The following is a 115,343-nucleotide window of genomic DNA, read 5'->3' on the forward strand; positions in this document are numbered from 1 at the left end:
CTCGCAAGCTCGCCAGAGAACGGACTTCGTCCTGCTAGAATCTAACCAACACCGCCCACTACTACGTCGTCCCGGTAACGCTTTTGAGCCGGGACCCAGGTGTTGGGGCCGAGGTCCTAGGTACTAGGTATTAGGTCCTAGGAACTCGCAAGCTAGACAGAGAGCGGACTTCGTCCTGCTAGAATCTAGATAATAACGGAATACATAACGCTTCGCTCACTGCTTTTAGGCACTAGGCTCTGTCCTCGAGTGCTTTTATCGAGGATTCTAGACTCTCGGTTCTAGACTCTCGATTCTCGCCCCTTCTTTTACAAACACCCACAAAAAAGCCCAAATTAATGGGCTTTTAATGTGATGCAACGAGTGAGTATTAGTGTGAGCTTACGGCAGCGTAGCTCAACTTATTTCAATTAACCTGATTTAATCATTGTAACTAAATCAACCCGGTCACAATGATGCCAGATAAACTCCTTAACACCCTCGCTAACTTTGAACAGTGGCGAAGCAATAAACCTTCTCGAGGTAGTGCAATCCCTGAAAATTTGCGCCAGCAAGCGATCGCCCTTTTACCGCATTATTCAAAAACAACCATTGTTAAAAAGTTGCGTATTAGTCATGAGCAATTCAATACTTGGCTTACCGCCAACTCATCAAGTGATGTATCCAATCACTTTATTTCACTACCCAATGCAACGCCGATAACCGAGTCGCTTTCTATCTCCCTGAAGTTCAACAATGGCAATTCTTTAGCCGTATCTGGCGAAGTCAGCGAAACACGGTTTGCTCAGTTAATTGAGGCCATAAAATCATGATCCATTTAACCCGTCATAGCGACATTTTGATTGCTACCCAGCCCGCTGATTTTCGTCAAGGCATTGATGGGTTAGCTACGCTGTGTAAACAACGCCTTCATTGTGAGCCTCGCTCTGGTACCTTGTTTGTTTTTATTAATCGTAACAAAACCATGGTGCGCGCACTCGCTTATGAAAATAACGGTTTTTGGTTGATGACAAAGCGTTTATCTAAGGGCAAGTTCTCTGGCTGGCCAACCATTAATAGTGCCATGACGTCCGTGGACGCCAAACATTTACGGCAATTGCTCAGCGGGAATTACCACCCATTATAAATAACCGCTTGATTTCATTTTAAATGGGATCATACTCCATCCTCTTTTTTATTCCCGCAGGCAAAAGGCTTATTGTGGCAAAACCTTTTAACGATATCGATGCACAATCTCTCGATGATTTAATCAAGCGAGTGATTGAAGCCAAAGAAAATAATCTTGCGCTTAGCGCTGATGATTATCAGTTATTGCTTGATGCGTTACTGACATTAACAACAACACAAAACAAGCTAGCTGACCACGGTATCACCGTGCATAAATTACGTAAGTTACTTGGGATTGAAAAATCATCAGAAAAACAAAGCGACCTGTGTAAAGCACAGAAAAAAACCAGCAAGAAAAGTAAAAAACTAAAAACACAGGATGAAGACTTTACACAGGTCAAACCGGTTATCATCAAACATGCGTTAAACGAAGTAAATAAAGGGGATAGCTGCCCAGAATGTTTGAAAGGTAAGGTCTATAAAGTCGAGCCTGGCAGTTTGTTGCGCATTACAGGGCAAACGCCTTTTACCCCAGAGCAACATATTATGGAGCGCTTGCGTTGCAATGCGTGTGGTGCCTATTTCACGGCAAACCTGCCCGATGAAGTATTACATGACGGTAATAGTCATCAAAAATATGGTTACTCTGCGCGTGCGTTAATGGCGATTTATAAATACTTTGCAGGGCTACCTTTTTATCGTCAAGGCAACATCCAAAAGCTATTGGGCGTCAACATCACTGCGTCGACGGTGTTTGACCAAGTAGAGCTTGTCTGTGATGCGATTTATCCTGTTTACCAGCACTTGTTTGAGTTGGCTGGCGATGCAAAGCACTATTACTTAGATGACACCACCCACCGTATTCTTGACGCCAAGCCAGTTGAAAAGAAAGTACGTAATAGCGAGAAAACACGCTTGCGCTCAGGTGTTTATACATCAGGAGTGATTGCCAGCTTAAAAACGGGCCATGATATTGTGTTATTTGAAACCAATATTGGGCACGCAGGTGAGTTTATCGACCGCATACTCTACAAACGACAAGTCACTGTCGCACCGATATTAATGAGTGATGCGCTCGCCAGTAATCAGCCAAGTACTTGCGAGGTTGAAACATCACTTTGTAATAGCCATGCAAGGCGCCAGTTTGTCGATGTCATTAATCATTTCCCCGAAGAGGTTGAAAATATACTCACACTCTATGGTGAAGTTTGGCGCAATGAACAGACAACCATTGAACGTGAACTCACCGCACGCGAGCGACTTGAGTACCATCAGCAACATTCATTACCCATACTTGAAGCGATTAAAAGTTGGGGTGAAAAGCACTTTACTAATGAAAGCATTGAAGAAAATAGCGGTCTAGGCAAAGCTATCCGTTATTTTTTAAAACACTATGACGGGCTGAGTTTATTTTGCCATCACGAAGGGGTAAAAATAGATAATAACCGCATAGAATCGATGTTAAAAATAGTGGTGCGAGATAGAAAAAATGCGATGTTTCGTAAAAGCTTACTCGGTGCGAACATTGGCGATGTTATCACGTCGATGATAGCAACAGGCAATGAAGCAGGCATCAATGTATTTGATTACTTTACGCGACTGCAACGAGATGCGGATGATGCAAAAAAGCATCCTGAAAAATACCTACCTTGGAATTATCTCGACCAATACCAATAATAAACCGCTCATAATCAAGCAATGCTTGGGCCAGTGGCCTAAGTATTGCCGTGCCTGAAATTTAAGAAACCAGATTTTTTGCTTTATTACTTATGTCACGCCATGCTGCCGTAAGCTCACGTATTAGTTGCTAGAGATTGTGCCGGCACCACCGCCTGAGCCGCCGCCAAAACCTGGACCGCCAGGAGCAGGGGCTGCACCAAATGCGCCGCCAGCTGCGGTTTGTAATTCTTCAAGGTTTGCAGCAACAATCGCTGGGTCAATACCGTTAGCAACAGCAACAGCTAAAATTTCGTCAGGTGTCATACCTGCTTCAACTGCGGCTTGTATAGCTTCGATAATTAATGCTTCATCACCATTGGCCGCAATAAAGGCATTGGCTAATTGGGTTGCAGCTTCAGATACCGGCACACTTTGCGTGCTCGCAGTAAGAGTTTCTTCTGCAGCAATTGCACCTACTGACATACCGGCAGTCATTAATGCCGAAACTAATAACAGAGTTAATTTATTCTTACGCATTATCTTGCCTCGTGATTGGTTGATTGACTGAAGTCGTTCAGCTGCAATGCACATGTCCATGAGTGGTTAGCGTTTGCAGGGATAATTGTACTGAAATTCCGTACAGCATACAATCCATTGCCTTGTAAACCATCGATGTTCATGAGTGAAAAATGTTCACCTATCTCTGACGACTCAACCTGTGGTGCAATGATTTTTATACCAATACCATGGCATATTTGGGTTACGGTTTGCACAAAAAAGCGCGTGTCGGCCTGGGCTATATCACGCACGTAACTGGCATCAATCTTAATAAAATCAATGTTTAAGTTTCTTATGTAACAAAACGAGCTTAAACTCGAGCCAAAACGTTCAATCGCAATACCAATATCTAATTGCTTAGCGCGACGAATAAATTTCTCGGTCGACTCAAGCGAAAGCATCGCGCCAGACTCGTTAAATTCATACAAAAGTGGTGGAAGCGATTTATGTAATTTTTGATATAAATCGAACAACCAGCCAGTAAACACCGGATTATGCAACGCGCGGTTACTAATATTAATCGCCACACGGGTATGCTCAATATGATGCAGCTTATAAAATATAAAGCACACAACCGCCTGCTCAAGCTCTTGCAATACCCCTAAACGCTCTGCCATCGCAAAAACGTCTATGGTAGACAACTCCTCACCGTCTACTTTAAAGCGCACAAACGACTCAACATATAAAATCGACTGAGTATCATCCACCACAGGTTGCAGCATAAGGTCAAAAATCTTATCAAGCGGAATACACTTAATGGCAAAGTCTTTAGGGCTGCTTTGGCTAATCTCGCTTTTAAAATACTCAGTAAAGTGAGTTAATATGCCCACCCATTCTTCTCTAGAATGGTTTTTTTGCATACCTTGCGCTGCTACCAACCCTTTATCGTTGTCGGCATATTGATTATGCACTAACTGATGATCTAAACGCTTAACAACCGCGGCAAACTCTTCTTGATGATTAACACGGGTGAGGGCATGTTTTGCAAAACCATTAGCAAACCTGTTAGAACCCTCAATATTAATAATCGCAGCCATTTGCTGGTCTATCGACTTTGCAGCGTCTTCAGTTAATAAACTTAAAAACGCAAACTCAGAGCCAGAAATACGATACAAGGTGGCCTCTTGCAGCAAACTCATTTGTTGGCTAAAAATTTGTGCGCCCGACAAAATATACTCATCGCCACTGCCATAACCCTCAATATCGTTAATGTGTTTTAACGACGTCATCGACAACAAGCCTAAATAAAACCGATTTCCGTGGCGGTCATATTCGGCTTGTAATGACTCAAAGCGTTTTAATAATGCACGGCGATTTGGCAAGCCAGTGTGTGGGTCAATGTATACCTCATGCGACAACGCCTCAGCCAGCTTGGTTTGCTCGTTAAACGAGCGCTGCACATTTTCAACCATACGGTTAATGGCATTAACCACAGTGCGCAGCTCAGAGGTAAAAGGATTAACCGCATTAAGAGTAAAACGTTTTTGTATAACCGACTCAGCTTGTTTTTCAATATGGCGTAACGGGTTAAGCACAGCCTTTAAAATAAAATACACACACAATAAAGCCACAAACAGCTGTAACAACGTGGTGCTAAAGGTATCTACAGCATGGTCCCACAAACTTTTGTACGAGGTACCCGCATGCGACTGCACATCTAACTTACCTGCAATACGCCAGCCGTCGCTCACTTCACTGGTCATCACCGGCGGGATCAAGGTAAACCAGTCAATAAACCACTGCGGTACAGCAAAGTTACCGTCTGGGTTATCGCGTTTAAACAATACCTCACCGTCTAAGTCGGTAAAGGTAATGTGCTGATAATAACCCGAATCAAAAATCGCATTGGTCATAGTTTCGGCTATGACTAAGCCTTCTTCATCCATATAAGGCGATATAGACAAACCTAAACTGTGCGCCGCCCCTTGAGCATGCGAGGCCAATTGCTCGTTTAAGTAATCACGCATGTTAGACACATTGTTATACAGTGCCGCGCCAAAGCTAAACAAAGACAAACACGCAATCAATAAATACAATTGCAACCGTAAAGACATTCCCTTTCTAAACATAATTGTTAACCCTGCTTTTTGTTATTCGCCGTTTTCTATTCTATTTACTAAATCAGTCCAGGTTTTAGTGCCTGAGCTTGTCGGTTTGTTACTTCCTAAGCCTTGTGCTTTTGCCAACCATAAGCCTTGCCCATTAAATGAGTAAACAGGCTTTAAATCTCGGCGTTGATTAGCAGGTAAAATCTTTGTCTTTAAATTATCTAGCACTAAAGGCATAGCACCGGGAGTATCTAAATAAATCAGTACCATGTGTGGCTCGTTTATCAGTAGTGCACGCACATACATTAAACGCATTTTGCTTTCATCAACGCCCATAGCTTTAAGCGTAAAATACTTAAAAATGGCAAAGTCTTCACAATCACCACCTTTAGTGCCCAAAGACTCTATAGGCGTAGCCCAATAATCGCTTTTATTCCAATGGTCGCTGTCGCTGGTAAAACGAATACGCCGATTGGCAAATTGATTGGCTAAATGTAATTTTTCAGTATCACTTAACCCCATACCTTCATTAATGGTATCTCGCCAGTCTGTAAAATCATCAATACGTTTAGCACCATAACGCTGCTCTACAACCTTAAAAAAATCAGTCGTAAATAGCTCATCGGTTATGTTAGCAATACAAATAGCCGAAAACACCACTGGCAAAATAAGCCAATGGCGACAGGTAAGTTTGCCCAAACTAGCCAAGCGTATGCCCAAAATGCCTACTGTAAATGCCTTAAAATAATAAAACTGAAATAAATCTACATAAATTAATACTATAGCAGCGCATATCATAATCTAGTTACGCAAAAAACGACAATAAAATGGCAACATAAACATCAGTAAGTGTTTAAAACTGTGTAGATAAAACAAAAGTATTACTAACCTAATGCCGCGCAAAACCTTACACAAACCATGGCGTAAAAATGAGCAAAAAGGTCGGCGTGTGTCATTAAATTACCGCGTGTCAATTTATTGGCATGTTAATTGTTTGTAATAATTAGCCTGTATAAGTAAAGCGTACACGCATACAGCAAAAAAGCACAAAGCCTCGCGGCGACTCACTCGGTGGCAAAATGCACAACAAGGTACAGATAAAAATTAAAACTAACTAAAACAAATTGTTAAAGAATAGTTGCTGCAAATAAGAGCAAATAAGAGCATTTAAAACGGCATAGCGGTGTGAGCAAAATAAAATGTTACACCCAAAATGAGGTAGCAGGCAGCGCACCAAAATGAAGCACCTTGTTTTAAAATATGGCACAGCAGCGTAAACATAAAACTAAAAACAAACGGCAAGCACAGTCAGTAAAGCGAAAAAACAGCGCAAAAAAAGAGCAAGGCAAGCAACAAAAAATGCAAGATTTTAGCTCAATCTAAAGTAGTAAAAGGTGCTTTTATTACACTTAAAAAAGCCAAAAGCGATCAAAAATTAACCACTAACAAAATAACGTCAAAAAACTGTCATTAAATTACCGTATACATTATAATTGCCAAATCATTAAGAGGACAAACGTAAAAGCAGAGAGTAGAAAAGGAACATTCATACAAGGCATGACGCCAGCGAGAACTGTTGTTGAGGCACAAAATCACCCGATTTAACCTCATTAGTTACCGATGCAACCTCATATCGTTGTTGTTCCCTACTGTGTCCAAAATACATACTTTTAGGCGTAATCAACACGCCCAAAAAACACCATGTATTGCCAAGGCTGGCGAGTTAACACATCACTCACCACCCCGGCCGCGAGCAAACTCGCAGGACCCAATCTACAGTTTCACTCTGAAACGCCAACCTCCTTAGCAGTAAAAAGTTAGTACAAAAAGAAAGTTAGTAGTAAAAAATTAGTAGCAAAAAGTTAGTAGCAAAAAAGTACTAGCAAAATAATAAGTTAACAGGTTTTACAGCAATCTAGAGGCTGCAATCTAGTGGCGGTAGCGTGCCTTTTTACAGGCAAAACAACGCGAGAACCTAGAATCAAGAGCCTAGAATCTAGAATCTTCTTCGCCCGTAATCTTTTATGCCGTCATCCCTGAGATCTGTTATCAGAGATCCAGGTGTTGCTTAGAATCTAGAAGGACGAAGTCCGCTCTCAGGCGAGCCTGCGAGTTCCTAGAACCTGTATTCCGTAAGCGAAGCGTTCTGTATGCCGTTATCGTTGTTATCTAAAACCTAGAAGGACGAAGTCCGCTCTCAGGCGAGCTTGCGAGTTCCTAGCTCCTCTTACTTGTTCAATTTTTCCACAGGACGTATACAAAATGAAAATTGCCATTGCAGGCACAGGCTATGTTGGGTTGTCCAACGCAATGTTACTGGCACAACACAATGAAGTGGTTGCCGTAGACATTATCGAGCAAAAAATTGCCATGCTTAACGATAAAGTGTCGCCTATTGCCGACACCGAAATCGAAGACTTTCTTGCAAACAAAGCATTGCACTTTACTGCCACAATAAACAAAGCCGAAGCTTATAAAGATGCCGATTTTGTCATTATTGCCACGCCAACAGACTACGACCCTGTTACAAACTACTTTAATACCTCATCTGTAGGGTCGGTGATTAAAGATGTTATTAGCATTAACCCCAATGCAGTAATGGTGATTAAGTCAACCGTACCTGTTGGTTACACCGAGCGCATTAAGCAAGAATTTGCCTGCGACAACATTATCTTTTCGCCTGAGTTTTTACGTGAGGGCAAAGCCCTACACGACAACCTCTACCCATCACGTATTATTGTGGGTGAGCAAAGTAAGCGGGCTAACACCTTTGCCAACTTATTAGTGCAAGGGGCAATTAAAAAGGACATCCAGGTATTGTTTACTCACTCTACCGAGGCCGAAGCCGTTAAGCTGTTTTCAAACACCTACCTGGCATTACGCGTTGCATATTTTAACGAGCTAGACACCTACGCCGAAGCTCATAGCCTTAACAGTAAACAAATTATCGACGGTGTGTGTTTAGACCCACGCATAGGTAACCACTACAACAACCCATCTTTTGGTTATGGCGGTTACTGCTTACCTAAAGACACCAAACAACTACGCGCCAATTACGCCGATGTACCTAATAACCTAATCGGCGCCATTGTCGACGCCAACACCACCCGTAAAGACTTTATTGCCGAATCAATTCTTAAACGTAACCCTAAAACAGTCGGTATTTACCGTTTAATCATGAAATCTGGCTCAGACAACTTTCGCGCATCAAGTATTCAAGGGGTAATGAAGCGCATTAAAGCCAAGGGCATTGAGGTCATTATTTACGAGCCGGTAATGGAGCAGGATCAGTTTTTTAACTCAACCGTTTATCGCGATCTTGAGCAGTTTAAAAATGATGCCGATGTGATTGTGTCAAATAGAGCATCTGAAGAGCTAAGTGATGTGATTTGGAAGGTTTATACACGAGATTTGTTTGGGAGTGACTAATTTGTGCTAATTTCTATAATAATTCCAGCATATAATGAAGAGGCATTAATAGCGGATACGCTATTAAATTATTGTGGACTTGGTAAGGGGGTTGATATTGAATTGCTTGTCATATGTAATGGTTGTGTTGATAAAACATATGAGCTGTCGAAAAATATCTGTAGCAGACTAAAGATTAAAAATAAAGTATATGATTTACCTGTAGGTAGTAAAACTGCAGCTATAAATAAAGGTGTCGAAGTCTCAAATGGTGACTATTTATTAATTCAAGATGCTGATGTTGTTTTAACATGCGAAGATATTAAAAATTTAGTCTCAGAGATCGATTCACAATCAGTTCTTACATATGCATCGGTAAAACCGTTATTTGTTTTTGATGTTAAAACTAGTTTACTGGTTAAACTTTATTATGGTTTTTTATCAAAAACTCCTGCGTTTAAAAAAGGAATGGTGAGTGCTGGTATTTATTTAGTTAAGCGTGATTGTCTTAAAGGTATATTCCCTTTGCCTCAGGTTATTGCCGATGATGGTTATATAAAAGCTTCATTCGGTACTGAAAAATTGGTGCTTTTAAGTAAGGTACGTACAAAAGTAAGAGTACCTAAGAAATTTTTTGATTTAATAAAGATTAAAACACGAAGTAATTTTGGCAATTTTCAACTAAAGAAGGAATTTAATATATCTCCATCTGGTGGAGATAACAGTAAATTAAATATCTTGAAAATTGCATATAAAGAAAGAGTGGTATTGAGCTTATTTGTTTATATTTTTGTTGTAATTATTTCTAAGTTCAGAGCTAAAATTCAACTCATAGTTAATAAAAACAAAATAGGATGGGAGCGTGATGAGTCATCAAGAAATTAGAATACCGTTTCACAAACAGTTGTTCCATGTTTATTTTCGACAGTTTTTACTTGGGTTGATTAATAGATGGTACGTATTTTACTATAAAATGAATATTCATCCATCTGTAAGGATCTCTTTAAAAGCAAAGCTAGATAAACGTAATCCTAAGGGAGTAAATATTTCTGAAGGTACATACATTGCTTTTGGTTCTGTGATTTTAACTCACGACATGTGTAGCAGAGTACACAAACCTGTATATATAGGTAAAAACTGTTTTATTGGTGCAAACTCATTAATATTACCAGGTGTTAATGTAGGTGATCATTGTGTTGTAGCTGCTGGTGCAGTGGTCACTAAAAACATCCCAAATAATTGCCTTGTCGCGGGAAATCCAGCAAAAATTATAAAAGAAAATATAGAAACTGAAAAGTTCGGTATCTTAAAGAAAGGTTAAAATGAAGAAAATATTAGCAATCGCATCTACAGGTGGACACAATGTCCAACTCGCTTTAATTAGAGACGCTTTATCTAGTAAAGGTTTTGATGTTATTAAGGTTAGAACTAAAGTTACTGTTGATGAAAAAGATGATGAATACTATTTGATTGATGAAATATCTAGGTCTAATTTGCTATATGCGCCTATAGTTATACAGCAAATCATTAAAATACTAGTAGAAACAAAAGTCGATGTTGTATTGTCAACTGGTGCATTACCTGGTTTAGTCGCTATTATATGTGGTCGCATTTTTTCAAAAAAAACCATCTGGGTCGACAGTATAGCGAACTCAAGAAAGGTATCACTTTCAGGACGAATTGCAGAATATATTGCACATCATACATTCACACAGTGGGCTGATTTAGAAACGGAAAAAATAAAGTATTATGGTAGCATATTATGATGAATGTTTTTTTGACTGTAGGTGCTCAACTACCTTTTCCTCGTTTGATAAAAGCAGTTGATGAAATTGCAAAAGAAATAGATTGCAATGTTATTGCACAAATTGGTAACGATAATAATGTATACTCAAATTGTACAGCCCATAAATTTATTGATTCTAAAAGTTATGAGCAATTAGTAAATTGGGCAGATTTAATTATTGCACATGCTGGAATGGGGACGATTATTACATGTTTAGAATTATCAAAACCATGTGTTATTGTACCTCGTAATGTATTGCTAAAAGAACATCGTAATAATCACCAATTTGACACAGCAAATAAGTTTAAAGAGCTAACTGACGAAAATACTCTTCTTCAGGTTTGTTATGACACTAATAAATTGAAATATTATTTTAATCAGAGTCACTCACCAGTAACCCCTTTTATAAACAGAGGGGCTGGAAGTATTGATTCGCTGGTAAATAAGATAGAGGAATTGATAAGGTGAGTTTGAAACATGTTCTTTTCATTGATTCATTCGCTGGCTCATTTTTCAATTTTTTGATTAACTTTATTTTATTGAAGTTAGTTGGTGATGAAGTTGTTGTCACTTATGGTCTGGCAATGACTTATTCACTTGTGATAACCTCATTTCTAAGGATGATATTATTTCAACCATTCAATGTTTTATACATAAATGTTGATGGCGCACTTAATGAGTTCTTCTTTGCATTCATAACATACTTTTTTGCAGCTTTGTTTATATTAATTTTGTTTTATTTTATTTCGCCAGGCTTCCTTTCTTTTTACCTACTGCTTACAGTTTTTTCATATATCGCTATCCATGAATTTTATAGGCTAGCACTGATTGGTTTAGGGTTGCCTTATCTTATTTTGTTTTCTCCTTTTATTATATGTTTTTATCTTTTGTTAAGTGTCGTTAACAGTTTATTTGATTTTGATACTTTTTTGTTTTTAATGGCAGTTTGTTCTGCTTTTGAATTATTTTGTTTTATGGTTGTTTCCTTTTTTAAAGCAGGTGGTATGAATGTTTATAATTTGAGTCTTGATACTTTTCTTGATAGATACTTTGATTTTTACAATTTAAAATCAAGATTGCTAAGTTCGCTTTTGCAGTTATCTATAGTTCACTTGCCATTTGTATTCATTTCTTTTTTCTTGGCATCAAATCTAGCGTCTTCTGTATTTATATTTAGATCTTTATTTCAACCCGTTCAAATAGTTATTAAGACGTTGGATACATTAAAGTCTAAAATGATTTCTGGTGCGAAAGACAAGAAGAAATTTGTTGGTGATAATATACGTGTTTTTATTTTATCATCATTGTTAATAGGGCTGCTTTGTTTCTTCTCAGGTTTTTTAATTTTGTACAATTTTTTTGACTATGAAATTGACTTTTATCTAATCTCGTCTTTAATTTGTTGGTTTTTTGTTTTTGTTTTTATGTCTTTGATTAGGCCTGTTGAATTTTTCCAAGTATATTTAAGTCGTTATCGAGGGATGAATTTCTCTTATTTTCTTGCTTTAATTGTATTGTTAATGTCACTAGGTTTTATATATTTTTTTGATTGTTATAAATTTATATCTTTTGCTATCATGCTGTCATGGTTTTCTTTGGCTATTTTTCAACTGAATTGGTTGAGGTTTGTTAAATGTTAATTGGCTTTAAAAAAGCAGGTCTTGAAAGAACACCTATGCTTTATTTCGTTGGGTTTTGTCTTTTTGTTTTTTTATTTTTCACACAATTCACTTTGCGAACACCTACATATGGTGAACGTAGTATAGATGTGCAGGTAGTTGCCAAGTTGTTTTTTCATTTGTCCATTTTTATAATTTTTTTGCCAGGAATTTTAAAATCTATTTTTTTTACTCATAACGGACGAACTTATTATTTTTCATTGATATGTTATTTTCTTTTGCTTTCTACACTTATTGGTGCTTATAGTGGTTTTTATTCCTATTATTCATTTTTTTATGTTTTTTTTACATTTCATTTCACCATTGTTGCTTATAAATTCTTAGGTCGGGATGGTATGTTGATTGTTTTTTTTAATGTGTGCACAGTGCTATTTTTTTTATCAGTCATTTTCTATTACGCTAATCCAAGTGTTGCCCGCTATGCATATTGGACTTTGGATGGCTTTTATTTTAGCTCACGTATGCAAGGTGTTGTAGGGCATCCTAATACTCTAGCATTTTTATGCGTTACAGCTATTTTTTTACTCTACTATTTTTTTTCTAAAGAATTGTTAACAAAGCGTATTACCTTTATTTATCTTGTATTTTTTTTGTGCATTCTTTTCCTTACTAATAGTAAAACCAATATTTTTTCACTTTTATTTTGTTTCTCATTAATTTTTTTTATTAGGGGGAAAACATACGAAATATCGTTGTTGATTTTTATATTTGCTTTTGTTGTTTTAGTTTCTTCTTTGGTTTTTGGTTGGGTTGATATTTTTTTAAAGGGTATATCTAGAACCGGCAATATAGAAGAAATCTTGACTTTTACTGGTAGGACATATATTTGGAGATTTATTTTAGACTTGGTTTTTCAACAGCCTGTACTTGGTTGGGGTTATGCTAATACTGCTGCATTATTAGTGGATAATTCTGAAAATATAGGTTTTACTGTTGCACAAGCACACAGTACATATTTTCAATTATTAATTTCTGGTGGGTTTGTTTGTTTTTTTTTATATCTCGTTTTAGTCTTTAGGATGTTTTTTTTGTTTGTAAGTAAACGTGATTATATTAGTCTAATGTTGCTTGTCCACTTTGTAGTTGTGGGAGTTTCTGAATCAATGGTATTTAATACCGTTCCAAATTTACCATTTGTTTTTTTTATTCTTCTTCTCGTTGTTACTGGTTATAATGATAGTAATGTTTAGATATCAATTTTGCGCTAGTTCTAGTGAAAAAGGGTATGCATTTGTATTTTTTTTAAGCATGAACTGTAAGTGGTTTTAAAATTTTAAGGGTTATAGTTCGTGATTTTTTGAGTGAAGATAGCGAATTTCTTATTAACTTTAATTTCTAATATTTTAATTTTGTCATTTTAGGTGAGTTAAATGGACAGGCCATCCAAGTTTCAATTTATTGGTTCTTCTTCAAGTTTTTTTATTCGTATTATTGATATGTCGCTGATTGTGTCTGCATTGTTATTAATTATGCAGGGCTACAGTGTGCCATTTAGTAAAGACTATTTAATTGTGTTGTCTGGCGTGTTGTTATTGTTTAGTTACCTGGGGGAGTCTATTGGTTTATACCGTTCGTGGCGCTTAGGTAAGTTTGCGCACATGTGCCGTTTGTTGGTTGCTGTGGTAGCGCTATGCTTTTTTGTCATGGTTACTGTGTTGTTCTTTTTTAAATATGCAGAGCTGTATTCGCGCGTGGTTATGGTTGGCTGGTTTCTCACCGCCATTATATTTTTAATCACTTGGCGATTGGTTGTGCGCGAAATTAAGCGTGTGCGCCGCAGTAAAGGCCTAAATATAGATAAAGTCGCCATTATTGGTTTAACCCAAACGGGAATGAACCTGTATAACGAAATATGGAAGCACGATGAATTAGGCTTTGACTGTATCGGTTTTTTTGACGACAGAGAACCCAGCCGCATAGTGGATTTAGAGCCAAAGTTAATAGAAGGCAATATAAATCAGGCCATTGAGTTAGCCCGTAGCGGTGACGTGCAAAAGTTGTATATTTGCCTGCCCTTATTGGCGGAAAAACGCATTGCAGATATTATTCAGCAATTGGGCGACAGCACAGTAGATGTGTTAATTACTCCAGACTTTTTAATGAAAAACTTAATGAATGGTCGCATTGGCAGCGTGGGTGATGTTGACACCATTAGTGTGTTTGAGTCGCCTGTTAACGGCATGAAACGCTTTTATAAACGCAGCTTTGATATTGTATTTAGTGTATGCGCCATATTAGGCATATCGCCTATTTTTCTTGGGGTTGCCATTGCAGTGTATTTGTCGTCCCCTGGCCCAATATTATTTAAGCAAGACCGTTATGGTTTAGATGGTCGCAAAATTAAAGTGTGGAAGTTTCGCTCAATGACAGTGACCGAAAATGCCGACAAGGTTACCCAGGCTCGTAAAGGCGATGCACGAATTACCAAAGTAGGTGCATTTATTCGCCGTACCTCGTTGGATGAGTTACCACAATTTTTTAATGTGCTGTTTGGCGATATGTCAGTTGTAGGCCCACGCCCACATGCCGTAGCACACAACGAAGAATACCGTAAATTAGTTAGTTATTATATGCTGCGCCACAAAGTGTTACCCGGCATTACCGGTTGGGCACAAGTAAACGGCTGGCGCGGCGAAACCGACACCCTAGATAAAATGGAAATGCGCGTAGAGTACGACCTGGCCTACATCCGCAACTGGTCACTCTGGTGGGACGTAAAAATCGTATTTTTGACCTTTTTTAAAGGCTTTGTAGGTAAGAATGTGTATTGATCTTAGGTCATAGGTACTAGGGGCGAGGAACTCGCAAGCTCGCCTGAGAGCGGACTTCGTCCTTCTAGATTCTAGGTCCTAGATTCTAGGTTTTAGGCTCTGTCCTCGAGTGCTTTTATCGAGGATTCTAGACTCTAGCTTCTAGACTCTCGATTCTAGGTTGCATACAGAACGCTTCGCTTACGGTTTTTCGTACGTCGTCCCGGTAATGCTTCAACTTCGTCATTCCTGCAATGCTGTTGAGCAGGAATCCAGGTGTTGGGTTTAGATCCTAGGTTCTAGGTTCTAGGTTCTAGGTACTAGGATCTCGCAAGCTCGCCTGAGAGCGGACTTCGTCCTTCTAGAGTCTAAGGAACACCTAAGGCAAGGTCAAAAGAAACACCTGGATCCCCGATACAAGCATTCGAGGATGACGGGCTAAGAGATAAAAGATAACAGCCTAAAAGATGACGGCATGCTTCACCTACGTCATTCCTGCAATGCTGTTGAGCAGGGATCCAGGTGTTAAATCTGTCATTCCTGGAATGCTGTTGAGCCGGGTCCAGGTGTTGAATTAGCCGTTTGTGACTTGCATGCAGGACGAAGTCCGACCTTGTTACTCGCAGCGCAGCGACCTTGTCACTCGTAGTGCTTGTTAAAATTCAATTTTAAGTTTACCCATTGGCAATTACGCCAGTGTGAATAATTACCATGTATATATTTTATAAGGATATAAGTCATGAATGTACCATTTAAAGTGAGTTGCATGTCTATTGCTGTAGCTTCAATATTTATGGCTAATGTTGCATTAGCTGCGGATGAAAAAGCTGGCGTAATCCGTACTGAATCAGGTATCGATTTTACCCCAGGTTTAAATTCGGGGTTAAAGTACGACGACAACATTACCAGTGCAAGTGCCTCAGCCGACGAACTTGATAGCTGGGTATTAACCGTAACACCAGCACTTCAAGCTCAAATGCAAGATGGTAATAATGTTTACACCGTAGAGGCAGGGCTTGAGTATGGTGATTATTTTTCAAGCAGTGATGATAATTACCTTGATGCGTTACTAAAAGCGAAGTCTGAACTTGAGTTTAACCAATCTAATCGTGCCCAGCTTGAGGCATTTTATGTATTGGGCCACGAAGATCGCGGTAGTGGTGTGTTTGAAGGCACCAGTGGTGCTCTGCAAGATGAAGCCAACACTTTTGATATATTAAGTGTCGGCGGTTTTTATGAGTACGGTGCCATGACAACGCCTGCAAGAGTGAGGCTAAATGCAAAATATTCTTCAAAAGATTACACAAATTTTGAAACGATAACTCAATACCGTAGTTATGATGATACCACTTTAGGCGCAACGTTTTATTACGATACCCAGGCTGCGACCAGTTTGTTTATTGAGTTAATTAGCCTAGATACAGCTTATGATGAAGTAGACCCAACGGGTAATCGTGACAGCACAACTAACACGGCAAGATTAGGTGTCGAGTGGACAGCAACTGCAGCTACCGAGGGCAGTGTAAAAGTGGGTTACCAGGCTAAAGATTTTGATAATACAGATCGTGAAGATTTTAGTGGTTTGTCGTGGGACGCAAAAGTTACCTGGAAGCCATTAACTTATTCTAGCTTTGACTTTTCCACAGGCCGAGCTAGTAAAGACCCTAACGGCGCGGGTGACTTTATACGAGCAACCAGTTATGGGGTGACTTGGAATCATGAATGGAGTGAATTGTTTGCTACTTTCCTAGGCTTTAATCAAGTTACAGATACCTACACAGGTATTGATCGCGAAGATAAAACTAAAGCGTATCAGTTAGGTATTAATTACAATGTGACCCGTTGGTTAACTTTAAAGAGTGGCGTTAACATTAACCAGGTTAATTCTACCGACAACCAATTTGCCTTTGATCGTAATGCGTATTTTATTAAAGCTGAAATGACCCTTTAGGACAAACATGAAGTATTTAGCAACAATTTTTACGGCGATATTTGTGCTGTTATTGGCGTACATGCCAATAACAGCGCATGCAGTAACCCAGAGTTATAAACTGGGTGCTGGTGATACCATAGTGATTAAAGTGTACGGTGAGGAGGCATTAACCCTTGAGACACAAATTACCAATAGCGGTACCATCAACTACCCGTTTTTAGGCTCGTTAACCTTAGTTGGCTTAACCATTAAAGAGGTTGAGCAATTAGTATATAGCGGGTTAAAAGGCGATTACTTTGTTGAGCCTAACGTATTTGTTGGCATGGTTGAATATCGGCCTTTTTATATTCATGGTGAAGTTAAACAACCCGGCGGTTACCCTTATCAGCCAGGTATGACAGTAAACCAGGCTGTTGCGTTGGCAGGCGGGTTAACTGAGCGAGCCTCACAGGATAAAATTAAAATCTCCCGCGAGGGCAGTAAAGTGGAGTCTGAAAGTGGCACCATTCATAGCGTTATACAGGCTGGTGATACCATTACCATTGAGCAGAGGTTTTTTTAATGAGTTTTATTGAACGTCGTAACCCTTCGAGTGCTCAAGGTGGTGTGCAAGCGTCACAATTACAAATGGAACAGTTAATTGATATTAAAAAGCTGGTACAGCCTATTTTACGTTTTAAATGGCGAATTATCACTTTTGCATTACTTGTCACTACATTAACAGTATTTGTTGTACTGAGTATGACACCCATTTACAGTGCCAAATCAACCTTGTTGATTGAGTCTGAGCAGGCCAAAGCGATTAAAATTGATGAAGTGTATGGTATTAACTCTGGCCAGCAGGAGTACTATTTAACCCAATTTGAAATTATTAAATCGCGCAGTATTGCTGAGCGAGTATTTAACGAGCTTGATTTAATTAATCACCCTGCTTTTAACCAACCACCAAGTTGGTTTGCAGAGTTAAAGTCGCAACTTAATTTTATCCCTCAGGAGGTCGCAAGTGATTCGCAGGCCAGCCAGGATATTGCCAAGCATAAGTTAATTGATAGTTTTGCGCAAAATATCAGTATTTCACCCGTTCGCAAAACACAGCTAGTGAATATTAGTTATGAAAGCCCAGATCCTGAGTTAGCGGCTAAAGTGGCGAATGCAATAGGTGATACCTATATAATTAGCCAGTTAGAGGCAAAATTAGGCATGACCCAAAAAGCCAATACCTGGTTAGGTGGCCGCTTAGAAGATTTGCGTTTAAAGTTGGATGAGTCAGAGCACAAGCTTGAGCAATTTAAGCTAGAAAACGGTTTAATTGATGTAGAAGGCGTAACTGCGCTAGATGCCAAAGAGTTAGCGCGTTTAAGCGATGAAATTACCGTTGCACGGTCACGCAAGGCCCAGGCAGACAGCTTTATGGCGGTAGTTAAACGCTATGGCGCTACCGATATAAGCCGATTAGAAAGTTTACCCGAAGTGACAGCGCATTTATCGATACAAAACGTAAAACGTGAAGTGGTGTTAGTTGAACGCAAAGTGTCTGAGCTGCAACAAGTTTATGGCCCAAAGCACCCGAAGATGATTGCAGCTATAGCTGAGCTTAAAACGGTGCAAGAAAACTTACGCAAACAAATTAGCCGTTTAGTGCAAGGCATTGAAGATGAGGCACAAACTGCTGCACAAACTTTGATGGCGTTAGAGGAGCAATTTAGTCAATCAAAGGGCTCGTTTCAAAACCTTAGCACCAAAGACACTGATTACCAACGTTTACTTAGAGAAGTTGATACCAACAGGCAGCTTTTTGATAGCTTTTTAGCCCGCCAAAAAGAAACTGAGGTAACAGGCGATTTTGACTCCCCCGTGGCCCGTTTTACCGACCGTGCTGTAGTGCCTTTACTACCAGAAAAACCCAAAAAGAAGTTGATTATTATTTTGGCATTTATTGCCAGTTTGGGTTTTGCCATGGTGATGGTATTAATACTTGATGCTTTAAACGACACCATTAAAACCAGCGATGATGTTGAAAAGCTGTTATCTCAACGAGCTCTTGGGTATGTGCCAAAAGCCAAAAAAGGCGCCAGTTACGATGAAATTAACTTTGCCTTTTATGACAGTAATATACCATTGCATGCCGAGGCCGTGAGAACCATTAGAACCTCCATGTCGTTAATGGCCATGGGCATTGATTTAAATACTATTGAGGTGACATCGTCTAACCCGAATGAGGGTAAAACGACTACGTCAATGAACCTCGCTTTTGCCTATGCCACCATGGAAAAGGTGTTAATTATTGATGCTGATTTACGTAAGTCTAGCCTTGGTTTACGTTTTGGGTTACCAACTTACCAGCCTGGGCTTGCCAATGTATTGTCGGGCACTGACAGTGTAACCAGTTGCATCGTTAAAGCGGTTAAACCCAATGTTGATGTAATGCCAGCAGGTGCGGTGCCGTTAAATCCGCAAGAGTTATTGGCATCGACTGATTTTGCTGAATTGTTAACTGAGCTAAAAGGCCAGTACAGTAAAATTATTATCGACACACCGCCAGTACATGCTGTAAGCGATGCACTGATTATTACCGCCTTGTGCGATGCAACAGTACTGGTTGTTAAAGCTGCTCATACTCGCAGCGAAGCAATTAAGTTAACCTTAGCTAAGCTAAACCAGGCACGCAGTAAAGTGTTTGGTGTGGTGTTAAATCAGTTTAATACCAAAGAGGCTCAACGTTATGATGGTGATTATGGCTATTATCAGGCTTATGGTGCGGAATATGCCATAAAAGACACTGCGGTATCGAATACGGCAAGCACTAAAGCATGATTGATTTACATTGCCATATTTTAGCGGGCATAGACGATGGGGCAAAGTCAATTGATGAAGCCCTGGCGTTAATTCGCCTAGCTGAGCAGCAAGGGGTGTCGCGCATGGTTGCAACGCCCCATATTCATATAGGTATTTTTGATAATAACTTGCAGACAATTAGTACAGCCTTTACCGCGTTAACCCAGGCGGCTAAGCAGTCTGCTTTGAATGTTGAGTTGTACGCTGCAGCAGAAGTGAGAATCGCCCCCGAAATCCCCATGTTTATTGAGCAGCAACAATTGCCATTTTTAGGCCGGTTTGATAACCATGATGTTTTGCTACTAGAGCTACCCAGCAGCCATATACCCGCGGGAACCGATAACCTTATTAATTGGTTATTGGCGCGAAACGTGCTGCCAATGATTGCGCACCCCGAGCGGAATCGTGAATTACAAAGCTATCCCGAACGCCTTAACGCATTTGTGCAAGCGGGGTGTTTGTTTCAGTTAACCGCATCGTCGTTACTTGGCGATATGGGCGCAAGTGCCAAGCACTTGAGTGAACATTGGATTAAACAACGGGTTTATTCAATTGTGGCATCCGATTGCCACTCCACTAAACGTCGACCACCTAAAATGGCTGAGGCTACGCAGTTTATTGCCACGTTAACCGCTGGGGATTATGCCGAGCAAATAAGTACAATAACACCTAAGTTAATTTCTGATGCCCTTGGTAAGCATTAGTGTGTTACCAAGCGCTTGTTAATTAAACCTATTTTATTGAATCAACAGAATAAAGTTGTGTGGGTTTGTATACCTAGTCTTTGTAAAAGGATAGCCGGGATAAGGATGCTAAAAAATGGGGCTTGCTGAATGAATAGTCATTATACTCAAAAGCCGACGCTGACAAAGCGAAGAGTTTTTTATGTGCTAATGGTATTTGTGCTTGCTGCATTATTGCCTATTTTGGTGCAAAAAGGACTGGCGAGTGCCTATCATTTTAAGTCTCGGTTTTATATTGATCAGTGGCATGAGGGGAATGTACCGACTGATTTGCAATATGCTAATGCACTGTTGGCTGCCGATTACGCATATAAAATTGATAGCGAGAACGCACACTATTTATTGACCCTGGCAAAAGTGATGGAGTGGGGCGTTTTTTCATCATTAGCGCAGACGAATACTCCGCTATTTAATCAGTTATATACAGACGCAATACGTTTTAGGCCAACGTGGCCAAATGCCTATAGTGACTATGCTTATAACCTGGCTTTTATTCAGCATGATTTGCAAAAAGCATGGCCTTATTTGGTTTTGGCCGAACAATATGGCCCCTATACACCAGAAGTTTTATACCAAATATTATCGATTGGTTTTGCATCATGGCCAAATTTAACGGTAACTCAAAAACAATTAGTGTTTACCACCGCTAAAAAAGCCGCTGCAGCCAATTGGCGTATGCGTAATGATTTAAAAAATTTGGTAAAACAATACCAATTAACGCCTGTGCTATGTACCTATTTTGCTTACATGACGCCAGGATTAAATACTCAGGATGAAAACTGGATTAAACAGGATATGTGCCGCAAATGACCCGTCATCATTCTGAAGTGTTACCCATGCGTTCATTTGACCGTATTATGATTTTGGCGATTTGTGCATTAATTATCTGGGTGCCAATTCCTTTAGGCAGCAATCGTATTTGGGCTTTGGCAATTGTCGAGTTTACGATTATTTGTTTAGCCATTGCGCATTTAGCTTATTGCTTTAAACACAATGCGTTGTTATTTCGTTATCGCTGGCAAAAGCATTTACTGATCCCAACCGGGTTAATGCTGGCTTATTTGTGTTTACAATTGCTCAATTGGATCCCGTCAATTGATACCGTTGACCCATATCAAACCGCGCAGCACTTACTAAAAACCTTTTGTTATACCCTGTTTATTTTACTGTTAAGCCAGTATTGCCAACACTCGCAAGCCTTACGCTGGCTGTTTATTGCCATTATTATTTCGGGTTGCTTGCAAGCCTTTTATGGCACCTTGTTAAACTTGTTGCAGTTAGAAGCATCGCCTATTTTTGGTTATCACGACGGCGATAGGGCGCGTGGTTCATTTGTATATCAAAACCATTTTGCGAATTATCTTGCACTTTGTTTAAGCATTGCTTTTGGATGGCTGTTGTCTGAATTAAAAACCAGCAAGTCTGATACTGATTTTAGGCAAAAACTTATCGACTTATTGTCTACTTTGTTTAGCCGTAAAATCATTTTACGACTAGCTATTGTCATTATGGTGATCGGCTTAATTTTAAGCCGTTCACGCATGGGTAATGCAGGCTTTTTTACCGCGCTTGGGGTAGTGTCATTGTTGTCGATGTTTATTTACCGTCGCCCGCCAACATTGTTTAAACCCTTAGTGATCAGTATTTTTATTTTAGATTTGCTTATCGTAGGGTCTATTTTTGGTGTCGATAAAGTAAAACAACGTTTAGAAGACACTTCTTTTACTTCAGAAACTCGCGATGAAGTGGTTATTGATAGCATTCCCATCATAAAAGATAACTTATTAACTGGTACTGGTGGCGGCAGTTTTTATACGGTTTTTCCGCAATTTCAGCCGCAGTTTTATTCAGGTTTTTACGACCATGCCCATAATGAATATGTGCAGTTTGTAGTTGAATATGGCGTGGTGATGACCGCTATTTTAGGCTTGTGGGTGCTGTATGCCTTCTGGCTAGCCTGCCGTACCATGTATTTACGTAATAACAAGCTCTATAAAGGTATCGCCTTTGGTTGTGCAATGGCCATTGTGCACATGTTAATCCACTGCACAGTTGATTTTAACTTACAATCACCCGCCAACACCCTGCTGTTTTTAACTATCTTAACCTTGTGTTGGCTAGTACGATATTTACCATCTGATAACCAAAAAAGAGTGAAATAGCCGCAGATCTTGCGAGGTCCTAGGCCCTAGAATCGAGAGTCTAGAAGCTAGAGTCTAGAATCCATCCCGGTAACTCTTATAAAGCCGGGATAAAAGCACTCGAGGACAGAGCATAGAGCCTAAAACCTAGTACCTAGAGTCTGTCATTTTTATGCCGTCATCCCTGAGATCTTTTATCAGGGATCCAGGTGTTGCACTTGATTTTGACTTTTAAGCCGTCATCCTCAAATGCTTTAATTGGGGATCCAGGTGTTTCTTTTAAGAATCGAGGTCGCTGCGCTGCAAGTCACAAGGTCGGACTTCGTCCTGCAAGAAAAATCCGAGCAAAACCAACACCTGGGTCCCGGCTCAAAAGCGTTACCGGGACGACGTAGTAGTGGGCGGCGTTGATGTGACGTGGCTATTCGCTTTGCCGTAATCTTTATGCTGTTATCTTTTATGCCCTTGTCTTTATATGCCGTCATCCCTGAGATCTTTTATCAGGGATCCAGGTGTTGCACTTGATTTTGACTTTTATGCCGTCATCCTCGAATGCTCGTATCGGGGATCCAGGTGTTTCTTTTAAGAATCAAGGGCGCTGCGCTGCAAGTGACAAGGCCGGACTTCGTCCTGCAAGAAAAATCCGAGCAAAACCAACACCTGGGTCCCGGCTGAAAAGCGTTACCGGGACGACGTAGTAGTGGGCGGCGTTGATGTGACCTTGTATTTGACTTGCTTGTCACTTGTCACTTGCCACCTTTACCTTTTTAATTTTTACCATTAGCACTCGCTAAATAAGGATATTTATGAAAGTTGTAATCCCCGTTGCCGGTTTAGGCACTCGTATGTTGCCTGCTACTAAAGCGATCCCAAAAGAAATGCTGCCTTTGGTTGATAAACCACTGATTCAATATATTGTCGACGAATGTGTCAGTGCCGGGATTAAAGAAATTGTGTTGGTAACTCATGCCAGTAAAAACGCGATTGAAAACCACTTTGATAAATCGTATGAGCTCGAGTCAACGTTAGAGAAGCGTGTTAAGCGTCAGTTATTGCACGAAGTGCAGTCTATCTGCCCTAAAAACGTGACCATAATGCATGTGCGTCAAGGTGAGGCTAAAGGGTTAGGCCACGCGATATTATGTGCTAAGCCCTGTATTGGTGATAACCCGTTTGCTGTGGTGTTGCCCGATGTGATTTTAGATTCTTACTCTGCTGATCAACGCACTGAGAACTTAGCATCAATGCTAATCCGTTTTCGTGAGTCGCAAGCCAGCCAAATTATGGTTGCGCCAGTGCCAGATGATCAAGTGCACAAGTATGGTATTGCTGATTGTGGTGGCGAAACTATTAACCCTGGCGATTCAACCAAAATATTTACCATGGTTGAAAAACCAGAAGTGGGTAAAGCGCCATCTAATTTAGCCGTTGTCGGCCGTTATGTATTGTCTGCAAAGATTTGGGATTTATTAGCACGCACGCCTCCTGGTGCTGGTGATGAAATTCAGCTCACAGACGCTATTGATATGTTGATTGAATCTGACACCGTAGAAGCCTTTAATATGACAGGTAAATCACACGATTGTGGCGACAAACTTGGTTACATGAAAGCCTTTGTTGAATATGGCTTACGCGATCCAAAATTAGGCGGCGACTTTAAGAAAGAACTCGCAGGATTATTAGAAGAATATAGATAGTTTTGTTCTTTTAGTCTGTCATCCCTGAGATCTGTTATCGGGGATCCAGGTGTTGCACTTGATTTTGACTTTTATGCCGTCATCCTCGAATGCTCGTATCGGGGATCCAGGTGTTTCTTTTAAGAATCAAGGGCGCAGCGCTGCAAGTGACAAGGTCGGACTTCGTCCTGCAAGTAAATGCAAACGAGCAAGAGCCAACACCTGGGTCCCGGCTCAAAAGCATTACCGGGACGACGTAGTAGTTGGCGGTGTTTGGGGTCGGTGGCCGTTCGCTTTGCCGTAATCTTTACGCTGTTATCTTTTATGCCCTTGTCTTTGTATGCCGTAATTTTTAATGCCGTCATCCCTGAGATCTGTTATCAGGGATCCAGGTGTTGCACTTGATTTTGACTTTTATGCCGTCATCCTCAAGTGCTTTTATCAGGGATCCAGGTGTTTCTTAGCTTCTAGCAGGACGAAGTCCGCTCTCTGGCGAGCTTGCGAGTTCCTAGAACCTGTATTCCGTAAGCGAAGCGTTCTGTATGCCGTTATCTAGATTCTAGAAGGACGAAGTCCGTTCTCTGGCGAGCTTGCGAGTTTCTAGAGCTTTGCCTTTTAATAACTTGCGTAGCCACATTCTGTTGGGGCTGAGTAGGGCTTGTAGCTCCAGATTGAGTGGTGACAGTTGGCCACATAAGTTTGCGGCTAAACATTCTGCCACCAGTGGGCCTGAGCTTAGGCCGCGTGAGCCGAGGCCGCCGAGTACGTATAACCCTTCATATATAGGTGCTGGTGTGGTTTGCCAGTAACGTTGCCATTGGCTTGGTTTGTCTTTTGATTGTTGCTGAATGGCATATCGCTTAAATAACTCATCTACATCGGTTGCGCAGCCCATGACTGGAAAGTGGTCGCGGCTGACCATTCTTACGCCAACTCTGGCATCGTTGTTTGAAACATCAATATCGTTTGGCCAGTTTGAATGAGGGAAGCTTTGCTTCATCTTTAGGCTGTTTTCGTGTTGCTCTTGTGGGCAAAAATTAAGGTGCTGTGGATCTTTAACATAACTTGCACCTACACAATGTTGCTTGTTGTGTTGTGGTGTTAAGTAGCCGTTTGCACATATTACTGTGGCAAGTTGTGCCAGTTCACCTTGCGCGGGTATATGGCTGACTTGACCTCTAAAACCGCTGATTTGCAACTGTTTTGTTTGTAGTAAGTCGGTAATGTGAGCGCCCGATGCCACAACCAGTTGTTGATGGGTTGCAATGGCGGGCTCATTTTTATTGGAATGGAGTGCCCAGCCTTGTGGCCCTGATTTTATCTCGTTGATATGGCTATTATAAACAACAGTAACGTTAGCTAAGGTTTGTGCTTTGGCGATAGTGGTTTGTGCAAATTCAAACGGGCACACCCACCCGCCTAGCGGATAATAAAAGCCTGATTTATCAATATCGAGATTGGCGATTTGGCTTGCCTGTTTGGCATTAACGGCTGTCGCGATTTCGGCTGGCCAGTGCTGGCCATTGATGATTTTGGTTAATCTTGCTTCGCTGCGCTTGTCGAACCCTGTGTGCAGTACCCCGCACCATTGATGGCCGATGCTATAGCCGTCATCAACTAACGACTCAATTTGACGGCGGCTGAATAAAAACGCTTGCTGAAAAAACTGGCTTAATGGGCCATTTTCTGGGGTGAGTAACGGGTAGATTGCTCCTTGTTTATTGCCTGATGCGCCCTGGCCTAGTTGTGCTTCTTTGCAGTAAATAATACTGTTTTTGCCTCGTTGTGCTAACGATAAGGCAAGGCTTGCTGCGGCAATGCCGCCGCCGATAATGGCGATGGGCTGGTTGTTGTTAATACTGTTTGCAATGGGGTTATAAGCAAACTGTTGCTTGAGTTGTTGAGTTAATGCGTTGCGCTCTGCTATGGCGATGTCATCGGCTGCTGTTGAGCTTTCAACACTGGTTATAAAACCACAATGGTGCAATTGTTGACTGATGTTGCTGTTGTTTGGTTGCTCATCAAAAGATGAAACAGTAAAGCTTGCATTATTTGCGCTTAATCGGCCACATTGCCATAGGGTTTTGGTGTTAAAAAAGTGATCTGAATACTCAGCCTGGCTCGTATGGGGTAGGGCAAACCAATGCTGTATGCACTGTGATGCGGGCGTTGCGATTAATGCTAATTGTTGCAGTGGCTTACCAAAATAAACATCCACAGTTAGGGGGATGTGATTAAATGTAAGACGCTGGCACCCATTAATAGCTGCAAGTTCTGTGTTTAATAATGCATTGGTGTGAGCAAATAAGTTATGGTTGGGTGCTAACAAACCTTGTTGTAACCAGATTTGCTGTAATTGCTGCCGATTGATAGGATTTAGTGCCAATACAATAAGATGCACACGCTGTTGTTGGTGTTTTGCTAAGTGCTGATTTGCCAGATGAACGGCCTGCATTAACAGGAGAATTTCATGGGCATCAGCCAGGCCAAATTGGCCAAGGGTGAGCAATTTTTTTGGTGTATTTGAACCTTGCTGACCGTCATTGGTTTGCAATACTGCATCGATATAGTGTTGAACAGATTGATAGTATCGTTTTTGGGCGTTAGTGTTATTGACTAACAATAAGCTGTTGTATGTTGGTTGATCCGTGTTAGATACCGATATCGATGTGGTTTTATTCAAAATATTTTACTCATGCCCCATAACTTGGCATTATTTTACCTGCGTTTATGGAAAGCTGACCACTTAATTGCTTCAAAGAAGCTATGATTGCCGCAATTAAGTACCGACATGTACCAAATGGATAGAAATAAAATGAAAAGAGTCGTGATCACCGGAATGGGTGTTGTTTCAAGTATCGGCAATAACAAGCAAGAAGTGACTGAGTCACTAAAAGCCGGTCGTAGCGGTATTACCCACTCTGCCCAGTTTGAAGAAATGCAATTACGTAGCACAGTTTGGGGCGATATTAAATTAGACCCAACTGAACACATTGACCGTAAAGCCTTACGTTTTATGGGTGATGCTGCAGCTTATGCTTACATTGCTATGCAAGAAGCTATTGCTGACGCTAATTTGACTGAAGAACAATATTCTAATTTTCGTGTTGGTTTAGTTGCTGGTACTGGTGGCGCTTCGTCTAAAAACCAGGTTCAAGCTGCTGACACATTGCGTGAAAAAGGCGTTAAGCGTGTAGGGCCATACATTGTGCCTCGTATTATGGCCAGTACTGCAAGTGCATGTTTAGCGACTCCTTTTAAAATTAAAGGCGTAAACTACTCAATTAGTTCTGCTTGTGCTACGTCTGCACACTGTATTGGCCACGCGGTTGAACTTATCCAAATGGGTAAGCAAGACATGGTGTTTGCTGGTGGAGCAGAAGAAGTGGATTGGACCTTAACCATGGGCTTTGATGCGATGGGCGCGTTGTCGACCAAGTACAATGCAACGCCTGAAAAAGCGTCACGTACTTATGATGCAGACCGTGATGGTTTTGTTATCTCTGGTGGCGGCGGGATCGTGGTTGTTGAAGAGTTAGAGCATGCGTTAGCCCGTGGTGCAAAAATTTATGCTGAAATCATTGGTTATGGTGCTTCATCTGACGGTTACGACATGGTTGCTCCGTCTGGTGAGGGTGCTGTTCGTTGTATGCAAATGGCGTTAGCTGATGTTGATACTCCAGTTGATTACATTAACACTCATGGTACATCAACTCCTGTTGGTGACATGCGTGAACTTGAAGCATTACGTGAAGTGTTTGGCGACAAGCTGCCTGCGATTGCATCTACCAAGTCATTAACTGGCCATGCTTTAGGCGCAGCGGGTGTACACGAAGCCATTTACAGCTTGATTATGATGGAAAACAGCTTTATTGCCCCAAGCATTAACATTGATAACCTTGATGAAAAAGCCGCAGGCATGCCAGTTGTGCAAGAAATGCGCAGTGCAGATTTGAACACAATCATGAGCAACAGCTTTGGTTTTGGTGGTACAAACGCCACACTAGTGATGCGCAAGTACAAAGCGTAATATGCGCTAGCAGCATAAACTGCTAAACCTCATAAAAGCCAGCATTGGAAACAACGCTGGCTTTTTAACGTCTGGAGGTAGGGGCGAGGTGCTAGGTACTAGGAACTCGCAAGCTCGCCAGAGAGCGGACTTCGTCCTGCTAGGGGCTAGATAACGGCTTACAGAACGCTTCGCTTACGGAATACAGGGGCGAGGTGCTAGGAACTCGCAAGCTCGCCAGAGAGCGGACTTCGTCCTGCTAGGGGCTAGATAACGGCATACAGAACGCTTCGCTTACGGTTTTTCGTACGTCGTCCCGGTAATGCTTTTGAGCCGGGACCCAGGTGTTAAATCTGTCATTCCTGCAATGCTGTTGAGCAGGAATCCAGGTGTTGGCTCTAGGTTTTAAAGGCTTTCAAACAAAGTCAAAAGAAACACCTGGATCCCTGATAAAAGATCTCAGGGATGACGGCATAAAAGATAAAAGCGAAGAGCGGTATTTACAACAATTTGCCATTGTAAAATTGTGCTGGTTTTTCTCGTTCAGTTGTTGGCTTTGGTATAAGATACGCTGCATAAAAATGCGATGTTATGTCGTTTATTCGCTAACAATAAGATACCCGAATGAAAATAATTGCTGATGAAAATATGCCTTATGTTGAAGCCTTGTTTGGCGACTTAGGTGAGATTGAGTTTGTTAATGGGCGTAATCTAACCGCGGTGCAGGTTAGCGATGCAGATGTGTTGTTGGTTCGTTCAGTGACTCAGGTTAATGCTGCATTACTTGATAAAGCACAAAAGCTTAAGTTTGTGGGTAGTGCCACGATTGGGACTGATCATGTTGATGTTGAGTATCTTAACCAGCGTGGTATTGCGTTTACAAATGCTCCTGGGTGTAATGCTACGGCTGTTGGTGAGTTTGCTTTTATTGCCATGCTTGAATTGGCGCAGCGTTTTGCAAAGCCGTTAAGCGGTAAAGTGGTGGGGATTGTGGGTGCCGGTAACACGGGGACGGCTGCGGCTAAGTGTTTAGAGGCCTATGGCCTTAAAGTATTGTTGTGCGATCCGGTGAAGGCTGAGCAGGGCGATACCCGTGATTTTGTGTCGTTAGACACTTTGATAGCCCAGGCTGATATTATTAGTTTGCATGTGCCAATTACCAAAGAGGGTGAACATAAAACCTGGTATTTGTTTGACGAGGCTCGCTTAAATCAATTAAAACCGAATACTTGGCTGTTAAATTGTTGCCGCGGTGAGGTGATTGATAATCGTGCATTGATTAAGTTTAAACAGCAGCGTGATGATGTAAAACTGGTGCTGGATGTTTGGGAGGGTGAGCCTAATCCCATGGCAGAATTGGTCTCTTTGGCTGAATTTGCTACGCCACATATTGCAGGGTACAGCTTAGAGGGCAAAGCGCGTGGTACTTTTATGTTATACCAAAAGCTGTGTGATGAACTTGGAGTACAAGCAAAGCAGTCGTTAATGAGCTTGTTACCACCATTTCAGTTTAGTCAGATTGACCTGCAAGATACGCTAACTGAAAGCCAACTGCTGTCGTTATCGCGTTTAGTGTACGATTTGCGTGATGATGACGTAAAGTTTAGGCAGTGCTTTGCCACTGCGGCAGGGTTTGACCAAATGCGTAAAAACCATACCTATCGCCGAGAGTTTAGTGCTATTACGCTCAATAGTGCGTTGCCACAAATACCGGATATTACCAAGCCTTTACACAGTTTGGGTTTTCGCTAACTAATATCATTTAGCTTGTCTTTGTTTTACGTTATTGGCCTTATCGCGCCAAGATAAATACACTTTTTTAGCCAGTTGAGAAAAAATCACTTCAAAGCTGGCTTTTTTAGTACATTAACGCTGGCAAAGCACAACTAAACTAGGGTAGATTGATTGTTCAAACTGGATAATAGGAGTCGAGCGTTAATTATGTCTCAGGAATTTAATGTAGTCGTTTTAGGTGCATCGGGCGCAGTGGGTCAAACTATGATTGAGATCCTCGAGCAGCGTAATTTTCCGGTTGCTAAGTTGTTTCCATTAGCGAGCAGTCGCAGTGCTGGCGAAACGGTCAGTTTTCACGGTAAACAAGTAGAAATTCTTGACGTAGAAACGTTTGATTGGAGCCAGGCTCAAATTGGTTTCTTTTCTGCTGGTGGTGACGTATCTGCTAAGTGGGCGCCAATTGCCGGTGAAGCGGGCTGTGTAGTTATTGATAATACCTCACATTTTCGTTATGACATCGATATTCCTTTAGTGGTGCCAGAAGTTAACCCTGAAGCCATTGCGGATTTTCGTAATCGTAACATCATTGCTAACCCAAACTGTTCAACCATTCAGATGTTGGTTGCACTAAAACCAATTTATGATGCGTTTGGTATTTCGCGTATTAACGTTGCCACTTATCAGTCTGTGTCTGGTACGGGTAAAAAAGCGATTGAAGAGCTAGCAAGTCAATGTGCTAAGTTACTGCAAGGTTTGCCTGCAGAGCCGTCTGTTTATCCTAAGCAAATTGCATTTAACGTGTTGCCGCAAATTGATAAGTTTATGGAAAATGGCTACACCAAAGAAGAAATGAAAATGGTGTGGGAAACCCAAAAGATTTTTGGTGACGACGAAATCGTGGTTAACCCAACGGCTGTGCGTGTGCCTGTGTTTTATGGTCACTCTGAAGCGATACACATTGAAACGCGTCAACCTGTTGATGCTGAAGATGTTAAAGCGGTTTTACGTAATGCTCCTGGTGTTGAATTATTTGAGAGCGACGACGAATACCCTACAGCGGTAACCGAAGCTGCGGGTAACGATCCTGTGTATGTAGGGCGTATCCGTAAAGATATTTCTCATTCTCATGGTATAAATTTATGGGTTACTGCCGATAACATTCGTAAGGGTGCGGCATTAAACAGCGTACAAATCGCCGAAATTTTGATTAGAGATTACTATTAATTGAGCTTGGCTCATTGCTAATCTATTAATCGATAAGTGATTTAGTTTAAAAAGCCTGCAATTTGCATAACACCGATCAGTTAAGAAACTGATCGGTTGACAGCAAAAATGATCCTACGAAAATGACTCCTTCTTTTGAACGGAGTTATTTTTTATGCTGTCTAACTGGCTTATTGATACTGAACTACTTGCTGCCCCCGAAGAACTCTCTATCTTTCAAAAAGAATTGCCATTGGAATGGATTGAGCAGGCGTTAGAGCTAACCAACAAAGCAAGTATTAGGCGCAGAAAACTTCCTGCAGAATTAGTCGTTTGGCTCATTGTTGGCATTGGCCTCTATCGAAATCGTTCCATCGCCGAAGTCGTCTCGAAGCTCGACTTAAAGTTAGTTGATAAGCTGGGCGAAACCGTTGCACCAAGTGCTATCCCGCAAGCCAGACAGCGACTTACAGCCGCGCCCCTTAAAGCCCTTTTTAATATCACTTCTAAACACTGGTGTCATAGGGAAGACAGCCAAGATACATGGCATGGTCTTCAGTTATTTTCTGTTGACGGAACGACATTTCGATGTGCAGAAAATACCGAAAATTCAGAGCATTTTGGCTATATCAGTAATCAGCATAGGAAGCAGTCCGTATACCCAGTAGCCCGCTTATGCGCACTCATGTCATTACGAAGTCGTATGATAAGAGATGTAAAATTTGGTCCGTGTAGTAAAGGCGAAATTAGTTATGCTCGAGAGCTAATTGAATCAGTTCCAGCTAATTCTCTCACTATTTTTGATAGTTGTTACTTTAGTGCAGATCTTATGACAAGTTGGTGGGGAGTCAACCCAAATAGTCATTGGCTTACTCCACTCAAATGTAATACACGCTTTGAAGTTATCGAGCAATACGCTGATAACGATTATCTAGTTGAAATGCCAGTATCACCACAAGCGAGAAAAAAGAACCCAGAGCTACCTGAAAAGTGGCATGCAAGACTAGTGACCTATCAAGAAAAATCCCAGGACAATCATATTACAGGTGTGCTGAGCTCATTAACCAATACAAGCAAATATTCCTCTCAAGATATATTAGATGTCTATTTCGAACGCTGGGAGATAGAAAATGGCTATGGAGAAATCAAGCAATATCAACTTGATGAGAGTATTTTACTAAGAAGTCAGACCGTTGAAGGCGTTTATCAGGAGATTTGGGGAATGCTGATTGCGTATAACTTGATCAGAGTTGAAATAAGCCAAATCGCTAAAGAGGCAGAGGTGTCACCATTGCGGATTAGCTTTGTAATGGCGATGCGTTATATACAGGATGAGTTGATGTGGTGCGCAATTGCTTCGCCAGGAACGATCCCTAAAAAGCTCAAAGCAATGAGGGAAAACGTTAAACAATTTATCTTGCCCAAAAAACGAAAACGGCCCAAAAGTAGGACCGTTCGAATTAACAAAACTCGCTATCCAGTTAAGAGAAGAAACTCTTAACTGAATGGTGTTATGCAATTTGCAGGCTTTTTTTGTTTTACCTGCGCCAGTAGTAGCAGGGGTGGCGGATCTAGTTTATAGTCGTAAATGTATCATTTTTAACATCTATACTGATTTTTTAAGAGCAAAAGATAGCTCCAAACCGATGTGATTTGATATAGTAAACACCATAACTAACGATAAAAATTGCCTACAGCCTGTTGCCATGACGGTAACTCAATAGCGCTTAAAGGGAAGGATTGGATGACTTTGCGTATTTCATATATTTTGGGTTTAATTGCCTGCTCGGCTGTTGGCTTAACCAGTTTTCCGTATATTGATGCTGCTCATGCAGAAACATTAAAAATTACGGGGCCCAATGGTGAGGTTAAGCAGCAAGCTAAGCGCCAATATGGTCCTACTACTTCTAGAGACACCTTTTGGAGTATTGCCCAAAAAGTCAGACCTAATGACAGGGTTAGTGTTTATCAGGTAATGGCCGCAGTTTTTGACGCAAACCCACACGCCTTTAGCGGCAATAATTACAATACCTTAGAGCGAGGGATGATTTTATTAATCCCGTCTGCCGATGTAATGGCCGCGATACCCGATAGTGTTGCAAGACGACGTGCAGAGCAAGATGACCGCCAAATTGCTCGTCAAACCCCTCAACCTCGTATTATTCCAAAACCTGTTGTCAACAAACCTGCCCCCATCATTGAGGTGGTGAAAAAGCCAAATGCTGAACAACCACTGCAAATAGCACAACAGGCCCCAGCGGTTAACCCACAACCTCAAGCTGCAAAGCAAGCTGATAGCGCTGAGATAAAAGACTTAAATTCTGCCATTGATAAAGCCAATACTAAAACATTAATGCTTACCGATGAGCTTGCTAGAGTTCAAGATGAGCTAATGGTAAGTAATAATGATAACCAGGCGCTTAAAAACAAAATTGGCCAGATGAATTTAAACATTTCGTCGCTCGAAGAAGATTTACAACTGTTAAATGAAAAGCACGACAAGTTAACCATAGAGTACGAAAAACTATTACAACAAGTTGGCGATAATTCTGTGGCGCCTGTTGTTGAAGAACCTACAGATTTTTGGCGCAGTTTAATGGACAACACCATGCTGCTGATTGCGGCTGCGTCGTTGCCATTGTTATTGATATTTGGTTTTATTTTTTGGTTACTCACGCGCCGCAATAAAACTCAGGCCGCAGTAGAAGAGCAGGAGGCTAAGCAACCTGAAGCCGCTGCTAAGCAAGCTGAAAACCCTGCTCAAGATGTTGAAGTGGATGATGAAAACGATTTAGTTATCCACTTAGACGACGATGATGATGAGTCTATCGATGATTTATTAAATTTAGACAGTGCCGAACTGCGACCTGAAGCCTCTCTTGCCAACGATACCGAAATGGACTTGGCTGATGACGTATTTGCCACCGAAGATGAAGACAACGACGGTTCGTCATTGGATGATTTATGGGCCGAGGCAATGGAAGAGCAAGATTCTGATCTTGAACCTCTTGACGATGACGATGATCTGGACAGTTTATTAGCAGGTTTAGATGACGAGCCTGCTGCGAAATTGTCGACCACTGCACCTGAAGATGATTTAGACAGTTTGTTGGCGGGTCTTGATGGCGACGACGCCTCAGACAATGATGCTCTCGATGCCTCTGCTGAAAATGATATCGACTCATTGCTGGCCGAATTTGATATGCCTGCCGAAACTGAGTCTGATGAAACGCAAGCTGCCGAATCTGAACCAGAGGCTGAAACTGTATCAAATGACGATGACATTGACTCATTGCTGGCCGAATTTGATATGCCTGCTGAAACTGAGTCAGATGATACTCAAGCTGCCGAATCTGAACCAGAGCCAGAGTTAGAAGACGAAGACCCAGAAGCTGAGCAAACAACAGAATTAGACGAAGAGCCAGAGCCTGGAACTGTATCAAATGACGATGACATTGACTCATTGCTGGCCGAATTTGATATGCCTGCCGAAACTGAGTCTGATGAAACGCAGTCTGCCGAAGCTGAACCAGAGCCAGAGTTAGAAGACGAAGAGCCAGAAGCCGAGCCAGAGCCTGAAACTGTATCAAATGACGATGACATTGACTCATTGCTTGCCGAATTTGATATGCCTGCTGAAACTGAGTCTGATGATACTCAAGCTGCCGAATCTGAACCAGAGCCAGAGCCAGAGTTAGAAGACGAAGACCCAGAAGCTGAGCAAGCATCAGAATTAGACGAAGAGCTTGAGCCTGAGTTAGATACGGCAGAGGCTGACGATGACATAACTGATCAGCCTACATCAACAGATGACGACACCGAGCAGTTATCAACTGAACTCGATGACGAAAATGAACAACCGTCTGATGACGATATTGATAGCTTATTAGCCGGATTAGCTGCAATACCTGAAGATAAAGACGAGCAATCGGCACTTGATGATGGCGAAGAAGACGATTTAGCTGCTCTCATCGCTGCCGAGCTTGAAGATGATAGCGACGAACAGAATGATGGCTCTGTAGAGTCTGATGATGATATTGATGCGCTGTTAGCGAGTTTAAATGAACCCGTAACCGAACCAGAAACGACTGATGTTAGCGATGTCGATGAGACAGAAGCTGACGATGAAGATTTAGCTGCGCAAATTGCAGCCGAATTAGCGGATGAGTCAGATACCGATTCTGAAGCTGACAGTGATCTTGACGATACGGAGCCAAGTGATGATGACATTGACGCACTGCTGGCTGGCTTAGACGAACCGCTTAATGAGCCAAGTGATGAACTCAGTGATGAGCCAGTTACAGAAGCGACAAGTGCCGAGCAAAGCGACGATACACAAGCTGATGATGAAGATTTAGCTGCGCAAATTGCAGCCGAATTAGAAGATGAGTCAGATACCGATTCTGAAGCTAACAGTGCTCTTGACGATACGGAGCCAAGTGATGATGACATTGACGCACTGCTTGCTGGCTTAGACGAACCACTTGATGAGCCAAGTGATGAGCCTAATGATGAACTTAGTGATGAGCTTAGTAATGAGCCAGTTACAGAAGCGACAAGTGCCGAGCAAAGCGACGATACACAAGCTGACGATGAAGATTTAGCTGCGCAAATTGCAGCCGAATTAGAAGATGATGATCTCAATAATATTGCTGCAAATATTAGCGACAGCAGTGACGATGATATTGATGCATTGCTTGCTAGTTTTAATGAACCACAAATGGACTCGCCATTCTTTCAAGAAGATGCGCAGGGCGTGGCTCCGAAGGCTGAACCAGCAGAGCTAGATGACGATGTAGAAGCATTGCTGGCAAGTTTTGAACAAGAGGTTGAAGATGACGATGCTCAGTCTAGCCTTGAGCCGCAACAGGACGTAGAGAGCGAACTTGATAGCCTTGAAGATCAAGATTTGTTCAATGAACTCGACGAATATTTAAATGATTTAGATTTAAATAACACTGAAGACAATGACGGCGATGCATCGCCTGAATTAGACGGTGACGATAAATCATTTCTTGATGCTGAACTTGACGCATTATTAGCACAAAGCGACAGTGACGATACGATTGATGACGCCCTTGAAGAGTCACTTGAAGACACACTTGAAGAGTCACTCGAAGAGAGTGGTGAAGTCGTTAGCAGTGATGACGCAGACAAGCAAGCTTTAGCGTTTGAGCTTGAAGATGCCGCCATAGAAACACCAGAAGCAGATGACACCTCTGAAGACGAGCTCAATGCACTACTTGCATCAATGGGCGATGATGATGTCACCCTTGATGATTTGGATTTTGACAACACTGATGCACCTAGCGCAGAAGAAACACCGCAGCACTCAGCTAAAGCTAATAAAGATTCTGGTTTCTTTAACGATCTAAAAGCCAATAAGCCAAAACCGGCAATGCTCGATTGGGAAAGCGATTTGTTTAAAGCGGCTGAAACCGCAGCTAAAACGAAATCTGATGAGCTTACTGTAAGCGACGATGACTTACTCGCTGCGTTTTCACAATCGTTAAAAGAGGATGACACTGATGATTATACCTCTGAAGATGACTTTATTCTTAGCGACGATAACTTAACCGTTGATGAAGCATTAGCCGCGCTAGACGAAAAAGAGCGTAGTAAATTCTCAGAGTATAGCGTTAGCGATGACGACCTAATGAGCTTTGAACGTGAAAATGGTTATATCGACATTGATAAGCTATTAAACGATGCTGATGAAGATGACGACAGCACAGATCAATATAAAGACGTTGATGTTGATATGGGTGAGGTGAACTCGCTCATTGGCAATGCCGATATGATAGATGTTGACGATGAGGAAAACTCGGTCAATGCCAAACTAGATTTAGCACGCGCTTATATTGAGATTGAAGATCAAGACAGTGCCAAAGCATTATTAAAAGAAGTGCAGATGGACGGTAATGATCGCCAAAAAGCTGAAGCTGATAGCTTGCTCAAAGGCTTTCGTTAATCATTAAGTTGTTAGGTTTTATCAATAAACGGCGCAGAAATCTGCGCCGTTTTTATAACCGAAAAATACAAATACTAGAGCCTAGAATCGAGAGTCTAGAAACTAGAAGCTAGAAGCTAGAATCCTCGATAAAAACATTCGAGGACAGAGCCTAGAACCTAGAAGGACGAAGTCCGCTCTCTGGCGAGCATGCGAGTTCCTAGGACCTAGAGTCTAGAGCCTAGAACCTAGAGTCTAGAATCTAGAATCCTCGATAAAAGCACTCGAGGACAGAGCCTAGAGCCTAGGAGCAACACCTGGATTCCAGCTCAAAAGCGTTGCAGGAATGACAGATTTAACACCTGGATCCCGGCTCAAAAGCGTTACCGGGACGACGTGGTAGTGGGCATCGTTGATGTGACGAGGCTATTCGCTTTGCCGTAATCTTTACGTTGTTATCTTTTATGCCCTTGTCTTTATATGCCGTAATTTTGTATGCCGTCATCCCTGAGATCTGTTATCAGGGATCCAGGTGTTTCTTAGCCTCTAGAAGGACGAAGTCCGCTCTCAGGCGAGCTTGCGAGTTCCTAGCACCTAGCACCTAGAACCTAGAACCAACACCTGGGTCCCGGCTCAAAAGCATTGCAGGAATGACAGATTTAACACCTGGATCCCGGCTCAAAAGCGTTACCGGGACGACGTGGTAGTGGGCATCGTTGATGTGACGTGGCTATTCGCTTTGCCGTAATCTTTACGTTGTTATCTTTTATGCCCTTGTCTTTATATGCCGTAATTTTGTATGCCGTCATCCCTGAGATCTGTTATCAGGGATCCAGGTGTTTCTTAGCTTCTAGCAGGACGAAGTCCGCTCTCTGGCGAGCTTGCGAGTTCCTAGAACCTAGAACCTAGAACCTAGAACCTAGAACCTAGAACCTAGGATCTAAACCCAACACCTGGATTCCTGCTCAACAGCATTGCAGGAATGACGTAGGTGAAGCATTACTGGTACGACGTACGAAAACCGTAAGCGAAGCGTTCTGTTTGCCGTTATCGCTGTTATCTAGATTCTAGCAGGACGAAGTCCGCTCTCTGGCGAGCATGCGAGTTCCTAGAACCTAGAACCTAGAACCTAGCACCTCGCCCCTAGAAGGACGAAGTCCGCTCTCTGGCGAGCTTGCTTTGATGTTATTGACTCATCTATTCATTAGAGTATGCAAGAGTGGCTATATCCAATTACATAATGATTCAAATTGGTATAAACTTCGCGGCATTAATGAGTTGAGGAAATTGCTATGCGGGTTGCGTTAGGTATTGAATATGATGGAAGTGGTTTTTTCGGGTGGCAGCGCCAGGCCGATGTCGATTCAGTGCAAGCTCAGCTTGAAAAAGCATTATCCTATGTCGCAAATGAATCGATAGAGGTATTTTGCGCAGGGCGAACTGATGCGGGCGTGCATGGTACAGGGCAAGTGATACACTTTGACACCACAGCGACGCGCCCTTTAACCGCTTGGACGTTAGGCATTAATGCTAACTTGCCTGACACCGTTGCTGTTCGCTGGGCTAAAGAAGTTGATGACAGCTTTCATGCTCGTTTTAGTGCTACAGCAAGACGCTATCGGTATGTGATTTATAACCATCAGTTACGCCCGGGGATTTTACGTTCTGGTGTGAGCCATTATCATGGTGATATTAACGAAAATTTGATGCATGAGGCGGCTCAGCTGCTGTTAGGTGAGAATGACTTTACTTCTTTTCGTGCGGTGCAATGTCAGTCAAACACTCCGTTTCGTAACGTGCATAAGGTGAGTGTGACGCGCCAGGGGATGTATGTGATGGTTGATATTCAGGCAAATGCGTTTTTACACCATATGGTGCGTAATATTGTTGGGTCACTGCTTGAGGTGGGTTTAGGTAATAAACCCATTGAATGGATTAGTGAGTTACTGGCTTTAAAAGATCGTAATCAAGCTGCTGCAACGGCAAAACCGAATGGCTTATATCTTGTCGATGTGACCTATCCTGAACAATATAACATTCCTAAGTTAGCGCTTGGGCCGTTGTTTATGTTGGATTAGGTTTAGTGTGGTTAAGGAAAGTGGTGTGCGATATGTCGAGTAATAATGAAGTTCAGATCCCTGGTTTGCAGTCGAATTTAGATCAATGGTTAACCTATTTATTGGCAATTCACCCAAGTGAAATTGACATGGGATTGACTCGTGTTGCAGAAGTTGCCAAACGGCTTGATGTATTAAGTCTTGCTAGCAAAGTGATTACGGTTGCTGGCACAAACGGTAAAGGCACCAGCTGTGCGATGCTAGAGTCTATTTTACGTAAAGCAGGCTTTAGTGTTGGCGTTTACAGCTCGCCGCATTTGTTGCGCTATAACGAGCGTGTGCGTATTAACCAACAAGATGCCAGTGATGCGTCACTTATTGAAGCATTTTGTGCCATTGAAGCGGCGCGTGCCGATATTTCTCTGACCTTTTTTGAATACGCAACTTTAGCCGGTTTGTATTTATTTAAAGCAGCAAAGGTTGATGTGGCCATTTTAGAGGTGGGATTAGGTGGCCGTTTAGACGCAACCAATATTATTGATTCTAATGCGGTGATATTGACGTCAATTGATTTAGATCATCAAGAGTATCTTGGCGACACTCGTGAGCTTGTTGGCCGTGAAAAGGCTGGGGTATTCAGACAACATTGTGTTGCCGTTGTAGGTGAGCCCGATTTGCCTCAGTCTGTTAAAGATTATGCCGAATACATGCACACAGACCTATATCGTGTTGGTTATGAGTTTGATTACCATGTACGTGGTGCTGATTCGACAACCTGGTGCTTTAGTTCGAGCAAACAAACCTTTAATGACTTACCTGTACCCCGTTTGCCGTTAGCCAATGCCGCTAGTGTGGTTGCGTTAGTGAGCAAGGTTTGGCCAAACATTAGCCAGCAATGCATTGCCGATGGCTTGTTAACTGCACAGCTTGCCGGGCGTTTAGAGCAAGTTAGTGAACAACCGCTGGTATTGTTAGATGTTGCCCATAACCCACATGCTGCCCGCTATTTAGCTAAGCAATTGCAGGCTTATCAAGGTCGGCGTATTGTGGCACTGTGTGGCATGTTAAAAGACAAAGACATCAAAGCGGTATTGGCTGAGTTAGCGCCACAAATAAGCCAATGGAACCTGGTTGGTTTAGACAATCCTCGCGGCGCATCATCAAACTTGCTGTATCAGGCATTGCCCGATGATGTGAGTCGAAGTCATGCTGTGGAGTATATAGATATTGCCAGTGCGTGGCATGGGATACAAAGCACAATATCCAAAGACGATGTAGTTATTGTGTTTGGTTCTTTTTATACTGTTGCAGGTTTTAAGTTAATTTAATTTCGATACGGCATTTTAAACAAAGGGAATTCGCTTTGAATCGTCAATTTCAAAATCGTTTAGTGGGCACCATTGTGCTAGTTGCATTAGGCGTTATTTTTTTACCCGATTTATTAGATGGCAAAAAAACACAAGTGGTAGAGGAGTTTACTGAAATCCCCTTACGCCCTTTGGCGAAGAGCCATAATAGCTCACAAACAAATACGCAAGCTGATGAAGCGGTTGAAGAGTTTCAGGTATTAACCATCGCTGAGCCACAAGAATTAGGCTCTGATGTGGTTGAACTTGGGGATGATGCACCCACAGAGGTGGTAAAAGTAGACACTAAACCGGTACAAGCCGCACCTGTTAAAACAGTAGTTAAAACAGAGCCTAAAGCAGAACCTAAAAAAGAGCCTGCTAAAGTAGTTGCTCAAGCTAAAGCGCCTGTTAAAACCGCAATTACAGCTGGTTTTACCTTGCAATTAGGCGGCTTTAATAATGCATCAAACGTGAACACGCTAGTGGCGCAACTTCGCAAAGCAGGCTTTACAACTTATACATTGCCAGCCAAACCAATTGACGGAAGATTGACTCGCGTATTTGTCGGCCCTGAAGTGTCTGAAGCGAAACTCAAAGCTCGTCAGGACCCAATTTTCAAATTAACCGGGTTGAAAGGTAAAATTATTGCCTACAACCCTCAAGAACAGTAACCGTTCAGACGGCAGTGCACTTGCGTGGTTGAAATTAACAAATTGATTGTTCTCAATCACGCATGAATAATTTGTGCAATCAGGGGTGAGAAACATTTCTGTCTCTGTTAGAATCGCGCCGTCTTGAACCCTATACCGGATCCCCATTTTCATGGTTTGGATTGATTACGCAATTATTATCATTATCGGGTTATCAACTATTATTAGTTTGATCCGCGGATTCGCAAAAGAAGCCATGTCACTTGTGGTTTGGTTTGCCGCTTTCTTTATCGCTAGCCAGTTTTACCTCGACCTTGCCACGCATTTAACTCAATTGCAGGACGAGTTGTTACGAAACGGCGTCGCGATTGCCATTCTGTTTGTCGTTACCCTGATCCTAGGGGCATTAGTCAATTATTTACTCGGTCAGTTGGTGTCTAAAACTGGCTTGTCAGGCACAGACCGTGTACTGGGTTTGTGCTTTGGTGCCATTCGTGGTGCCTTGATTGTAAGCGCATTACTGTTTTTTATGGATGCATTTACTGCGTTTCCCGATACCGTTTGGTGGAAGGGCTCAGTACTTGTACCCGAATTTGGCGTGGTTATTCAGTGGTTTTTTAACTATCTCGAAAACACCTCAAGCTTTGTACCCAAAATCTAAAATTATAAACATAAAACACCTTACAGTGAGGAACCTTACCCATGTGTGGTATCGTCGGAATAGTAGGAAAATCAACAGTTAACCAAACCATTTATGATGCGCTGACTGTGCTTCAACATCGTGGACAAGACGCAGCAGGTATTGTTACTGTTGACGTTAATGCGTTTCGTTTGCGTAAAGCTAATGGCCTGGTTAAAGATGTGTTTGAGTCTAAACATATGCAACGTTTACAAGGCAATGCAGGCATTGGCCATGTGCGTTATCCTACAGCGGGTAGCTCTAGTGCTTCTGAGGCACAGCCGTTTTATGTTAACTCGCCATTTGGTATTTCGTTAGCCCATAACGGTAACTTAACCAATACCCTCGAGTTGGCCGAAAGCTTGATCAGAAAACGTCGTCATGTGAACACCACTTCTGACTCAGAAATCTTACTTAATTTATTAGCAGATGAACTACAAGAAACTCGTAGCTTGTCTCTTAGCGCCGATGAAGTGTTTGACGCAGTTGCTAAAGTGCATGCGCAAACTCGCGGTGCGTACGCTGTTGCAGCCATGATTATTGGCCAAGGTTTAGTGGCATTTCGTGACCCATTTGGTATTCGTCCACTGGTTTTAGGGAAAAACGAAACACCCACTGGCACAGAATACATGGTCGCCTCTGAAAGCGTTGCACTTGATGCTGTGGGGTTTGAAGTGATGCGTGATGTTGCCCCTGGTGAAGCGATTTATGTGTCACTTGATGGCCAATTATTTACTCGCCAATGTGCTGTCGACCCAAGCTACGCGCCTTGTATTTTTGAGTTTGTTTATTTTGCTCGTCCAGATTCAAGCATCGACAAAGTGTCTGTTTACGCTAGCCGCGTTAACATGGGTGCCAAGTTAGGTGAAAAAATCAAAAAAGAATGGGAAGATCATGATATTGACGTGGTTATTCCTATTCCAGAAACCTCTTGCGATATCGCACTTGAGATTGCCCGTTGCATGGATTTACCTTACCGCCAGGGTTTTGTAAAAAACCGTTATATTGGCCGTACCTTTATTATGCCGGGTCAGCAAGAGCGTAAAAAATCTGTACGTCGTAAGTTAAACGCGATTAATACCGAGTTTAAAGGTAAAAACGTATTACTTGTAGATGACTCAATTGTACGTGGTACCACGTCTGAGCAGATCATCGAGATGGCCCGCGAAGCAGGTGCTAAAAAAGTGTATTTTGCTTCAGCAGCGCCAGAAATCCGCTTCCCTAACGTGTACGGCATCGACATGCCAACATCAAATGAGCTGATTGCACATGGTCGTGACGCCGATGAAATTGCAAAAATTATTGGTGCTGATGGGATTATATTCCAGGATTTAACAGACTTAGTTGAAGCTGTAAGAATGGAAAACCCAGACATTAAACGTTTTGAAACCTCGGTATTTGATGGGCATTACATTACAAACGATGTTAATCAATCTTACCTAGATCATTTAACTCAGTTACGTAACGACGATGCAAAAGCGAATCGTAATAAAGACATAGGCACAAACTTAGAAATGCACAACGAGTGTCATCCATAAGTTTGTTTTAAGCGCTTTATGTTAAGAAAAAACCAGCATGCAAATGCTGGTTTTTTTATGGGTTTTAAATCATTAAGTCAAAAATGGATCCTTCCCAATAAGGAATTTATACCGGGAGCTAAGCATGCGCGCATAATGAAGATTAAGGGTAAAAGCTAAAATTATGATGCTGACTACTATGTTATTTACCCTGTAATATACTTAAGCTGAGACCTAAATATTTTCGAGCTTAGTAAGTATTACTCTTGAATAAAATCTTCCATAAACCAGGCGCATAGAGTGTGGCGGCCATCAACTTGTGCTTTGCTGTAAATTGTTGATGCTTGTTGGCGGACTGTTTTTTCTTTGGTGAGTCGTACCTCGGCAATTTCTTTAAAGCTGAGGCCTTTCAACAGTAATAAAGCGACTTGTTGTTCACTTTTTGTAAACTGCCATGCATCGAATTGTGCTGCGATTGTTACGCTGTATTCTTGTCTTGCTGAACGCATTTGTGATGACATGTGATCGATTTCTTTATCCGCTTTTTTAAGTTTCGATTTGAGTGCTTTGACTTGACGAGAACTGCGGATCAGGTCATAACCTAAAAAAATACTCGCTGCAATCGTTAACAATACTAGCATGGCTTCTTGGGCAATGTGCCAAGAGGGAATGTCCAGTTGAAAATCGGCAAATATATCGAACAACTTAAACAAGGTGATTAGCAGTAGCAGTATAATAATGAATACATCTTTTCTCATGACAGCTGTCCAAAAATGAGTGTGTTACGTAAATAAGACTAAAAAGGGTAAGTGATTACGTATTAAAATCATAAACTTAAATTATGGTACATATGTACTATAGTGGCATTTATGATACATATTCCCCATGTGTTCTCTACTTAAAGATAATAGTCTAATTATATCTTTTGGGTTAGTGAAATCACATATGTCTGCCGTGAAGTTTAGTATCAAAATATGTCTTATTGTTGCGTTAGCGATTAGCTCTTATAGCTATGGCGCAACAAGCAATGACCTGGCACCACTGTTGCAGTTAAGTCAATCGCGACTAAACAAGACCACCTTTAATGCCATGCCGCTCAATGATAATCGCTCAGTACAATTGAGCAGTTCGACTTGGTTGACGGGTTTGCCGAGCATTAGTTTAAGTTACCTAGGCGAACTGGATAATAGTAACATTTATGAACAAGAAGTATCACTTAACTTACCCATCAAATCTTTTAGTTTGCACCAAAGCGATAACCAATTAAAACGGTTAACCAGCTCTCTGCTTGAGCAACAGGTAGCTCTTCAAAAATTATATTTATCTGGTTTACTTAGACAAAGCATGTGGGATCACCGCATTGCTTTCGTTAAGTCTAACCAACTGCAACGTAAAGCATCACTATTAGAAAAGTTATATGTTCAGCAAAAACAACTGTCTAATGCGGGTGAGTTTCCCAAAGTCAATTTATTGCTATTAGATCGTGAACGCGTGGATATTGATTTAGCACAGATTGAATTAAAACAGCAACAAGACGAAGCAATGGCATTATTTCAATCACTCACTGGTTTGAGTGAGATCCCCGTGAATATTGAAGAAAACGGCCATAATATGGCTGAATTAGACGTGCAATCTACTCATGATGCCGATGTGGTATTGATGCAGCATCCTTTGTGGCAATTACAGTCGCTGCAACAGCAGTTTCAAGACGTCATGATGACAAGCCAGCAAGCGGGTGAACAAGATCCGTGGACAGTGTCATTAACCGCAAAGGAAACGGCTGGTGATCTCGCTAACGACCAGCATTTAGGTGTTGGGATCAGTATTCCACTCGGTTTTGGTTCTGCTTTATCTCAACGTGAGTTGTCGGTTTGGCAGAAAGATTATCAAGATCAACGCATCAATAGCGAAAGGTTGTATCTGGAACTCAAAAACCAATCACAAAAGCTGTTATCACAGCAGCATAATCTCAAAAAACAGCAGGCCTTGTTACAACGAGGGGTGTCACTGAGTCGCACCATCACTGAAGATTTAGCCAAGGTAAAAGACCAAAACCAAATGGGTTATGAAATTTGGTTACGCCGTTATATGGATGCATTAGATACCGAATCGCGTTTAGTTCTTAACCAAGTGGCCCAGCAACAACTTCATTCTCAGCAACTGCAAGCTTTAGGGATTTCATTATGATGACCAAATTTGGCGCCAGCCTTTTATGTATCACAATCGGTTTATCATCGGCGTTTGTTAGTGCTGAAACCATATCTCTTAGTGAGTTAGGTCACTTAGACGTGAGTTATATGTCGCCTAAAAAAGTGGCCAGTTATGAAGGTAGTCCTCTTCCTGCACAAATAGCTCGTTTACCCGGTAACGATTATTGGGTTATGGCGCCTGAAAATATTCAGCAAGTCACGTTTTTAGTGGGGCAGGGGCAAGTTGTCACCAAAGACCAAGCCATTGTCAGATTAACTGGACCAGAAGTGTTTCATTTTTTAGCTCAAATAGAGGCGGCTAAAAGCTTATACGATCTAGCTAAACAGCGTTATGACCGTAATCTGCCTTTACTAAAAAATGGCAGCATTGGCTCTGATAAGTGGCGCGAGATCAGCCAAGATTACTTTAGTGCTCACCTTGAATACGAACATATGCAGCACTTTATGGAGATGGTACAAAGCATTAATGCAGACACTGAGTCGTTGGTGGTCATGGCTCCTGTGGCGGGCATTGTTAATCTTAATTATCTAAATAGCCCCTACAGTGCTGGAGTGCAACTATTCTCGCTTATTCCTACCGAGAGCATTCGGGTGAAAGTAAGTGTGCCTATGAGTCAGTCAACTTCGTTATCTGCGGTGAACATTCATCAATGTCATATTGCCATTGATGAAGTGTCTGCAATTGCTGATGGGGTATTTTTAACAGCTTGGTCTACCCCTGTACCACAAACGTGTAATTTACTCTTAGGGCAACAAATTACTGTGATACCTGAATATCAAAAAGCCGTGTATTTGGTGCCAAAAATTAGTGTGTTTACTTGGCAACAGGAAAGCCAGGTTTTTACCCAAAAAGACCAAGCATTGTCTTTATTGAGTATCGATGTATTAGGCTCTACTGCAGATGATTATATTGTCGCGAGTGATCAAGATTTGAGTCAAATTAAAGTGTTGTCTCAATCTGTCGCGGCAGTGAAAGGTATATTGCTTGGTTTAGGAGGCGAATAATATGCTCGCTTCTGTGATCCGTTTTTCGTTAACTCAGCGCTTGTTTGTGCTGATTGTAGCGTTGATTTTAATGTTAGCGGGTACTCGTGCCTGGTTTAATATTCCTCTTGATGCCTTTCCTGATATTTCGCCTACGCAAGTTAAGATTATTTTAAAAGCACCTGGCATGACGCCTGAAGAAATTGAAGCGCAAATTACTGTACCGATTGAAACAGAGCTTTTAGGGATCCCAAATCAAGCCATTTTACGCTCCACCACTAAGTATGCAATTAGTGATATTACCTTAGATTTTACTGAAGGAACTGATATCTATTGGGCTAGGCAGCAGGTCAGCGAGCGACTAGCGGCGGTATGGGATAGTTTTCCTGAAGGTGTCTCTGGTGGTGTGGCACCAATGAGTACGCCGTTAAGTGAAATCTTTATGTTTACACTTGAAAACCCTAACTTATCGTTAATGGAACGTCGGCAGTTGCTGGAATGGGAAGTCAGACCCTTATTGCGTACCGTTGCTGGTGTGGCGGATGTGAATATTTTAGGCGGCTATGCCAAAAGTTTTAGTATTAGTCCTAATCCTTCTGCCATGGCTGCCGCTGGCGTCAGCTTTGCGGATTTGCAACAGGCGATTACTGACAATAATCATAATGAAGGAGCCGGTAAATTAACCATTGGTACTGATACTATTATTGTGCGTTCAGAGGGGCGAATTGATGATATTGATGAGCTAAAACAGTTAGTGATTAAGGCGGATGATGCGCAAGTTTATCGCTTGATAGATCTAGCTGACGTACAGATCGGCCATTTAGCCCGCTATGGCGCCGTATCAAAAGACGGTGAAGAAGCGGCTGAAGCCTTAATTATTGCACTTAAAGATTCCAACACTGCCCAAGTAGTCACCAATATTAAAGCAAAGTTAGCGCAAATTAATACTTCATTGCCTGAAGGCAGTGAGCTTAACGTTTTTTATGATCGTGCTAATTTAATTAATACTGCAATTGATACCATTTCAAGTGCGTTATTTGAAGCCGTGTTGTTAGTGATTGTATTACTAGCTCTGTTTTTAGGTAATGTCAGGGCCGCTTTAGTTGTGTCATTGTCTTTGCCTCTTGCGGCATTAATGACGTTTTTGATGATGGATTTATTTAATCTGTCAGCAAATTTGATGAGTCTAGGTGGCTTGGTCATCGCGATTGGTATGTTGGTTGATTCATCTGTGGTAGTGGTTGAGAACATGGTTAATCTTATTGCGACTAAGCAACGTTTGCCGCGTTTACACCTTATTTATCGTGCGACTAAAGATGTGGCTATTCCAGTTGTATCAGGCACTGTCATTGTGATGATTGTGTTTTCTCCCTTACTGACATTAACCGGCTTAGAGGGCAAATTGTTTACGCCCGTGGCTGTCACGATTGTCTTTGCCATGTTATCGGCATTGGTGCTGTCCCTTACGGTTATTCCTGTCATTGCCTCTTATCTGGTTAACGAAAAGTCAGCACAAGAGCCTAAAGCGATAGAGAAACTAAAAGCGGCTTATTTGAGCAGTTTAAAAAAGACGTTTACCCATAAAAAGCCGTTTATCATCGTGTCGTTTACTCTGTTAGTGGTTAGTTTAGGGCTATTTAGTCTTGTAGGTAAAACCTTTATGCCGACATTGGATGAAGGCGATATTATTTTACAGCTAGAAAAATCACCTTCTATTTCGCTTGAAGCATCGATTGCTATTGACAAGCAAATTCAAATTACCTTGCTTGATAAGGTGCCAGAAATTAAACAAATGGTTGCTCGAACCGGTTCTGATGAGATTGGTTTAGATCCTATGGGGCTAAATGAAACCGATGTATTTTTGGTACTAGCCCCGCGAGACGAGTGGCGCTTTGCTGACAAGACGCAACTGATTGATGCTATTCGCACTGAACTGCTTAATTTTCCAGGAGTAAATTTTAATTTTACTCAACCTATTCAGATGCGCGTCTCTGAAATGCTTACTGGCAGTATTGGTGATGTGGCCATTAAAGTCTTTGGCACTGATATTGATACACTTGGGCAATTAACGGCACAAATTGAGCAACTTGTCAGTGACACTAGTGGCAGTATCGATGTGAAAATGGCCATGATTGAAGGCAGTCCATTTATTAACTTAACCCTAGATAATGAGCTGGCTCGAGGCTTTGGCATGAGCACCATGGAGTTTTCGCGGTATTTAAAAAGCCAACTGGAAGGTGTTATTGTGACCGAAGTGCTGCAAGGTAAAAAGCGTACCCCAGTACTAATTGCCAATAATCAAGGCGGGTTGAGTAGTATTAATGAGTTGCAGAATGAGTTGTTGGTGATGCCTGATAATTCATTAAAACGTCTTACCGATATCGCTAAATTAACCTATAAAGAAGGCCCTATTTTAATTGAACGCGAACAAGGTGATCGTTTCTCGGTGATTACGACCAACGTGCAAGGCCGAGATATAGTGAGTTTTGTTGAAGAACTCAATGCGAAAATTGACGCTGAGGTTAAGTTACCTAGCGGTTACAGTGTCAGTTTTGGTGGCGAGTTTGAAAATCAACAACGTGCCACTAATAACTTACTACTGGTTATTCCCGTCGCCATTGCGCTTATTACTCTCATTTTGTTTACCACTTTTGGTTCGCTTGCTAAAGCGGGCTTGATTTTGGCTAACGTCCCCTTTGCCATGATGGGCGGGATCGTGAGTTTGTATGTTTCGGGTGAGTATTTATCCGTGCCTGCTTCGGTTGGTTTTATTGCATTACTCGGCGTTGCGGTACTTAACGGTGTGGTGATGGTGAGTTATTACGAGCAGACCAAGCATGTTTTTAGCAGTTTATTGGCGAGAGTCGAGCAAGGTGCAGCAAGACGTTTACGACCGATATTGATGACCGCCACGACAGCCATGTTTGGCTTAATGCCATTGGTGTTTGCATCGGGCCCAGGTGCTGAAATCCAAAAGCCATTAGCTATTGTTGTTATTGGCGGTTTACTAACATCAACCATTACAACCCTTTATTTGTTACCAATCCTTTATTACTGGCTGGAGAAACGTCAATGATCACGGAGCAATTGTTAGTGCTGATCGCTCAAAATGATATTAAGGACGACATCGTTGATACCTTGATTGAACTTGAGTTTTTATCTGGTTTTAGCCTAGGTAATATTTGCGGTTTTAGCCGTGAACACAGCCATTTTAATATCAAAGAGCAAGTTGAAGGGTACAGAGAGTTTTGTAAATTTGAAATTATGCATCCTGTTGCTCATCAAGATGCCTTATTAGATGCCTTGTCTGCGGTTTGTAAACATAATCCGTGTCGATATTGGATTACACCAATCATTCATACTGGCACTTTGTGCTAGCCGCAAAAGAAAAGTGCTAAGTCGATAAAGGAAATAGTTGCTGTGTTTGGCCCATGCAGTCAACTCATTAAGTTTAGTTATAAGAAAGGAAATTGAAATGAGAATTTATCGTTGCCTAACCATGATCTTTTTCGCTTTGCTGGTATCAAATAATGTATGTGCTGGTGAGCTTTTTGTGAATAATAACGATGCGACTATTGAGTTTACTATCGAGCCTACGCGATCTTTGAAGGTAACGTTTGAAAGTAGTGTGACTTTGCATTCAATAGTCATTAGAAATAATGATGGTTATTTACTAAACTTAGATGTTCAAGTGCCAAAAGATCCTGGGACTATTTTTTATTTTAATCTTCCTAAATTACCTCCAGCTAAATATCTTGTTAGATGGAAAAGTCAGCTTAATGGTGGCCCAATAAGCCTTGGTGAAGCAACGATAACCTTAAATGATGACACCTATCCACGGCCTTCTACTAAAAAACCGAAGTACAATATTTTACATAGAAAATTACATGGGTAGTCATACTGTAATTACGCTATTCCTGAGATGTTGCTGATTGAGGCCCCAGCTCTTTATTGCAGGACTAAGTCCTTCCTTGTCATTTACGGCGTAGCGTCCTTGATACATTACATATCAAGAAATGGACTGCCAATTAAAGCGTTTTAGGCATTATTTTAAAGCGATGTGTACCTGTTGATACTCTTTTAGTGCTTGAGAGGTGTTTCCTGAACGAGATTGATTGATGCGACTGTAGTGCGCAATCGTTTTAGCTAAATATCTCATAGCAATGTCTTGCTGTGCAGCATCACTCGCTTGCCAAATTACATTGCCTATAGGGTCAATGTCTGTAAGCGAATCATTAGCAACATTCACAGGGAGTTTGGGATCACGTCTGATATAGAGTATTTCATAAAATCGGCGATTCTCTTCAATCAATTTTTCATCAATTAAACGGCATTCAAGCTTGATCAGATGTTGGCGTAATTCGTACTGGTGGTGCACAGGACAGAGTAAAAAATCGATATGTAGCTGAGGATTTTGCAGGCAAATTGAATTAACTAGCTCGATCATCAAATCTCCACCCACGCCAGCGATAACAACGAGTGGGCTTTCTGAATAATCTGACAAGGGAAGTTTTGCGACATCGATACAATGTACATGCCATTGGGGAATTGGTTGGCGTGGATAAAAACGTTGTAACTTATCTTCTAATTGCTGCATCAAGTTTGGCACAATATCGACAAAATGTATTGTCGGTGAAGCCTGTCTTGATAATAACGCAGCGCCTAATAAGCCATGATCGCAGCAACAATCCCAAATGTGCAAATAGCCTGTTGGGATCATGTCATTAAGTTGGGTTAAGCGCAGGCCAAGTTTCATTGTGCAAATCGTTTATAAAAATAAAACCCGCATTGTAATGATTTTTGAGGTTAATACTATGCAATTTGCAGCAAGATAAATTTACAGGTAATCTATACTGTAATTTTATACAGTAAACGTGCTTTCATGCCTGCGGGCTCTGTAATGATACTAGCCATAAAATGATGGATTATGATTTTATATATTGCTGAAAAACCCAGTTTAGGTAGAGCCATTGCCGATGTGTTACCTAAGCCTCATAAAAAAGGCGATGGCTTTATTACTGCCGCCAACGGCGATTGTGTGTCTTGGTGTATTGGCCATTTGCTTGAGCAAGCTGAGCCAGATGCCTATGACGATGCCTTTAAATCGTGGAAGCTTGAGCATTTGCCTATTGTGCCACAAACCTGGAAGCTACAGCCAAAGCCCAAAACTCGAAGTCAATTAACGGTACTGCGCAAGTTAGTTAAGCAAGCGTCATCGATTATCAATGCCGGCGATCCAGATCGTGAAGGGCAACTGCTGGTAGACGAAGTGATAGCTTATTTAGGCGTAAAAGGCGATAAACTCAATCAAGTTCAGCGCTTATTAATTAGCGATTTAAACCCGCAAGCAGTAAAGCGTGCATTAGGGCAACTGCGTAGCAATCGCGAGTTTGTGCCATTATCAACCTCTGCATTGGCGCGCAGCCGCGCCGATTGGTTATATGGCATGAATATGACACGTGCTTATACTATTCAAGGGCGTAAAGTGGGCTATCAGGGTGTGCTGTCGGTTGGCCGAGTGCAAACGCCTGTATTGGGATTAGTGGTGCGCCGCGATGATGAAATCGCCAATTTTACCCCAAAAGCATTTTACGAGGTGATAGCCCATTTACTGACAGATCAACAACAAGGATTTACTGCCAAATGGCAACCGAGCGAAGCCTGCCAGCCTTATATGGATGAAGATGGCAGAGTATTAGCCAAAGGCCTGGCTGAAAACGTTGTTTCGCGTATATCCGGTAAACCAGCTGAAGTCACTAAGCTTGAAGCCAAAGATAAACGCCAAAATCCGCCACTGCCATACAGTTTATCGGCGCTGCAAATTGATGCTGCCAAACGTTTTGGTTTGTCTGCTAAAGAGGTGCTCGACACTTGCCAGAGTTTATATGAGCGGCATAAATTAATTACTTACCCACGTTCTGACAGTCGTTATTTACCTAAAGAGCAACATGCATTAGCCCCCAAAGTGTTAGATGCAGTGCTTAAAGGCGCGGCTGGGTTAGTTGAAGGCTGCGATGGGCCTAATGCCAAGCTTAAATCTAAAGCATGGGATGACAGTAAGGTCGATGCGCACCATGCCATTGTACCTACCGAAAAAGTGGCGAATTTATCAGCATTATCAAGCAATGAAGCCAAGTTGTACCAACATGTAGCGAGGCAATATTTAGCTCAGTTTTACCCCGCTTATGTGTATGCCGAAACCGCTGTTGAAGTGACCATTGAGGGTGGCTTATTTACGACTAAAGCACGCCAAGATAAAACCCTAGGTTGGAAACAGCTATTTAAGCGAGCAGCTAACAACCAAAACGATTCAAATAGCAATGAAGATGAGCACGACGACAATGCTCAGTCGTTGCCTCCACTGGTTAAGGGGCAAATACTGCAATGTGAGCGTGGTGAGTTATTAGAAAAAATGACTCAAGCGCCAAAACATTTTACTGACGCAACCTTATTAGGTGCCATGACGGGGATTAGCCGCTATGTAACCGATAGTGAGATTAAAAAAATCCTTAAAGACACTGACGGCTTAGGCACTGAGGCCACACGTGCTGGCATTATTGAGTTGCTATTTAAGCGGGGATATTTAACTCGTCAGGGTAAAGCTATTAAAGCGACCGCAGTCGGGGTTGGTTTAATACGCAGTTTACCAGACTCTGCCACCACCCCAGACATGACCGCATTATGGGAAAACAGCCTCGATGCCATTAGCCAAAAACGCTTAAAGTATGACGGCTTTATGCAGCCATTACTCAGCCAATTAGACGGTCTTATTACTCAAGCATCGAGTCAGTTACCCTCGGCATTACAAGGTGTTGCCAGTACTGCGCCAAAACGCAGTTTTAAAAAGCCTTATAAAAAACGAGCTAAAGCCAAAAGTTAATGTATTTGTAACGGCTCACTTCTACCCGACGGGCAGTGTTAATTTAAGCGGGCTAAACGGCGTTGATTTGCGATTGTTTGACAAACATAACCGACTGCATAATTTACCAACAAAAATAACCACACCATTAACTAACCTCAACTCTGGATAAGAGATGTATTGATAACGATATAAATCAACAGATTGACTAAAATCCACTGTCAAGCTTGTGATTTGTTTTGCTAACAAGGCGAATTAACGCGTCAATAGCTAGCCTATTGCAAGTTAATTCAACGCAGTGAGGACGGCAAAGGACTGCTTGAAAGGCGTTTGTTATCCAGAGCTGAGGTTACATAAGTAAGCTGTGCAATAATCCTTGAAAGATCAACACGCCCTAATCCAGCACGCTGTTATCTAAGATGCCTCTATCAATTAGCTGTAACAATAGCTCGCGGGTTTTTTGTTTAAGCATGTCGCGCAACAGCCGAGTTGCAGGAGTAATTGATTGCCTGCTTGGAAAGATTAACCACAGCTCGGTGGGTTTAACTTGATAGTCTGACATAACGGTAACAAGGTTATTGTTGAGTAAATCATGCGCCATATCTAAGCAAGATTTTGCTGATATGCCTTTGCCATTGACACACCAGCGCCTGACCAGATCGGCATCGTTAGCCACCCTATTACCCGACACTTTTACTTTGGTGCTGTCAGTACCTTGAGTAAACTCCCAGATATCATGAGTTAAGTTTTGCAGCTGATACAGCAAGGCGTTGTGCTTTGCTAAGTCTTGCGGTTGGTTTGGTGTGCCGTGTTTGTCTAGGTAAGCTTGCGAGGCACAGATTAGCCTGGGGACATTACAAATTTTAAAGCCATATAAATTGGCATCGTTAGGTGAGCCGTAACGTAAAGCTAAGTCGACAGAGTCGCGGTAAAAGTCGACATTGGTGTCGCTGATGCTAACCCGTAAACTGACTTTTGTATGCGTTTGCATAAAGTCATCAAGCCAGGGGATCACCACATTACGGCCCAAATCTGATGACACAGATAAACGCAGATCACCATCAATAATATCCTGTTCACCTTTCATGTTTTGTTTGGCTTGTTCAAGCAATAATATGGCCTGTTCACATTGTGGAATGTACTTTTCACCTGCACTTGATAAGCGTAATTGCCGAGTGGTACGAATAAACAACTCTGCACCTAAGTTGGCTTCAACCCGCTTTAAGGCCGCACTAGCTGTAGCGGTGCGCATATCTAAATTGGTTGCCGCAGCGGTAATGCTGCGAAACTCAGCAACCTTAAGAACAACATATAAGTCTTCTAGAAGCATGATTGTCTATTTTTAATTGATAATGTTTCAATTATTATGCGGTTTATGTTGGGTAAATCAAGGGGTAATATGGCTTCATTAAGTTTGAACTACACCAAATAAACCCGCTCAAATCTAGCGCTTAACTTGATAACGAGCGAGTAGCCCCGTCACCTGTGGCGGGGAAAGCGAGTTCAGTGAGGTCTGTTTTGTTGTTCTATGTATTGGCGCAAAACCTCGATAGGAGCACCACCTACCGATCCAACAAAGTAACTTGGAGACCAAAGGGCATTTTTACGCCATGCAACCTGATTTAACTCTGGGAAGTGCCTTTTCATTTCACGGCTTGTTATTCCCTTTAGTGCGTTCGTTAATTTAGATAATGACGTTGCCGGGTGATAATCAATCAGTAAGTGTACGTGATCTGATTCACCATTAAATTCTGATAATGTTGCTTGATGATTTTTGCAAATATCGCCCATCATCTCTTTTAGCTTATCTAGATGCTCACTGGTGAAAACCTTTCCCCTGTATTTTGTGATAAATATCAAATGAGCGTGGAGCATGTAAACAACATGCCTGCCTTTTCTTAATTCCATAAATAGACCTTGACTGAGTTTATTATTTAACTATATATTAAACATATCATTTACTCAAATAGACCATGCAAGATCAGCATTCAACGGTGCTCCAATTAGAACGCCAAACTAAGGTTGAAATTAAGTGGAAATTGAAAAAGCCTACAGATTCAAATTAGAACCAACGTCAGAGCAAGCTAAAAAACTGGCTCAAATGGCGGGATGCGGCCGTGTGGTTTTCAATGATAGCCTTGATTATGTGCTTAACATTATTAAAAAATCAGTGGCAATCACGGACAAAAAAGCAATTTATGAGCACCTAAATGATTTATCTTATCAAGATCGCAAGTTGCTTAAAAAATCTTTTCCTAATTCTGCTTTTCTAAACAAACAACTAACATCATGGAAAAAACTTAATCATCGGGCATGGTTGGATGATGCGTTTACGGATTGTTTACAGCAACGTCAGCGTGATTTTGTAAAAGCACTGGATGAATGGTCAAAAGGTAAGCGAGGATTTCCAGTGTTTCGCACGCGCAAACTATCGCACCATTCAACAATGCGGTTCCCAGCGCCCAAAAAGCAAATCAATATCCAAAATAAACATATCAAATTACCTAACGGCTTAGGCCTGGTTCGTTATCACAATAGCCAACCTGTAATTGGTGAATTGCGTAATGCTACCGTATCGCTAAATGCAGTTGGTGAGTGGCATATTTCTATCATGTGCTTGGTTGAGATTGAGCTATCAACGCACGTACCCGGTGAAATGACAGGCATTGATATGGGTATCGCCAAAAACATGACCTTATCCACTGATTGTTGTGGTAACGAGGGTGTTTTTGATGGCGTCCATTCTTTTAAGTCCTATCAAGATAAGTTAGCTATCGAACAGCGTAAGTTATCGAGAAAGACTTTAGGCTCCGAGAACTGGAAGAAACAAAAACTCAAAGTAAGCAGGCTGCATCAACGCATTACCAATATTCGCAACGACTACCAACATAAAGCGACATCTGAAATCTGCAAGAACCACGCAATGATTATCTGTGAAGCTTTAAAAGTTGCGAATATGAGTAAATCAGCGAAAGGTGACAGCGAAAATCACGGCAAGAATGTCGCGGCTAAATCAGGGCTTAATAAATCCATTTTAGATCAAGGCTGGCATGAATTACGTCGCCAACTTGAATATAAAATGCGATGGAAAGGCGGGATTTACGGTGAAGTAAATCCTAGAAATACTAGCCGTGAATGTGCTTGCTGTGGTCATACAGAAAAGAATAACCGAAAAACTCAGGCAGAATTTATCTGTCTGTCATGCGGTCATTCAGATAATGCGGATAAAAACGCTGCTAAAGTGGTCCTAAATCGCTATTTACGCGAATTAGAGCAAGCGGCATAAGTAATTAATCAGGTTCGGGCAGAGCCGTAGCGTCTGTGAAGTGAATTGCATTAGCGATCAGCAGCAGAAAGTCGATGATAAAGTAATTTATTATCGCCTGTATTCAGGAATCCCCGTCATTCATGGCGGGGAGCATGTCAATCAAACTATGTTAAGTGCGAAGAGGATAAACAGTAGATGGAAATAAGGTTTACCCAACTGAAATGCAGTTCATCGAGTGTTAGTTTAGTCATTGACGAATGGCTCATTGCGTCGCAGCAATCGTGGGGGATATTTAGCACAGAGGGTGATGTGGGCGCCACATTAGGCCAATTATTAACCCAACAGCCTCATGAAAAAAGTATCGATTATAGTGGCAAATTTGAAGGAGGCGATCCTTCAAAGGTGGCTGTCGTATCGCTACTGGAGCAGCAGTCATTACTCGAGGATATTTTAGCGTTTGATGACAGTGAAACACTTGGCTACTGCGATCCTAAAACCACAGTATTTGGGGTGATTTATGCTCAATGTCATGACAATGCATTAACCCATCAATTATTGCAGCAACTCGATTTAACCCATTTGAGTCAAAGCCATTTTACTCACTTATCAACAGGTGAGGGGCGCCGAGTGATGCTGGCGCGAGCAGTGGCAGCACAAGTACCGTTTTTGGTATTAGATGAGCCATACGCAGGGCTTGATGTAGAGCATCGCAAGACGTTAACGACCTATTTACAACACTTATCGCAAACCATGCAAATCTTGGTGGTGGTGTCGCGTGAAGAGGATATGCCCGACTGGATTGAGCATGTTGCGTTGTTTAGCCATGGAAAGTTAGACAGCGTGATGACCAAGGCACAGTGGGATAACCATCCGGTTATTAGCCAATTAACCGCACAGTCTGGGCAACAAAGTGAAGCCTTATTGGCACTTATCCGCCGTCATCGTCACAGTGCCAAGTTTGCCGCCCCAGTATTTGAACTGCATGATGGCCGAGTGGCTTACTCAGATAAAGTGATTTTTTCTGGGGTGAATTGGCGTATTGATAATGGCGTTCATTGGCAAGTTAAAGGCCCTAACGGCTGTGGTAAGAGCACTTTGCTTGGGCTTATTTTTGGTGATCATCCACAGTGCTACAGTAACGACATTGATATTTTTGGTAAAAAAAGAGGCTCTGGTGAGAGCATTTGGGAAATAAAACAGCATATAGGCATGGTGTCGTCGGCTTTACATATGCAATATCGTGTCAATTGCAGTGCGCTAGATGTGATTGTGTCGGGGTTTTATGACTCAATAGGCTTATATCAAAAACCGACACAGCAACAAGTGGCGATTGCCTCCGAGTGGCTAGCAATTTTGCACATGGGCCATTTAAGCAAAACAGCATTTAAACAATTAGAATATGGCCAGCAACGTTTATTGCTAATCGCCAGAGCGATTGTAAAGCAACCTACCTTATTGATCCTCGATGAACCCTACCAAGGCTTAGATTATTTAGGCAGAAGGTTGATTAAAAACTCCCTCGAATTGATAGCAAAAGAGCATTTGAGTCAGTTGCTTTATGTGTCACATTATCAACAGGATAGCCTTGATAGTATTAAGCATTTTATTGAGTTTGTACCAGATGAAAACCACCAGGGTTATCGTGCTTTGGTGAGCGGCCCGAGTATCGATTAACCAGTACGACTTACATAGCGATTAAACAGTCAGCTAGCAGTCGACTATCAATCGACTATAAATCAACTATCAGTTTACGATCTGCCTGCGATGAGTCGACTATCAGTTAACAAAAGTTGGCTGTTTTTGTTTTCTTAACTTGGTTTTTCATTGAAAACCACCAGGGTTATCGTGCTTTGGTGAGCGGCCCGAGTATCAATTAACCAGTACGGCTTACAAAGCGATTAAACAGTCAGCTAGCAATCAACTATCAATCAACTATCAATCAACTATCAATCAACTATCAGTTTACGATCTGCCAGCGATGAGTCGGCTATCAGTCGGCTATCAGTCGACTATGAGTTAACAAAAGTGGGCTGTTTTTGTTTTCTCAACGTGGTTTTCTCATTATTAAAAAAAAATTGAAAATGTTTCAATTTTTACCCTGTATATGGTGATTAATTATAAGCGTATGATGGCGACTTAGAGATTAACCCTCGTATTTAGCTTAAAAGGTTGACTGTTATGCTTCTTGATACGCCCATTTGTGATTTTGGCTGGAAAGCACCCGATTTTACGTTAAAAAATCCTAATGGTGATGTGTTTACCATGAGCGAACACTTAGGGGAAAAAGGCTTGTTGATTATGTTTATTTGTAATCACTGCCCGTATGTTAAAGCCATTGCAGCGCGTTTGGCTGAAGATACCAAGCTATTGATGGCAGAAGGCATCAATGTACTTGCAGTGATGTCAAATGACTACCAGGCATTTGATGCAGACTCGCCAGCCAATATGCTGCGTTTTGCCGAGCAACACGGTTTTACATTCCCGTATTTAGTCGATGAAAACCAACATGTTGGTAAGCAGTATGGTGCAGTGTGTACCCCAGACTTTTTTGGCTTTAATGCACAAGGTGAATTGCAATATCGCGGTCGTTTAGACGATGCACGATTACAAGATGATCCCAATCGTGTTCCTGAGCTGGTCAATGCGATGCAATTAATTGCCGCAACGGGTAAAGGGCCTAAACAACAAACAGCCAGTATGGGCTGTTCGATTAAATGGCGCTAATGCCCTTGAATAATGCTTTGTCAGCACAATATTAGCACCAGGGCAAAGTACTTAGAATTTTTGTTAACTATTTGATTGATTTAACCAGTCATATTTTATTTATTACGGAGCATCACATGACTCACGCTATTATTTCTGATTTAGAAAAACGTTACACAGCAAAACGTTACGATGCGACTAAGCGCGTATCTGCTGAAGATTTAGCTGTTATTTATGAAGCAATGGTGTTGTCACCATCATCAATTAACTCTCAACCATGGAAATTTATCGTGATTGAAAGTGATGAAGCAAAACAACGTCTTCATGACTCGTTTGCAAATAAGTTCCAGTTTAATCAACCACATGCTAAAGCGGCATCTCACACTATTTTGTTTGCTTACAACCCTAAGTATACTCGTGAAGATTATGCCAAAGTGATTGACCAAGGTATTACCGATGGCCGTACTAAGCCAGAAGAGCGTGAAGGTGCATTTGGTGCGTTTGCATTTGTGGATTTAAACACAGATGAAGCAGGTAACAACGCAGCCTGGACTAAATCACAAACTTATTTAGCACTGGGTAACACCATGCACACCTTAGCACGTTTAGGCATTGATTCTACGCCGATGGAAGGTGTTGACAGCGAAATGCTAGGACAGATTTTTGCAAAAGAATTAGACGGTTATGTGTGTGACGTTGCATTAGCATTTGGTTATCACCATTCAGATGAAGACTATAACGCTAAGTTACCTAAGTCACGTTTAAAAACTGAGCAAGTGTTACAAGTAGTGTAATTGTAAAACGGTAAAATCCCCATAAAAAGGGGCATAAGATTGAGTCTTATGCCCCTTTTTACATCTCACAATGTCATTCTTTAACGTAAACAATGGCCGCGATTAAGGCTAATAAGCTTGTCTAAAATATGCTCGCCGGCCATGCGAATACCATTATGTTCGTACTCTGATGTGAGCCAATATTTAAGATTACCCACTTGTTTAGCAGTTTCTAGGCTGTACTGCATCTCTACAAACATGTCTTCGCTGTAAATTGCTGCAGCCACAGGCACCTTGTTGTTTGCGAGTTTTTCAATATCGTACAACGCAGGCCAGTCTTTTTTAGCGGCAAGTAAATTGGCCGCTTGTTGTAATGGCTCAAGTTGCTCAAATTGCGAGAACATCCACGGGTAGATCATTTCGCCTGTAAATAACACAGGTTTACCCGGGCGATAGTTAAATTGCGGGTACTGATCTCTAACCCTGTGTGCAGCCCATGCCGAGGCGTGTTGTTGGCAATATATTGACTCGTGCAATAGCGCAAAAATGGGGTTAGTGTTGTAGTCGAGAAATTGGCTAAATTGATGCAAAAACAATGGGTTTACATCAACACCATGGGGCGTATCAATTAACGCTTGTTCTAACAAATAATAAACGGCCTCTGGCCCTTGCTCCATGCCGAGATTAATACCTAATAACTGTAACATTTCAACGGTTAATAGTTCACCAGTAGCAAGGTAGACTTTGTTTTCGAATAAGTGTTTAGCTAGGTTGTCGACTAATACTCTGGCATCACTAAAACGCGCAAAAAAGTCGTTATTTTTAGCGATAACACGCTGATAGGTGGCTTGATAGACTTCATCTGCAGTGCGGGTTAATGATGGAATACCACCAGTAATGTAAGCTTCTTTTAAGCCTTCTGGCGCGGCAGATAAATAATGCAACGCACAAAACCCACCAAAGCTTTGGCCTAAAATGCTCCATGGCTCACCAGGTGATAATTTAGTGCGAATGTATTCTGCATCGCGAATGATATTGTCGGCTCGGAAAAAACTTAAGTAGTCAGCCTGATCGGTTGCACTCATATAACTTAAGCTGGTGCCATTTATTGGGGTTGATAAGCCTGTGCCACGCTGGTCGAGCAGTAAAACGCGATATTCTGTTAAAGCGCGTTTTATCCAGCCAGTATTGCTCAGCGGTCTAACAGCGCCAAAACCTGGGCCACCTTGAAAAAACACTAAATAGGGTAGTTGCTTATGTTGATTTTCAACGCTTACAAGTTCACGGACAAAAACCTGAATGTGTTTACTCGGACTGTGTTGATAATCAAGTGGCACCGAGAAAAAATGTTTACGGGTTTTGATGTCTGCTAGAGTGCTATCAATTTGCATACATGTCCTACTAAGTCATTGGTTTTATATTGGGATACACCATGGTCTATGTTTGTTCCCAATATACAAGTTGATTAGCTATAGTGTACATCATCAATACAAAGCGTGATGCCTATCATATAAAATATGTATCTAGATCAACTCTGCTTAAGTAAAATTAACGCATAATAAACATATGAGCATAAGCCCGAGGTTGCCGATGAAGTATCAAATTATCCCCGTCACACCTTTTCAGCAAAACTGCAGTGTTATTTGGTGTGAAAAGACGTTAAAGGCTGCTGTGGTTGATCCCGGTGGTGATATTGATCGCATCATGGCAGAAGTGAGCAAGCTTGGGTTGAGCGTTGAAAAAATTTTACTGACACATGGGCATATCGATCATGTGGGCGGTGCGGCAACCTTAGCGAATAAGTTGTCTGTGCCGATTATTGGCCCACATGAGGCCGATAAGTTTTGGTTAGACAACTTAATGAAACAAAGCCAAAACTTTGGCTTTCCTCGTGCTGAGGCTTTTGAGCCTTCGAAATATTTAAATGATGGCGATGAAGTCAGTGTTGGTGAGCAAAAGATAAGCGTGCTGCATTGCCCTGGCCACACCCCTGGCCATATAGTGTTTTTTCATGCTCCGAGCGCGTTAGCCTGGGTGGGGGATGTGTTGTTTAGAGGCTCAATTGGCCGCACTGACTTTCCGCAGTCCAATCACCAGGACTTATTACATTCTATTACCACTAAATTGTGGCCATTGGGTCATAATGTCAGCTTTATTCCTGGCCATGGGCCTATGTCGACCTTTGCTGATGAGCGTCAACATAATCCGTTTGTGGCCGACCAACTGTTTGGCTAAATGACAGTCCATTTCTTTGTTGCATTGCCTTAGAAGGGAATAACCATTATTTCAACAATGCGCCTCAAACTGAACAGTCTGAGCGACTCTGATTGGTCACATAATTAATGGAAATGGTATAAAACATAAATTGAAACCATTGAATCTTTGCATTGTAAAGACAGTCTGTTAGCTTAAGAGACTGCGTTTATTATGATGGACTGTTTTCATGGTGCAACACCTTGTAGATTTACTCGATGCCTGGTTACCGACTTATCAAGAGGACTGGGTGCTTGCGGTGTTAACACAGGTGCAAGGATCTTCATACCGCAAACCTGGCGCGATCATGTTGTTCCATCCCATGGGGAAAAGCCTGGGTATGCTTAGTGGTGGCTGCCTTGAAGCCGATCTTCGTCGTCACGCTCAGCGTGCAATCCAAACCCAGCAAATATTGCAATTAACCTATGATGCGACTGACGAGTCTGATACCAGCTATCAGCTTGGCTGTGGTGGTATTGTGAATATTATGATGGTGTTGCTCAATAAAACGAATAATTACCTTGGTTTGCTTAAGGTTCATGACGCGTTAATGCGCGGTGATAGCGGTGTTTATCAGCTCAGTCTTGCTGACGACGGCGCTCCAAGCCATGCCATTACTGGGCAATATATAGAGCAACATAGTTGGCCTTCAGCCAAGATCAACTTAAACCGCAAAACAGAAAAAGTCATTCAGCAACACAATACAGTATTAAATATTCCGCTTAGGCCACCGGTGCATATTGGTATTTTTGGTGGTGGATTAGACGCTCAACCCCTTGCGCAAATGGCCCAAACAATGGGGTGGAAGGTGACGGTTTTTGATGAACGAACCGCTTATGCCCGCACTTATGATTTTCCTGGTTGCCAAATAATTAAGCACCCAATTACCAACATTTCTCAGGATATCCTAACCAGTTTAGATGCCGCTTTTGTTATGAACCATAACTTACAACTTGATGCTAAAACCCTAAATGCACTAAAGCCATTGGCATTAGCGTATATCGCATTATTAGGACCTGCGCATCGCCGAGACAAAGTATTTGGGATTGCAACGTTAAGCCTTGCTGATTTTAGCGGTTACTTTGCCGCGCCTGCAGGGCTTGCATTAGGCGGGGAGTTACCCGGTTCGGTTGCGTTAAGTATGTTATCTCAGTGCCATGGTGTGCTGTATCAGGCTAAATTAACTCGACTTGATAGCGTGATGGTATAACGATGATGCTTACCGAGATTGAGCTATTATGACTGAGCAATACACTAACAAGATCGCTACGGTGATTTTGGCGGCAGGTGCCAGTAGCCGGTTTAATGGCTGTAAAATGATGGCTAAAGTTCTAGGTGAAAAAAGCCTATTGGCCCACAGTGTTGAAACGCTTAAACAGGTTACTCAAGCAGCAAACATCGCCCCAGCGGCAGTGGTGTTAGGCGCGCACATTAACGATGACATTATGACGATGACACAGGGCGCGGTGCGTATTATTAATCGGCAATGGCAAACGGGGTTATCTAGCTCTGTTAAGTTGGCCGTGAATTATGCGATTGAGGCTAAATCAGATGCATTATTACTGGTATTGGCCGATCAAGTTGCGATTACAGCAAATGAGTATTTACGCTTAATTAATGCTTTTTTACAAAATAAGCAAACCTGTTGCAGTTTTTACCAACAAGATGTGGGTGTACCTGCTATTTTTTTAGCGCAAGATTTTAATGCATTAATGGCCATAGAAGGCGACAAAGGCGCTAAACGCGTGTTGAAACAACATGCAAAAAATCAACATTTAACTATTTTATCTATCGATAATGCCGCATGTGATATCGATACCCCAGCCGATTTAACGCGTTGGTTAAGTCAATGCAATAAGCCAGATGTAAGCGAATGCCCTAATTAAGGAGTGATTATGACAACCCCTACCCAAAAGTTAATGGTTAATGGAAAAGACTTTACCTTAGACGCAGACCCCAATATGCCGGTGTTATGGGCTTTACGAGATATATTAGGTTTTACCGGTACCAAGTTTGGTTGCGGTGCGGGTCTGTGTGGCGCCTGTACTATCCATGTAGATGGCAGCCCAATGCGCGGCTGTTTAACTAGCCTTAAGCAAGTGCAGGGCAAGCAAGTTACTACGATTGAAGGTCTTGAAGCACAAAAGCTTAAACAGGCATGGCTTACACATAATGTGCCTCAGTGTGGTTATTGCCAGGCGGGGCAGTTAATGTCTGCTGCGGCGCTGTTAAAAACCACTGCAAAACCTACAGATGCGCAAATTGATGATGCCATGTCGGGCAATATTTGCCGTTGTGGAACGTATCCGCGTATAAAAGCGGCCATTAAATCTGCGTCGGAGGCCTAATCATGACAACATTTACCGCAGTTGAAAATATCAGTCGTCGTAACGTGCTTAAGCTCTTTGGCGCCGTTGGTGGTGGCCTTGCCTTAGGTGGGACCAGTTTAGCCTGGAGCCCTATGGCGCTGGCACAAGACAAACAAGCCTTAATGAATTTATTTGTCGCCATTGGTGAAGACAACAAGGTGTATTTAACCTGTCATCGCTCTGAAATGGGGCAAGGCATTCGTACCGGGATCCCACAAGTATTAGCGGATGAGCTTGAAGCCGATTGGGACAAAGTGGTTGTGGTGCAAGGTTTAGCCGATAAACGTTATGGCAGCCAAAACACCGATGGCAGCCGCAGTATTCGTAAGCATTACTTACGTATGCGTCAAATGGGCGCAACGGCTCGTACCATGCTAGAACAAGCCGCAGCAGTGCAATGGAATGTGCCTGTAAGTGAGGTGTATGCCAAGGCGCATAAAGTGCACTACAAAGGAAGTAAAAAGTCTTTATCCTATGGCGCGCTGGCCGTTGCAGCATCTAAACTTACTATGCCTGCGTTAGATAAGGTGACGCTTAAACCAGAAAGCGAGTTTATTCATATTGGTAAGTCGCACACGATTGTCGATATGGACGCCATGCTCACAGGTAAAGCCAAGTATGGTTACGATATCAAGCTCGATGGCATGTTATACGCCAGCATTACCCGTCCGCCAGTACTTGGCGGTGATGTAGTCAAACTGGATGACACAAAAGCGCGCAGTATTGCGGGTGTGGTGGATATTATTACCTTGCCTGTGCCAAAAGGTGCGCCGTTATTTCAGCCCCTTGGTGGGGTTGCGGTTATTGCCACGAATAGCTGGAGTGCAATTGAAGCGCGCAAAGCCTTAGCGATCACCTGGTCTGAATCAATCAATGACAGCCATGATTCTGATGTTTATTTAAAAGCGTTGGTTGAGCGGGTTAAACAGCCTGGTAAGGTGATTCGCCAATTTGGCGCGTCGGTGACAGATTGGCCTGCAGATAACACGGTGAATGCGGTGTACACCGTACCTTATTTAACCCATGCCATGATGGAGCCGCCCGTTGCCACTGCAAGTGTGACGGCCGATGGGTGTGAATTATGGGCATCGACACAAACACCACAAAGCACTCAACAAAATGTAGCGGGTGCACTAGGCCTTACAGAAGAACAGGTAAAGGTGAATGTTACCTTGTTAGGCGGCGGTTTTGGTCGTAAATCAAAGCCCGACTTTAGTGTTGAGGCCGCAGTGCTATCACAAAAACTAAATAAGCCGGTTAAAGTGTGTTGGAGCCGTGAGGATGAGATCCAAAATGGTTATTACCATGCGATTAGCGCGCAACTGTATCAGGCTAAAGTTGATGATAATAAGTTACCGACAGCTTTGCTTGCGCGTACTGGGTTTCCGGCGATCAGTTCGACCTTTGCTGAAGGGGTTGAATATCCGTCAGATGGTGAGCTCGATTTAGGTTTTAGTGATGTGCCGCTAGCCCTTGAACACATTCAACTTGAAGCGGTTAAAGCCACTGCCCATACCCGTATTGGTTGGATGCGCTCTGTGTGCAATATTCAGCATGCGTTTGGTATAGGCAGTTTTGTGGATGAACTGGCTGTTAATGCCAATAAACCCTGTATCGATATGTGGCGGCAATTATTGGGTAAAGCCCGCATTGAAAACTTTGAAAACAACGGTTTTAAATACGGTAATTACGGCGAAGAGTTAGCCGATCATCCTGTTGATGTTGGGCGCTTTCTTAAGGTGTTAGATACGCTTGAAACAGTACTCGCTAAGGCACCTAAAGCGGCTAAAAACCAAGGTTGGGGAATGGCGATACATCGCAGCTTTGTCAGTTACGTTGCTGTTGCGACTTTGGTTGAGGTAGTTGATAACCAACTTAAGGTGATTAAATCTATTGCGGTAATGGATGCCGGTACTGTCGTGAATCCTGATCGCGTTCATTCGCAGTTAGAAGGCGCGGTGATTTTTGGACTAAGCCTTGCAATGATGGGCGACATTAGCTTTAAAAATGGCAAAGTGGTGCAGTCTAATTTTCATGATTATCCGCTGCTGCGATTACCTCAATGTCCAGATATTGAAACTCACATTGTGGCATCTTCAGCAAAACCTGCCGGTGTTGGTGAGCCTGGCGTACCACCAGTGGCACCAAGTTTAACCAATGCTATTTTTGCTGCTACCGGCCAACGCTACCGTGATTTACCGTTAAATAAGGTGTTATCAGTGTAGTGTGAATTGTGAGATATGTGAGCATGAACACTTAAGTTTTATCAGTCTAAGTCGATAATAATTAAGCAAAATGCCTAGGTGCAATTCTAGAAGCAATTCTAAACCCTAGGCATTTTACTCTAGCCTTTTCTCATTAATGTTATATTCAGCTATGGTTTAGCTTGCGGTCATTGCCTTAGGAAGCGTAACGATGAAACAAATCCAGTTTAGAAAAATTGACGCAATCATGATTAAGTTCAGCCTGAACGGTAAATTTTGGATTGTGTGTTCAATGGTTGCAGCCATTACTTGTGTGATTGCGTTACTTAATTATCAACACGCGACAAGGCTAATCACTGAGGCATCTCAACAAAGAGTTAATGCCAGCGTGCAAAGTTATGCTGCGGTTGCCAATAATCAAAATTTATTGGGCACGCAGTTGCAACAGTTTGCTACAGATAATCAGCTACAACTGTCTACTCGAGATAATTCTGGCCGCAATGGTGACACAGTGAGTGCATCGGCAAGTGTGGGTAATCAATATTTAACTCAAAGCCAACATGTTGTTGAGTGGGAACAAGCGCAGCTAAGTGACGCGCAATTTATGCTGATTATTGCCTTGGTCGGTTTATTACCCCTGTTTCAACTCAGTTACTGGATCTCAACCTCGTTAGGTGGTGGTCTTTGGGAAATGTACATGGCCATTAAACGCTTAGCCGATGGTGATTTAAGCTTTAGGCTTAATTTTTTTGGTACTGATGATTTTAGTTTAATTGCCAGAGACATAGACCGTTGTGCTGACAATATGAGTGAAATGGTCAAGGCCATACGAAATAATGCGCAAACGCTGGCAACCGCAGCCAATGAATTTACTAGCCAGGCCAACACCAATAAAGATCTTATTGATCAACAACATCATTTTTTAGATGCCGTGTCTCATGCGATGGAGCAAATGACCTCTGCCATTGCCGATGTATCACATCATGCCGGTGAAACATCATCAAATACCCAACAAAATGCCAAGCAGATGGCACTGAGTCAGAATAAGATTAATGATGCAGTTCAGCGAGTTAATTTTTTAACAGAACGCATTGCTGAGTCATTTGCGTCAGTTGAGCAATTGTCTCGCGAAGCCACTCAAATTAATGAAGTGGTGACCACCATTGAAAGTATTTCTGAGCAGACTAACTTGTTGGCATTAAATGCGGCGATTGAAGCTGCAAGGGCTGGCGAACAAGGCCGTGGTTTTGCTGTTGTTGCAGATGAAGTGAGAACGCTTGCAGGACGTACTCAACAGGCGACGGTTGAGATCCAGAAAATGATTGAAGGCTTACAAAAAGGCACAAAAAATCTCACTGGCATTACCAATGTGATTGTTGAACAGGCTCAGCAAGGTAGCTCAAGTATTAAGGCTGTAGGTGATGATATCACCCATATGACCGGCTCAATTAACGCGGTGTTCGATATGAGTAGCCAAATCGCTACCTCAGCAGAGCAACAAAGTATGTCTGCTGGTGATATTTCATCTCAAATTAATCACATACGCCAACAATCTGAAACCATCAGCCACTCTGCCAAACAGTCATCGGTATTAGCAAAAGATCTTAATGAATCATCAAAAGGATTAGCATCAATATTAAGCCAATATAAAATTTAACTTGGTTGCAATAATGTGATCATTGTTTCTACGCAATATCTGATCACTTATTTATTCTGATAGGTAATATTTTTTTTAAGTTTGCGTGCCGTTAATGGGCAGACTTGATAAAAAGGGTAAAAAAAATGCTACACCGATATTGGCGTAGCATTGTATACATCATTCACGAGTTAACTAAGGCTTAACTTAACGTGGTCCAAATAGGCGCATGATCAGACGGTTTGTCGATACCGCGTAAATCATAATCAACATCAGACTCAAGCAAGCGAGATACCAAAGATTGGGTCACTAAAATGACATCAATACGAAGCCCTCGGTTATCATCAAAGCCTTTACTGCGATAATCAAACCACGAATAACGCTCAGTGCGACTTGGGTGCAAGTGACGAAAACTGTCAATAAAGCCCCATTGTTGCAGGCGCGCTAACCATTCACGCTCTTCTGGCTGAAAACTGCATTTGCCGGTTTTTAACCAACGTTTTGCATTGACATCGCCTATGCCGATGTCTAAATCGGTGGGTGAAATATTAATATCACCAATAATTGCGATGTCTTCGTCTGCTTGATGGTGCTTTTCAAGATGCAGCATCAAATCTTGATAAAACTTACGTTTAGCAGGGTATTTTGTTTCATGGTTAATATTTTCGCCTTGTGGGAAATAACCATTGAATACGGTTAATATACGGCCATTATCTTGCTTGAACTGACCAATGATTAAGCGGCGCTGGGCCTCTTCATCGTCGGTATCAAACCCTTTAATAATGCTAATCGGCTCTGCTTTTGACAACATGGCAACGCCATAGTGGGCTTTGCCACCATGGTAATGTACTTTGTAACCCATTGCTTCAACGTCGGCGACAGGAAACGCTTCGTCGTGGACCTTGGTTTCTTGCAGGCCAATAATGTCAGGTGAGTGGCTGTCGATAAGCGCTTGCAATTGATGCAAGCGTGCGCGTAAACCATTAATGTTAAAAGAAACAATCTTCATTAAGGCAATACTCGTTTAAATGGCTTAACGATCACGCTTTTATAAACACCTGCACCAATATATGGGTCAACATCGGCCCATGCTTGCGCTGCTTCTAAAGAGGGGAAATCAGCCACCACTAATGAACCGGTAAAGCCTGCTTCACCTGGATTTTCGTTGTCTATTGCTGGGTGTGGTCCTGCAGTTAGCAAGCGGCCTTCGTCGGCTAATGCCTGTAGACGCGCTAAATGCTCTGCACGCACTGATAAACGTTTTTCTAGGCTATTTTCTACGTCTTGAGATGAAATCATGTACCACATATTGACGGCTTCCTTTTTGAAATTCGAATGGATGATCATTGACCATCATCTGGTTTAGTTGGGTCATCTTGCATATGTTTATAAAGATAAACAACGGTTATTACAGTGTTGATTAGGGTTAGGGCTGTAAGGCCAAACACTTTGAAATTAACCCAGGTTTCAAGCGGTAAACTAAAAGCAATATAAATATTAGCGAGTCCACATAATATAAAAAAACTGACCCAATACCATGTGACCTGGGTCCAAATTTTGTCGTCGACTTTCATTTCTTTGCCTAACATGCTTTTAAGCGCAGGTTTTCCCATGACTTGTGACACAATTAACCCTATTGCAAACAATGCATAAACAATGGTGACTTTCCATTTAATAAAGGCGTCATCATGAAAAAACAGGGTGAGTGAACCAAACACTGTGACCATTGCAAATGTTGCTAAGTGCATTTTTTCTATGTGTTTATACAATAGGTAAGTGACAACTAATTGAATGGCGGTTGCCACGATTAACACACCGGTTGCGGTGTAAATATCATAAAATTTGTAAACAGCAAAAAAGATCACTAAGGGTAAAAAATCTAACAGTTGCTTCATAAATATCTCAGACAGAATGGGTTTAAAAAACCACAGTTGTGGTTTATCCAACGATACAATTAAGGGGTGATTGTACATGAGCTTAGTAGGTTTATGAACCGTATTAGCTGCTTGGAATGTGTTTAGGTTCTAGGGTTAGCCACATTGGCTTTTCGTCGAGTAGTGCAGCGGTTTTTTTTGATAAGTTTGGGTTGTGTAGTGTGATTTCTATTCGTTTATCTAATTGTGATTTCTCAATCATATTTTTGGTGATTGGGTGATGGTAAAATAGCTGATCAAAACTGCCATCTGCAATTGATTTTCTTAGTCCATATTCAATACGCTGCGCGAGAGGGGCGTTGTCTTTTCGAACAAAAAAATAAATAGGTGCTGGGTATTTCAGTAAAAACTTTTTCTCTAACACAAGGTCTGGATAGCGAGCTAAGTCTCGCCATGGTTCATGTATTGACCGTGGGTAATAGTCAAAACGTCCTTTTAGCAACATGTCGATAAGATGTTGATCGTTGCCCCTAACAACGTTAAAACCGTTGCTGTTCAGTATGTCGACATCGGGCCAATCAGCACCTTGGCCTATTAAGGTTTTTTTGATTTGCGCCAAGTCCATTTGTTGAAATTTATCGTGATCGTTTTTGCGAATAAGCCCAATGCGATAACTCATTAGCCCTTTGAGCAATGGGATATATATGGCTTGTAGCTGCTGCTCTCTTTCTATGCTTGTCATTGTCCATACAACATCAATCATATTATTGTCGGCAACCATTTTAAGGGCACGCCCTTGATTCATTTCAATCATGACAGCATTTAATTGATAGTCACCATATTGATCGCGACTGTTTTCTAAGGCGAGCTTAAGTAAGGAAATAAAGTAAGCTTGTTTGGGATTTATACCACCAATGGCAGCATTGTAATTGATAGTGGTTATTGGGGGAGGGCTAACCTCATGCGCATAAACACGGCACATTAAACATGCTAAAGAAAGCGTTAAAATTTTTATCAACCAATTCATCAGCTCACCTCCATGTCCATGTTATAGATTAGTATGGTTGAATATAGTAAATAAAAAAAGGAGCAAACTATTTGCTCCTTTTTATAGTGAGATAAAATACATCTTAAGTTGCAGCTTTCATCTCAGTTGTAAATGCTGCAAGCTTAGCCAAAAGTGTGGCTTCGTCATGTTGGTGCGCTTCAATTATTTTAACCACTGCCGACCCTGAAATTGCCCCAGCTGCGCCTGCGCTAATAGCTGCACGCACTTGCTCTGGTTCTGCAATACCAAAACCCAGTAATGGTGGTGGCGCATTAAACTCAGTAAGTTGAGCTAATATTTTTTCAATCGGTTGGCCCGCTTTTGATTCGGTGCCCGTAACACCAGCACGCGAGAGTAGGTAAGTATAACCTTGGCCATGCTCACTGACTAACTTTAAGGTATCGGCATCGGCATTAGGCGGTGCAATAAAAATCGGCGCAATACCGTGAGCTTTAGCTGCCTGACTAAAAGGGGCTGACTCTTCAACCGGCACATCGGCAATTAATACAGAATCAACACCAGCTGCTTGGGCTTTGGCGTAGAATGCATCAATACCATTAGCAAACACTAGGTTAGCGTACAGTAATAATCCTATCGGTAAATCAGGATGTTGCGCACGAACTTTTGTGATGAGCTCAAAGCAATCACTGGGAGTGGTGCCTGCAGCTAATGCGCGTAAATTGGCACCTTGAATAACCGGGCCGTCTGCGAGCGGGTCTGAAAACGGAAAACCTAATTCAAGTGCGTCTGCACCGTTATCTACCAAGGTTTGAATAATTTTTAACGACAGCTCTAGGCCTGGATCGCCAATGGTCACAAAGGGAACAAAGGCACCTTTTTGTTGTGCTTTAAGGGCTGCAAATGTTGTTTGATAACGGTTACTCATTGCCGCTCTCCTGTTGCTCTTTTTTGGCTGCAAATATGTCTGATACGGTGAAAATGTCTTTGTCACCACGGCCTGATAAGTTAACCACTAATATGGTTTCTTTGGTGGCTTCTTTGGCTAACTTAACGGCGTAGGCTAGCGCATGGGCAGACTCTAATGCGGGGATAATCCCTTCGCTTCGAGCTAGCTCTTGGAACATGTCTAATGCTTCATCATCGGTTGCAGACTCATAACGAGCACGGCCAATGGCATTTAAATGTGCATGCTGTGGGCCAACAGAGGGGAAATCAAGCCCAGCTGACACTGAGTATGACTCTTCAATTTGCCCTGCGCTGTCTTGCATTAGCGGTGACTTCATGCCAAAGAAAATACCGGTTTTACCGTGTTTAAGCGGCGCGCCATGCATTGGGGTGTCGATACCTTTACCGGCAGGTTCAACGCCAATTAATTCAACTGATGGCTCATCGATAAAGTCGGCAAACATGCCTATGGCGTTTGAACCACCACCCACACAAGCGATCACGGCATCAGGCAAGCGGCCTTCTTTTTCAAGTATTTGCTTTTTAGTTTCAGCGCCAATCATACGCTGGAACTCACGCACAATTGTTGGGAAAGGGTGAGGCCCTGCGGCTGTACCTAATAAATAATGCGCTTTGTCGTAACTTGCAGACCAGTCGCGCATGGCTTCGTTACAGGCATCTTTTAGGGTGGATGAACCCGAGGTCACTGGGATCACTTCTGCGCCCATCAACTTCATGCGGAACACGTTTGGTGACTGACGCTCAACGTCTTTTGCGCCCATATACACTTTACATTTTAAGCCTAAAAGTGCACAGGCTAGGGCGGTGGCAACACCGTGTTGCCCTGCACCGGTTTCGGCAATAATTTCTTTTTTACCCATGCGTTTAGCAAGTAAAGCCTGGCCTAATACCTGGTTGGTTTTATGTGCACCGCCGTGGAGTAAATCTTCACGTTTTAGGTAAATTTTTACCATCGGGTTTGGACTTAAGTTACGGGTTAGGGTTAATGCTGTTGGGCGGCCCGCGTAATTTTTTAATAAATCGTTAAATTCAGCATGAAAACTTTCATCTTGTTGTGCATCAATAAAAGCCGCTTCAAGTTGCTTTAATGCTGGTACTAAAATTTGTGGTACGTACATACCACCGTATTCGCCGAAATAAGGGTTAAGCTTGAGCTCGGTCATAAATGTTCCCTTTGTATAATCGTGTTATCGCTAAAAAATGTTTTGTAAACAATAAACTAGTTACGTCGCAATTGGGTAAAGGCGGCAATCAGTTTTTGATGATCTTTATGACCAGGTGCTGATTCTACCCCAGAGTTAATATCTACCCCATAAAAGCCTTGCTGACTGGCTCGATACACATTGTCTGGCGTTAAACCGCCAGCCAACATGGCATCGGCTTTATTGTCGATATTTGCTTGCCAATTAAAGGTTTGGCCTGTGCCGCCAAATTGCTCGGCTGATTTGCTGTCGTATAAATACTTGTCAGCCCCTGTTGGTTTGTGCGCCACTTCACCTGTTTGGCTATCGATTGCAACGGCTTTCCAAATTTGTGTGCTGAGCTGTTTTTGCGTGAGTAATGCGCGCAGGGCATCAATTTCAAGTTCGGTTTCATTGCCGTGTAATTGCACCGCAAATAGCTTTAGCGACTGGGCAAGGTTTGCTATTACGTCAGGCTGTTCATTAACAAACACGCCGACCATGTTGAGGGCGATGTGTTGTTGCTGCATTTGGGCAATAAGTTCTGCTGCTTTTTCTGCGCTAACGGCTCTTGGCGACTTAGGGTGGAAAATCAATCCACCAAAAACCGCGCCGGCTTTTGCTACCGCGGCAATGTCGTCAATGCGAGTTAACCCGCACACTTTATTATTGCCGTAAATCAATTGCCGACAGGCTAAATCGATATCGGCTTGCGCCATGATAGAACTGCCAACAAGATAACCGTGTACCAGCGGATTTAAACGGCGAGTTTGCTGATGGGTATAAATACCTGACTCACTAATGACCACGCGATCTGCAGGAATAAGCGGCGCTAAACGTTCTGTGGTGGCTAAGTCGGTGCTCAAGTCACGCAAGTTTCGGTTGTTAATGCCAATAATCGGGGCGTTGAGTGCAATGGCACGATGCAATTCAGGCTCATTACTGACTTCGGTTAAGGTATCAAGTTGATATTTAGCCGCTTCGTTAGCTAGTTGGCGATATTGGTCATCATCAAGCACTGATAGCATTAATAAAATGGCATCGGCCCCTTGGTGAGCAGCCAGTTTTACTTGGTATGGGTCTACAAAAAAGTCTTTACAGATAATGGGTTGAGTTACTCTGGCGCGCACACGAGGAATGTAGTCCATGTCGCCTTGAAAGAACGCTTCGTCGGTGAGTACCGAAATCCCAGCTGCGTATTGCGTGTAAATGTCGGCAATGGCTTCAACATTAAAATCTGCGCGAATAAGGCCTTTTGAGGGACTGGCCTTTTTACATTCTAAAATATACTGTGCGTTGGGCGCTTTTAAGGCATTGTATAGGCTGCGATCAGATATCTTAGGTTGTAAACTGGCTTCAGGAAAGCGCAGTTTCAGGGCCGCAATATGGGCAACTTTGGTATCAACGATGCGCGTTAATACGTTACTTTCAGGGTTACTCATTGGTTTCTCCAGCTTGGCTTGCCGCGGCTAAATCAGTTAAAAGTGTATAGGCTTTGCCTGTTGCTAAGGTGGTTAAGGCTAACTGTGTGCCTTGCGCTACTGAGTCGCAAATACCGCTCACATATAAGGCACACCCTGCATTGATGGCAACGGCGTCACGGTGAGCAGTCTGGCCTTGGCCTTGTAAAATCGCCTGAGTTATCAGTGCATTGTCACTTGGTTCGCCGCCCGTAAGTGCATTAATATCAGCGCGGGTTACCCCAAGGTCTTCAGGAGTGAGCTGGTATGTACGTACAAGACCGTCTTTTAGTTCTGCAACGTGGGTAATATCGTGCAGAGCCACTTCATCTAGGCCGCTACCATACACCACCATGGCGCGTTTTACACCAAGGGCATTAAGCACTTGAGCTATCGGTTCTATTAACTCGAGTTTGTACACGCCAAGCAGCATTGCTTCAGGCTTAGCTGGATTGATTAATGGCCCAAGCACATTGAAAATGGTGCGGGTTTTTAATGCCGCTCTTACAGGTACTGCATGTTTTACACCGCCATGGTAATGGGGGGCAAATAAAAAGCATAACCCGAGTTTATCTAAGCATTGGCTTGCGGCTTCAGGCGTCATGGTTAGGGCGATACCGCAATGAGATAATAAGTCAGACGAGCCCGATTTGCTCGACACGCTGCGGTTGCCATGTTTGGCCACTTTAGCGCCAGCAGCTGCAGCTACAAAGGCCGCGGTGGTTGAAATATTAATAGTGTTATAGCCATCGCCACCCGTGCCGACAATATCGATAATACCGCTTTCAATCGATGCCGCTGAGCGAGGGAAAGGCTTGGCGGCTTGTCTTAACGCATCAGCAGCACCGGCTATTTCGTCAATGGTTTCGCCGCGCATTTTTAACGCGACTAGCATTCCTGCCATGGTGGCCGGTTCCATTTCGCCTGTAATGATGTGGCTAAATAATTGGGCGGTTTGTTCGCGATTAAGTGGTTGGCCTTGATAAAGGATGTCGAATAAAGGTTGTAAGTTTGCCATTATGCGCCTCCATTTACTGTGTTGTCTTGAGTTAAATAGGCCAATGTTTGGGTCAGTAATTGACTGCCTAAAGTGGTTAGTATTGATTCTGGATGAAACTGAAACCCTATGGCTTGATGCTGTGGGTGTAGCAGTGCCATTGGCATGTCGTCGGTGGTGGCTATCACTTCAAGGCAATCGGGTACACGGGTGGCTACTAGGCTGTGGTAGCGGGCAACTGGCAGCGGCGAGGGTAAATTTGCAAATACGCCTGTGCCATTATGAATGGTTGGGCTGGCTTTGCCATGAACTACAAATGGTGCGCGCTCTACTTTGCCACCGTAATACTCGGCCAGCGCTTGATGACCTAAACAAATACCTAATATGGGCACTTTGCCTGCAACTTTACCGATTAATTCCATCATGCAGCCCGCTTCGTGCGGGGCACCTGGGCCTGGTGATAATACCAACGCCGCTTTACTGGTTTCGTTAATCAGTTTATCTGCTAAATAGTCGGCGCTTACATCGTTACGGTAAATTAATACTTCACAACCTAAACTGCGAAATTGATCTACGAGGTTGTATGTAAATGAGTCGAAATTGTCGAGTAAGTATAATTTCATTTTGCTGCTCGGTTGTGCGGTCGTGTTGCTCATAGTCCACCTCCCATTTTGATGGCAGAAATCACTGCCTGGGCTTTTTGACGGGTTTCATCTGCTTCGGCTTGGGGATCTGAGTCAAATACCACTCCGGCACCGGCCTGAATATAAGCAACGTCATTTTTAACAAAGGCTGAGCGGATAACAATACAGGTGTCCATGTCGCCTAAACCGTTAACATAACCCACAGCCCCGCCATAACTGCCACGACGGGCTTGTTCAGCTTCGCGCACTAATTGAGATGCACGTACCTTTGGCGCACCGACTAATGTGCCCATGTTCATACAGGCCTGGTAAGCATGCAATGCATCTAAGTCCAGACGTAATTGGCCGGTGACTCGACTGACTAAATGCATCACGTGGGAGTAACGGTCTACTTTAAGTAATTCAGCCACTTTACGACTGCCACTTTGGCTAATACGGGCAATGTCGTTACGGGCCAAGTCGACCAACATTAAATGCTCAGATAGCTCTTTTTTATCTAAACGCAGCTCAAGTTCAATGCGGCTGTCCAAATCAAAGTCGATTTCACCCTGGGCATTTTTTCCGCGCTTGCGGGTACCAGCAATTGGATACACTTCGACTTGATTGCTGGCCGCGTCGTATTTCAAGGCGCTTTCTGGTGAGGCACCAAATAAGGTGAAATCTGGGCCGCGGAAATAAAACATGTATGGGCTTGGGTTGGTCAGTCTTAAGGCGCGGTATGCCCCTAATGTATTTGGGCAAGGTAAGCTGAAACAACGAGACGGCACAACCTGGAAAATATCGCCCGCGACAATGTGCTCTTTTAAATCCACGACTGTTTTTTTGAATTGCTCGTCGCTGATATTGACTTGTGCTTCTGCGTTAATTGGGGTTAGCGCCGCGACTTCGTTTAGTTGAGTGCATTTTTGGCTGACTTGAGCCACTTGAGTTTGTAACTGTGCTGTAATTGCAGGGTTTTGATTAAATTGATGACTCACGATATCGGCTTGCTTGGTTTGGTGGTCAATTAAAATCAAGGTTTCTGCAAGATAAAATAAGTAGTCAGGGCAATCGTTATTGGCATTAGGCGCTGCTGGTAATGGCTCAACTGTGTCAATTAGGTCATAAGCCAGTACACCACCTAAAAATAAGTCTTCAAACTTTACAGGGTTGTTTGTGTGAATGTGCTGCACAAACATACGTAAACCATCAAGCGGCGATGTCGACTTTAAACGTGCGTCTTCGTCTTGTAACTCGGTGGCTTTTTGTAAGGTGACGATTAATTGATTAGGTTGGTGTTGCAAGCTTGCGTGGCTAAAAAATGTGGCAATCGGCTCGAGTAAGCTGGCGCCGTTGTCGGTTAATGCACTAAACGTCAGTTGATAACCGTCACAGCGGATCATCATTGCAGCATGGGTTAATACGATGCTTTTAAGGTGATCTTTGCTTTCAACTTCTGCTGATTCTAGCAGCATGGTGTGCGGCGCGTTGTGTGTTACATGCTGATACAGATTGAGTGGATCTGTATGGTAGGTTAATGCATTTTTTTGCGTCGTAACCTGAGCGATTTGATATTGTGTTGTCACTATGCTGCCGCTCCTTGTGGATGTTTATTCATTGTTAAGTTCGCCTTGCTGCTGTTCAACCCTTCATATTTTTATGGGCTAAATAACAAGAAAGCCCACATCTCTGCGGGCTTTCTGGTAAAATCTTGTCTCTTAAAAATGAGCACAACGCTTCACACCACCCGTTAATTTGGGAAGTGCCACCACCAAGTAATGTGTAATGAAGCTAATGTATGTGTCATTGTTAATCGCTACGTTATGCTGCGTGTTTTGTGCCTATAGGAAAACCCAGCTGGGCCTTAATGTCAATTGAATATTTCTCAAAAATAGTCAAAAAATGCATATCACAACAAAGGCTGGTTATTTATTGCACTTAAATGGCAGCGAAACGCCAAAAATAGTTGTTATTAACTGATAATTATTCATTAATCCCAGCAGTATTTTTATTGGTATTCTTGTACAATAAACAAATGATTACAGACACTCTATTGGCCGATCTCCACAGCCACACAACCGCCTCAGACGGTCAACTGACACCAACGCAATTAATCGCTCGCGCTATTGAAAAGGGCGTTGAGATGTTTGCTATTACCGATCATGATACCGTGGGTGGCCTTGCTGAAGCGCATGTTGCTAACCTTGCACATGACACACCGTTAAGCTTAATTAACGGCTGTGAGATTTCGACTCGCTGGAACAGTTATGATATTCACATTGTTGGCCTCAATATTGACATAACCCACAGCGGATTATTAGATTTTTTAGCGCATCAACGACAACTGCGTGATATTCGAGCACAAGAAATCGGCGAACGACTTGCAAAAGCGGGTATTGACGGTGCGTACGAAGGCGCAAAAGCCATTGCGGGCGATGCGGCATTAAGCCGAGGCCATTATGCCCGTTGGTTAGCTGACAATGGTCATGCCAGTGATATGCCCAGTGTGTTTAAACGATTTTTAGCTCGTGGCAAAACCGGTTATGTGCCCAATAATTGGGGTGATATGGCCAGTGCTATTGCACACATTCATCAGGCGGGCGGCCTGGCAGTGTTAGCACACCCAAGCGGTTATAAGTTGTCTGTTAAGTGGCTCAAGCGTTTAGTGCGTGAGTATGCCGAGGCGGGTGGCGATGCAATGGAGGTGGTCTTAGGGCAGCAAACTCTCGACGATCGCAACAACCTTATTGCACTGAGTAAACAGAATAATCTGCTTGGATCTGTCGGCAGCGATTTTCATTTTCCTAGTAATTGGATTGAACTAGGCAAAAACTTATACCAACCCCAGGGTGTTGAATGGGTTTGGCAATCACAAAATTGGATGGAACGGACATGAGTCAATTTTTTTATATTCATGATGAAAACCCACAAGCACGGTTAATAAATCAAGCAGTGGCGATCCTTAAACAAGGTGGGGTGATTGTATATCCTACTGATTCAGGTTATGCATTAGGCTGTATGATTGGCGATAAAAATGCCATGACGCGGATGGTGCGTATTCGTCAGATTGAAAACGACACTAACTTTTCTTTGATGTGCCGGGATTTGTCTGAGTTGGCAAATTTTGCTCGAGTAGATAACCAAGCCTATCGTTTACTTAAAAGCTGCACTCCTGGGCCATACACCTTTATTTTTAAAGCGACAAAAGAAGTGCCGCGCCGTTTACAGTGCGATAAAAAACGCACTATTGGTATCCGTGTGCCAAACAACTTGATTGCATTAGCACTGCTTGAAGCGCTTGATGAGCCCATGATGAGCACCAGTTTGGTGATGCCAAACGAGCAGTTTGCTGAGTCAGATCCGGAGCATATTCGCGATATTTTAGAACATCAAGTTGACGGCATTATCCATGGCGGTTATTTGCCAGAAAAGCAAACCACGGTAATTGACATGTCAGAAGATGAAGTGGTTATTCTTCGTCGGGGTGCTGGCGATACCAGTGCATTTGAATAGGCCACTGTTCATTTTGAGTCTTAAAGGATAATCATGCAAGGCAGCCAACAAAGCCTTCCGTTAGCGGTGGTGCGTGGTCAAGCTATACAAAGCATGCCAGTTGATTTGTTTATTCCACCAGAGGCACTCGAGGTATTTTTAGAAACCTTTGAAGGGCCGCTGGATTTGCTGCTGTATTTAATTCGTAAACAAAAGCTTGATGTGGTTGATTTACCCATTCAGCAAATTACCCATCAATATTTGGCCTACATTGAAATTTTAACTGAAGCGCGTATTGAGTTAGCGGCAGATTACCTTGTGATGGCGGCCACCTTGGCGGAAATTAAGTCACGATTATTATTGCCTAAAATGGCTCATGAAGACGACGAGGAAGAAGATCCTCGAGTGGTATTGATAAGGCAATTAAAAGCCTACGAAGTCATTAAACAAGCGGCTGCCGATTTAGATGAATTACCACGAATTGATCGCGATGTATTTCAAGCCTCGGTAGCCGCAGCGCCAGGTATTAAACCTGTTGTGGTGCCGCCTGAAGTGTCTTTAGCAGATATTGCAAGGGCATTTGGCGAGGTGTTAAAACGTATTGATGCCAATGAAAATCACCACGTAAAGCGTGAGCAGTTATCAACGCGTGAGCGCATGAGCCAAATATTGTCTATGTTATCGAGCACTGATTATATCGGATTTGAACGTTTGTTTGACGTAAGTGAAGGCCGAGCGGGCGTTGTTGTGAGCTTTTTAGCGTTAATGGAATTGGTAAAAGAGTTGCTGGTGGAGCTGGTACAAAATGAGCCGTTTTCGCCTATTTATGTTAAAGCGTTTTAAATTTATCTTTATTTTATTTACCTTGTAGCTTGCTCAAGGTTGTTATCTATTTGCCTGCCGAGTCTTACGCCATGAATCAAATTAACGACATTCAACTTAAGCAACTTATTGAAGCCAGTTTATTTGTTTTAGGCAAACCGTTATCAGTTAAAGCCTTAAAAGAGACGGTGTTAGCCGATTTTAGCGTGTCACGCACGCGGATCCAGCAAACTCTTGATGAACTGCAACTAGATTATCAAGACCGGGGTGTGCAATTAGTTAAAGTAGCTAGTGGTTACCGTTTTCAAACTCAAGAACTCCTCAGTCCCTTTTTACAACCTTTATGGCAAGAAAAAGCCCCTAAATACTCACGTGCTACTATGGAAACCCTTGCCGTAATTGCATATCGCCAGCCGGTGACTCGTGGTGATATTGAGCAAATTCGTGGTGTTGCTATCAGTAGTCATATTGTTAAAAGTTTACTTGATCGCCACTGGATTAAAGCCGTTGGCCATAAAGAAGTGCCGGGTCGGCCAGCTTTATATGCAACAACTAGCCAGTTTTTAGATTATTTTGGGTTAAAAAAGTTGGCCGATTTGCCCGCGTTAACGGATATGGAATCGTTACACGCCTTATTCGATAAAGCCAGTATTGCCTTAGATGACGATGAGGACATAGACGAAGACAAGGTGGCGATTGAAAATAACAGCAGCCTTGATGTAAACGATAACATTATGATTGATAAAAATAAGCCAACGACGTTGAATTAATTTTCTGCCATCGTTGAGCAGCTTAAAGGGTCTTTGTTTTATACCAATCAGGATAAATAAGTGATTGGTAATTGCAGCGAGCTAGTTGTTCTATCTTTATAATGTTTAACGACGTGATAAGTGACGTTAACCAGTAACAATGATCACATTGTAGTGCCGATTACTATTATATCCACACTTGAGTATGTTGATCTGATTTTTCGTGAGGTTGCTCAGGGAGTTCATTGAGCATGTAGTCAAGTAAACGCTGAGCGGTGAGACTTAAAAATCGACGTGACGGATACACTAAAAACACCACACCCACATAGGGTTGGAGTTCATTAAACAAACGAATTAACCTGCCTTGCTCTACATCGTCATGACATAGCCCCTGTGGTAAATAACCAATACCGCGACCTAATCTTGTTGCTTCATATGCGAGTTGAATACTGTTAGTGCATAAATTGCCCGTAACGGCTTGCATAGCATCGTTGGCCAGTGGCACTTCGCTAAAGGTTTTACCATTAGGAAAGCGAAACAAAATTGAGTTGTGTTGTTCTATGTCCGTTATGGTGTTGGGTGTGCCCGCTTTGGCTAGGTAGTCTGGGCTGGCAAAAAAACACATCTCTTCGCTTAATATGGGTTTGGCGACCATATCCAGTTCGGTAAAGGTTTCGTTCACCATAAAAGCAATATCAATATTATTGCGAACCATATCTAAAGGTTCGGTGCTGGTGATAATCTCGATTGAAAGCTTAGGGTTTGCGTCCATGAAAGCAAATATCTTGCTTACAATGTTCATTATCTGCGGAACAGGAAACATTAAAATACGGATGTGACCGCTGAGTTCGGCTTTATTGTCGGTAATGTCGGCAATGGTTTGATCTAAATCAGCTAACATTAACAAGGTTTTTTCGTAAAAATGACTACCCGCAGAAGTCAATAATATCGAGCGACTTAAGCGATGAAACAACTTAATATTCAATGACTCTTCTAACGACAACAACCTGCGGCTGACGGTCGATTTTGGCAAGTTAAGTAAATTTGCAGCTTCCAGTATGCTGCCGGTTTCTACGATTCGGTGAAATAAAGCAATATCTTCGGTTTTCATTGATTAGGCTCTAGATTATTACGAACTTGTCAAACTCAAATTATGGGATTGATACTCCCAAACAAACCCATTTATTGCAACTGATAATCAGCGTATTGTTAGCGTACATTTGTCAATTTTTACCTCCTGCGGACTTATTATCATTATATTGATGTCCGTCGTGTAACTATCACCAAGGATTTTTCGATGAAACATCACTCAATGTTATGGTTAACATTGCTTGCTACTGTGCTTATTGCGGGTTGTTCTCAAGCAGAGAAACCTCCAGAGCAAGAAGTCATTCGTCCTGTTAAATTATATGAAGTGTCGGAGTCGGCGGCTAATCAAATACATAAGTTTCCTGCTAAAGTGACCGCCAATAGTCGTGCTGAATTGTCGTTTAGAGTATCTGGGCAATTAGTCAAACTTGATCTTGTTGAAGGGGAGCAGGTTAAAAAAGGCTTTTTATTAGCCATGCTAGATGACCGTGATGCCAAAAATAATTTGATGACGAGTGAAGCCAATTACGAGTTTTTGTCAGCAGAGTTTACCCGTAATCAAGCCATGTTTAGCCGTCAATTGATATCTCAGGCAGAATTTGACAGCAGCAAAGCACAGTTAAAAACCGCTAAAGCGGCCTTAGAAGCGGCCAAAGATCAGCTAAGTTATACTCGTCTTGAAGCGCCATTTAGCGGCACGATTGCTAAGCGCATGGTAGACAACCATCAAATTGTGCAAGCTAATCAAGGTATTTTAACGCTACAAAATAATCACCTACTTGATATCAGTATCCAGGTGCCTGAAGCCATAGTGGCAAAATATGCACAAAAAGTAACCCACTCTCTAAAAGCCAAAGTGCGTTTTAGTGCCATGAACGATAGAGAGTTTGACGCTCAATTTAAAGAGTACTCAACTCAAGTTACTCCTGGTACGCAGGCTTATGAGGTGGTGTTTTCATTAGAGCAACCTAAAGATGTGCAATTGTTGCCAGGCATGAGTGCTGAACTGGTTATTGTTCAAAGCGCGAATGATCATGGTGCCTTTACTGCCATTGTGCCAATCACCGCGGTTGATAAAGATGACAGTAACGGCATGGTGACTGTTTGGAAATTTGACGCGACAACAGGAGAGGTGAACCCGGTAGATGTCACTATTGGTCGAGTCAGTAATGAAGGGGTAGAGGTGTTAACCGGCTTAAATAAAGGTGATTTGATTGTGGCTGCTGGAATATCACAATTGGCTACAGGCATGAAAGTGAAACCTTTACGCTGGCAGCGAGGAGTATAAGCGATGAGTGTTGCGCAGTACTCTATTAATAATAAAGTCATTAGCTGGATGTTTACACTTTTGCTACTTATTGGCGGCAGTGTGGCATTTACAGGGCTTGGGCAATTGGAATTTCCTGAATTTACCATCAAGCAGGCGTTGGTTATTACCGCATACCCTGGCGCCTCACCTGAGCAAGTAGAAGAAGAGGTCACGCTACCGCTAGAAAATGCTCTACAGCAGTTAGATGGGGTGAAACACATCACCTCAATCAACAGTGCGGGATTATCACAAATTCAAGTTGAAATTAAAGACAGCTACGACAAGCAGCGTTTACCACAAGTGTGGGATGAAATGCGCCGCAAAGTCAGTGATACCCAAGGATCATTACCACCAGGTACTGGCACACCAAAAGTGATAGATGACTTTGGTGATGTGTTTGGTATTTTGCTTAATTTATCGGGTGATGATTTTAGTAATCGCGAGTTAAGCAATTATGCCGATTATTTACGTCGTGAATTGGTCCTCGTGCCTGGCGTTAAAAAAGTGTCTGTTGTGGGTAACATTACTGAGCAAGTTGTTATCGAAATATCGCAACAAAAACTGTCTGCCCTTGGGTTAGACCAAAATTACATTTATAGCCTGATCAACAACCAAAACGTGGTGTCTAATGCCGGTAGTATTGTAATAGGAGATAATCGAATTCGATTACACCCAACCGGTGAGTTTAGCTCTGTTAAAGAGTTATCGCGTCTGGTGGTGAGTTCGCCGGGCAGCACTGAGCTGATTTACTTAGGCGACATTGCTCGCATTGCCAAAGAGTTTGATGAAACCCCCAGCGTGATTTATCACAACCGTGGTCAGTTAGCTCTGAGCTTAGGGATATCATTTTCAAGCGGCGTCAATGTGGTTGAAGTTGGCGAAAGAGTCAGTGAGCGCCTGGTGCAACTTGAGTCTCAACGACCCATTGGTATGGCATTAGATACAGTTTATAACCAAAGCCATGAAGTTGATAAAACGGTTCAGGGTTTTTTAATTAACTTACTTGAATCGATAGCAATTGTTATTGCTGTGTTGTTGTTATTTATGGGCCTACGTTCAGGTTTATTAATGGGGCTTATCCTGTTACTGACCATTTTAGGTACTTTCATTATGATGAAAGTATTGGGAATTGAACTACAGCTTATCTCTTTAGGCGCGCTGATTATTGCGCTAGGGATGCTAGTCGATAATGCCATTGTGATCACCGAAGGGGTACTCATTGGTTTACAGCGTGGCAAAACGCGTTTAGAAGCCGCTAAACTTATCGTGTCGCAAACACAGTGGCCGCTTTTAGGGGCAACGGTTATTGCCATTATTGCCTTTGCGCCTATCGGATTATCACAAAATGCCGCTGGAGAGTTTTGCCGTTCGCTATTCCAGGTGTTAATGATTTCATTGTTCATTAGCTGGATTACGGCGATTACCTTAACGCCATTTTTTTGCAATGTGATGTTTAAAGATGCGAAACCCGGCGATGAAGAAACAGATCCTTATAAAGGGTGGTTATTTGTTGCTTATCGCGGCACATTATCAATTGCTCTGCGCTATCGCCTAGCATCTATTCTATTAGTGTTGGTTATGTTGGTGTCGGCCGTGGTGGGTTTTGGGCACATTAAAAATGTGTTTTTTCCGGCGTCAAACACACCCATTTTTTTCGTTGATGTATGGATGCCAGAAGGCACCGATATTAAAGCGACAGAGCGGTTTGTATCGCAAATAGAACAACAATTGATGCAAGAGGACCAGAAGAACAATACCGGCATGGTGCATTTGTCTAGTGTTATTGGGCAAGGCGCTCAACGGTTTGTGTTACCTTATCAGCCAGAAAAGGGCTATGCCGCATTTGCACAACTGATCATAGAGATGAAGGATTTAGAGGCCGTGAAAGCATACATGCCTCAAGTTGAACGCGACTTGGCGCAACATTTTCCGCAGGCTCAATATCGTTTAAAAATGATGGAAAATGGCCCGTCTCCAGCGGCTAAAATTCAAGCGCGTTTTTATGGTGAAGACCCTGAAATATTGCGTGCATTAGCGACCCAGGCTAAAGCAATTTTTAATGCTGAGCCTGCAATGGATGGTGTTCGTCATGATTGGCGTAACCAAGTACCGGTGATCCGCCCGCAATTACTCAATGCTCAAGCGCGTGAGACCGGGATCAGCAAGCAAGATTTAGACAACGCCTTACTGCTCAATTTTAGCGGTAAACAAATTGGTTTATATCGCGAAACCAGTCATTTATTACCCATAGTGGCAAGAGCACCAGCCGAAGAGCGTTTACAGGCTGATAGCTTATGGAAAATGCAGATTTGGAGCACAGAAAACAATACCTTTGTCCCTGCAACACAGGTTGTCAGTGAGTTTACTACTGAGTGGGAAAACCCATTAGTAATGCGCCGCGACAGGATCCGCATGTTAGCTGTGCTTGGCGATCCTAAGTTGGGCTCTAACGAAACGGCAGACTCTGTGCACCGTAAAGTAAAAGCACAAGTAGAAGCCATCGAACTACCCGCCGGTTACCGTTTAGAGTGGGGCGGCGAGTATGAATCCGCTGGTGAAGCGCAAACGGCCGTGTTTAGCTCAATTCCACTGGGGTATTTGGCGATGTTTTTAATTACCGTATTATTGTTTAATTCGGTAAGGCAGCCTTTAGTGATTTGGTTTACCGTGCCACTTGCGGTGATTGGAGTCTCGGCAGGGTTATTGATATTTGATGCTCCATTTAGCTTTATGGCGCTGCTTGGTTTGCTCAGTTTATCTGGCATGGTGATTAAAAACGGTATTGTATTGGTTGAACAAATCAACCTTGAACTTGATGATGGCGCCGCGCCAACGAATGCACTTGTGCACTCATGCGTTAGCCGTGTACGCCCTGTGATGATGGCTGCAATTACCACTATGCTGGGGATGATACCGCTGATAAGTGATGCCTTTTTTGGCTCAATGGCGATTACCATTATCTTTGGTTTAGGCTTTGCGTCATTACTCACTTTGGTTGTATTGCCCGTGATGTACAGCTTATTGTTTAACATTCGATTTGAGCGCCAAGACTTTGCCCGAGGCTGATCTTGTCGATAATGAGTGATTAATCTGCCGAGGTATTCACTTGCCTCGGCGGTTTTTTTTGCTCGTTTGTTACATTCAGCGTATAATATTGTCACTTTTCTAATTGTATGCGTCAGTGGCGGGTACAATCCTAAAAAGACAATAAAGCAAAAGTAATTAACTATTTGCTTTTTATAGAATTTCTTAAAGAGTCCCCGCTAATGAGTGAAAAATTGCAGAAAGTCTTGGCCCGTGCAGGCCATGGCTCCCGTCGTGAGATGGAGGCATGGATTGCTGCAGGCCGAGTTAGTGTAGACGGTGAAATTGCCGGTTTAGGTGATCGTGTAGAGGCTGATGCCAAAATACGCATTGACGGTCGTGCAGTTTCATTAAAGTCAGCTGACGATATTGTGTGTCGTGTGCTGGCTTACCATAAACCAGAAGGTGAAATTTGTTCTCGCAAAGATCCTGAAGGCAGAACAACTGTGTTTGAACGCTTACCTAAAGTGCGTGATGCCCGTTGGGTGGCCGTTGGCCGTTTAGACATCAATACATCAGGTTTATTGCTATTTACCTGTGACGGTGAATTAGCCAATCGTTTGATGCATCCATCTAATGAAGTTGAACGTGAATACGCGGTGCGTACTTTTGGTGAAGTACCAGAAGCGGCAGTGCAGCGCTTGCGTACAGGTGTAACCTTAGAAGATGGTCCAGCGCAATTTGATACCATTAAAGCCGCTGGTGGTGAAGGTATTAACCAGTGGTGGCATGTGACCCTACGTGAAGGACGTAACCGTGAAGTGCGTCGTTTGTGGGAATCACAAGACGTGCAAGTAAGCCGTTTGATCCGTGTGCGTTACGGCCAAGTTGAGCTTCCAAAAACGTTACCTCGCGGTGGCTGGATTGAATTGCCTATTGAGCAAGTCAATTATTTGCGTCAACTTGCCGGCCTTGAACCAGAAACTCGTTCACTGCTTGGTACTGACAAACACAGTGTTGCCCGTTCTAAAGTAAAAAGTGCTAAAATCCGCCGCGCTGTTCGTAAGCATAAAGTGGGTTCAAACCACGGAAAACCTACACGTCAACGTGACTAATCACTTGATGTCGATATTTTTTAAAAGGTCACGAAAGTGGCCTTTTTTATTGGCTAATAATGAGAGATTAAATCTCTGTAATCCCACTTGTTTAAAGCCTAAACTCAGATATGATCGGAACCATTAATTTAGGTTTTACCGTATAGCTTCTGTATGAGGCTAGGGTATTGTTGAGAGTGATTAGACAAGATGAAAAAACTGTTTGCTGGTTTGTTAGTAACATTAGTTGTAGGTTGTGCATCAGCACCGAATTGGGAAGGGATGTCTGAGCGCGAAATTAGCCAATGGAAATCAATTGGTTTTGATGCCACTCAGGCTCAAAACTGGCGAGTGCGTGGTTTTGATGCAACCGAGGCAAACGGGTGGGTTCAAGCTAACTTTAGTTTAGATACCGCAACGATTTGGGCAAAAGAATCGTTTAACGTTGAAGAAGCGCAGGTATGGTCGGAAGCAGGCTTTGATATTGAAGATGCAGTGACTAATCGCAGTAAAGGGCTCACACCCGTTAGAGCAAATTAATGGTATGAGGTTTTTTAAGCGTGACCTTGTTGTTAACTCACTCACTTTGTTCTAATTTAAAACAAATTGACGAATTTTAAAGCGTTCAGTTAGCTCGAGATAATATTTTTGTTGCTTGGCCTAAAAAAATCAGTAAAGTATGCACCAAGTTAAACGGGACGCGAAAAACGACCTAGTTTAACCCGCTAAAACACTGAATTTAGTGCATTGATATTTGATATCAAAACACGAAAAGTTTTGCCCGAGTGGTGGAATCGGTAGACACAAGGGATTTAAAATCCCTCGCTGAATAAGCGTGCCAGTTCAAGTCTGGCCTCGGGTACCATTATAATCTCTAGTAATAGAGAGTGGTGTAAAAAAGCCTCAACATTAGTTGGGGCTTTTTTATATCTGTAATTTGGGTCTTATCGTTAGCTTTAACGTTTAAAGTTCAATTTCTAAGTCCCTCGGGTTCTGGTAGAACAGCAAGCGTGCCACTCTTCGTTACGAGAATAGTCTGGCCTCGGGTACCATTCTTATAGTAAGAAATTACATACGCAAGTATTGTGTAAAATAGCCTCAACATTAATTAGTTGGGGCTTTTTTATATCTGTAATTTTGGTTTTATCTTTAGTTTTAACGTTTAAAGTTCAATATCTAAGCCCCTCGTGCTCTGGTAGAACAGCAAGCGTGCCACTGTTCGTTACGAGAATAGTCTGGCCTCGGGTACCATTAATTACTAAGTTCCTTGCGCTTAGATTTAACATTAGTCGTCGAGGTTTATCAAAACCATTGCAGTAAAAAGTTGCTGATATTTTGAACCGATAAAAAATTCAAGCCGTATAGCAATTCGTCATAACATTATATGAGGAGTTACTAACATGAAACGGATTTACCCAATTGCAGTGTGTTTATCGCTGATCGGTTTAACAGCTTGTTCTGACGATGATGACAAAGTGGTCACCGAGCCTATGATGAATTACTCCCAATTAAGAGTGATTCATGCTGGTAGTGATGCCCCTATGGTCAATGTATCTATTGATGGTAACCAAGTACTTTCTGGTGTCGATTATGCGATGTCCAGTGGTTTACTTGAGGTGACATCAGCATCATACGACATCGATGTAGATGCCATTTTAGCTGATGGTACAACGTTGACTGTACTTAACACTTCCTTAATGGCAGAGCCGGATATGGAATATACGGCCATTGCACTGGGGAAAGTGGCTGATGAGACGTTATCATTAAAACTTGTCAGTAATCCGGTTGCTGACATTGCAGCTGGTTATGCCAGAGTGCAAGTACTGCATGCCGCGCCTTCAGTTGACCTTGTTGATGTATATGTTACCGCGCCTGGTGATGATATTAGCGCGGCCAGCCCTACGGTTTCTGCAAATTACATGCATGTCAGTACTCAGTTAGAAGTGCCCGCAGGGGATTATCAAGTGCGCATTACGGCATCAGGTTTGAAAGATGTTGTTTATGACTCAGGCACGATAGCATTAAGTGACATGACGGATTACTTTATCAGTGCGATCCCCAATACGTGGTCTGGTGACGCCCCAGTGGCACTGCATGTTGCGCTTGCTGATGCTGAAGTGATTGTAAATGATGTTAATAGTGGCAGCGATATAAGAGTCGTTCATGCTGTGGCTGATGCACCGGCGGTTGATGTGTTTCTTGATGACGCCACAGAGCCTGCTGTAGATATGTTGTCATTTGGCAATGCAACAAATTATGTCAATGTCTTTGAAGGTTCACACACTGTGACTGTAGCCGCAGACGCTGACAATGATGTTGTCGTTATTGATGCTGCATCGGTGTCACTCGCATTAGCTAAAAGCTACAGTGTGCTTGCCGTTGGCTCATTAACAGATAATGCCATCGAACCTCTTGTTTTAGATGAGCTGACTCGCCGAGTTGCTACTGAGGCGAAACTATCGGTTGTTCATGCTGCTTATTCAGCGCCTGAAGTTGATGTTTATTTAACAGACACCGCAGACATTACAGACGCTACACCTGTGTTATCTAGCGTACCTTTTAAAGCATCATCTGGCAGCCTTAGTGTAACCCCTGGTACTTATAACATTAGTGTGACTGTAGCTGGCACTAAAACAGTTGCAATTGGGCCTTTAGAGGTCACATTAGACGCGAGTGGCGTCTATGCTGTTGCTGCTGTCGATAATGTGGGTGGCGGAGCTCCATTTGGTGTGATTTTATTGGATGATTTTACTGCGATGTAACATTTATCAAGATGGTCTTTGAAAACGGCTTGTCGCACTGGGGATAAGCCGTTTTTGTTGCCAGATGAACAGAGCCTGTGATGGTCAATCAGGCCGTATTATTATTCAATATTTGTTTTAAACTTGGCGAAGCTTTAAAACTGGGTTGGTTAAACCCTTCTATTTCTATGGTTTCACCTGTTTGTGGATTACGGCCTATTTTGGGTAAATGGAAGCGTAATTCAAATGTACCAAATTGGGGGATGTAAATTTTTTCGCCTTCTGATAAACCTTGATGAATAACCTGTAAAATTTGCTCAAGTTGTCGCCTTGCTACAGTTTGTGAGATATCCATTTTATGGGCCATGGATTGAATGAGTTGCTTTTTATTCATAACGTTTCTACTGCTTGACTGCGTTGGGCGCCCGTTATAGCAATTAGGGATCAGTGTTGAAAGTTGTCTGTAGATAAATTCATGTTAAACGACTATTTTTTAAGTAGATGGGTATTTGTTGAACGCTAAAGTAACCCTTTGGTATTAACTTTTGTTGTGAAAATGTTTCTGCCATTTCACTGTGATGGTAAACGTGACAATATAAAGGTGTCGAAGGTGATGGAGTGCAGCATGCTGAGTCAATTTACACGACCAAGACAAGCGAGTGTTATGGGCATTTTATTGCTTTGTATATCCTCATGCGTATTTGCAGACAACACCACTCAGTATGACAACCTCATTCAACATTTACAGTTGCAATACCTTGCAGAACCTACAGCACAGCGGGCGCAATATTTAACCATATTGCAGACTGGGTCGGCGGCCGAACAATTGGAATACATTGATATTATTCAGCGCAGTGTCGCGTCATTTTGGCAACAAAAACAGGTTCCATTAGCATTTGATACCTTAGACGAAAATGCGTCTGTGGTCGCAAAAAATATCGCATTAGAGCCCGCCGTCACCGATTATCTTGGCGTGGTTAATTATCTACGAAAATTAATGTGGTTAGCTGAAACACAAACATGGCCAACCATTGCTCCTGAAGGGTTACTTCGTCCTGGGGATGTGCATCCTAGTATTAAACAAATCAGTCAACGTTTATGGCTGCTGGGAGATGCGAATGAATATCTTGCAGATGAGTTAGTGTACCAAGACACTTTAGCCCAGAGCGTAAAACGTTTTCAGTCACGACATGGTTTAACATCAGATGCTGTTATAGGCCCTAAAACCTTATTTTGGCTAAATCAAACACCCCAGCAGCGTGCAACACTGCTCGCAAAAAGTTTTGTTGAGAAAACCACTTACCTAAGTCAATTACCACAACCTTATTTATTGATTAATATTCCGGCTTTTCAAATGGTGTTAGTTGATAATGATGAAGTTGTGCTGGCGTCGAAAGTCATTGTGGGTAAACCCGCTAGGCAAACACCACTCATGACAGGTCAAATATCTAATGTGATCATCAACCCAACCTGGACAGTACCACGGCAACTTTTACGTCATGATATTTTGCCGCAAGTTAAAGTAAATGGTCATTACTTTAAAGATAGGCATTTTGATGTGTTTGATTTTGATGGCAACTTAGTGATTAAAACGCCTCAGCAATGGCAGGTGGAGGCCGCTGGTCGTTTTCCTTATCGTGTCGTGCAGCGTCCCGGCGGCGATAATGCTTTAGGCCGTTATAAATTTCATTTTAATAATGATCAAAGCATCTATTTGCATGATACACCAACAAAATCATTGTTTGCGAAGGCTGACAGAGATTTGTCATCTGGTTGTGTGCGAATTGAAAAAGTACAACAGTTGGCCGACTGGTTTGCGAAGCAATTAGTGATTGATAAGCGTACCTGGCATCGTTTACAAAAAGATTACACGACCACTCAATGGTTTGCGTTATCGGGTACATTACCGGTACATATGGTGTACTGGCGTGCCTGGGTAGATGATGCGCATATTGCTCAGTATCGTGATGATATTTACCAATTAAGCCCAGTGGCTCCTGCTAACTTACTAAGCCAAAAAATGCGCCCACAGGCGATTGTGCAATAGCGATTACGATTACCCGCTAATTGAATAAACTGGCTTTGATGAATAAAAGTTAATCATTTGCTATTAATGTCTAACCATCTGAGCCATATCACGTCTTCGAGTTTTGTCTTTGTTTATTATCCCATCACAAATAACCTTACTTGCATTTTTAGCCATTAATGTTTAATTTACTTGTCAATTGGGTAAAAAAACAACAATAGCTTGGTTGCTATTGTGATGACGAAATCGGGTTTTAACTCGATATGTTATGTAAACGAATAATGTTAAGTGGTGTAAAAATGACAATTGAGTGTCTAACTCGTAGACAAATATTATTAGGGCTAAGTGGTGTTGCTGTCGCAACCATGTTACCTAATACCGCACAAGCCAGCCGTTCGACTCATGGCGTTAAAAATCTTCACTTTTATAATCGACACACAGGTGAAAGAAGCCAAGGCAGTTTTTGGGTTGATGGGCAATATCAAGCCGAAACCTTATCAGAATTTAACCAGGTATTACGTGATCATCGCCAAAATGTAGCGGCTCCTATTGATAAGCGATTATTTGAATATCTGCATAAATTACAGCTTACCTTAGATAATCAAGACGAAATTCATGTTATTTCAGCTTATCGTTCACCAAAAACCAATCATATGTTGGCATCTAAAAGTAAAGGTGTTGCTAAGAAAAGCTACCACATGAAGGGAATGGCGATGGACATTGCTATTCCAGGCGTAAGCACTAAAAATCTTCGTGATGCCGCTGAGTCATTAAAGTTAGGTGGTGTAGGGTTTTACCCAAGAGATGGCTTTGTGCATATTGATTGTGGCCCGGTTAGGCGCTGGGGTTAATTAAACACAGATTTGCTTGTGAGATAGTTGTTGCTGTGGTAACATCCGCGCGCTTTATTTGAGTCATTGTTGGTCGAAAACAATGACGCCTTCATACTTTATTATTTATTAAGTGAGTGACTAATGTCTTACACAATTAACGCACAAACCCGCACTGAAATCGGGAAAGGTTCGAGCCGCCGCCTACGTCATGCTGGTCAAGTTCCTGCAGTGATCTATGGTGCTGGTCAAGAGCCTGTTTCTATCAAGTTTGCACACAAAGATATCATCAACATCCAATTAAACGATGATTTCTACACTTCTGATTTAACTATCGTTGTAGATGGTAAAGAAGTTAAAGTACGTGTACAAGCTGTTCAACGTCACGCATTCAAGCCAATGATTGAACACGTTGACTTCAAATTTGCTTAATCGCTAATTTGAAAAAAAGCGCCTAAGGGCGCTTTTTTTGTGTCTTAAATTTAGGCTAAAACCTTAAGTAGCACCTGGATCCCCAATAAAAATATCTGAGGGCGGAGCCTAGAACCTAGTCGATTTCGAAACTGTAGTAGATATCTAATGACTGGCTCAAGGTACTTGATACACTCTCAAGATACAGTTGTGATAATAAATAATAGCGTACGGTCATTTCATACCCTGGGTTAAATACCCCAACGCCATACTTAATCATAAGATCGTCGCCAATATAACCACTAACAGCGACTTTACCATCATCGTTTGTGTCGAGTTGCACATTAGAAAAACCAAATTTTTCAATTAAGCCCGTTGCTGTATTGCCTATGCTACTCATGGCGCCGCCATCAAATTGTGCACCTAGGCTTAAGGCGGCTCCCATCATGAGCGAGTTACTTTGATCATTTGACGTTGAGGTAAACCCTTTCCCAGTTAAGATATAAGAGAGGACTTCTGCCTGTTCTTTGGTCGGGCTTGAAAACAAGGTTACCGCTGGACGCATTGGCGTTCCGGTGACTCTCACACCTGCGGTAATATCTTCATCTTTAATGTCTTTTGTTGCTTCAATGTTGAGGTTAGGCGCTTCTACTGGCCCTACAAATTGCACTTCACCTTTGTCAATGGTTAGCGTTTGCCCCATAAATTTATAGGTGCCTTTGTTTACTTTGATGTCACCAAACAACATGGGCGGTTTAAAGGCCTGTTGTTTCAATACGAGGTTACCTTCAAGCTTACCTTGCAAGCCCATGCCATCGATGGTGAGGTTTTTACCTACATTAACATTAATATCGGCAATAACGGCATACGGACTAGTTTTGACAACTTGTTCAGAAATTGAATCATTAAAAACCACGTCATTTGATACTGCGACACCGCCTTCGGCTAAGGGGACTATTTTAATTTGGCCTGACGGTATGTTCACTTTACCTTTAACTGCAAACTGTTGTCGGTCGAACGTCATGTTAAGATCGGGAGAAACATTCAAAATGGCCAACGGAGGTTGGATAACGGCCAGGTCACTGCCTTTTACGTCTATATCTCCACTAAATTGACCTTGTGGCCAGGCGAGCGTGCCTTGAGCGACAACTTGGCCATCGCCCATGTGCCATTGGCCATTGAGTTGTCCTTGTTGGCCTTCAAGGGCTAATGATAAATACAGCTTGTCAATTAGGGTTGGATTTTTTGACAGCGCAAATGCCCCGTCACTGAGTTTGATGTTGCCTGACACACTTGGATCCATTAACGATCCTGCTAGCGTTAATCGGCTAGACAATATGCCTTCTAGAGTCGCTAGCCGTGGGAAAAACTCACCAAAGGGGGCGAGGTTTAATTCATTTATATTAATATCACCTTGCAGGGTCCGGTCTGGTGTAATGTTAACACTGAGCTGGCTTTGCCAATTGGCGATCCCTGCTGAGTCAAAACTTAAGGTGCTGGTAACCTGTTTTTCATCGAGAGAGGCATGAAATAGCAATTGTTGATAGTCAATGCTAACAGGTTTCGTTTTCGCTCTGGTTAAGGTGATGTTGCCCGGCATTAAGGTAAATTGTAAATCTGCTGTTGGTTTTTTTCCTTTATTCCAATTCACCTGGCTTGTTAAGGCAGCTTGGCCATTCCAATTCAGTTTTTTGGATAACACAGGTGCAAATAATTGCCCAGGATTACCACTAAAGCTGATATTGGCTTGGCCTGTGCTCCCTAAATTGACCTCGTTTACTAAACACAGTGTGTTGTGTGGGTGCACTAAACAAAAACGACTAAGGTTACCGCGCTGTTTAATCTGGTCCCAATTGAACTTGATGGGTGTGTCTTGTCGCCATATGCCGAGTACATTTTGCAGGCTGAGTTGGGTAAACTGCCCATTAAACTGTTGTTTCTCGAGATTACTATTACTGAGCAGCTCAGCATTTAGTATTAAGTCGCCCAAGGTTGTTAATGAAGTTTGTTGCTTGAGTTGGTCGCCTTCACTGAGCAGGGTTAATTCACTGAGCTTGTTGTTGTTCCAAAATAGTAGGTTGTTTTTAAGCTCAACTCGATAACTGTGTTGTTCAAATGGACGATAGTTTGCTAGCAGCGTCATGCTGTCTATTTTACTGCCGTTATAGCTGAGTTTATTGATTTGCGCGTCAACATCGACTATTGGGTTTGCGCTCGTGCCGTTCACATCGACTTTTGCGAAAATATTACCCCGTCCGCCAGCTAGCCATTGGCTTAAATCTGGTACGTTTAACTCAGCGTCGATATCCCATATGGTGTCAGCGGTGCCATTTATCAGTAAATTAGCGCCTAGGGCATTCGCTTGAAGGTTATCTGCATTAATTGCTAGGGCCTGATTGACCTCGATGTGGCCTTGTAAATTTAATGGGTAGCCATTCAACCTACCGGTTAAATTGGCTTTATCTATAGCGACTTTCCACTTTTTATCACCCACATTCCCTTGGCTGCTAAACGTACCGCTGAATTTACTTTTAACCGGGTTAAATTGGGTGAGATAGTCAATATGCTGTAATTGAATGTTATCTGTGCTGACGTTGGCTTGCCAAACAAGGTTATTTTTGTAAGACAGTTGCCCATCAAGATCGATGTTACCTGCAATAGATTGAATATTAAGCTTGTTAACGGTCAGCTTTTGTTGGCGATTATTAATATCGGCCACAATGTTTAGATTAGGATGAAAAGGCGTAGTGAGTTGACCCTCAAATTTAGCCACTAAGTCGTTTAGATTACCTTTACTGTTTAATTGTTTAATTTGAGCAATATAGTCGGGTTTTTGCAGCGGCCACTGTATGTATGTGTCTTCAAGGGTAACCTGGTAATTAAGTTGCTCAGTGGTGAGATTAATTGTAGACGCTAACTTAAAACGATTTTTGCCTTTTGCTAACGCGATGATATTGAGCAGGCTTAAATCTTGTGTTAATTCAAGCCTTAAAGATTGCTTCGTTAACCCAGGCAGCTCAGTAACTTGATCTATGTTTGCTTGGAGTTTCAAGGTAAGTGGGTAGTGTTCGACAAAGGCAATATCACCAATAATATTGGCATTACCATAGTCATGTGTAATGTCGAGTTGAGTAATACCCAGTTGATATTGATTAAAGCTCGCTGCCAGGATGATGTGGCTAAAATTATCTTGGCGCTGGCCAATATTGAGTTGGCTATTGGTTGCCTCAAATTGCTTAACCTTGATTGGAAAAGGCATGAAAACTTGCGGTAACTTTGCCAGAGGCCATTCACTGTCTTGTGACTGAGGTGTATCACTGGCGTTATCATCATTTATGGGGATATTAACGATTAACCCCTGGCTTGTTAGGAACTCAACGTGCAAACCACTGTCATTCCAAATGGCTTCTGTTGCAAGTTGGTCAGCGTGATAACTCATGTCATTAACAGTTACATCGACCTGGTCAAGCGTTGCCTTGTTAACGCTAATACTGATAGGCAGTATTAGTTCTTGTGGTTTTTCATTTGTTGGTTCATCTAGGTGAGGAGTATCAATCTCGCTGGTTGGGATCTGTTCAGTAACAATATCGACATTGACTTGACTCGCTGATAGGTTTGACACGCAAACCTGCTTATTAATAAGGCAGCTAGGTACCCAGTCAAGTTCTACATTTTTAGCATAAACCTCGATCCCGTCCATTTGCCAAGACAATTGGTGTAATTTAAGCGCACTGTTCAGCGTACCCGATTGATATTGGGCACTGACATTGCTAACAAATTTATCAACCAAAAATACTGTCACTTTACTGCCAAAAGGCGTGCCGATAGACACGGCAAATAGCATTAACATAATTAATGGCACATAAATTAGAATGCGGGTGTAAAGCTTAAAGCTGCGCCACATTTTTACACCAAGACTCAATGGAGCAGGCTGCTTTGGGGCAGGTTGCTCGAGGCTTGAATGTTCAGTTTGTTGTTGCGACTTATCTATCATAAATCAGTCCCCATCGTTAAATGGAAACGGTATGAACGTGCGACAGTTTCGGTTTCTTTTAAACCAAAACCGAGGTCAAGCTTGATTGGGCCAATTGGTGAAATCCAATGTACGCCTCCACCAACAGAAACCACGGGTTCAAGTTGGCCGGTATCAAAGGCATTACCTGCGTCAACAAAGCTAGCGACCCGCCAGGTTGGAGTGAGATAGTACTGGTATTCTATGCTGCCCACGGCTAAGTAACGACCACCGACCACCTGGCGTGACAAGCCATCATCACTGTTGGTGTAGTCGATGTAAGGACCCAGTTCCTGGTAGCTGTAGCCTCGAATGCTTTGATCGCCACCGGCAAAGTAGCGTAGCGACGGCGGAATTAAACTTATGTCATCTTCGTCAGCGATATTGGCGCCTAAGTCCACGCGTGCAACAAAGCGATGGTTATCAAATAGTGTTTCAATCCATTTGAAGCGTGCCTGTAAACGCGCTAATCGAATGGTTGACCCCAATGATGGGTCGGCATATTCCAGACTGTATGTTTGCCTAAAGCCCGATTTGGGATCTAACGTATTATCGCCGCGTATAGTTTGAGTTAGGTTATAGCCCATTAAATAAAAACGTGGATCATAGTCTGTGTCTTCTTGCTCATAAAATTCGCGAATAGACTCAACAGAGTAGCCGTATAACCAGTTACTTTTAGATCGTTTTTGTCTTGAAAGGCCTATCAAGTATTTTTTAGATTCTAATTGACCTGTGTTGTCGAACGAGCGACTTTCTTCATCATAATCTTGTGTTACCCCGTAAGTGTCACGCAGTATGCCTAATTTTACCTTTAGTTGATCATCTAGTGGATGACTGAGCGGAATGGTGTATGTGGTTAAAATTTTAGGCCGATCTGGTGACCACTCAGCACTGGTTTCTTGAAAATGGCCATAACGGTTTATTTGCGGTGTTCGCCAAGTTAATCTCACTCTTGGTTCAAAAGTGTCATCGGTGCTGTTGCCTATGTCTGCACCTAAACCCACTTCAATCAGGTGGCTTGGTCTTGGGCTTAATTCCACTTTGATCGGGATTAAGCCATCACTGATTTTGTCCACTTGAGGCAATACTTTAATGTTACTAAAGTAGCCCGTATCCAGTAGGTTGCGGTTAAATTCAGTTAATTGCTGGGTAGCATAGGGGGCATCTGCTTCAAACGGGATTAACGCGTCGATGACATCATCGTTTAAGGTGTTTCCTTCAAAAGTAACATCCCCAAATAAATAGCGTTTACCTGAGTCAAATTGCAAGTTGATTTGTGCGGTATTGATGTCTCGATTAATGCTGATTTCAGACTTAGTGTAATGACCATCGAAATACCCCCGAGCCAAGGCTAAGGTCACTAATTGCGATTTTAATGCTTCATAAACACCATGGTTGAGCGTATCACCTGGCTTAATTTTGAGGCTGTTTAACCATAATGCAAACCTATCATCTTGAAGCATTTCACCTGTAAAGTTGATGTCCACCCACTGAATAATTACCGGATCACCGGTGACGATATTGAGATTAAGCTCCCAAGGACCTGAATCAGTTTCTTTTATATCTATGTCAACTATTCCGTGATAATAGCCCATTGATTCTAAAGCATCTTGTGTATTGTCATCGACGGTAAATAAAAAGGCTCTGCGCTGCACGTCAGATTCAGGAAGGGTGCCCAAATGGGCAATAATGTTATTCTCAAGCTTTTTGTTTACCCCTTCAATTTTCACGTTTAGCCAGCTATTTTCTGCCAGCACAACGCCTGACATGAATAGAGCCAAAGAAAAAACAATTAACTGACTGAATGTAAATCGTTTAGTGCACAAATTAGGCAAACTTTCCAAAAGTGGTGCGGGTGATGTGTATCACCATAATTAAGTTACTATTGTCGCTATAAAGACGAAAAGTCGCAACAATATCATTGTAATAAGTCAGATAAATGGTTACAAAGATATACGTGTATCAAGGACTTGCCGATCATGAATAAATTATATTTAACCTTTGCCCTATGTTTAGGCCTTAGCGCTAATAGCCTACTCGCTCAAGAACAAAGCCCGATCACCATTGCTATTCATGGTGGTGCTGGCACCATTAATCCTGAAAATTTGACCGAAGCACAACAACAAGCATACCGAGATAAGCTGACAGAAGCGGTTAACAGCGGCTATAAGGTATTAGAGCAGGGAGGCGACAGTGTTGATGCGGTTAAAGCCGCCATTAACATTTTAGAGAATAGCCCATTATTTAATGCTGGCGTTGGCGCAGTGTATACCTTTGATGGCGGTCACGAGCTTGATGCCTCAATTATGGACGGTAATACCATGAATGCAGGTGCCGTTGCTGGGGTAAAACACATTAAAAATCCGATTGATTTAGCAATATCCGTCATGCATAAATCTCCCCATGTCATGTTGTATGGCGATGGGGCAGAGGAGTTTGCCTTAACCCAGCAATTTGACTTAGTGCCTAATAGTCATTTTGATAGCGCGCATCGTTATTCACAATTGCTTGATGCCAAAGCCAGTATTATGAAGGCCGAACAAGCTAACGGTGGTGATTATCAAGCGTCGGTTAACCACTTAAAGGAGCATTATAAATACGGCACAGTTGGCGCTGTTGCGCTTGATAAAAAAGGGAACTTAGCGGCTGGCACGTCAACCGGCGGAATGACGGCGAAACGCTTTGGTCGTATTGGTGATTCGCCCGTGATTGGTGCAGGTACTTATGCTGAAAACGGCGTGTGTGCGGTATCGGCAACAGGCCATGGCGAATATTTTATTCGCTACCATGTTGCTGCAGACATATGTGCCAAAGTTAAATATCAACAACTAGGCATTAATCAGGCTGCTGATGAAGTGATAAATCAAACACTGTTTAACGCTGGTGGAACCGGCGGAGTTATCGCTATTGATAACCAAGGCAATGTAGCAATGCCATTTAATACCAGTGGTATGTACCGCGCAAGTCGTACACAAGGACATGCTGTAAACGTGAAGATATGGCGCGATAAATAATCAACCCAATAAAAGATGAAGTTTTAGTAACATAGGCGATTAAGCTAATCGATTAAATTTACTTTCCAGTTGAGTAATTTTGACTAAACTTAACAAGTAGCCTCAACTCTGGATAATAAATGCATTTTAAACAGCTCTTTGTACCGATAACCTCAAATTTACTTGCAATACACCAACTATTGACCTGTAAATTGACCTAGCTGTTAGCACAAGCTATTAGTACAAGTTATTAGCACAAGTGTTAAGTTTGAATGTATGGTTTGGAGTGATTGATAAAATCATGGTTGTTTATTCATCTCCTAACCAGAGCTGAGGTTCAGTAACAAAACAAATGCGACGTTATTAGACGCTACTTATTTGTGCTTTGGGGGTAATATGGATTCGATAAAAATTAACGATCATATGGATAGACATCCAGTTTTATTAACCGCTAACATGTCTCTTGCAATAGCGGTTGAGCAATTATTAAAGAGTAATAAAAGTGGTGCGCCAGTTGTTAGTGCTAGCGGTGAATTAGTTGGATTTTTATCGCAGCAAGACTGTTTAGCTGTCATGCTAAAAAGCAGTTATCACTGCGACATGACAAGTACAGTGTCTGACTGCATGAAAAGCCCTGTATTAACCGTTTCACCGGATGAAAGTATTTTAGAATTAGCCGAGCAAATGTTGGGTGCAAAACCTAAAATTTATCCAGTAGTTAATGGCGGTAGAGTGGTTGGTACTATTAACCGCACCAACGTATTAAAAGCGATGAACACTTATATGCAGCAGTGTTACTTATCTCCGGCATAACAATCGTTAAAATCATTACCATTATGCTGTTTTCCTTGCTAGGATCGCTTTTTTTCGATGTAAGCAAGGGAATCAGATTTGAATTCGGACCTTCACCCGCTATCTAAGGCGTATCTTAATCTTTGTTATCAAACCGATGCGGCTAAAATCCGTCGTCGTTTATTTCGTATTAATAAAGAGCCCGAGTCTGAAAAAAAATCTCAAACCATAGCCAAGCTTACCGAGGACGCAGAAAAGGCCTATGCTAAAGCGCAGCAACGTCTGCAAGATCGGCCTGTTATTAGTTACCCAGACGAGCTCCCCGTATCGCAAAAACGCGAAGACATCGCTTCTGCCATTGCCAATAATCAAGTTGTAATTGTGGCTGGTGAAACGGGCTCCGGTAAAACCACTCAGTTGCCTAAAATTTGTTTAGAGTTAGGGCTAGGCACTCGTGGACTTATAGGGCACACACAACCGCGTCGTTTAGCTGCTCGCAGTGTTGCTAATCGTGTTGCCGACGAGCTTAATAGCCCATTAGGTGACGTGGTTGGTTTTAAAGTGCGATTTGCAGATGCGATAAGCGAAAACAGCTATATAAAGCTGATGACCGACGGCATCTTGCTGGCTGAGCTAACATCAGATCGTTATTTAAATCAATATGATGCCATTATTATCGATGAGGCACACGAACGAAGCCTAAACATCGATTTTATCTTGGGTTATTTAAAGCAAGTGCTGAAAAAGCGCCCAGATTTAAAAGTCATTATTACCTCCGCCACCATCGATGTAGATCGTTTCTCTAAGCATTTCGATAACGCCCCAGTTATTGAAGTGTCAGGACGCACGTTTGCTGTTGAAACACGTTATAGGCCATTGGTGCGCGATAACGATGCCGACTTAGATGTTAGCGATGGCATTTTTGCTGCGGTAGATGAACTGATAGCCGAAGGCCCTGGCGATATTTTGATCTTTATGAACGGTGAGCGCGAAATTCGCGACACCGCTGATTTATTGCGTAAACAACAATATCGCGATACCGAAATACTACCTTTATATGCTCGTTTGTCTTACGGCGAACAATCGAAAGTATTTAAAAACCATATTGGTCGGCGCATTGTATTAGCCACCAACGTGGCCGAAACCTCATTAACCGTGCCTGGGATCCGCTATGTGATTGACCCTGGTACGGCACGTATTAGTCGCTACAGCTATCGCACTAAAGTACAGCGCTTGCCAATTGAGCCGATATCGCAAGCCAGTGCCAATCAGCGTCAAGGCCGATGTGGTCGTGTTGGTCCGGGTATTTGTATTCGCCTATACGATGAAATGGACTTTATTCAGCGTCCTGAATTTACCGATCCTGAGATTTTACGTACTAATTTAGCCTCAGTTATTTTGCAAATGTTGGCCATTGGTTTAGGCGACATTGCCGGTTTTCCATTTATTCAGCCGCCAGATCAAAAACACATTCGTGATGGCTTTTTATTACTAGAAGAACTACAAGCCGTTAAAAAGCAACGTGGTGAGTTAGTATTAACCCCATTGGGCAAAGATTTAGCTAAAATTCCACTTGATCCTCGTTTAGCCAGAATGGTTATTGAGTCAAATAAGTTAGGTTGTTTACATGAAACCTTAGTGATCACCTCTGGGTTGTCTATTCAAGATCCCCGTGAGCGTCCGATTGATAAAAAACAAGCGGCCGATGAGTGTCATCGACGTTATGCTGATAAAGACTCCGACTTTGTCAGTTGGATAAAACTGTGGGATCACGTTAAAGACCAAAAGCATGAACTGTCGGCGAGCCAATTTAGAAAACAATGTAAAGATGAGTATTTAGCCTATTTACGTGTTCGCGAATGGCAGGATTTGTATACCCAAGTTAAGCAAGCCGTCCACGAACTTAAGTGGCGTGTGAGCGACAATGCTGCAAGTTATGAGCAATTACACAAAGCCTTGTTATCAGGTTTGCTCAGTCACATCGGTTTTAAAGGTGAAAACAACGAATATTTAGGTGCCCGTAATCGTAAGTTCTTTGTGTTTCCTGGATCGCCATTAGCCAAAAAAGGCCCTAAATGGATTATGGCAGCCGAACTCACAGAAACATCGCGTTTGTTCGCCCGTTGCTGCGCCAAAATAGAGCCTGAATGGCTCGAGTCTTTAGCCAGTCATTTAGTGAAAAAGAACTACCTAGAACCCCACTTTGAAGCCAAAGCGGGCAGTGTAGTCGCGCTTGAAAACCAAGTGCTATACGGCTTAACCATCGTTAATCGTCGCCGGGTGCAATATGGGCCAATTGATGCAGTTGAGGCGCGTGAGATTTTTATTCGTAGTGCATTAGCAGAAGGGCAATTACAAACCAAAGAGGCCTTTTTTGTTAATAACCAAAAACTGCTTAACGACATTGAATCGTTAGAGCATAAGTCGCGTCGCCGTGACATTTTGGTGGATGAACAAGTGCTAGTGGATTTTTATGAGCCTTTAGTTCCGGCGGGTATTTACAATGCGCCACTTTTTTTCGCCTGGTGGAAAAAAGCACGCCAAGAAACTCCTGACTTACTCGATTACAGCCAAGCATTATTAATGCAGCGTAGTGCTGATCATATTTCGGCACTGGACTTCCCTGACGTGTGGCATAAGGCCAATTTGGCCTTGCAAGTCAGTTATCATTTTGAACCAGGCAATGTCGACGATGGTGTGTCGGTGCACATCCCGGTAGCGCTGATAAATCAAATCGACGACAGTGACTTTGATTGGTTAGTACCAGGACTGCGTGAAGAAAAGCTGGTGGCCTTGATTAAGTCACTACCGAAAAATTTACGCCGCAATTTTGTGCCTGCCCCCGATTATGCCAGGGCCTGTTATCAAGCAATGAAACCCTTTGAATTGCCAATGATAGAGTCAATGTGTAAGCAACTGCTGCGCATGAGCGGTGTGCGTATTACTGCTGATGACTTTGACTTAACCCAATTAACTGAACATCTTAAAATGAACTTTAAGATTGAAGATGATAAAGGTGGTTTAGTGGCTCAAGGCCGAGATCTAGAAACGCTAAAAGGGCAGTTACAAGGCGTTGTAGCCAAAGCTATTCGTAAAGTGGCAGACAAAGGCATTGAACAGGAGGCCATCACCAGCTGGACATTTGGTGATTTACCGGTTCAATACCAGCAGCGTAAAGGCAACTACGAAGTTAAAGCCTACCCGGCCCTTATTGACAATAAAACGGATGTGTCGATTAAGCTTTTTGATGACGAGCACGAAGCTAAGCGTCATCATCGAGTGGGCTTACGCAGGTTGTTGCTAATCAATATTCCGTCGCCCGTTAAGCATTTACAACAAGCGTTACCCAATAAAGCCAAATTGGCCATGTACTTTAACCCGTTTGGGCAGGTACAAATATTAATTGAAGATATTATCAATGCGGCTGTGCAGCAGTTACTTGATCAAAAGCAATTAGATATACGCAACGAGGCACAGTTTGAACAGGCTAAAGATTGGGTTCGTCAGGAGCTTAATCCTACCGCTGAGCACATTGCATTACATGTTGAGCAAGTTTTAACCATTTACCAGCGAATTAAAAAACGTTTAAAAGGTAAAATCAGTTTAGATATTGCATTTGCAATGAGTGATATTCAAACCCAGTTAGACAGCTTGGTGTACAAAGGATTTGTGGAAGATTGCGGCTGGCAGCGATTACCTGATGTTGCCCGTTACCTTAAAGCAATCGAAAACAGGTTAGAAAAACTGCCCGTTGATCCCACTCGTGACCGTCTACATATGCACAGTATTAGTAAGGTGCAAGAAGCGCTGACGGCACAACTGGCTAAAGTGCCTCGCTCTCAACCTGTGCCAGAGCTATTGGTTGAGGCCAGGTGGATGATTGAAGAATATCGAGTGTCGTGCTTTGCTCAAGTGTTAGGGACGGCCTATCCGATCTCTGAAAAACGGATCCTTAATCATATTAGTCAGGTTTAGTTTATGAGTTTGGTGAGTCTTTGAGCTCAGCCCTAAAACCGATGCCATGCATCGGTTTTTTGTTTCAAGATGAAAGTCTTTCAGTTTTTTATCTGTAAAACACTGTTTTTTTGCATTTTTAAGTCGTTTTGACATTCAAAACTGAAAGTTTTTTGTAATTCTCATTTTAAAGTACACTCAGTATTGATATACTCCCCAACAAGAAGAAAGTGATTGTGCTTTTCTCTGTAAGGTAAATGTCATCCCATCAGCATGCTGTGTTATTGGCGCTAAGTCACAAACAGTATGCTGTTGAAATAATAAGACAGGCCTCCCCCCTACAAAACGACCTAAAAAGATTGGAGTGATTATGGAAGTTCATGAATACGAAAATGCTTACTATCAAGTAAAAGATGACGTGTTAGAGTCTTTACCTTCTGACGAAGAGTAAGATGATTGAACGAGCATATTGATGTGTCAGCAAGAAAGTGGCGACATTAAATACTCCGACACCGAAAATAAAAATAGCAGCCTAGGCTGCTATTTTTATTAGTGAAATACTTAATTTTCTAAATTATACATTGCTACTTTCAATAGTTGTGTGTGAATGGCGAAATGGATTAATGCCAATCAGCACTAGCCTTCAATTCTGCCTTTTTCAGGTAAGATTTCTATAATGACCCATGTACTGCCTTTTTTATGGAGGCGTATTGTTCGATCGTCAACCCACTGTCTGCCGCCTTTCAAGCCTTCCATTTTGACAACGACCGTGACGTCATCAGTAAACTTTCTGAAAAAGTCGATATCAATTTCATCAATCGACATCGTCACCTGTTTCATTGATAAGCCGAGAACATGACGTTGAACCGCTGAGGCAATGTGATAGTGATCCATGACTTCTTGAATATCTGGTGCAACAAATTGCTTTGCTTTTTCAACATCATTATCTACGTAGATAGCTTGAAAAAAACCAAGAGAAACTTGCTCAGGGCTGAGTTTAGGCTGTGCATTGGGGTCTGTTGACTGTTCACATGCACTCAAAAAAAAGACGAATAGTAGGGTAATTAATGTTATAGGTTTTATGGAAATCATTAGTCGATAACTCTATATTTTTGAATGTTATTTTTACCCTGGGCCTGTATTGACCTTTCAAGGTTGTTTTTGCCGCCAATTATTGGCCATGACTCACTGCGAGGTCGAGATGTAGTCTTGTAGGTATTCTACATAAAAAGTCGATAACACTGTAAAATGGCCGAAAAGCCAGCCCAATGCAGGTTAACAATGTTTTATTCTTTGTTGAGCGATTCTATATTTAGCAACTAGTGCTTATAGGGCCAGTAGCAAAACTCTCTTCAATAAACATGCTTTTAACTTGAATAGCACTCAACCAGCAAAGATCAACAAACCCTAGTATCTCGATTTATGACTGGACTGACAAGCTCAGTATTGGTTTTAAAACTTAGGCGTTTAAAAGCTGAGCAATGGCTAATTTCACTCTCACTGTCTTATGCTCGTTTGTTGATATCACAAGTGTGGTTGGCGCATTGTGGTAAGTCGTTTGTTGAGAGGGGGGGCTGTGTTTATTGCCACTGATTTGAGTTGGTATCATGATGTGAGGCCGCAATGAGGGCAAGCATGTAAATATTAGTGGTGCGTAAATTAAACAAACAAAAGCTAGATTTTGCGCAGTTAGTCACTATTTATGTGGGTTAGCGCCACATTTACTTGACGATTCAAACAACGCGTGTCATATATGAATACATCGTATATGAATACATCGTATATGAATACATTAGTGAATTAGATCATATTTGATCGCTAAACAAATACGCTAAGATTAACCTTGATGCTTGTCGTTGTAGTTTTATAACGAATACAGGCGTCAAAAAAGTTAATGTTATCCACAGATTCTGTGGACAAGATTGTTGATGACTGTTAGTTGCGTTTGTAACATCATGATAATATTGTTTTTTATTTTGTGGTTAAAAATGCCGCTTCTGTAGTTATGCCTCATTTATTCACCTATTAGCCTCAACTTTGCTTAAGTGTTAGTCAATCATGTTGAGCTTATCAATTGTTCAATATCTTAACGTTACAGTGATAACAAGGCCGCTGCTAATAGCGAAAGTGAATTGTTACCGTCTTGCTCTACTGTGGAATTGGTATTAATGACCCAATAAAAAAGCACTGATTAACCATCAGTGCTTTTTTGTAGTCAACTTGCTACTTATTACTACTTATTGCTGTTTTGCGATGCTTGAATCGCCGTTAATGCGATGGTGTAAACAATATCGTCTACCAAGGCGCCACGAGATAAGTCGTTAACCGGTTTCGCCATACCTTGCAGCATAGGGCCAATACTGATCAAATCGGCACTTCGTTGTACCGCTTTGTAAGTTGTATTACCCGTGTTTAAATCTGGGAATACAAACACAGTCGCTTTACCTGCTACTGGGCTGTTAGGCGCTTTAGATTGTGCTACGTTTGGCATCACTGCCGCATCGTATTGCAATGGGCCATCAATCACTAAATCAGGGCGTTTTTCTTTTGCAATGCGAGTCGCTTCACGAACTTTATCCACATCAGAACCCGTGCCAGAGTTACCCGTTGAATAACTGATCATGGCAACGCGAGGTTCAATACCAAATGCTTTGGCTGATTCTGCAGATTGAATGGCGATGTCTGCCAATTGTTCTGCATTTGGATCTGGGTTGATTGCACAGTCGCCATAAACTAACACTTGATCAGGCATTAACATAAAGAAAATGGATGATACTAGGCTTGAGCCTGGTGCTGTTTTAATTAACTGTAGCGGTGGGCGAATGGTATGAGCGGTTGTGTTCACGGCGCCAGAGACGATACCGTCAACCTCATTTTGAGCTAACATCATAGTACCTAATACCATGTTGTCTTCGAGTTGTTCGCGGGCAACCACTTCGGTTAGGCCTTTGCTACGGCGAAGTTCAAGCATAGGTTCTACGTATTTTTCGCGTGCATTTTCTGGCTCGATAATTTCAATGCCGTCACCTAAAATCACATCTTGCTGCGACGCCACACGTAAAATTTCTTCACGGTTACCAATTAACACACAACGTGCAATACCACGATCGGCACAAATCGAGGCCGCTTTTATGGTTCTAGGCTCTTCACCTTCAGGAAGTACAATGGTTTTACGAGCTGCACGAGCAAGCTCGGTCAGTTTGTAACGGAATGCTGGAGGCGACAAACGGTGTTCACGAGGTGAGTCTTGAGTGACACTCTCGATCCAGGTTTGATCAATATGACTTGCTACGTATTCTTGCACTCGTTCAATTCGCACCGCATCGTCAACGGGCACTTCATGATCGAATCGTTGAATATTGAGCGATGTCTGCCAGGTGTTAGAGTCGATTAAAAATACTGGTAAGCCCGTTTCGAAGGCTTGCTCACATAATTTCATTACTTCTGGTTCAGGCTGATAGCCACCCGTTAGCAATAGTGCACCGATTTTAACGCCATTCATGGCGGCTAAACAGGCTGAAACAATCACATCTGAACGATCGCCAGAAGTCACTAATAATGAATTGGCTTTAAAGTGAGTCAACATGTTTGGAATGCTGCGTGCACAAAAGGTGACACGACGCATACGGCGAGTGTGCATTTCACCAGCGTTGATGATTTTAGCATTTAAATGTTTTGCTAAGTCAGAGGCTCTTGGTGAAATAAGCTCTAAATTATATGGCACACTACCTAAAATGCGCAGCGGACTCTTGCCCGGTAATTGAAACATACCAGAACTGTCGGTCACATTAGTTTGCTTGTCATCAAAGACGTCTGATAAGTCAGGACGCGTACGACCTTCTTCGTCAACGGGTGCACCAATTTTGTTGATAATGGCACCGATAAGACGCTTGTTTTTTTGCCCACCCCAAGAGTTGAACGCAATTTCTAGGCGGTTCATTAACCCATTAGGGGTGTCGACACCCGGAGTGGCGATAAAGATAACATCGGCATCAAGTGCTTTTGCGATTTCATAGTTGATGTCGTCTGCAAAAGGGTGGCTACGAGTTGGCACTAACCCTTCAATCACTAGTGTTTCTGTGTTGCTTGCGCACTCTGCTGCACGAGCAATGATTTGCTCCATTAGCACGTCTTGTTGCTCAGAACGAATTAACGCTTCAGCATGTTCCATGCTGTATGGTTCTAATGGATTGACGGTAGGCGATGTACTCAAAATGGTGGTTGAGCGTTCTGGACCTGTGTCACCTGAGCGAATTTGGGCAATGGGTTTAAAAAATTGCACCTTGACGCCTTTGCGTTCTAGTGCCCTAACCATTCCTAAGCTAAGTGACGTTAAACCAACGCCCACGCCAATCGGAATTAGCATAATATTACGAGACATGAAAACCTCTTAAACTTTGTTGTTCAATAAAACAGTATCGAATTTATTTTGCTGCAATTAACTTGATTGCATCTTCGGCAATAACCCATTCTTCATTGGTTGGGATAACCATTGCAACCGTGCTACCCGCTTTGGTAATCACACCTTGTTGGCCAAAGCGAGCGGCTTTGTTCAGTGTGTCGTCAACGTTAAAGTTAAAGATTTCAAGCAAGTTAAGCACTTTTTCACGGATGAGATCTGAGTTTTCACCGATGCCGCCAGTAAAAATAATCGCGTCTAAACGGCCTAATGGCACTGTGTATGAAGCAATGTACTTGGCTAGGCGATAGCAAAAAATGTCTAATGCTAGTGTCGCGCCTTTATGGCCATCTTGGTAACCTTCTTCAATGCCACGGCAATCATTTGTTAGCTCAGAAATACCTAATAAACCGCTTTGTTTGTTGAGCAGGTTATTCACTTCATCTAGGGTGTAACCCAATTGTTTAACTAAATGGAAAATAATTGACGGGTCTAAGTCACCACAACGCGTACCCATGACTAAACCTTCTAATGGAGTTAACCCCATTGATGTATCGACGCTTTTGCCACCTTTGATAGCCGTTACAGATGCGCCATTGCCTAAATGAGCACAAATCACATTGGTGTCTTTTATGTCTTTACCTAATACTTTTGCCGCTTCTCGGCTGACAAATAGGTGGCTAGTGCCGTGCATGCCATAACGACGAATACCGTGTTCGCGATACAATTTGTAAGGTAGAGCATAGACATAGGCTTTTTCTGGCATGGTTTGATGAAATGCTGTATCAAACACCGCAACTTGTGGCAGGTCAGGAAAAGAGGCAATAGCAGCGCGAATACCAATTAAGTGCGCAGGATTGTGTAATGGTGCAAGTGACGCGCAGTCTTCAATGCCTTGGATCACTTCAGGGGTGATTATCACAGAGCGAGTAAATTTTTCACCACCGTGTACGATACGATGACCAATGGCTTTAATTTGGGCGGCCAATTGCGGTTGTGGGGCTAAGATTTTATTAACGATAAATTCAACCGCTTCACGGTGTGCGGTGAACGCGCCGAGTTTGGCTTCGTTTTTACCACCATTAAATTTCCATTTAATACGCGAATCTTCTAAACCAAAACATTCTGCAAGACCAGAAATTTGTTCATCGCCTGATTGAGCATCAATGATGGCAAATTTTAATGATGAGCTACCGCAGTTGAGGACGAGTACTAATTTATCTGACATGTTAACGCCTTTTAAGTCAATGAAGCTAAATGAAATAATAAAATCCATTTTTGTGTAACGTTGAATTCAATCGTTACCCTGGGTGTATCTCCACGAATTGTGTACGCTATAAACTAGTGTATTTAGAACAATTCTCTGTATTATGCTAATGTAAAACCCTTGTACTCAGTTGTTTAGGTACCTTGATTGAACATGAATGTAATAACGTTATTTATAGATGGTCGCCGTTATATGAAGACCTGGCCTATGGTGCGACAATTGGGGTTATATTTCCCTGAATATCGTGTTGTCAAAGCCACACAATTAGCCATCATTGTGATGCCAATTTTGGGTTTGTTTGCCGCAGTCAGTCAGCTTTATGTATTGGGCTGGGACTTTTTACCGCAAGCCATCACTGTATTACTATTTTTTATCAGCTTACCTATCCAAGGTTTGCTGTGGTTAGGATGGCGAGCGCGACATCCTTTGCCGTTGTCATTATTTGATTGGGGCAACCGGCTCAGTTCAACCTTGACTGAAATGGGCGTTGCTTGCCAACCATTAAGCGCTAGAGCCTGTTATTTAGACATGGCTGCTATCTTAAAATTGGCCTTTGAACGTTTAGACCGAAGTTACTGGGAAGAATTATAATTCATCCTGTAATTAAACGGTCGCTAATTTACCTTAAAAGACCATAATCTAGTTTAATATGTTGCTTTTATGCCTCTTTCTAAAAAAACATGTTGCAGTTGTTGCAAAGTTTTTTCACTCGGTGCATGAACATTCGCCAATGCATATTCTTCACCAAAGGCTTGCCACTTGTGCTCCCCAAGGGCGTGATAAGGGAGTAATTCTACTTTTTCAACATTTTGCATAGGTTTAATAAATTCAGCTAATTCAATCGCCGACTCAACATCTTCTGTAAATCCAGCCACTACCACGTAGCGTATCCAGGTTTTAATACCGCGTTTGGCAAGGTATTGAGCGAATTGCAAGGTACGATGATTACTGACTTTGGTTAAATCGATGTGTTTGGCATCATTCATTTGTTTGATATCAAGTAGCACCAGGTCAGTATTGTCGAGCAGCTCGTCAATGACGGGTTCATATTTACGAACAAAACCATTGGTATCTAAACAAGTATGAATGCCTTGCGCTTTACATGCTTTGAACAATTCACTGACAAATTGTGCTTGGAGTATTGCTTCACCACCGCTGGCGGTGATACCGCCACCACTGGCATCGAGAAACGGCTGATAAGCAATCACCTGAGCCATAATCTCTTCAACCGACATAAGCTTTCCACCCTCTAGATCCCATGTGTCACGGTTATGGCAATATTGGCAGCGCATCAGGCAGCCTTGCATAAATGTGATATAGCGGATACCGGGTCCATCAACTGTACCAAATGATTCCACTGAATGTATGCGACCTAACGTCATTGGGGTTCCTTAATGTCGAAAAAAAGGCTGTATCGAAATGTCGATACAGCCCATTTTAGCAGAGACTACAGACCTTTAGTGAAAGTACGTGTAATGACGTCTTGTTGTTGCTCAGGTGTCAGTGCGTTGAAGCGTACAGCGTAACCTGATACACGAATGGTTAATTGTGGATACTTATCTGGATTCACAATCGCATCTTCAAGCATTTCACGGTTCATCACGTTCACGTTTAAGTGTTGACCACCTTCACGATTGGCTTTGCTGGCAAAATAACCATCCATTAATGATGCCAAGTTGGTACGGCGACCTGAGTCATCTTTTCCTAATGCATTTGGCACAATTGAGAAGGTATAAGAAATACCGTCTTGAGCGTGAGCAAATGGCAGCTTAGCCACAGACGTTAATGAAGCAATCGCGCCATTTTCATCACGGCCGTGCATTGGGTTAGCACCTGGTGCAAATGGGGCACCTGAGCGACGACCGTCTGGTGTGTTACCGGTTTTCTTACCATAAACCACGTTAGAGGTAATGGTTAAGATAGACTGTGTTGGAATGGCATTGCGATACATTTTCTTATCGCGAATTTTAGCCATAAAGCGTTCAACTAAGTCACACGCGATGTCATCAACACGTGGATCGTTGTTACCAAATTTTGGATAATCACCTTCGATTTCAAAATCAACGGCAATACCGTCTTCATCACGAATAGGTTTAACTTTTGCGTATTTAATAGCAGACAGTGAGTCAGCTGCAATGGATAAACCAGCGATACCACATGCCATGGTACGGCGTACATCACGGTCATGAAGGGCCATTAATGCAGATTCGTAAGAATACTTGTCATGCATAAAATGGATCGCGTTTAGGGCTGTCACGTAATGTGTAGCTAACCAATCCATTAAGCCGTCTAAACGAGACATCACATCGTCAAATTCTAGGACATCGCTTGTAATAGCATCTGCTTTAGGCGCAATTTGGATTTTAAGTTTTTCGTCAACACCGCCGTTGATGGCATAAAGCATGGTTTTGGCAAGGTTAGCGCGAGCTCCGAAGAACTGCATGTGCTTACCGACAACCATTGGGCTTACACAACATGCGATAGCATAGTCGTCTGACTCGAAGTCCGGACGCATTAAGTCATCGTTTTCATATTGAATTGAGCTGGTGTCAATTGATACTTTAGCACAGTAGCTTTTAAAGCCTTGTGGTAGTTGAGTCGACCACAATACTGTGATGTTTGGCTCTGGACTTGCACCCATGTTGTAAAGAGTGTGCAAGAAACGGAAGCTTGATTTAGTCACCAGTGTACGACCATCAAGGCCCATACCTGCAACAGACTCTGTTGCCCAAATTGGGTCGCCAGAGAATAATTCGTCGTATTCTGGAGTACGTAAAAAACGAACCATACGCAGTTTCATTACGAAATGGTCAATCATTTCTTGCGCTTGTTGTTCTGTGATTAAGCCGCTTTTTAAATCACGTTCAATGTAAACATCAAGGAAGGTTGAAGTACGGCCTAATGACATTGCAGCGCCGTTTTGGCTTTTCACTGCAGCAAGATAGCCAAAGTACGTCCACTGAATTGCTTCTTTCGCGTTTTTAGCTGGAACAGAAATATCGCAGCCGTATTTAGCGGCCATGGTTTTCATATGACCTAACGCACGATGTTGTTCTGCGATTTCTTCACGAAGCTGGATAACACTTTGCAAATCCTCACCGGCTTCCATTTGAGCTTGTAAAGATGCAAATTGGTTAAACTTGTCTTGCATTAAATAGTCGATACCATACAACGCGACACGACGGTAATCACCAATAATACGACCACGACCGTATGCGTCTGGTAAACCGGTTAATACGCCAGATTTACGACATGCCATGATTTCAGGCGTGTATACATCAAATACCCCCTGGTTGTGGGTTTTACGTAATTCTGAGTAAGTATATTGCACGTCAGCGTTTAGTTCGCGACCATAAGCTTGGCATGAACCTTCAACCATACGAATGCCGCCATTAGGCAACATGGCGCGTTTTAATGGTGCATCTGTTTGTAAACCAACAATCGTTTCTAGATCTTTGTTGATATAGCCTGCGTCGTGCGAGGTAATGGTTGACACCAT

At 42.4% G+C, this 115,343-nt stretch carries 88 protein-coding genes and 1 tRNA gene (1 of these 89 cut by a window edge); 61 read left to right on the forward strand and 28 right to left on the reverse strand.

Annotated features, from left to right (window positions below):
• Positions 1 to 452 precede the first annotated feature (452 nt).
• From K8B83_RS10100 to tnpC, 3 genes are read left to right on the forward strand one after another with little or no spacing between them, the layout of a single operon-like run.
• Positions 453 to 812 (forward strand): hypothetical protein, encoded by a 360-nt coding sequence (locus tag K8B83_RS10100; protein WP_086904927.1) that lies wholly within the window; start codon positions 453 to 455, stop codon positions 810 to 812.
• Positions 809 to 1,126 (forward strand): IS66 family insertion sequence element accessory protein TnpB, encoded by a 318-nt coding sequence (tnpB, locus tag K8B83_RS10105; protein WP_086904928.1) that lies wholly within the window; start codon positions 809 to 811, stop codon positions 1,124 to 1,126. The genes K8B83_RS10100 and tnpB overlap by 4 nt, the downstream gene beginning before the upstream one ends.
• A gap of 23 nt (positions 1,127 to 1,149) precedes the next feature.
• The gene (gene tnpC, locus K8B83_RS10110) at positions 1,150 to 2,784 is read left to right on the forward strand and encodes an IS66 family transposase (RefSeq protein WP_223419095.1); all 1,635 of its coding nucleotides are present in this window, start codon (positions 1,150 to 1,152) and stop codon (positions 2,782 to 2,784) included.
• A gap of 123 nt (positions 2,785 to 2,907) precedes the next feature.
• Here the strand turns inward: tnpC and K8B83_RS10115 are convergent, their stop codons facing one another.
• Genes K8B83_RS10115 through K8B83_RS10125 form a run of 3 tightly spaced genes read right to left on the reverse strand, consistent with a single transcriptional unit; the run spans position 2,908 to position 6,080 of the window.
• Positions 2,908 to 3,303, reverse strand: a complete 396-nt coding sequence (locus K8B83_RS10115) for a hypothetical protein (protein WP_223419898.1) — start codon at positions 3,301 to 3,303, stop codon at positions 2,908 to 2,910.
• The gene (locus K8B83_RS10120) at positions 3,303 to 5,378 is read right to left on the reverse strand and encodes a bifunctional diguanylate cyclase/phosphodiesterase (protein ID WP_223419900.1); all 2,076 of its coding nucleotides are present in this window, start codon (positions 5,376 to 5,378) and stop codon (positions 3,303 to 3,305) included. Before K8B83_RS10120 ends, K8B83_RS10115 begins: the two co-directional genes overlap by 1 nt.
• A gap of 36 nt (positions 5,379 to 5,414) precedes the next feature.
• Entirely contained in the window at positions 5,415 to 6,080 is a 666-nt protein-coding gene (locus K8B83_RS10125) for a transglutaminase-like cysteine peptidase (protein WP_223419902.1), read from the reverse strand.
• A 1,554-nt stretch (positions 6,081 to 7,634) separates the two neighbouring features.
• On the opposite strand from K8B83_RS10125, the gene K8B83_RS10130 reads away from it, so the two are divergent.
• The 15 genes from K8B83_RS10130 (at position 7,635) to galU (ending at position 24,344) form a co-directional block, all read left to right on the forward strand.
• On the forward strand, positions 7,635 to 8,801 hold the full coding sequence (locus tag K8B83_RS10130) for a nucleotide sugar dehydrogenase (protein ID WP_223419903.1): 1,167 nt from the start codon (positions 7,635 to 7,637) through the stop codon (positions 8,799 to 8,801).
• A 3-nt stretch (positions 8,802 to 8,804) separates the two neighbouring features.
• A complete protein-coding gene (locus tag K8B83_RS10135; RefSeq protein ID WP_223419905.1) occupies positions 8,805 to 9,665 on the forward strand; it encodes a glycosyltransferase family 2 protein in 861 nt (286 codons plus the stop codon).
• Complete coding sequence (locus tag K8B83_RS21700; protein ID WP_317846454.1) at positions 9,646 to 10,101, forward strand: acyltransferase; 456 nt, start codon at positions 9,646 to 9,648, stop codon at positions 10,099 to 10,101. Before K8B83_RS10135 ends, K8B83_RS21700 begins: the two co-directional genes overlap by 20 nt.
• A 1-nt stretch (position 10,102) precedes the next feature.
• The gene (locus K8B83_RS10145; RefSeq protein WP_223419907.1) at positions 10,103 to 10,546 is read left to right on the forward strand and encodes a glycosyltransferase family 28 protein; all 444 of its coding nucleotides are present in this window, start codon (positions 10,103 to 10,105) and stop codon (positions 10,544 to 10,546) included.
• The gene (locus K8B83_RS10150) at positions 10,543 to 11,034 is read left to right on the forward strand and encodes a glycosyltransferase (protein WP_223419909.1); all 492 of its coding nucleotides are present in this window, start codon (positions 10,543 to 10,545) and stop codon (positions 11,032 to 11,034) included. The genes K8B83_RS10145 and K8B83_RS10150 overlap by 4 nt, the downstream gene beginning before the upstream one ends.
• Positions 11,031 to 12,206: a hypothetical protein gene (locus tag K8B83_RS10155; RefSeq protein ID WP_223419911.1), complete on the forward strand. Its 1,176-nt coding sequence runs from the start codon at positions 11,031 to 11,033 to the stop codon at positions 12,204 to 12,206. Before K8B83_RS10150 ends, K8B83_RS10155 begins: the two co-directional genes overlap by 4 nt.
• Positions 12,200 to 13,435 (forward strand): O-antigen ligase family protein, encoded by a 1,236-nt coding sequence (locus K8B83_RS10160; RefSeq protein ID WP_223419913.1) that lies wholly within the window; start codon positions 12,200 to 12,202, stop codon positions 13,433 to 13,435. The genes K8B83_RS10155 and K8B83_RS10160 overlap by 7 nt, the downstream gene beginning before the upstream one ends.
• Positions 13,436 to 13,615: 180 nt before the next feature.
• The gene (locus K8B83_RS10165) at positions 13,616 to 15,016 is read left to right on the forward strand and encodes an undecaprenyl-phosphate glucose phosphotransferase (protein ID WP_223419915.1); all 1,401 of its coding nucleotides are present in this window, start codon (positions 13,616 to 13,618) and stop codon (positions 15,014 to 15,016) included.
• A gap of 718 nt (positions 15,017 to 15,734) precedes the next feature.
• Positions 15,735 to 16,946: an outer membrane beta-barrel protein gene (locus K8B83_RS10170; RefSeq protein WP_223419917.1), complete on the forward strand. Its 1,212-nt coding sequence runs from the start codon at positions 15,735 to 15,737 to the stop codon at positions 16,944 to 16,946.
• 7 nt (positions 16,947 to 16,953) lie between these two features.
• Positions 16,954 to 17,490 (forward strand): polysaccharide biosynthesis/export family protein, encoded by a 537-nt coding sequence (locus K8B83_RS10175; protein ID WP_223419918.1) that lies wholly within the window; start codon positions 16,954 to 16,956, stop codon positions 17,488 to 17,490.
• Positions 17,490 to 19,742 carry a GumC family protein gene (locus K8B83_RS10180; RefSeq protein WP_223419920.1) on the forward strand — a complete coding sequence of 751 codons (2,253 nt, stop codon included), beginning with the start codon at positions 17,490 to 17,492 and terminating at the stop codon, positions 19,740 to 19,742. The genes K8B83_RS10175 and K8B83_RS10180 overlap by 1 nt, the downstream gene beginning before the upstream one ends.
• Positions 19,739 to 20,467 (forward strand): tyrosine-protein phosphatase, encoded by a 729-nt coding sequence (locus tag K8B83_RS10185; protein ID WP_223419922.1) that lies wholly within the window; start codon positions 19,739 to 19,741, stop codon positions 20,465 to 20,467. The genes K8B83_RS10180 and K8B83_RS10185 overlap by 4 nt, the downstream gene beginning before the upstream one ends.
• A gap of 129 nt (positions 20,468 to 20,596) precedes the next feature.
• Positions 20,597 to 21,316, forward strand: a complete 720-nt coding sequence (locus K8B83_RS10190) for a hypothetical protein (protein ID WP_223419924.1) — start codon at positions 20,597 to 20,599, stop codon at positions 21,314 to 21,316.
• Entirely contained in the window at positions 21,313 to 22,668 is a 1,356-nt protein-coding gene (locus K8B83_RS10195) for an O-antigen ligase family protein (protein WP_223419926.1), read from the forward strand. The genes K8B83_RS10190 and K8B83_RS10195 overlap by 4 nt, the downstream gene beginning before the upstream one ends.
• Before the next feature lie 785 nt (positions 22,669 to 23,453).
• Positions 23,454 to 24,344, forward strand: a complete 891-nt coding sequence (galU, locus tag K8B83_RS10200) for a UTP--glucose-1-phosphate uridylyltransferase GalU (protein WP_188741117.1) — start codon at positions 23,454 to 23,456, stop codon at positions 24,342 to 24,344.
• Positions 24,345 to 24,882: 538 nt separating this feature from the next.
• Here galU and mnmC read toward each other — a convergent pair.
• Positions 24,883 to 26,778, reverse strand: a complete 1,896-nt coding sequence (mnmC, locus tag K8B83_RS10205) for an FAD-dependent 5-carboxymethylaminomethyl-2-thiouridine(34) oxidoreductase MnmC (protein ID WP_188741121.1) — start codon at positions 26,776 to 26,778, stop codon at positions 24,883 to 24,885.
• A gap of 360 nt (positions 26,779 to 27,138) precedes the next feature.
• Here mnmC and fabB point away from each other — a divergent pair, with 360 nt between their 5' ends.
• The 10 genes from fabB to purF all read left to right on the forward strand — a co-directional run bounded on the left by fabB (position 27,139) and on the right by purF (position 43,492).
• Positions 27,139 to 28,353, forward strand: a complete 1,215-nt coding sequence (fabB, locus tag K8B83_RS10210; protein WP_188741122.1) for a beta-ketoacyl-ACP synthase I — start codon at positions 27,139 to 27,141, stop codon at positions 28,351 to 28,353.
• 603 nt (positions 28,354 to 28,956) lie between these two features.
• A complete protein-coding gene (locus K8B83_RS10215) occupies positions 28,957 to 30,084 on the forward strand; it encodes a 4-phosphoerythronate dehydrogenase (RefSeq protein WP_188741118.1) in 1,128 nt (375 codons plus the stop codon).
• A gap of 189 nt (positions 30,085 to 30,273) precedes the next feature.
• On the forward strand, positions 30,274 to 31,290 hold the full coding sequence (locus K8B83_RS10220) for an aspartate-semialdehyde dehydrogenase (protein ID WP_188741119.1): 1,017 nt from the start codon (positions 30,274 to 30,276) through the stop codon (positions 31,288 to 31,290).
• 154 nt (positions 31,291 to 31,444) lie between these two features.
• A complete protein-coding gene (locus K8B83_RS10225) occupies positions 31,445 to 32,770 on the forward strand; it encodes an IS4 family transposase (RefSeq protein ID WP_188741272.1) in 1,326 nt (441 codons plus the stop codon).
• A gap of 243 nt (positions 32,771 to 33,013) precedes the next feature.
• Entirely contained in the window at positions 33,014 to 37,240 is a 4,227-nt protein-coding gene (locus tag K8B83_RS10230; RefSeq protein WP_223419929.1) for a FimV/HubP family polar landmark protein, read from the forward strand.
• 1,271 nt (positions 37,241 to 38,511) lie between these two features.
• A complete protein-coding gene (gene truA / locus K8B83_RS10235) occupies positions 38,512 to 39,297 on the forward strand; it encodes a tRNA pseudouridine(38-40) synthase TruA (RefSeq protein ID WP_188741149.1) in 786 nt (261 codons plus the stop codon).
• A 32-nt stretch (positions 39,298 to 39,329) separates the two neighbouring features.
• On the forward strand, positions 39,330 to 40,604 hold the full coding sequence (folC, locus tag K8B83_RS10240) for a bifunctional tetrahydrofolate synthase/dihydrofolate synthase (RefSeq protein WP_223419931.1): 1,275 nt from the start codon (positions 39,330 to 39,332) through the stop codon (positions 40,602 to 40,604).
• A 35-nt stretch (positions 40,605 to 40,639) separates the two neighbouring features.
• A complete protein-coding gene (gene dedD / locus K8B83_RS10245; protein WP_223419933.1) occupies positions 40,640 to 41,296 on the forward strand; it encodes a cell division protein DedD in 657 nt (218 codons plus the stop codon).
• 151 nt (positions 41,297 to 41,447) lie between these two features.
• Positions 41,448 to 41,936, forward strand: a complete 489-nt coding sequence (locus tag K8B83_RS10250; RefSeq protein ID WP_188741146.1) for a CvpA family protein — start codon at positions 41,448 to 41,450, stop codon at positions 41,934 to 41,936.
• A 41-nt stretch (positions 41,937 to 41,977) separates the two neighbouring features.
• Positions 41,978 to 43,492 carry an amidophosphoribosyltransferase gene (purF, locus tag K8B83_RS10255; protein WP_223419935.1) on the forward strand — a complete coding sequence of 505 codons (1,515 nt, stop codon included), beginning with the start codon at positions 41,978 to 41,980 and terminating at the stop codon, positions 43,490 to 43,492.
• A 239-nt stretch (positions 43,493 to 43,731) separates the two neighbouring features.
• Here purF and K8B83_RS10260 read toward each other — a convergent pair whose 3' ends face one another.
• Positions 43,732 to 44,229 carry a helix-turn-helix transcriptional regulator gene (locus K8B83_RS10260; protein ID WP_188741144.1) on the reverse strand — a complete coding sequence of 166 codons (498 nt, stop codon included), beginning with the start codon at positions 44,227 to 44,229 and terminating at the stop codon, positions 43,732 to 43,734.
• 187 nt (positions 44,230 to 44,416) lie between these two features.
• Between K8B83_RS10260 and K8B83_RS10265 the strand changes: the two genes are divergently transcribed.
• From K8B83_RS10265 to K8B83_RS10285, 5 genes are all read left to right on the forward strand, one after another.
• Entirely contained in the window at positions 44,417 to 45,658 is a 1,242-nt protein-coding gene (locus K8B83_RS10265) for a metal transporter (RefSeq protein WP_188741143.1), read from the forward strand.
• On the forward strand, positions 45,655 to 46,686 hold the full coding sequence (locus K8B83_RS10270; protein WP_188741142.1) for an efflux RND transporter periplasmic adaptor subunit: 1,032 nt from the start codon (positions 45,655 to 45,657) through the stop codon (positions 46,684 to 46,686). The genes K8B83_RS10265 and K8B83_RS10270 overlap by 4 nt, the downstream gene beginning before the upstream one ends.
• A 1-nt stretch (position 46,687) precedes the next feature.
• Complete coding sequence (locus tag K8B83_RS10275) at positions 46,688 to 49,741, forward strand: efflux RND transporter permease subunit (protein WP_188741141.1); 3,054 nt, start codon at positions 46,688 to 46,690, stop codon at positions 49,739 to 49,741.
• Positions 49,738 to 50,043, forward strand: a complete 306-nt coding sequence (locus tag K8B83_RS10280) for a DUF3240 family protein (protein ID WP_188741140.1) — start codon at positions 49,738 to 49,740, stop codon at positions 50,041 to 50,043. Before K8B83_RS10275 ends, K8B83_RS10280 begins: the two co-directional genes overlap by 4 nt.
• 97 nt (positions 50,044 to 50,140) lie before the next feature.
• On the forward strand, positions 50,141 to 50,560 hold the full coding sequence (locus K8B83_RS10285; protein ID WP_223419937.1) for a hypothetical protein: 420 nt from the start codon (positions 50,141 to 50,143) through the stop codon (positions 50,558 to 50,560).
• A gap of 150 nt (positions 50,561 to 50,710) precedes the next feature.
• Here K8B83_RS10285 and K8B83_RS10290 read toward each other — a convergent pair whose 3' ends face one another.
• Positions 50,711 to 51,421, reverse strand: coding sequence for a tRNA (adenine(22)-N(1))-methyltransferase (locus tag K8B83_RS10290; RefSeq protein WP_188741247.1), 711 nt, complete (start codon positions 51,419 to 51,421; stop codon positions 50,711 to 50,713).
• Between the two features lie 171 nt (positions 51,422 to 51,592).
• On the opposite strand from K8B83_RS10290, the gene K8B83_RS10295 reads away from it, so the two are divergent.
• Positions 51,593 to 53,545, forward strand: a complete 1,953-nt coding sequence (locus tag K8B83_RS10295; RefSeq protein WP_188741248.1) for a DNA topoisomerase III — start codon at positions 51,593 to 51,595, stop codon at positions 53,543 to 53,545.
• A 373-nt stretch (positions 53,546 to 53,918) separates the two neighbouring features.
• Here K8B83_RS10295 and K8B83_RS10300 read toward each other — a convergent pair whose 3' ends face one another.
• A complete protein-coding gene (locus K8B83_RS10300) occupies positions 53,919 to 54,854 on the reverse strand; it encodes a LysR family transcriptional regulator (protein WP_188741249.1) in 936 nt (311 codons plus the stop codon).
• A 173-nt stretch (positions 54,855 to 55,027) separates the two neighbouring features.
• Positions 55,028 to 55,432, reverse strand: coding sequence for an IS200/IS605 family transposase (tnpA, locus tag K8B83_RS10305; RefSeq protein WP_188741279.1), 405 nt, complete (start codon positions 55,430 to 55,432; stop codon positions 55,028 to 55,030).
• Positions 55,433 to 55,556: 124 nt separating this feature from the next.
• Here tnpA and K8B83_RS10310 point away from each other — a divergent pair, with 124 nt between their 5' ends.
• The 4 genes from K8B83_RS10310 (at position 55,557) to K8B83_RS10325 (ending at position 60,289) form a co-directional block, all read left to right on the forward strand.
• Positions 55,557 to 56,810 carry an RNA-guided endonuclease InsQ/TnpB family protein gene (locus tag K8B83_RS10310; RefSeq protein WP_223417375.1) on the forward strand — a complete coding sequence of 418 codons (1,254 nt, stop codon included), beginning with the start codon at positions 55,557 to 55,559 and terminating at the stop codon, positions 56,808 to 56,810.
• Between the two features lie 177 nt (positions 56,811 to 56,987).
• Positions 56,988 to 58,466, forward strand: a complete 1,479-nt coding sequence (locus tag K8B83_RS10315) for an ATP-binding cassette domain-containing protein (protein ID WP_188737388.1) — start codon at positions 56,988 to 56,990, stop codon at positions 58,464 to 58,466.
• Between the two features lie 504 nt (positions 58,467 to 58,970).
• Positions 58,971 to 59,516 (forward strand): thioredoxin family protein, encoded by a 546-nt coding sequence (locus K8B83_RS10320; RefSeq protein ID WP_188737390.1) that lies wholly within the window; start codon positions 58,971 to 58,973, stop codon positions 59,514 to 59,516.
• Positions 59,517 to 59,632: 116 nt separating this feature from the next.
• On the forward strand, positions 59,633 to 60,289 hold the full coding sequence (locus K8B83_RS10325; protein ID WP_188737392.1) for a nitroreductase family protein: 657 nt from the start codon (positions 59,633 to 59,635) through the stop codon (positions 60,287 to 60,289).
• A gap of 80 nt (positions 60,290 to 60,369) precedes the next feature.
• Here K8B83_RS10325 and K8B83_RS10330 read toward each other — a convergent pair whose 3' ends face one another.
• Positions 60,370 to 61,659 (reverse strand): alpha/beta fold hydrolase, encoded by a 1,290-nt coding sequence (locus tag K8B83_RS10330; RefSeq protein ID WP_188737394.1) that lies wholly within the window; start codon positions 61,657 to 61,659, stop codon positions 60,370 to 60,372.
• A 199-nt stretch (positions 61,660 to 61,858) separates the two neighbouring features.
• Between K8B83_RS10330 and K8B83_RS10335 the strand changes: the two genes are divergently transcribed.
• The 6 genes from K8B83_RS10335 to K8B83_RS10360 all read left to right on the forward strand — a co-directional run bounded on the left by K8B83_RS10335 (position 61,859) and on the right by K8B83_RS10360 (position 68,751).
• A complete protein-coding gene (locus K8B83_RS10335) occupies positions 61,859 to 62,503 on the forward strand; it encodes an MBL fold metallo-hydrolase (RefSeq protein ID WP_188737396.1) in 645 nt (214 codons plus the stop codon).
• Between the two features lie 208 nt (positions 62,504 to 62,711).
• Positions 62,712 to 63,731: an XdhC family protein gene (locus K8B83_RS10340; RefSeq protein ID WP_188737398.1), complete on the forward strand. Its 1,020-nt coding sequence runs from the start codon at positions 62,712 to 62,714 to the stop codon at positions 63,729 to 63,731.
• 28 nt (positions 63,732 to 63,759) lie between these two features.
• A complete protein-coding gene (locus K8B83_RS10345) occupies positions 63,760 to 64,407 on the forward strand; it encodes a nucleotidyltransferase family protein (protein WP_188737400.1) in 648 nt (215 codons plus the stop codon).
• Between the two features lie 9 nt (positions 64,408 to 64,416).
• Positions 64,417 to 64,869, forward strand: a complete 453-nt coding sequence (locus tag K8B83_RS10350; protein WP_188737402.1) for a (2Fe-2S)-binding protein — start codon at positions 64,417 to 64,419, stop codon at positions 64,867 to 64,869.
• A 2-nt stretch (positions 64,870 to 64,871) separates the two neighbouring features.
• Entirely contained in the window at positions 64,872 to 67,115 is a 2,244-nt protein-coding gene (locus tag K8B83_RS10355; RefSeq protein WP_223419940.1) for a xanthine dehydrogenase family protein molybdopterin-binding subunit, read from the forward strand.
• A 190-nt stretch (positions 67,116 to 67,305) separates the two neighbouring features.
• On the forward strand, positions 67,306 to 68,751 hold the full coding sequence (locus K8B83_RS10360; RefSeq protein ID WP_188737406.1) for a methyl-accepting chemotaxis protein: 1,446 nt from the start codon (positions 67,306 to 67,308) through the stop codon (positions 68,749 to 68,751).
• A gap of 181 nt (positions 68,752 to 68,932) precedes the next feature.
• Here K8B83_RS10360 and xthA read toward each other — a convergent pair whose 3' ends face one another.
• The 10 genes from xthA to K8B83_RS10410 all read right to left on the reverse strand — a co-directional run bounded on the left by xthA (position 68,933) and on the right by K8B83_RS10410 (position 78,426).
• Positions 68,933 to 69,739, reverse strand: a complete 807-nt coding sequence (xthA, locus tag K8B83_RS10365) for an exodeoxyribonuclease III (protein ID WP_188737408.1) — start codon at positions 69,737 to 69,739, stop codon at positions 68,933 to 68,935.
• Positions 69,739 to 70,038 (reverse strand): YciI family protein, encoded by a 300-nt coding sequence (locus K8B83_RS10370; RefSeq protein WP_188737410.1) that lies wholly within the window; start codon positions 70,036 to 70,038, stop codon positions 69,739 to 69,741. The genes xthA and K8B83_RS10370 overlap by 1 nt, the downstream gene beginning before the upstream one ends.
• A gap of 35 nt (positions 70,039 to 70,073) precedes the next feature.
• A complete protein-coding gene (locus K8B83_RS10375; protein ID WP_223419942.1) occupies positions 70,074 to 70,625 on the reverse strand; it encodes a septation protein A in 552 nt (183 codons plus the stop codon).
• A gap of 103 nt (positions 70,626 to 70,728) precedes the next feature.
• Positions 70,729 to 71,631 (reverse strand): substrate-binding periplasmic protein, encoded by a 903-nt coding sequence (locus K8B83_RS10380; RefSeq protein ID WP_223419944.1) that lies wholly within the window; start codon positions 71,629 to 71,631, stop codon positions 70,729 to 70,731.
• 103 nt (positions 71,632 to 71,734) lie between these two features.
• Positions 71,735 to 72,538 carry a tryptophan synthase subunit alpha gene (trpA, locus tag K8B83_RS10385; RefSeq protein WP_188737414.1) on the reverse strand — a complete coding sequence of 268 codons (804 nt, stop codon included), beginning with the start codon at positions 72,536 to 72,538 and terminating at the stop codon, positions 71,735 to 71,737.
• A complete protein-coding gene (trpB, locus tag K8B83_RS10390; RefSeq protein WP_188737415.1) occupies positions 72,531 to 73,742 on the reverse strand; it encodes a tryptophan synthase subunit beta in 1,212 nt (403 codons plus the stop codon). Before trpB ends, trpA begins: the two co-directional genes overlap by 8 nt.
• A 56-nt stretch (positions 73,743 to 73,798) precedes the next feature.
• Positions 73,799 to 75,202, reverse strand: coding sequence for a bifunctional indole-3-glycerol-phosphate synthase TrpC/phosphoribosylanthranilate isomerase TrpF (gene trpCF, locus K8B83_RS10395; RefSeq protein ID WP_188737418.1), 1,404 nt, complete (start codon positions 75,200 to 75,202; stop codon positions 73,799 to 73,801).
• Entirely contained in the window at positions 75,195 to 76,238 is a 1,044-nt protein-coding gene (trpD, locus tag K8B83_RS10400; protein WP_283104346.1) for an anthranilate phosphoribosyltransferase, read from the reverse strand. Before trpD ends, trpCF begins: the two co-directional genes overlap by 8 nt.
• Positions 76,238 to 76,840 carry an aminodeoxychorismate/anthranilate synthase component II gene (locus tag K8B83_RS10405; protein ID WP_188737645.1) on the reverse strand — a complete coding sequence of 201 codons (603 nt, stop codon included), beginning with the start codon at positions 76,838 to 76,840 and terminating at the stop codon, positions 76,238 to 76,240. Before K8B83_RS10405 ends, trpD begins: the two co-directional genes overlap by 1 nt.
• Before the next feature lie 29 nt (positions 76,841 to 76,869).
• Positions 76,870 to 78,426, reverse strand: a complete 1,557-nt coding sequence (locus tag K8B83_RS10410; protein WP_188737420.1) for an anthranilate synthase component 1 — start codon at positions 78,424 to 78,426, stop codon at positions 76,870 to 76,872.
• 449 nt (positions 78,427 to 78,875) lie between these two features.
• On the opposite strand from K8B83_RS10410, the gene rnm reads away from it, so the two are divergent.
• From rnm to scpB, 4 genes are all read left to right on the forward strand, one after another.
• Positions 78,876 to 79,736 (forward strand): RNase RNM, encoded by an 861-nt coding sequence (rnm, locus tag K8B83_RS10415; RefSeq protein ID WP_188737422.1) that lies wholly within the window; start codon positions 78,876 to 78,878, stop codon positions 79,734 to 79,736.
• Positions 79,733 to 80,353, forward strand: coding sequence for an L-threonylcarbamoyladenylate synthase (locus K8B83_RS10420; RefSeq protein WP_188737425.1), 621 nt, complete (start codon positions 79,733 to 79,735; stop codon positions 80,351 to 80,353). Before rnm ends, K8B83_RS10420 begins: the two co-directional genes overlap by 4 nt.
• A gap of 33 nt (positions 80,354 to 80,386) precedes the next feature.
• A complete protein-coding gene (locus K8B83_RS10425; protein ID WP_188737427.1) occupies positions 80,387 to 81,175 on the forward strand; it encodes a segregation and condensation protein A in 789 nt (262 codons plus the stop codon).
• Positions 81,176 to 81,246: 71 nt separating this feature from the next.
• The gene (gene scpB, locus K8B83_RS10430) at positions 81,247 to 81,924 is read left to right on the forward strand and encodes an SMC-Scp complex subunit ScpB (RefSeq protein ID WP_188737430.1); all 678 of its coding nucleotides are present in this window, start codon (positions 81,247 to 81,249) and stop codon (positions 81,922 to 81,924) included.
• 166 nt (positions 81,925 to 82,090) lie between these two features.
• Here scpB and K8B83_RS10435 read toward each other — a convergent pair whose 3' ends face one another.
• Positions 82,091 to 83,014, reverse strand: a complete 924-nt coding sequence (locus tag K8B83_RS10435; RefSeq protein WP_188737431.1) for a LysR family transcriptional regulator — start codon at positions 83,012 to 83,014, stop codon at positions 82,091 to 82,093.
• A 186-nt stretch (positions 83,015 to 83,200) separates the two neighbouring features.
• Here K8B83_RS10435 and K8B83_RS10440 point away from each other — a divergent pair, with 186 nt between their 5' ends.
• From K8B83_RS10440 to K8B83_RS10465, 6 genes are all read left to right on the forward strand, one after another.
• The gene (locus K8B83_RS10440) at positions 83,201 to 84,280 is read left to right on the forward strand and encodes an efflux RND transporter periplasmic adaptor subunit (RefSeq protein ID WP_188737434.1); all 1,080 of its coding nucleotides are present in this window, start codon (positions 83,201 to 83,203) and stop codon (positions 84,278 to 84,280) included.
• Between the two features lie 3 nt (positions 84,281 to 84,283).
• Positions 84,284 to 87,367: an efflux RND transporter permease subunit gene (locus K8B83_RS10445; RefSeq protein ID WP_188737436.1), complete on the forward strand. Its 3,084-nt coding sequence runs from the start codon at positions 84,284 to 84,286 to the stop codon at positions 87,365 to 87,367.
• A 200-nt stretch (positions 87,368 to 87,567) separates the two neighbouring features.
• Positions 87,568 to 88,440, forward strand: a complete 873-nt coding sequence (rluB, locus tag K8B83_RS10450; protein WP_188737438.1) for a 23S rRNA pseudouridine(2605) synthase RluB — start codon at positions 87,568 to 87,570, stop codon at positions 88,438 to 88,440.
• A gap of 189 nt (positions 88,441 to 88,629) precedes the next feature.
• On the forward strand, positions 88,630 to 88,959 hold the full coding sequence (locus K8B83_RS10455) for a hypothetical protein (protein WP_188737440.1): 330 nt from the start codon (positions 88,630 to 88,632) through the stop codon (positions 88,957 to 88,959).
• Between the two features lie 239 nt (positions 88,960 to 89,198).
• Positions 89,199 to 89,284 (forward strand) — tRNA-Leu (locus tag K8B83_RS10460).
• 535 nt (positions 89,285 to 89,819) lie between these two features.
• Positions 89,820 to 91,181: a DUF4397 domain-containing protein gene (locus K8B83_RS10465; RefSeq protein ID WP_188737442.1), complete on the forward strand. Its 1,362-nt coding sequence runs from the start codon at positions 89,820 to 89,822 to the stop codon at positions 91,179 to 91,181.
• An 88-nt stretch (positions 91,182 to 91,269) separates the two neighbouring features.
• Here K8B83_RS10465 and K8B83_RS10470 read toward each other — a convergent pair whose 3' ends face one another.
• Positions 91,270 to 91,554, reverse strand: a complete 285-nt coding sequence (locus K8B83_RS10470; protein WP_188737444.1) for an HU family DNA-binding protein — start codon at positions 91,552 to 91,554, stop codon at positions 91,270 to 91,272.
• A gap of 231 nt (positions 91,555 to 91,785) precedes the next feature.
• Here K8B83_RS10470 and K8B83_RS10475 point away from each other — a divergent pair, with 231 nt between their 5' ends.
• From K8B83_RS10475 to rplY, 3 genes are all read left to right on the forward strand, one after another.
• Entirely contained in the window at positions 91,786 to 93,207 is a 1,422-nt protein-coding gene (locus tag K8B83_RS10475) for a L,D-transpeptidase family protein (protein ID WP_223419946.1), read from the forward strand.
• A 278-nt stretch (positions 93,208 to 93,485) separates the two neighbouring features.
• Positions 93,486 to 94,037, forward strand: coding sequence for a DUF882 domain-containing protein (locus tag K8B83_RS10480; RefSeq protein WP_188737448.1), 552 nt, complete (start codon positions 93,486 to 93,488; stop codon positions 94,035 to 94,037).
• 123 nt (positions 94,038 to 94,160) lie between these two features.
• Positions 94,161 to 94,448, forward strand: a complete 288-nt coding sequence (rplY, locus tag K8B83_RS10485; RefSeq protein ID WP_188737451.1) for a 50S ribosomal protein L25 — start codon at positions 94,161 to 94,163, stop codon at positions 94,446 to 94,448.
• Between the two features lie 115 nt (positions 94,449 to 94,563).
• On the opposite strand, the gene tamB is transcribed toward rplY, so the two are convergent.
• Both tamB and K8B83_RS10495 read right to left on the reverse strand, forming a co-directional pair.
• Positions 94,564 to 98,421, reverse strand: coding sequence for an autotransporter assembly complex protein TamB (tamB, locus tag K8B83_RS10490; protein WP_188737453.1), 3,858 nt, complete (start codon positions 98,419 to 98,421; stop codon positions 94,564 to 94,566).
• The gene (locus tag K8B83_RS10495) at positions 98,418 to 100,208 is read right to left on the reverse strand and encodes an autotransporter assembly complex protein TamA (RefSeq protein WP_188737455.1); all 1,791 of its coding nucleotides are present in this window, start codon (positions 100,206 to 100,208) and stop codon (positions 98,418 to 98,420) included. The genes tamB and K8B83_RS10495 overlap by 4 nt, the downstream gene beginning before the upstream one ends.
• Positions 100,209 to 100,418: 210 nt before the next feature.
• Here K8B83_RS10495 and K8B83_RS10500 point away from each other — a divergent pair, with 210 nt between their 5' ends.
• The 3 genes from K8B83_RS10500 to hrpA all read left to right on the forward strand — a co-directional run bounded on the left by K8B83_RS10500 (position 100,419) and on the right by hrpA (position 106,199).
• Complete coding sequence (locus K8B83_RS10500) at positions 100,419 to 101,453, forward strand: isoaspartyl peptidase/L-asparaginase family protein (protein ID WP_188737457.1); 1,035 nt, start codon at positions 100,419 to 100,421, stop codon at positions 101,451 to 101,453.
• Positions 101,454 to 101,828: 375 nt separating this feature from the next.
• On the forward strand, positions 101,829 to 102,245 hold the full coding sequence (locus tag K8B83_RS10505) for a CBS domain-containing protein (RefSeq protein ID WP_188737460.1): 417 nt from the start codon (positions 101,829 to 101,831) through the stop codon (positions 102,243 to 102,245).
• 78 nt (positions 102,246 to 102,323) lie between these two features.
• Positions 102,324 to 106,199: an ATP-dependent RNA helicase HrpA gene (gene hrpA, locus K8B83_RS10510; RefSeq protein ID WP_188737462.1), complete on the forward strand. Its 3,876-nt coding sequence runs from the start codon at positions 102,324 to 102,326 to the stop codon at positions 106,197 to 106,199.
• 615 nt (positions 106,200 to 106,814) lie between these two features.
• Here hrpA and K8B83_RS10515 read toward each other — a convergent pair.
• The 3 genes from K8B83_RS10515 to ackA all read right to left on the reverse strand — a co-directional run bounded on the left by K8B83_RS10515 (position 106,815) and on the right by ackA (position 111,805).
• Complete coding sequence (locus K8B83_RS10515; protein ID WP_398410800.1) at positions 106,815 to 107,270, reverse strand: hypothetical protein; 456 nt, start codon at positions 107,268 to 107,270, stop codon at positions 106,815 to 106,817.
• A gap of 1,141 nt (positions 107,271 to 108,411) precedes the next feature.
• Positions 108,412 to 110,559, reverse strand: a complete 2,148-nt coding sequence (gene pta / locus K8B83_RS10520) for a phosphate acetyltransferase (protein WP_188737465.1) — start codon at positions 110,557 to 110,559, stop codon at positions 108,412 to 108,414.
• A gap of 43 nt (positions 110,560 to 110,602) precedes the next feature.
• The gene (gene ackA / locus K8B83_RS10525; RefSeq protein ID WP_223419948.1) at positions 110,603 to 111,805 is read right to left on the reverse strand and encodes an acetate kinase; all 1,203 of its coding nucleotides are present in this window, start codon (positions 111,803 to 111,805) and stop codon (positions 110,603 to 110,605) included.
• A gap of 192 nt (positions 111,806 to 111,997) precedes the next feature.
• Here ackA and yfbV point away from each other — a divergent pair, with 192 nt between their 5' ends.
• On the forward strand, positions 111,998 to 112,435 hold the full coding sequence (yfbV, locus tag K8B83_RS10530) for a terminus macrodomain insulation protein YfbV (RefSeq protein ID WP_188737648.1): 438 nt from the start codon (positions 111,998 to 112,000) through the stop codon (positions 112,433 to 112,435).
• A gap of 53 nt (positions 112,436 to 112,488) precedes the next feature.
• Here yfbV and pflA read toward each other — a convergent pair whose 3' ends face one another.
• Together pflA and pflB are read right to left on the reverse strand one after the other, a co-directional pair.
• Complete coding sequence (gene pflA / locus K8B83_RS10535; protein WP_188737469.1) at positions 112,489 to 113,226, reverse strand: pyruvate formate lyase 1-activating protein; 738 nt, start codon at positions 113,224 to 113,226, stop codon at positions 112,489 to 112,491.
• 65 nt (positions 113,227 to 113,291) lie between these two features.
• Positions 113,292 to 115,343, reverse strand: the 3' portion of a protein-coding gene (gene pflB, locus K8B83_RS10540) for a formate C-acetyltransferase (protein ID WP_188737471.1). Its footprint extends 231 nt past the window's final position; the window shows 2,052 of its 2,283 coding nt (coding positions 232-2,283); its start codon lies off the right edge, out of view; the stop codon is at positions 113,292 to 113,294.

This window comes from Shewanella inventionis, from assembly GCF_019931735.1.
Classification (GTDB): Bacteria; Pseudomonadota; Gammaproteobacteria; order Enterobacterales; family Shewanellaceae; genus Shewanella; species Shewanella inventionis.

What these genes read in the sequence shown, in the direction of transcription:
- K8B83_RS10195 (WP_223419926.1), top strand. Translation starts at nt 21,313, where the DNA reads ATGACCCGTCATCATTCTGAAGTGTTACCCATGCGTTCATTTGACCGT.
- K8B83_RS10340 (WP_188737398.1), top strand. Translation starts at nt 62,712, where the DNA reads ATGGTGCAACACCTTGTAGATTTACTCGATGCCTGGTTACCGACTTAT.
- K8B83_RS10180 (WP_223419920.1), top strand. Translation starts at nt 17,490, where the DNA reads ATGAGTTTTATTGAACGTCGTAACCCTTCGAGTGCTCAAGGTGGTGTG.
- K8B83_RS10115 (WP_223419898.1), bottom strand. Translation starts at nt 3,303, where the DNA reads ATGCGTAAGAATAAATTAACTCTGTTATTAGTTTCGGCATTAATGACT.
- K8B83_RS10230 (WP_223419929.1), top strand. Translation starts at nt 33,014, where the DNA reads ATGACTTTGCGTATTTCATATATTTTGGGTTTAATTGCCTGCTCGGCT.
- ackA (WP_223419948.1), bottom strand. Translation starts at nt 111,805, where the DNA reads ATGTCAGATAAATTAGTACTCGTCCTCAACTGCGGTAGCTCATCATTA.
- rplY (WP_188737451.1), top strand. Translation starts at nt 94,161, where the DNA reads ATGTCTTACACAATTAACGCACAAACCCGCACTGAAATCGGGAAAGGT.
- K8B83_RS10120 (WP_223419900.1), bottom strand. Translation starts at nt 5,378, where the DNA reads ATGTCTTTACGGTTGCAATTGTATTTATTGATTGCGTGTTTGTCTTTG.
- K8B83_RS10185 (WP_223419922.1), top strand. Translation starts at nt 19,739, where the DNA reads ATGATTGATTTACATTGCCATATTTTAGCGGGCATAGACGATGGGGCA.
- K8B83_RS10285 (WP_223419937.1), top strand. Translation starts at nt 50,141, where the DNA reads ATGAGAATTTATCGTTGCCTAACCATGATCTTTTTCGCTTTGCTGGTA.
- K8B83_RS10445 (WP_188737436.1), top strand. Translation starts at nt 84,284, where the DNA reads ATGAGTGTTGCGCAGTACTCTATTAATAATAAAGTCATTAGCTGGATG.
- K8B83_RS10220 (WP_188741119.1), top strand. Translation starts at nt 30,274, where the DNA reads ATGTCTCAGGAATTTAATGTAGTCGTTTTAGGTGCATCGGGCGCAGTG.
- mnmC (WP_188741121.1), bottom strand. Translation starts at nt 26,778, where the DNA reads ATGCAGGCCGTTCATCTGGCAAATCAGCACTTAGCAAAACACCAACAA.
- K8B83_RS10165 (WP_223419915.1), top strand. Translation starts at nt 13,616, where the DNA reads ATGGACAGGCCATCCAAGTTTCAATTTATTGGTTCTTCTTCAAGTTTT.
- K8B83_RS10345 (WP_188737400.1), top strand. Translation starts at nt 63,760, where the DNA reads ATGACTGAGCAATACACTAACAAGATCGCTACGGTGATTTTGGCGGCA.
- K8B83_RS10435 (WP_188737431.1), bottom strand. Translation starts at nt 83,014, where the DNA reads ATGAAAACCGAAGATATTGCTTTATTTCACCGAATCGTAGAAACCGGC.
- K8B83_RS10145 (WP_223419907.1), top strand. Translation starts at nt 10,103, where the DNA reads ATGAAGAAAATATTAGCAATCGCATCTACAGGTGGACACAATGTCCAA.
- trpA (WP_188737414.1), bottom strand. Translation starts at nt 72,538, where the DNA reads ATGAGTAACCGTTATCAAACAACATTTGCAGCCCTTAAAGCACAACAA.
- K8B83_RS10480 (WP_188737448.1), top strand. Translation starts at nt 93,486, where the DNA reads ATGACAATTGAGTGTCTAACTCGTAGACAAATATTATTAGGGCTAAGT.
- tnpA (WP_188741279.1), bottom strand. Translation starts at nt 55,432, where the DNA reads ATGGAATTAAGAAAAGGCAGGCATGTTGTTTACATGCTCCACGCTCAT.
- K8B83_RS10250 (WP_188741146.1), top strand. Translation starts at nt 41,448, where the DNA reads ATGGTTTGGATTGATTACGCAATTATTATCATTATCGGGTTATCAACT.
- truA (WP_188741149.1), top strand. Translation starts at nt 38,512, where the DNA reads ATGCGGGTTGCGTTAGGTATTGAATATGATGGAAGTGGTTTTTTCGGG.
- yfbV (WP_188737648.1), top strand. Translation starts at nt 111,998, where the DNA reads ATGAATGTAATAACGTTATTTATAGATGGTCGCCGTTATATGAAGACC.
- K8B83_RS10325 (WP_188737392.1), top strand. Translation starts at nt 59,633, where the DNA reads ATGACTCACGCTATTATTTCTGATTTAGAAAAACGTTACACAGCAAAA.
- K8B83_RS10515 (WP_398410800.1), bottom strand. Translation starts at nt 107,270, where the DNA reads ATGATTTCCATAAAACCTATAACATTAATTACCCTACTATTCGTCTTT.
- K8B83_RS10270 (WP_188741142.1), top strand. Translation starts at nt 45,655, where the DNA reads ATGATGACCAAATTTGGCGCCAGCCTTTTATGTATCACAATCGGTTTA.
- K8B83_RS10215 (WP_188741118.1), top strand. Translation starts at nt 28,957, where the DNA reads ATGAAAATAATTGCTGATGAAAATATGCCTTATGTTGAAGCCTTGTTT.
- K8B83_RS10300 (WP_188741249.1), bottom strand. Translation starts at nt 54,854, where the DNA reads ATGCTTCTAGAAGACTTATATGTTGTTCTTAAGGTTGCTGAGTTTCGC.
- pta (WP_188737465.1), bottom strand. Translation starts at nt 110,559, where the DNA reads ATGTCTCGTAATATTATGCTAATTCCGATTGGCGTGGGCGTTGGTTTA.
- fabB (WP_188741122.1), top strand. Translation starts at nt 27,139, where the DNA reads ATGAAAAGAGTCGTGATCACCGGAATGGGTGTTGTTTCAAGTATCGGC.
- K8B83_RS10275 (WP_188741141.1), top strand. Translation starts at nt 46,688, where the DNA reads ATGCTCGCTTCTGTGATCCGTTTTTCGTTAACTCAGCGCTTGTTTGTG.
- K8B83_RS10355 (WP_223419940.1), top strand. Translation starts at nt 64,872, where the DNA reads ATGACAACATTTACCGCAGTTGAAAATATCAGTCGTCGTAACGTGCTT.
- galU (WP_188741117.1), top strand. Translation starts at nt 23,454, where the DNA reads ATGAAAGTTGTAATCCCCGTTGCCGGTTTAGGCACTCGTATGTTGCCT.
- K8B83_RS10440 (WP_188737434.1), top strand. Translation starts at nt 83,201, where the DNA reads ATGAAACATCACTCAATGTTATGGTTAACATTGCTTGCTACTGTGCTT.
- tamB (WP_188737453.1), bottom strand. Translation starts at nt 98,421, where the DNA reads ATGATAGATAAGTCGCAACAACAAACTGAACATTCAAGCCTCGAGCAA.
- scpB (WP_188737430.1), top strand. Translation starts at nt 81,247, where the DNA reads ATGAATCAAATTAACGACATTCAACTTAAGCAACTTATTGAAGCCAGT.
- xthA (WP_188737408.1), bottom strand. Translation starts at nt 69,739, where the DNA reads ATGAAGATTGTTTCTTTTAACATTAATGGTTTACGCGCACGCTTGCAT.
- K8B83_RS10380 (WP_223419944.1), bottom strand. Translation starts at nt 71,631, where the DNA reads ATGAATTGGTTGATAAAAATTTTAACGCTTTCTTTAGCATGTTTAATG.
- K8B83_RS10290 (WP_188741247.1), bottom strand. Translation starts at nt 51,421, where the DNA reads ATGAAACTTGGCCTGCGCTTAACCCAACTTAATGACATGATCCCAACA.
- K8B83_RS10405 (WP_188737645.1), bottom strand. Translation starts at nt 76,840, where the DNA reads ATGAAATTATACTTACTCGACAATTTCGACTCATTTACATACAACCTC.
- pflA (WP_188737469.1), bottom strand. Translation starts at nt 113,226, where the DNA reads ATGACGTTAGGTCGCATACATTCAGTGGAATCATTTGGTACAGTTGAT.
- K8B83_RS10350 (WP_188737402.1), top strand. Translation starts at nt 64,417, where the DNA reads ATGACAACCCCTACCCAAAAGTTAATGGTTAATGGAAAAGACTTTACC.
- K8B83_RS10315 (WP_188737388.1), top strand. Translation starts at nt 56,988, where the DNA reads ATGGAAATAAGGTTTACCCAACTGAAATGCAGTTCATCGAGTGTTAGT.
- rluB (WP_188737438.1), top strand. Translation starts at nt 87,568, where the DNA reads ATGAGTGAAAAATTGCAGAAAGTCTTGGCCCGTGCAGGCCATGGCTCC.
- K8B83_RS10420 (WP_188737425.1), top strand. Translation starts at nt 79,733, where the DNA reads ATGAGTCAATTTTTTTATATTCATGATGAAAACCCACAAGCACGGTTA.
- K8B83_RS10175 (WP_223419918.1), top strand. Translation starts at nt 16,954, where the DNA reads ATGAAGTATTTAGCAACAATTTTTACGGCGATATTTGTGCTGTTATTG.
- K8B83_RS10455 (WP_188737440.1), top strand. Translation starts at nt 88,630, where the DNA reads ATGAAAAAACTGTTTGCTGGTTTGTTAGTAACATTAGTTGTAGGTTGT.
- K8B83_RS10265 (WP_188741143.1), top strand. Translation starts at nt 44,417, where the DNA reads ATGTCTGCCGTGAAGTTTAGTATCAAAATATGTCTTATTGTTGCGTTA.
- K8B83_RS10100 (WP_086904927.1), top strand. Translation starts at nt 453, where the DNA reads ATGATGCCAGATAAACTCCTTAACACCCTCGCTAACTTTGAACAGTGG.
- tnpB (WP_086904928.1), top strand. Translation starts at nt 809, where the DNA reads ATGATCCATTTAACCCGTCATAGCGACATTTTGATTGCTACCCAGCCC.
- K8B83_RS10370 (WP_188737410.1), bottom strand. Translation starts at nt 70,038, where the DNA reads ATGTGGTACATGATTTCATCTCAAGACGTAGAAAATAGCCTAGAAAAA.
- K8B83_RS10190 (WP_223419924.1), top strand. Translation starts at nt 20,597, where the DNA reads ATGAATAGTCATTATACTCAAAAGCCGACGCTGACAAAGCGAAGAGTT.
- K8B83_RS10495 (WP_188737455.1), bottom strand. Translation starts at nt 100,208, where the DNA reads ATGTCAGGCGTTGTGCTGGCAGAAAATAGCTGGCTAAACGTGAAAATT.
- K8B83_RS10470 (WP_188737444.1), bottom strand. Translation starts at nt 91,554, where the DNA reads ATGAATAAAAAGCAACTCATTCAATCCATGGCCCATAAAATGGATATC.
- K8B83_RS10260 (WP_188741144.1), bottom strand. Translation starts at nt 44,229, where the DNA reads ATGAGAAAAGATGTATTCATTATTATACTGCTACTGCTAATCACCTTG.
- K8B83_RS10280 (WP_188741140.1), top strand. Translation starts at nt 49,738, where the DNA reads ATGATCACGGAGCAATTGTTAGTGCTGATCGCTCAAAATGATATTAAG.
- K8B83_RS10160 (WP_223419913.1), top strand. Translation starts at nt 12,200, where the DNA reads ATGTTAATTGGCTTTAAAAAAGCAGGTCTTGAAAGAACACCTATGCTT.
- K8B83_RS10330 (WP_188737394.1), bottom strand. Translation starts at nt 61,659, where the DNA reads ATGCAAATTGATAGCACTCTAGCAGACATCAAAACCCGTAAACATTTT.
- K8B83_RS10425 (WP_188737427.1), top strand. Translation starts at nt 80,387, where the DNA reads ATGCAAGGCAGCCAACAAAGCCTTCCGTTAGCGGTGGTGCGTGGTCAA.
- K8B83_RS10130 (WP_223419903.1), top strand. Translation starts at nt 7,635, where the DNA reads ATGAAAATTGCCATTGCAGGCACAGGCTATGTTGGGTTGTCCAACGCA.
- K8B83_RS10465 (WP_188737442.1), top strand. Translation starts at nt 89,820, where the DNA reads ATGAAACGGATTTACCCAATTGCAGTGTGTTTATCGCTGATCGGTTTA.
- K8B83_RS21700 (WP_317846454.1), top strand. Translation starts at nt 9,646, where the DNA reads ATGAGTCATCAAGAAATTAGAATACCGTTTCACAAACAGTTGTTCCAT.
- purF (WP_223419935.1), top strand. Translation starts at nt 41,978, where the DNA reads ATGTGTGGTATCGTCGGAATAGTAGGAAAATCAACAGTTAACCAAACC.
- rnm (WP_188737422.1), top strand. Translation starts at nt 78,876, where the DNA reads ATGATTACAGACACTCTATTGGCCGATCTCCACAGCCACACAACCGCC.
- K8B83_RS10475 (WP_223419946.1), top strand. Translation starts at nt 91,786, where the DNA reads ATGCTGAGTCAATTTACACGACCAAGACAAGCGAGTGTTATGGGCATT.
- K8B83_RS10505 (WP_188737460.1), top strand. Translation starts at nt 101,829, where the DNA reads ATGGATTCGATAAAAATTAACGATCATATGGATAGACATCCAGTTTTA.
- K8B83_RS10500 (WP_188737457.1), top strand. Translation starts at nt 100,419, where the DNA reads ATGAATAAATTATATTTAACCTTTGCCCTATGTTTAGGCCTTAGCGCT.
- K8B83_RS10320 (WP_188737390.1), top strand. Translation starts at nt 58,971, where the DNA reads ATGCTTCTTGATACGCCCATTTGTGATTTTGGCTGGAAAGCACCCGAT.
- K8B83_RS10170 (WP_223419917.1), top strand. Translation starts at nt 15,735, where the DNA reads ATGAATGTACCATTTAAAGTGAGTTGCATGTCTATTGCTGTAGCTTCA.
- K8B83_RS10225 (WP_188741272.1), top strand. Translation starts at nt 31,445, where the DNA reads ATGCTGTCTAACTGGCTTATTGATACTGAACTACTTGCTGCCCCCGAA.
- folC (WP_223419931.1), top strand. Translation starts at nt 39,330, where the DNA reads ATGTCGAGTAATAATGAAGTTCAGATCCCTGGTTTGCAGTCGAATTTA.
- trpD (WP_283104346.1), bottom strand. Translation starts at nt 76,238, where the DNA reads ATGGCAAACTTACAACCTTTATTCGACATCCTTTATCAAGGCCAACCA.
- K8B83_RS10295 (WP_188741248.1), top strand. Translation starts at nt 51,593, where the DNA reads ATGATTTTATATATTGCTGAAAAACCCAGTTTAGGTAGAGCCATTGCC.
- K8B83_RS10150 (WP_223419909.1), top strand. Translation starts at nt 10,543, where the DNA reads ATGATGAATGTTTTTTTGACTGTAGGTGCTCAACTACCTTTTCCTCGT.
- K8B83_RS10375 (WP_223419942.1), bottom strand. Translation starts at nt 70,625, where the DNA reads ATGAAGCAACTGTTAGATTTTTTACCCTTAGTGATCTTTTTTGCTGTT.
- tnpC (WP_223419095.1), top strand. Translation starts at nt 1,150, where the DNA reads ATGGGATCATACTCCATCCTCTTTTTTATTCCCGCAGGCAAAAGGCTT.
- K8B83_RS10335 (WP_188737396.1), top strand. Translation starts at nt 61,859, where the DNA reads ATGAAGTATCAAATTATCCCCGTCACACCTTTTCAGCAAAACTGCAGT.
- trpCF (WP_188737418.1), bottom strand. Translation starts at nt 75,202, where the DNA reads ATGAGTAACCCTGAAAGTAACGTATTAACGCGCATCGTTGATACCAAA.
- K8B83_RS10360 (WP_188737406.1), top strand. Translation starts at nt 67,306, where the DNA reads ATGAAACAAATCCAGTTTAGAAAAATTGACGCAATCATGATTAAGTTC.
- trpB (WP_188737415.1), bottom strand. Translation starts at nt 73,742, where the DNA reads ATGACCGAGCTCAAGCTTAACCCTTATTTCGGCGAATACGGTGGTATG.